Raw genomic sequence first — 115,343 nt, forward strand, 5'->3', positions numbered from 1 at the left:
TAATGTTGGCATTATCACAAGCAATTTTGTTATTATTAATGTAACTGTTTATGGAATTCAATGGCTAAGGCAAGCGATTCGTAAGTGTCTTACGTCAATTTACATAATCGTTAATTAGAAGGAGGTCTTTCATGGACAATTGGATTACACACACAATGGAGGAATTTGGTTACATCGGGATACTATTACTAATAACTTTGGAAAATATCTTTCCTCCAATTCCGTCCGAAATTATTCTGACATTCGGTGGTTTCATGACAACCTATACAGATATGACAGTATTAGGAGTTGTTGCAGTCTCCACAATCGGTTCCGTGCTTGGTGCTGTTATTCTTTATTGGGTTGGAACACTATTAAACATGGAAAAGATAGAGAGTATAGTAGATAAATGGGGACATATTATAAGACTGACAAAAGAAGACGTACATAAAGCAAACGGCTGGTTTGAAAAATACGGGTATTGGACTGTCTTTTTCTGCCGTTTTATCCCGCTGATTAGAAGCTTGATTTCTTTGCCGGCAGGAATGGCAAAAATGAACTTCGCCATCTTCCTTGTGTTGACTTCCCTCGGTACACTGATATGGAACTTTGTGCTGATTCGAATCGGAGCTGCTGTAGGTGATTCATGGGAAACAATTGTCGGCTATATGGACATTTACTCGAACATCATTTATGCCATTATTGCGATTGCAATCATTGCTTTCCTATTCTTGTATATTCGCAAACGCCTTGTAAAATCATAAGAAAGCAACAGCCCCCTGAGTAATAATAGGGGGCAAGATTCATCCATTTAATTACATACTTTAGAGGAGGAATAGCATGGAGGTTTTCGCCGAATATTTAGCAAATATTGATAACCCGCAGCATCGGGAGCGCACAGAAGAAGTATTAAATTGGGTAGGAGAAAAATATCCAAATTTAGTGCCCAAAGTAGCATGGAAGCAGCCGATGTTTACGGATCATGAAACATTTATAATCGGCTTCAGCATTGCAAAGCATCATATGGCGGTAGCTCCTGAAAAGGTTGTTATCGAGCGGTTTACAAACGACATTAAAGAGTCTGGCTATGATCACACAAACCAATTAATACGCATGAAGTGGGATAGTCCAGTTGATTACTCATTGCTTGAAAAACTAATTGAATTTAATATTGCTGATAAAGCGGACTGCACAACTTTTTGGCGGAAATAATGAAACAGCTTTGAGTAAAGCTGTTTTTATTTTGCTCTTATTCGGATTCATAAAACGATAGCTTGAAGGTCATAATAATAGAATGTTTTGGAGGTGGGTTAATGGATAAAAAAGACTTTCAACAAATTTATAAAGAATATAAACACCAAGGAGAAGAACAAGCCCAATTAGAAGTTGTTGAAGAGATTAATGCGGGAGTAGAACAAATAGTAGCTGTTCGGAAGAATGACGATGATGATATTATCGCTTTTAAAACAAGCAGCGGAAGAGAATTAGATTACCTTACTGCTCTGGATGAAGCAAAAGCAGGAAAGTTAGCTCATGTCGACGTGTTTCATAAGTATGGCAGGGATATTATACGCAGTGAACCTGATGGTATTAAAGAAAATAATTTAGATCAGTTACCTTCCTTTTAACAGCTGATGATTGTAAGTTGCTATTGTCTAAATAAAAAAACTGCCGACAAACTAAGTTTGTCGGCAAGCTTATTATTTTGCGCCAAAGAACATTTTAATGCGGGCAAATACACCTTTTGATTCTTCTTCTAAGTGCTGAAGCGGTACAGTTTCCCCTAAAATTCTTCTTGCGATACTGCGGTATGCAAGGGATGATTTGCTGTTCGGATTAAGTGCGATTGGCTCGCCGCTGTTTGAAGCTTTAATGACTTCATCATCATCTGCTACTATTCCAAGCAAATCAATGGAAAGATGTGAAGTTACTTCATCGATGTCAAGCATGTCACCGCTTTTCATCATATGATTTCTAATACGGTTAATAACAAGCATCGGTCTTTCAATATGATCTTCTTTTTCTAAAAGGCCAATAACCCTGTCAGCGTCACGGACAGACGATACTTCCGGTGTTGTAACAACGATCGCTTTATCCGCACCTGCAACGGCATTTTTATAGCCTTGTTCAATCCCTGCCGGACAATCGATGATTATATAATCATAATCCTGCTTTAATTTAAGGACAAGCTCCTTCATTTGCTTTGGCTGAACTGCTGTTTTATCACTTGTTTGCGCAGCAGGAAGCAAATAAAGCAAATCATCAAATCTTTTATCTTTAACCAGCGCTTGATGAATTTTGCATCTTTCCTCCACAACATCCACCAAGTCATAAATAATTCTATTTTCCAATCCCATTACAACATCAAGATTGCGAAGACCTATATCTGTATCTATTAAACACACTCTTTTTCCTTGCAATGCAAGAGCAGTTCCTATATTAGCTGATGTGGTGGTTTTTCCGACTCCACCCTTTCCAGACGTTACAACGATAGCTTCACCCATTATTTTGTCCCCCTTCCAATTTTGTCAAATTCGGCCTTAGGTGTGTCAACACTTGTAATCTATCAATCATTATTTCACTGTTATCGACATAAGCGCATTCCATATCCCGCTTTTCACCAGCAGGATACTCATCAGGAGCACGGGTAATTAAGTTATGAATTCGCAGCTGTGTGGGCCTCATGACAGATGCTGCGACAATCGCTTTCTCATTACCATTGACACCTGCATGTGCCACACCTTTCAAGCTTCCCATAATATAAATATTGCCTCCTGCTACTACTTTCCCGCCAGGATTGACATCACCTATCAGCAGTAAATCACCTGGAACCTCCAAAACTTGCCCCGACCGGACAATGCTGGCAACGGATACAATGTCCGACTCTTCAACCATTTTTTCCGCTTCCGATTTTGTGATAATATTGCTGTTTATATCTTGGACAGAGAGATTTTTCTTCGATTGAATCGCCTCAATCAGCTCTTCTTTCTGATCCTCTGTTATGTATCTATTGCCAAGCTCTACATTAACCGTAATGTTCTGCTTTTCCCCGTGCATGTTTGAGCTTTCACGAAGCTTGCCATCAAGCTCCCTCATCATGTCTTCATAGGAACAGTTATCATGGAGATGAAGGCTTAAGCCATTTTTTGTCCCCTTAATGGTTACTAACTGCTTTCTTTTCATTTCAAGATGTTCACCTCTGCTAGAAAAAGGAATGATCCTTATTAAGTCTATCTAAAAAAATTAGTCTTGTTCCTGCTATATATTCGACAAAACATTATAAAAATCCTCTTTTATGGTGAGGAAGAATTGAAAAATAGGCATTAAATGATGGCAATACTAGAAAAATCCCTTCCCATAAAGCAAAAAAACGCTTTATGAAAAAGGGTTATTTCCGTACCATTAACATGCAATATTAATCATTGCTTTCCCCAGCATACTTTTCAAAAATACGCTTATATGGGTATGCTGCAATCACAAGAAAAATCGCGTTTAATAATAACGTTGGGACAAGGCGTAATTTAAGAAAGTCAGCAAATTCCATGCTTGTCAAATGAATAAGAAAGTTCATTTCATATACAATCAGTTCTAATATGCTGATACCCAATAAAGATATCACGGAAACCACTAGCAAATTGGCATGCAGCACCTTCATTATTTTGCTGAGCAAATAGATGGTGAATGGAAATACAAAAAAATAGATTCCAAGTACTTCCGTATACACAACATCTACTAGCAACCCAAAAACAAATGCATAGATGATGGCCAAGTTGCGGTTTGCATAAATGGAGAAAAAGAAAATAGTAATAATTAAAAAGTGCGGCACTAAAATTTTATTTGATAAAATTTCCCCAGGCAGCAGCTCGACAAAGATGCTCTCGAGGATGAACATTAACGCAATTAGACATCCGATCCGAAACTTCCTCATTTGTCTTCCTCGCCGCTCTCCCGTTTTACGACAAGTACATGTTCAATATCATAAAAATCTGCTGACGGCTCAATATAAGCCTTTTTCGCTAACCCGTATTCGTCCGATTCAACCTTGACTACTTTCCCGATTGCTAAATCAGGTGGGAATACTCCGCCAAGACCTGATGTGGAGACGATTTGTCCCTTTTTCACTTTCAGACCGTCGGGAACTTCCTCCCATGTCATAATAAGGTTTTTCGATTCTTTATCATAATCTTCGATTAATCCAAATACAGATGTTTTTTTATTTTTATCTTTTGTGTTCTCATCCTTTTGTATATAGGCAGAGATTCTGTTTGAAGGGTCTTCCGAACTTAACAGCTGGACAGTGGCTGTATTAGCACTGACAGATTTCACCTTTCCGATTAAACCTGCAGATGTGATGACAGCCATATCGGCTTCCACGCCATCGTTTTTCCCTCTGTTAATCGTAATCAGTTCATTCCATTGGTAAGGGTCTCTGCTGACGATTGTTGCCTTTAGGTAACCACTGTCATTTAAAGAAGGATATTCGTCGACAATCTTCTGCAATTCTTCATTATCCTTTTGCAAACCCTGCACCTGTGCTTTTAAAACTCCATACTCTTCTATCTTTGCTTTTAATTCTTTGTTTTCTTGATATGTATCTTGCAAGTCTTTTACATTATCAATGACACCTGCCACATAGTGGACAGGCCTTGAAACTAGGGTTTGCACCCAGCCGGTCGTGTCTTTAATAAACTGTTCCGGCCAGGTAAGCTTTGAACGGCTCAAAGAAAACCCTATCAATGCCACGAGAATAATAATGCTAACAAGCAAAATAATCAATCGTTTATTCATAAAAAACTGTGGCATGACAAAACACCTCTAAAGGAATTATCGTGAATCTTTTGCTTTGTTTTTGAACAGATGGATGTGATCAAGGGCTTTTCCAGTTCCGGTTGCCACACAATCTAGTGGATCCTCTGCAATAACGACAGGCATTTTTGTCTCTTCACTGATAATCTTATCCAAGTTGCGAAGAAGCGCACCGCCTCCAGTAAGGACGATACCTCTGTCCATAATATCAGCTGCAAGTTCTGGAGGAGTTTTCTCCAATGTTACCTTCACTGCGTCCACAATTGCTGCAACTGTGTCTTTTAAGGCAATCGCAATTTCTTCTGCCGTGATTTTGATTGTTTTTGGAAGACCTGTCAGCAAGTCTCGGCCGCGGATATCCATGTTTTCCATTTCTCCCGGGCTGCCTGCACTGCCGATTTCCACTTTGATGCTTTCTGATGTTCTTTCACCGATCATCAAGTTATATGTTTTGCGGATATAATTTACAATAGCATCGTCCATTTCATCACCGGCGATACGGATTGATTGGCTTGTTACGATACCACCCAATGAAATGATTGCCACTTCGGTTGTACCTCCACCAATGTCAACAACCATGCTACCTGTCGGCTCCCATACAGGAAGGTTAGCTCCAATCGCTGCTGCAAACGGCTCTTCGATTGTATATGCATCTCGGGCTCCTGCTTGGCGTGTCGCGTCGATAACAGCCCTTTCTTCTACTGCTGTGATGCCTGAAGGCACACAAACCATCACATAAGGTTTTCCAGAGAAATACCCTTTGTTTTTTGTAGCTTGTTTAATATAGTACTTCATCATTGTAGCTGTTGTTTCGTAATCAGCAATAACTCCATCTTTCATTGGTCGAAGTGCAACCACATTTCCAGGTGTTCTTCCGATCATGTTCTTTGCATCATTTCCGACTGCAACGATGCTTTTCGTATCTGTTTGCAGTGCGACAACAGATGGCTCTCTTACAACAATCCCCTTCCCTTTTACATAAACTAATGTGTTCGCTGTTCCTAAATCAATTCCAAGGTCTCTTGTTCCAATTCCAAACATATTGTATCTCCCTTTCTGAAACTAAATGCTATTTTTTAAGCAGGTAGATTTTCTCCTTGTTATCATAATCATATATTTTTTGTCATATTCAGACATATTTAGGCAAAAAAATCATAAACAATATTATATCTTAAATATGGATAAAAGAACAGTCTCATATATATCCTTTTTCCTTTAGACTAACAAATTTATTTTCCCCAATAATGATATGATCGAGCAAATCTATCCCGATGATTTTTCCGCTTTCCGCCAGTCTCCTTGTTACCTCCACATCCTCCCTGCTTGGAGAAGGATCACCGGATGGGTGGTTATGCAGGCAAATGACCGAAGCTGCTGAACGCTTAATTGCCTCCTTATATACCTCTCTAGGATGAACGATGCTCGCATTCAAGCTGCCAATAAAAATTGTCTGCTTATGCATGACAATGTTTTTCGTATTGAGGTACAAGCAGATAAAATGCTCCTGTGACAGGAATCTCATTTCATCCATCATGTATTTGGCGGCATCCTCAGGAGAGCGTATTGTATATCTCCCATTAAAGGCAAGCTTTGAAACACGCCCGCCCAGCTCCAAAGCCGCCAAAAGCTGCAACCCTTTGGCCGTTCCGATGCCCTTAATCGCCTTTAGCTCGTCCAATGTCGCATCCTTCAAGGTTCTTAAACCATTGAAGTGATGGAGCAGTCTGTTGGCAACATCCAAAGCTGATTCTTCCTTTGAACCAGTCTGAATAAGGATGGCAATCAGTTCATTATTGGACAGGCTTTCAGCCCCTTTAAGCATAAAACGTTCCCTGGGCCGCTCCTCTTCCGGATAGTCTTTCATTAATATAGAGTCCATGCTTATATTATCCTCCTATCACCTATTCTATGAAGAGAACAGAGATGGGGGTGTTAACCTTTTTAATGAGGCATGTCAAATCCAAGGGCCCGCAGCTCGCGGATGGTCCTGGATATCGGCAGTCCAACTACCGTAAAATAATCTCCTTTGATTTCTTTCACTAAAAGTCTGCCTACTCCTTGAATGCCATAGGCACCAGCCTTATCAAACGGTTCCCCGGTGTCGAGATATGCGTTTATTTCTGCATCTGTCAATTCCCAAAACAGAACATTTGTTTTTTCAAAAAAAGCAGTATGCTTTCCATTCACCGCGATGGATACACCTGTATAAACGGCGTGCTCCGCCCCGGACAATGCCTTTAAGGTCTGATACGCATCTTGTCTGGAAGCAGGTTTTCCGAGAACATTCCCATTATGGTATACAATCGTATCCGCACCTAAACAATAGCTGTCTGGATTCGCCTTTGAGATAGCGTCCGCCTTTCTTCTGGCCAATTCCATCACTATTTCTCCAGGTGCAAGGGAGTTGTCAAAGCTTTCATCTGCGTCACTGCTGGAAACTTCAAAAGATATATGAAGATCTTCAAGGAGCGCTTTTCGTCGAGGAGAAGATGAGGCTAATATGAGGGTTTTCTTAATCATGATTCCACCAACCTAACATTTCATAATGGGAGATACAAACCTATCCTATCAAAGAATACATACAGATACAATTTTCAACGAGAATTTTTTAACAAATAGTAAATGAAATGTAACATGACGTAATATGTAGAAATATATCGAAAATTCCCTTTAGCTTCTCTTCCTAAATATGACGTAAACATCATGCAATTAGTTTCAGGAGAGTTGCAAATTTCGCCAAGAAAAATAAAGGAAGCATTTTGCTCCCTTTATTATTTCCCAGGTAATATAAAGTTTATGAACCAATTTCGACATAGTTTGCCAAAAAAGCTAAAAGTGACTTTTGAACAGCTTCTTGATTGGCTGCGCTGCTGTCCTGTCCGAGGGCAGCTGCACCTTTTACTCCTGATGCAAGACCTTCGGCTGCTTTCTTGATGGAAGCTTCCTTAAATTCACTTATTTTCATCTCATCAAGAATCTTTTGCTGATCACTTAGTTTTTTCGCTGTATCTTCCTGGATTGTGCCGCCAGCATATGCAGCTGTTAAAGCGTCGCTTGCAGCACCGTATATTTCTGGTGCAGCATCAAGGAACTGCTTTTCTGTTGAAGTCACCTTACCTGCTTCGCCTCCCGGAAACACCATTTCCTTGGCAAATGCAGATGCTCCGTCTGCTTCTTTTTCTGTTTTCATGCTTTTCGCATTGTCTATATCAGCAGCTATGCCTAGGTAAATCGCAAACTTCCCATCTATCGGCACCTTTTGGGCAACAATGCCTTTCTCTGTAAGTCGGTCCACCTCTTTATCTGCTCCATCCTCTGCTGTGTAAATGTTATTCTGTACAACAAAGGTGCTGATTTCTGCTTTTGTTGCCGCAACTGTGCCTGCTGCAGCTTCACCGGTATTATCCGTGCCTGCTGATTGTGCAGGTGCACTTGCATTATTGCCTGCGATTGCTGCCTTATCTGTATCGACCATTTTCAGCAGCACGAAACCAAACCCCGTCCCTAGCACAATCGCAAAGAACACAGCAAAAAAAATCGATGCAACCATTCCTTTTGATAGATTTCTTTTGCTGCCTTTTTGCTTCATCTTTGCAAGCATATTGCCCTTGCTTTTCTGGTCAGTCTGCAATTGAAATTCCTTTATGTCGTCGGATTCCTCTTCATCAGCAGCATTAGGAAGAATCCAGTCAAAGCTCTCATCTTCCAGTGCCTCGCTGCCTGCCGCCACTTCCTCTGCAGAATTTTTCGGCAGAATAGAATCCTTGTTATTTACAAAAGCATCCTGCTGTTCATCTGATTTCATTTGATTTTCTTTGTTTTGGAACGGACGGTCTTTTCCGTTGATTTTGATAGTGATCGTTTTGCGGTTCTCCGGCTTTTCTGTCACTCGTCCTACCTCCATTTACTAGTTTTGTTCATCCTATCATACTAGCAAAAAAAAATAACAAGACTTTTGTCGTCTTGTTATAGAATGATTTCGTCAAATTCAGTTTTTATTAGACATAATCAGACTCACTTTTAAGTCCTTATATTGAATCGGCTGTTCCTCGCCTTCACTTGTGCAAAGATTTCGTTTTTCCCCTTTAATGCACACCGCAATCGTTTCATTATTATTTATCGTCACATAGCTGTCGGCAGAGAGCGGGAGGGGATCATCCGTATCTGGATCATTAAATGCACTCATATAACCGTTCTCAACAAGCTCTTCGTACGTAATCCGATCATTTGCACCATGACCGCTTGTGGTAGCTTCCTTGATATAGAAGTCTGCTGCTTCCTTCATATTCCATGCATTAGCAACAAATGACTTGTCTCTCATATCATGGATTACCTTTATGATAGATGGGACTGCAATTGCCGCAAGGATACCTATAATGACAATTACTGCAAGAAGCTCTACAAGGGTCAATCCTCGTTCATTGAGTCTAGTATATAGCAATCTATTCGTTTTACTCATCTTCCTCTGTAGACACCCCAGCAAATGGGTTCTTCCTGTCTGCTGAAGCAGGGCTTTCCATTGACGGCAAGTCATTGATCAAGTCTTCCAGCTCTGGATAGTAGTAAATGGATACAGTCATTTCAAATTCGATTTTCTGGTCATTGTCTTCCACTTCCATTACTTCCTTCGTTCCAGTAATTTTTAAGGAATCAATATCCATAATCCGTTTTGAGGACTGCAGCTCTTCCAGCAATTTCTCCAGGTCGAAATAGGTGTTAGCCTCTCCTAATATATTAATGGCTGTTTTCTTAATGCCATTTGGCAACGTTGTTTCAGAGGCTGCAGCATCATTTTCTGATTCGTCACCTGCTTGTTTATTGGCATCATCAATAGCTTTATCAGCTGTTGTTAAATCTTCCTCTGTCACCGTTTCGTCTGAATCTGTACCATTCAGCTTTATTTCAATAAGATTCGTGTCGGAAATAATTTCTGCTTTTTCTATTTCCAGGAGTGCCTGTTCAAGCAGTCTTTTAACAGGAACCTGCTGCTGTAGCTGAACAGTGCTTGTTTTAGTGCTTTCTTTAGCTGCTTTAATTTTCGAATCAAGAATCGTGACCTGCTGCTCCACAAGCTGAAGCTCTGTCTCTTTTGTGTCCACCTGGTTAGATAGCGGCTGTAAGTATGCAAAATAAACATAAGCACCAGCACCTAAAATAAGCAAAGCAGAAAGCAGGAACAAAAACAGCGATCTGTTTTCACCTAATCTCATGGGGACTCCTCCCCTTCTTCATTCTTTGCTGCTGCCGTTAAACCAGCAGTTGTAAACAATATTTCATAGGAAGCATAATATCTTGGTTCAATATCGCCTTCCTTCAGTGTTTCAATAGCCTCGTCTATCTCTTCACTCACTTTGCCTTCTAATATATCCGTAGATTTGCTGTCTACCAATATCGCTTCATCGACCCAGCTGTATTGCAGGATCGAATTCAAATAATACGCAGCATCACTTTTTGTATCGAACTGTACTTTAAGCGTAACTTTTTGCTTTTCACTCACTTCCAGTTCTTGAATAAATCCTCTATTAGGCAGAATAGCTGTGAGCTGTTTCAAAAGGAAAACATTGTCCACTTTTTGTTCATTCGCCCAAGTGATGGCATTCTTCAAGTCCTTTGCAGAATCTGATTCTTGATAGTTTTTCAAGCTGGCCTCTGAAGACTTTACAATATTATTGGAAAGTACAAGGCTATCCTCAACCGAATTCAGCTTTTTCTTGTCATTGGTGTACTGCCAAAAGAACAAGCCTGCAAGCAGGGCAGCAAGAGCTGCTGCTGCAAGAACCCAAACAAGCATGGCTGTTTTCTTAGGCTCTTTTTTAGGAAGGAGGTTAATTTCTACAAGCATGACCTACACCTCTTTTAATCCTAAACCAATGTTGACATGTACGCTCGTTGGTATAGGCTCATCATTCAAACTCGGGCCAAAATCCTTCATCTGTTCTGCATTATCAAATCTTTCCTTAATTTGCTCAACAATTGCAGGCAGCCAAGGATGGTCTCCGGTAATCACTATTTTTTTTACTTGTCTATCTCCCTTGTTGAGAGTATAACGGTAAAAGCTCATTACTTTTTCTATTTCTTTATAGATATCGTCAAGGCCGTTCCAAACTTCCGCTTTATCTCCCGTAAATGTAAGTCCTTCTGATGCATTTTTCTGCACCCACTGCTCATTGTCTACTTCAATAATCAAATGGCGCATAAAAAGCGGATGATGATTTTCAAAAATGCTCACATTTACTGTCTTTAAATCCACTTCAATAATCATCACCCCGTCATTGGACGGCGAGTTGCTTGTATGGTGATAATAACGATAAAGGGCAAGTGCGGAAATATCAGCAGCTGCTGGTTTCAGCTTCACTTCATCAAGAATCTCGGACAGCTCTGCAATATTGTCTTCTGGTGCTGCAAACAGAATGATTTGTTGCTTATTTTTATCTTTTTCTGCTAACAGATGGTAATCAAAAACAGGGTTTTCAAACGGCAAATGGATAGACGTCCCCAATTCCATGTATAAGTATCCTTTAATTTCATCAGGGGTTACATCTTCCGGAATGGAAATTTTTCGGATAACCACAGATGAATCAGGAACAAGGAAGCGGACTTGTTTTTTGGCAATTTTCCATTCTTGAATACACTCTTCCAATATCATGGAGAAGGTTTGCAAATCCTGGATTGCACCATCTTGAATCAAGCCTGCCGGCAAGAAACGCTCACCCCAGCTTTGGACAGATGTATCATGGCCGTGCTTCATTTCCACATAGCGGATACAATGGTCTTTCACTGTTAAGTTGACATATTTGCTTTTTCCTAAATTAAATCGTATAGCCATACCTCTGCTCCTTAAAGAAATACATTTAAATACCAATTGATTAAGTCATTGCCATAAAAATAACTCACAAGCGCACCAATCACGATAAACGGACCGAACGGAATCGGCTTGTTTTTTTTCACTTTACCTGCAGCCATGCCAATAAGGCCGCCTGCAGTTCCAAATATGGTGGAAAGGAAGAAGGTCAAAAGGACGAGCTTCATACCAAGCACCAATCCAATAACGGCAAACAGCTTTATATCTCCGCCTCCCATGCCGCCTTTTGAGACCACTGCAATCACATACAAAAGCACAAAACCGACAACTGCCCCAAGCAAGCTGTCCCACCAGGGATCCAACTGAATAAAAATTCGTTCTCCTAACAGCAAGATGCCAAAAAACAGCAGCACCTTATCTGGAATAATCATATATTCTATATCAGAAACAGTGATGATCATCAATAATGAGATGAACGTCCACGCTACAAACAGCTCTGCTTCCCAGCCAAGAATAACAGGGCATAAAACAAAAAGAACACCTGTCAAAAGCTCAAATATAGGATATAAGGGGGAAATCGATGCTTTGCAGCACCTGCATTTCCCCCTTACGAACATATAGCTTAAAACAGGTATTAATTCTAGCGGTGTTAAAGTATGCCCGCAATTCGTACAATGTGATCTTGGCCTAACAATCGATTTCTGCAATGGAACCCTGAGCCCGACAACGTTATAAAAGGAGCCTAGTGTTATTCCGTATAGGAAGATTAGTAGGTAGATCATATTCTATATCCTTAACTAGCTGGAATAGCTGTGCTATTACCGCTAGTCGCTTTTTTAGCATCATTAATTTGTTTTAGAGTAGCATTCGTTATTGTAACAGTTACATTCCCTTTATTTCCTGTACCAGTGAACGTTAATGCACCATTTGCGCCAACAGTTACACTATATGCACCTGTTCCAGTTGTTTTAAATGTATCAACATTTTGAACATATGTTCCTAATTGCTCATTTGTTAAAGTTCCTGTTTGATAATCATTTGCAGAGATATAAGTCTGTGCACTATTCAAAATCTGTACAGCATCTGCTTTAACAGCATCAAAACGAGATTTCTCAATAATATTCGCAATGCTAGGAATAGCAATCGCAGCAATAATACCTAAAATAACGATAACAGCCAAAAGCTCAATTAGCGTAAGACCCTTTTCGTTTTTAATATGTTTTTTTAATAATTGACCCATTTTTAGTTGCTCCTCTTTTAAAAAAGTTATTTATTTTGGTTGTGTACAACCTATTACTATTATACTAGATAAATAGACTCATTCATACAGTTATTTTAAGGAAAATGTCCTATATTTTTTATTGAACGTGGTTGAATATTTCAAACATCGGCACCATGATGGATGTGACGATTGTGCCGACAATTCCGGCAAGGAGCACGATCATAATCGGTTCGATTAAGGACTTCAGTCTGTCTGTGGCACTTTCGACTTCTCTTTCGTAAAAGTCAGCAACTTTTGAAAGCATCGCATCGAGTGAGCCTGTCTCTTCACCGATGGCAATCATTTGGGTCACAAGGGGCGGGAACACCCAGTGTGCTTTCATCGGTGTTGTTAATGATTGACCTTGTTCTAGTGCGCTTCTTGATTTTATAAGCACCTTTGACATCACTTCATTTTCAATGACGCTTTCGACAATCGCGATCGCCTGCAGAATCGGCACGGAACTAGAAAACAGCGAGCTTAATGTTCTTGTCATTCTTGCTAATGCTGCTTTTTGCAAAATTTTACCGAAAACAGGCAGCCGAAGCAGAAAATAATCTAAATAGTATTTTGAAGCTTTATTATTTCGTATCACAAGAATGCTGACAACAAATGCAATCATCAACAGTACAATCAGCCACCAGTATACTTGCATGAATTCACTAGCATTCAGTACAAATTTGGTGATTGCAGGCAATTCACCGCCGAAATCCTTGAACATATCAACAAATGTCGGGACGATGCTTACGAGCAAAAAGATAACGACTATAATGGCAATAATAGCAATCGCGATTGGATAAGTAAGTGCCGAAATAATCTTTTGTTTCGTGAAATGCTGCTTCTCATAATGCACTGCAAGTCTTTCCAATGTCTCGTCCATGCTGCCGCTTGCTTCACCAGCACGTATCATGTTGACAAACATGCTGGAGAACACTTTGCGATGCTTGCTGGCTGCTTGCGAGAGCGGATTTCCGTCACGCAAATCTTGTTCGACAGACAGCAATGCTTTACGAAGGCCTTTGCTTTCTGTCTGCTGTGCAAGAATAGCTGTTGCTTCCACAACAGAAATACCTGCTTTCAGCAATGTGGCAAATTGACGTAAATAAATAACAAAATCCTGCAGCTTAACCGGACTGCCTAGTGTGATTTCCTTTGTAAGCAGTGTTTCGGGAATCTCATTGATTTCCATGACTCTGATTCCTTTTTCCTTCAGCTGCAGCATGGCATCTCTTTTTGACTGTGCTGTAACAATGCCTGTTTTTTTACCTCTGCGGTCTCTTCCTTCATATTTATAACGAGCCATTGCTTTGCTCCTTCTCTTGTAAATATGGAAGTGCAGCTTCTCTTAATACAGCTCCAGCCTGGACGAGCTCCTTCACATTGCTTTCTAATGTATGCATCCCAGCTGCTCTTGATGTCTGCATGATATTTTGAATTTGATGGATCTTTTCGTTGCGGATTAAATTCGCAACAGCTGCATTATTAATTAAGATTTCTGTTGCTGACACCCTGCCCGTCTTGTCTGGTGTTGGAAACAGCCTTTGGGACACGATGCTCACAAGCACAGATGCCAGCTGAATGCGGATTTGATCCTGCTGGGACGGCGGAAACACATCAATAATCCGGTTGATTGTCGCCGGCGCACTAGACGTATGAAGCGTTCCGAGCACAAGATGGCCTGTTTCTGCTGCTGTAATTGCGGTTTGAATTGTTTCTAAATCACGCATCTCGCCGACTAGAATAACATCCGGGTCCTGCCTTAACGAAGCCCGCAGCCCATTGGCGAAATTCTTCGTATCAAAGCCGACCTCTCGCTGATCAATAATGCATTTACCATGCTTATGCAAGTATTCAATCGGATCTTCCAATGTGATAATATGCTTTCTCATCGTCTCGTTCATATAGGAAATCATCGCAGCAAGTGTTGTTGATTTACCGCTTCCTGTCGGTCCTGTAACGAGTATTAATCCTTGCGGCTTTTCACTGATTTTTTTTAAGATTGGCGGCAGCTTCAAATCATCCAAATTGGGTATAGATGTTGGCACCACCCTGATTGCAAGAGCAACACACGCTCTTTGCTTATATGTGTTAACACGAAATCTGGAAACACCTTTTAGACTGTAGGAAAAGTCCAGCTCTCCTTTTTCCGTGAACACATCCCATAACTCCTTAGGAATCATCGCTTTTGCCATCGTTTCTGTATCTGCAGGGGTTAAGCTTTCCTTGCCGTATCGTCTCAGCTCTCCGTTTATACGCATGACAGGAGGCACTCCGACTGTCAAATGGATGTCAGAAGCTTTAAGCTCAAAGCCGACCCGCAGCAAATGGTCGATATTGTTGTACATATTAGCCCCTCCTAGTCAGGGATAGCTACACGAAGCACTTCTTCTGTTGTAGTAATTCCTTGTTTAACTTTCAAAAGACCGTCATCAATTAAGAAGATTGTTTTAGCTTTAATAGCAAGCTCCCGCAGCTTCGTGAAGGACTCGCCATTCATGATGACACTTTTCATCTCATCATTGATAACTAACACCTCATGGATAGCAACACGGCCTTTATAGCCTGTCATGTTGCAGGAAGCACAGCCCTTCCCTCTTGCCACCTTCTCGATGGACAACCCTCTTTTTGCGAAAATTTCTTTCTCTCGCGCCGAAGCAGGATGAACCTCTCCACAGTCTCTGCACACTTTTCTCACAAGCCGTTGTGCGACAATTCCGCTTAAGGAGGAAGCAACTAAAAATGGCTCCACTCCCATATCAAGCAATCGTGTAATAGAGCCCAAAGAATCATTCGTATGAAGAGTGCTAAGAACAAGATGTCCTGTCAACGACGCTCTGACAGCAACCTCGGCTGTTTCCTTATCTCGTATCTCCCCGACCATGATGACATTCGGGTCTTGTCTCAGGATAGCGCGCAATCCTGCTGCAAATGTCATGCCGACATTTCCGTTTACTTGAATTTGGTTAATGCCCTCTAATTGATATTCAACAGGGTCCTCGACCGTAATGATATTAACCTCTTCACTGTTTAAGCGATTAAGTGCAGCATATAAAGTGGAAGATTTACCTGAACCAGTCGGGCCTGTTATTAAAATAATCCCTGTCGGTTTTTCAATCATGTCAACGAAGCGGCCAAGATTAACTTTATTAAAGCCAAGCTTATTAAGGTCATTTAAGGTACTCCCTAAATCAAGAAGACGCATTACAACCTTTTCACCATATACTGTCGGCAATGTTGATACACGCAAATCAATCGGATGGAAATCCAGATTAATCTTAATTCTCCCATCCTGGGGAATGCGATGCTCTGTTATATCTAAATTGGCCATGATTTTCAGCCTGGCAATCAATACACTTTGCATATGCTTTGGCAGGACCCGTTCGACACGAAGTACGCCATCAATACGGTAGCGGATAACCACCTTCGTTTCCTGCGGGTCAATATGAATATCACTTGCTTTTAATGTTGCTGCATTCGTCAATATTTGGTTAACAAGTCTTACGATTGGAGAATCTTGCTCAATCATCCCATCGCTCTGGCTTTCACCAATCTCATTCGGATCTGACAGCAATTCTTCAAAGCCTTCGTCCATATCATAATATTTATTGATTGCCCGCAGGATATCATCTTTAGAAGCAATAGCTGTTTCTATTTGAAAGCCAGTAGCCAAGCGCAAATCATCAATTGTATAGAAGTCCATTGGATCAGCCATTGCGACATACAGTTTTTCTCCATCTTTCTTGAGCGGAATAATCAACTGTCTTTTCGCTGTTTCCTTGGAAACAATCGTAAATAATTTAGGGTCAAAAGGATAGCGGTACAAGCTTACATGGGGAATGCCTAACTGCAATTCCAATACTTCAATAAGCTGCTGCTCTGTAATAAATCCCTTTTGAAGCAAACTGTCGCCAAGCCTTTGATCCGGATGCTTATCTTGCAGCGCCTGCTGCAGCTGTTCTTCTGTCAGCAAACCAGCTTCCACCAACAAATCACCAAGTCGTTTTCGAATTTGTTTCATCCTTGCATCCCTCCCTTAAAATTATTTAGTGCTTTCCGCTGTTTCTTCCGTACTTGCAGCAGTCTTGTCCGCTTCTGTGCTGTCATTTGTTTTGCTATCCGTTTCCGTTGTTTCCGTATCTTTTGTATTGCTTGAGTCGTCTTCAGAAGCTTCTGTATCTGTCTTTGCTTCACTATTATCGCTGTCTGTGTCTTCTGCAGCACTGTTATCAGCGTCGATTGTAACATCCTCTTCAACAAGCAGGCTGTGTGCAATGACTTTATTCACTGGTGGATAAAAGTCTTCACTGATTAGTTCTTTTTTTACAACTTCCCCGTTCTCATCCTTCGACTCTCTGTATACCTTGATCAACTGTCCGGCGGAGCCTTCTTCTACAATTCTCGTTTCATTTAAGCTCAGACTTGGATCAAACTGAAGAACTGTTTTTGGTGAAAATGTTTCTTTATCAGACAAAATCACTTTATAGTCATATAGCAAACTAGCTCCATTTAAACTTACATACAGTTTGTTATTAACCATTTGGAAGGACATAGTAAAGGTTTGTTCATTAGGATTATTGAACCGGTAATCCATTTTTTGATTCTTATTTATTCTTGCTTCATAGCCGATATCAGCAAAGTCTGGCAACGTATTGCTTGTATACCTTTCTGAAACAGTGAAGTTCGTTGGCAGGATTGCTGAATGAACAGCAGTAGCCACAATGCTTAGCACCTTATCTGAGTAAGCTTCCCCATTATTTTCGTTCATCCATTCAAGCAAAGAAATGGTTGCTTGCGGTTTAATCGTTAAAGTCGGGAATTGCTTTACCCATTTTTTCACACTGTTTTTCTGGTCGTCCGTATCCACTGTCGCCTCTGCTAATTTAGCGTTCTCTTCTTTTTTGCTTATTTTGTATTCATTCAAGTCGATTAATTGATTGCCAGATTGTAAGCTTGCTGCCATTCCTACTAAACTATCATTCAACTTAGACAAATAAAAAGCATTATCTGTCGTCAGCTCGGCTGATACAGATGTCAGGAAGCTTTCCATTTCCTGCAAGTCAAGGGACACAAGAACATTATTGTTCTCCCCTTGTTTAATGGAAGCAACAGCGTCCTTCAATTGAAATGCAAACTGGCTTAGATCAAAACTCACTGTCTTTTCTTTGAATTTCAATTGAATATTTGTGTTCTTCTCCCATTCTGTATGCTTTTCGCTTACTGCGCTTAAGGCCTCCTGTTGATTCATCCCAGAAACATCGATGCCGGCAATTGTTGTATGCTCCTCATATCCGTCATTACTCTGAAAAAAATTACTGTATGCCTTCGCCCCAAATTGAGAAAAGCTAAAAATAAAGGAAGTCGCGAACAAAATTGCGGCAAATAGCTTTGCAGCTTGGATGTTTTTCATGCAGTGTTTGCTCCTTTGTTATTAAGCTTCCACATTCATTGAAAGGTCAATTACTACACTTGGTCCTGCTAGCTGGGCATTTTCAATATCCGCTAATGTCAGAACAGTTCCTTTTGTCAGCAGTAGTTGACCTTCATTTGTGTATATATCATTAACTACTTTTTTATTCAGCAATAATTCTACTTGCTTTTCTTTTAATGCTTGCAGGCGTTCTGCTTCCTCTGCGTGATTAATGGCAGGAGCAGACAGCTCTTCTAATAATTCTTCCGTCTCCTCAGCTGTATCTAGTGCTGAAGCTTCTTCTTTTGCACCAAGCTCTCTAAGGCTGGCAGCTGTTTCTTCTTTAACAACAATGATGTCTTTTCCGTAAGTCAACACAAATTCGGCATCAATCAGCACTTCTTTGTTTTTCACATTAGCTTGAAGTGCCGTGATTGCACCGCCATTTTCGTCATCAACGACAAATTCGGAAACTTTGCCGATAAGTTCCCCTTTTCTAGTAATAACATTTGCATCGATAAGACCGATTTTTTTATTTACTAATTCACTGGCAATCGGAATTTCGTTCAAATCCATGATGGCATGGGCATTTTCAATCGTTACTGCATACTCGCCGACACCGACCACTTTTTTAAACGGAATAGCAAAATTGTTGTCCTGCCATTCTTCTTGTTCGATTGTCAAGAAATCTACCGTACCCTTTTCTGGGTTAATAATAAGTGATTGAACCTTTCCTTCCTGCTGTCCGTTTGAAATGCTAATGATTGGCAATCCTTTAATTTGTGTACTGTTTTTCATAAAATATCCTCACCTTATTCACATATTTAATTATTTAAGTAATTCTTCTCCATGAAGCTTAGCTGTTCTAAGATGATTGGTTCATGTTGGTATTTAGTTTGCAATTGAACAAACAATGACCGCAGCTTGGAACTTTCGTTATGCTGAACATAATGCTCGATCAGTAAATTAGACAGAGCAAAGTATTCATGTAATGGCAATGTCTCTGTTAGGCATTTCAGCAGGATTACTTCATATTCCTCTCTGCTGAGGCTGTTCTTCATCAGGTCAAGCTGCATTAACGTATTATTGATAACCTGATGCGCCACTCTATTGTCTTTAACTGTCACTTCGTCTTCTATGACGTCGACTTCTTCCATACTTTCTTCTTTAATATTTTCTTCTTCGCTGATTTTTTCTGTGCTTAGTTCTAATAACGGTTCTTTATGGGCTAGAATGTCTGGCAGCAAATCTTCTGCTACAGTGTCGACTTCTTCTCGTTCCAACAAGTCAGGGTTTATAACAAAATCATCCACTTCTTGTTCTTTTAAGCTCTCATCATTAGCAGCCGGTGTTACGGCATCTTGGTCATCCTCTATACTTGCCGCTGCTTGATCTAAATCTTCTAGTAAAGACATATCAAAATCAGCAAACTCGGCTGCTGTTTTGCTCTGCTTATTTTCTTGCTGTGTTTCATTTTCATCAGAGTTCATCAGCATTTCCAGCTCCTCCATATAAGAAAAGCTTTCTGCTGAATGTTCTGCTACCGCATTTTCAGTTGGCGATGTGAGAACTTCCATTGCTGGAATTTCCTCTGCATCCTCTAATTCCCCTATGATTATTTCGTCCGCAACAGCTGAATTGTTAACATCTTCTTTCGCAGAAAAATCACTTTTCATAAATTCTTCCTCGACAGAAACTGCCGGAATAATAATATCTTCCTCATCATTTGCTTTTTCAGCTGTTAAAACTGGCTCGACTTCTTTTACTTCAGCTGCTGCAGGCAGCTTTTCGCTTTTGATATCCCATGTGCTATTTCGCTGTGTCACCTGCTGAGCTGTAGCCATTTCCCAGTCATAATCTTCTTCATCCATTTCTTCCTCTGCTTCAAACATCATTTCTGGGGATTTTTTAATGAAGATATAAGTAAATATAATTAAAAATAAAAGCATTAAAAGCACTGTTTGCCACCATGCAAACAATCGCTGTGTCAATAACCCGCATACAGATGTGAGCAGTGCAGCACCAATAATCCACCATTTGCCCTTTTTCGTAAACCCTAATGGGAGAAAATACACAATTGGCACAATCAAAATTAGGGAGAAAAGAGCTAGAACATACGATATCATGGTACACCTCCTTATAACGATATCTAATTTCCTAAAAAAACGACATTTTTTTCTATTTTTCCAATACTTTAGCACTCTTTTTCGACTTTTTTAGTCAATTTACGACTAATAAATATTGTATAATAAGATTAGTAATTTTGAAAGCAGGGGAATATATGAAATTTTTTAAAGTTCTATCTAGTAATAAAGGCTTAACTTTGATTGAGGTTCTCGTTTCCCTTACTATACTCAGTCTAATTTTATTAGGTATAATGAACTTTTTTAATCAAGCTTATTCTTTTACAAACTCGAACCAAAAAAAGACTGCTGCCATTAATGTTGCTAGAAACGCTTTAACGTATATGGAACAGTCTTCAGGCAATAACTCGTTTATTGCGCTAAGAGACAGGCTGGAAAAAAATCCGGCCACAGAAGGTACATTAAGAATTTGTGATAATTCCTATCAAGTATTTTGGAATGATGAGGTACAGGGCTGTGAGCTAATCACCATAAATAATGTAGCCTACAATGTTACTATTGTTCCTTCGCTGGATGAAAACAATACAGCTTATTTCATTCCCTTAACTGTTGAAGTGGCTTGGACGGTGAAGCAGCATGACTACACAACTTCAATGGAAGGGGCAATTAAAAGTGAAGATCTTAGATGAAAAAGGACTGACCTTGGTTGAGGTTCTTGCAGTGCTTGCGATAACAGCTATCGTGCTGCCTGTTATATATGGTGTCTTTCATACAGGTATTAATCTGTACAATAAGATACAAGTAGAAGGGCAGCTCCGTGATGATGCTGATTATGCGGTGTCTGTGATGATGAATTCCTTTAACAGCATTCCGTTTGATTATGTCACACAAGATGGCGACAAAATCGTCCTTGTTAATTCAGAGCAGACAGCTATTAACGAAAATGAAAAAGAGAATTCAACCTTTTACTCCTACAGTAAAGAAGAAATTGATGAAGAGAACACAGAAACACGATCGATTGAATTTGTAGAAAAAACAGTAGGTGGCAAAGAAATTCAGTCTGTTTCCATTGATGGAAATACACTGGAAGGAAACGGCGATTACAGTGCATCCACTATTAATTTAATGTGCAGTGATACCGATAGAAATGATAACAACAAATGTTTACACGGCATTATTGCAGTGGATTTCACCATTCAAAATGCCAGAATAGAACGGCCACTAACATTAGAAAGTCGATTTGGCTTTTAAGGAGTATTATATGAAGAAACTGAATGAACAAGGAAATGCCCTCCTTACAGTCCTTTTAGTGTCGATTGTATTCACGACGATTGGTCTTGCCATTGTGGCATCTTCCATCAGTGGAGCAAAACGAGTGGAAACAAGGGAATCGGACATCACCGTAACGTTTGAGAGCAAAAAGGTGCTCGAGGAAATTACATCTGAAATTGCGGCAAGGCTGAATACATTAAATTTAGATATGGTGAAAAGAACAGATGGCACTTACCGAGTAAATGCATCATTTGAAGGAAATCTGCAAAATAGAGTGCTCGTTCCCAGTCTTGACCATATCCTTGAAAATACCAATTACGATGACTCTATTAAATGTTTAAGCATACAAGACTTAAGCAATACCAACGACATTCTACCTATCCAGCCTACTTCGGCACAAAACCAATGTGAGGCTGCAACGTTGGAAAATACAAGCTCTTATTCCATTAACAGAGATGATGATTACACAAGAGTGCTGGAGATTGTGCTTGTAACGAACAACCCGAATGAAAATGAGGGAGATGTCACGCGTACGTTGAAGAAAAAGATCATTCTGTCCCCACTTCCAAGCTTCCTTAAGTATGCTGCAGGGTCAGCTTCAGAAGATGATAAAGGCGGACTTTTCTTGAATGGTTCTTCTAATATTAACGGAAATGCCTTTGCTAATTATCTGACGATATCAGATGATGCAAAATATCAAGACCGGCAAGGAGGCGCAAGAACAATACATTCTCTCCCGCCATCAGTTAATGGTGACTTCTACAGCACAGGAGCGCATATACTTCCGCTACTGAAGGAAAGCAATTTCTATCAGGAAGATGTACCTGATCTTAAGCATGATAGTCAATTTATCAATATTGAGTTTGATAAAACACTCAGAGACCGAATTAACACAATCCTTGGAAATAACAACTTAACAGCAACTGTTTCAACAACAGAGGATATAAAGTATCTTCCAAGTGTATTAAAGCAGGAAATAAGCTCTAAGGTGACTACAAATGTTACCGAAAGTGAGATTGCAAAGACAGAAACACAGCAAGTCCCTCAATCTGTGCTAGGAGACTCCCTTGAGGAGCTGGAGGGCGGTTTCACGATTGACAGTAAAACTGGTCCAATTCAATTTAATAATACAGTACAAGTTAATGGAGATGTTGTTATAAACAGCAGCAACTATCCAATTACATTTAACAAAGATCTTATCGTTAATGGTGATTTATATGTTGTCAGCAATAAGGATATATCCCTTCAAGCTGTCAAGACAGCGGGCAATCTTCATCTTATTAACTTTGACGGCAATGTCACAGTTGCGCAAGACATGGTGGCTGCCGGAAAAATCGTAATAGAGTCCAGCGCTGACAAAACGGTTAACACAGCAAACGGAGTGAAGCTGAATGGCGATATCTTCTCAGGAACAACACTCAGCATTCGCCCCCTTAATACAGAAATGGATTTAAACAGTAATATTATCAGTCTTGGTTCTTTTACAGTCAAGGGCGATGAAACAGGGGAATCTGAACAAGAAAATGACATTGTGCGCTTTAATTCTGTTGTTTATTCGAATGCAGACAGCTTTATCTCCAACGTTAATATTATTGGCCTGCCATACACAAATACTTTAGGTAACGCAACGGAAGGGCAGCTGATACTGCTTTCAAAAGACAGGCTTACGATTACAAGGATGAATGAATTTAACAATTATGCTGACATGAATGAGCCGAGCTATCCGTACTTGCCAATCGAGGAAATGAATATCAAGCCATTACAAGCATTTTTCTATACAGAAAGGGATGCAGAATTATATGGAGTAGGTTCGTTGTTTTATATTAAAGGAGGCATATTTGCCAGAGGTTCTCTTGAAATCAATGCGATCAGAGCGAACCGCTCATTTAAAGCAATCGAAAATGTTCCTGGGTCAACAGAAGGTTACATGTCCAGATTCATTGTTGATTATGACCAAGACGTATTATTGCAAGGAATAGATGCATTGCCGATAGTTGACCGCTTGCAGATTATTCCTGATGATTTTGTTATTCAATAACCATTCAAGGGTGCCCTATCTGGCACCCTTTTTAATTCTACAAAAAAAGGGATGCTTACATTTAGCATCCCTTCCTTATTACCATTTACCGTCCGTGCTGTTTCCAGAACCGCCGTTATCACCATCGTCTGTACTAGTATCCTCCACAACTTCAATCAAGGTGGATGCACTTGGACTTGTGCTATCTCTTTGTTCTTCTGCAGTTGCTGTCACATTTGAATAACCGACTTCTTTCCCTTTCAAGTAGTATTCGCCATCTTTATGAATGACTTCTACTTTATCTGGCTGATCTGCTACAACACTAATAATATCTTTGTCTGTTGCGTTGCTTGGGTTGAAGATTAAGTTATCTGTTACTGGCAGCTCTTCCCCAACCTCCACTTGGTAGGCTGGTTTCGTGAATTTAATTTCATCAAGGGCAATATACGGGTCCGTAACTGTCACCGGAATTCTTACCTCAAGATTAGAACCGTCTTTTGTCTTCACAATCAGCTCTGTTTCCCCTGCCTTATTTCCGTAAATGCTGTACTTTCCATCAAGGATATTAGCTATTGATATGTCAGCTAGTTTAATATCCAAGTCTTTGTTTGTGGCATTTTCCGGGTTAAAGGTAACAGTGAAGTCAGTCGTGCTTCCTACGATAATATTTATAGGGTTAGGAGCAACCGAAATAGATTGTACTTTATCTTGTATTGTAATTGTCTTTGTGATTTCCTGGCTGTTAGCAAAACCACCTTCAGCCTTAACGTGAATCGTATTCTTGCCTGTCTTGTCTATTATGATTGCTTCAGTTGGATTAAATTTAATCCAACCTGTTGTCTCCTTGCCATTGTCCACTTTATAGGAGTAGACAACATCATCTCCTGCAACTTTCTGGACAAGCCTTGCCTCTACCGTTTCTGATGCTGTTTCGCCACTTCCATATTTATCGCCTGTAGACTTTCCGGTCAAATCATAATCTGGCGTGAAATACAGATAGGCTTTACTGTCATCATTATACGTGATTTCTATTGCCTGATTATTCGTCCCTTCTTTAAAAACCATATCTTTCACAGGCTTATTTTCAAGTCCATAATCTTCCTTGAAATCAGCAGTGCTTGCTATTTTCGTATTTGTTGCCTGATCTCTCTTTTCAATCGTTCCTGCAGCATCACCTGTGTATACATTCGCTGTGTTTTCTTTTAACTGTACCTTCATATTAATCATTTGCGATGATGCTGGAATCGTTGTTTGACTGCTGTATGAAAAACGAGAATCTGTAAAATATAAATTGGCGATTGGCATCGTCATATTAGTGACCGCCCAATCTACTTTCAGCGGCAAGGAAGCCGTAATTTCTGAGGGCGTAAAGCTGCCTTTTGCGTAGTTTGCCACATCACTTAATGACATCACTGCATAGTTTTTACCATTCCTTGACTCTACCTTCACATTATCCTTAGGAATAACCGTAATCCCAGCTGGCAATGGCTGTTCAATAACTAAATTCTGTAATTTGCCGCTGACAGTGCTGTTCACTAAATTAATAGGCTTTAAAGAATAATTGACATTAAAATAATTTGTTCTGTCATTCGAATTGCTAGTTTTGACTAAATTATTTAAGTCATTCACTACTTTTGACAATGTCATAGAGGACTGGAAGCCGGCAGGTGCATCATCTTTAACAACAATCGTTGCAGAGGTTGATTTCTCCTGAAGCTTTCCATCTAGATCGGTATATTCAAGCTTAATATTATCAAAATTATATGTCCCTTTTTGACTGAATGTCAAAGGCAGTGACACATCAATCGGAGTCGTAACATTTTGATTGATTGGGAACAATATGTCCTTTTTAATGATTATATTTCCTGAAGAATCCAATGTAGCATTGGCATTGTCTGCAAGTTTAACAGTATCCCCAAACTTAGCAATATTAATTTTAACAGTAGCCGTGATAGTTGGTGTGGATACCTTCTGTGATATATCTTCAAATATTTTCGCAATAGTATCTGTTGAAGCCTGCTGTGCTGTCACACCAGTCTTCTCTGATAACTTACTTAAATAGCTCATATCTACTTCACTATTTGTCCCAAAGCCGACGGAATACAGCTTAATGTTATTGGCAGCAAGTTCGTCGACCTCTTCATCAACATATGATTTAATGGCTGTTTGCACTGTTTTTAAGCTGTTGGAAACAACTGTCCCATTAGAACGGACAGCAGTCGCTGTATTATTTGTATAAACAGTGTATGTTACTGTATCCTGCACTTTTTTGTCATAGCAGAAGTACTTAGATTGACAAACTCTATCAGTAAATGTCTCTACGTTTTTAGAAGATGTCGGCTCTCCATCTGTCATAAAGATGATATACTTCCTCGCTTGGCTTGTTCCAGTTGTTAACATGCTCCTTGCTTTTTGGAAGGATTGTGTATAGTTTGTTCCGCCAACGGCAGAAAGCTCCTTCACTCGGTTGTTAATAGTCTGCAGGTTTGTTCTCACATTATCTGTCGTTGGCGTGGACACAACCGGAAAACTTACAACCTTATCTGTTTCCACATCTGTAGAAAAAGGAATAAGAGAAAACCTGTCATTTTTATTAGGATCTTGGCTAAAGAAAGCCGCCGCTTCAGCCATGGCATTTTTTGCACTCAAAAACTTATACGGGCTTTTGCCTAGCTCATCCATGGAGCCTGATTTATCAAAAACAAATGCAACATCTATTGGAGAACGATTTGCATTTGTTGCCTTCCCCTCAGGAGTTAAACGAATATCTAAACTTCCCTGTGCCGAACTGTTTGCCGGTTTAACGATAACACTTTGAGATGGTGTCACTGTAAAATTAACTGTCGGCGCTGATGCAGCCGCATTTGCTTGGAAGGGTATCAACAGCAATGACAGTATTGACAATATAATAAACTTACTGAAACGTAACGCTCTCCTCATTTCCCCACTCCGTTCTTACTACTGTTAAACTAGTATAATATCTTCATTATATCAAGGACTTTTGAACTAGGATAGTCTTTTCTGCTGGGAATATATTACGCTCTAGCCTCTTGTGTTATCGTCCTTTCCCCCTATTTTTTCAGCCTGTTTCTCGTGTTACTAAATCTTTGCAAAAAAAAAAGAAACTGCTAAATCAATAGAAGTTCCTTTGCACTTTATGAGCTATTTCATATAACAAGCGACGCGATTCCTGCCTGCCCGCTTCGCCCCAACATACAGGGCTCTGTCAGCATGCCTTATCAGCGCCATTGCTTCATCAGCTTGTTCAGGAGCACATGCAAGTCCCAGTGATGCTGTGATGCTTACCTGCAATTCTTTTTGTTTTTCATCTATATTTTGTTTGATGAAAAACGGCCGGGTTTCAATCATTTTTCTTAAAAATTCTGCAAGCTCCTGTGCTTCCTCGATTTCCGTATTTTCAAGGAGAATCACAAACTCTTCTCCCCCGTATCTCGCTACCACTCCGTGTTTATCGATAAGCTTTGAGACTCTGTCTGCAAACTCTGTTAATATTTCATTTCCTGCTTGATGACCATACGTATCATTAATTGACTTAAAATGGTCAATATCAAGCATAATGACAGTTAAATTGTTAATAACATTATTGTTCATCTCTGTAAATTTTGCTGTTAAGTGCTTTTCGAAATAACGGTAATTGTATAGCTTTGTCAGCGCACAGCGCTCACTCTTTTCTTTCGTTTTTTCAAAGTATCGCGCATTATCAAGAGCAACTGCAAACTGGGTGCATAACAGATCCAATATCATCAGCTTTGTATGCGCGAATGCCTTTTTTTGCACGCTTCCTAGCAGCAAGATACCTATCACACCATTGTTTTTGATGATTGGCATGCACAGCACACTTTCAATATAATCGGGCATAAAGCCTTTGTTAAGCTCTTCCCAATCTTTGCGCCTATGATAGACAGCTGGTTTTTTTGCGGCAAGTACTCGGCCAATAATTCCCTCATTTTCCTTCAGTACATCGGAAAAAATCGGGAGCTTCTTCTGCTTCTCTACCCTGGCAATCGACTCTAGCTCATTTTTGCTGTTTACTTGATCCACATACACAACATCAACCTTCATCAATTCAAATATGCTGTCGATAAACAAATTGATTGTTTCCTTTACAAATAAGGCTTGTGACAGCTGATGTCCAATTTCGGCAATTTTTTTCAAATAGTCATTGATTGATTGGCTTGAATGATACAGTCTCAATACAACAGACAGACAGATGAAAGGAATTCCTATCAAAACGAGAGCCATTAACCCAATATCCAAGTACATAATATACAGCGCGAAGCCGACAGGATATGTAATAAGCGTAGTGAAAAACTCCCACAAAACATCCTTCGTGAGAAAATTTACTTTTCTTTTATATACTAGACGGTCAATGCAAAAAATGAAAAGCGCATTCAGAACAAAATAAATAAAAGGATAAAAAAGAATGAGCATAAAAGAGTCAAAGTGGAACAGAAGGTCCGCTCCATGGCTTCCGCCAAGACTGTAGTATATAATTCCGCTCAATACAGAAACGAGAAAGAACATTGCTGAATTCATCGGCAGCCGGAATAATGATTTTTTATCGAGACGCATCTGCAGCATTAAGGTGAACAATGCTATTTGCACAAGCACTGTCTCGATAAATAAACCAAATATCAAGAAAACAGAGATCGTTGCCCACTGCAGGAAGAAAACAGGAGTTCCATTAATCATCATTGGCATGCTTGCAACGATTGCCATAAATATTAAAAACGCAAGGACATCACCATATTCCCCCGTAATGTCTGGTGGATAGAAGTGATATGTCAGCAATAAGCCAATAGGGATAAGCACTATCCAAATTGCCCATATTATTTTTTTAGTAGATGATTTAACCAAATGCTCCACCTAATTTCTTTTCTAAAAAGATGCATTGCCTATTTGGCCTTTAACAGGCTATTATTTCATATTACGAAATTTCAAACTTTTTACCTATTAGTATTATACTATATTTTTTTATTGCAAAAATATATAAAAATTTGTAAAAAATTCTGTTACTTTCCTCCTAAATTTCGTTCTTTCCAAAAGGCAAGCACATTTGACAAGAAATACAAGGAGCCAGTGATGACCAGCAGCTCATCTTCATGAAGTCTTTCGAGTTTTTCTGTAATTAATTTTTTCCAATCATCAGTAAAGCGTTTATTTGAATGACTGCTTTCTCTAAACAGCGCTTCAGCTGCTGCTGCGCGGGGAAAGTCAAAGCTTGTGAAAGTGATGTCAGAAGCTGCTTGTCCTAACTTTTCAATCATTTTATCTGTTTTCTTATCAGATAATGCAGCAAACAAAACACTCTTCTTCTTATCTTTGTATCTTGTTTCTAAGACATCAACTAACGCCTCAACACCTTCCTGATTATGTGCACCGTCTACAAGCACATACGGGTGTTTAGAGAGAATCTCCAATCTGCCTGCCCACCGTGCTTGAAGCAATCCTGTTCTGATATCTGCTTCACTCAAGTGTAAGCTGTCTTTAAGAAGCAATGCAGCCATAACGGCAAGAGCAGCATTTTCTGCTTGATGCTCTCCTAGCATGCCAATCTGCAAATGTAGAAATTTTGTTGCTGCTGTTTTAAAGGTGAAAACCTCTCCATCTTCATTCGATTGATAATCTTCCACCACAAAATGTTTGCCTAATAAATAGTAAGAAGCGTTTTCCTCTTTAGCTCTGCGTACAATTACTTCCTCTGATTCCTGTTGCTTGACTGCAGCAATTACCGGTGTGTTCTCTTTAATAATCCCAGCTTTTTCAAACGCAATTTCGCTGTATGTTTCTCCTAAAATAGCAGTATGGTCAAGACCGATACTTGTGATGACAGATAAGAGAGGTGTAATGATATTAGTAGAATCAAAACGACCACCTAAGCCGACTTCATACAGAACAACATCTGGTTGATGGACAAATGCAAAATAATAAAGAGACATTGCTGTAATAATCTCAAATTCTGTCGGTCCGCCTAATTCGTCTTTATCCATTTCCATAACTATCGGATAAAGAATATTAGCAAGCTCCTTAATTTCCTCGTCGGCAATCGGCACGCCATTGATGCTGATTCTTTCATTAAATTGTTCAATATATGGGGAAGTAAAGGTTCCAACTGTTAACCCGGCACTTTCCATTATATTGCGCAAATAGGCAACCGTTGAGCCTTTGCCATTTGTGCCGCCCACATGAACAGCTTTAATCTTTTTCTCTGGAAAACCAAGCTTCTCCATCATGATGTTCATTCTAGTGAGCCCAGGCTTAATTCCGAGCCTAAGCCGTCCATGTATCCACTTTAATGCCTCTTCATATGTCTGGAACATAATTTCCACCTCTTCTTGGTTTATCTTTAAATAGGGAAGACGAACCCTATGTAGGATAGGGTTCGTCTTAGTTTAAAAGGGAGGTTTTAAGCATCGCCCTTAAGTTCTTTAATTCGAGCTTCTACTGTTGCTCTTTTTTGCAGATAGTCTTGCTCTTTTGCTTTTTCTTCATTGATGACTTTCTCTGGTGCTTTGCTTACAAACCCTTGATTGCTTAGCTTCTTCTGAACTCGGTCTACTTCTTTCGTCCATTTCTCAAGCTCTTTAGTAAGACGGGCAATTTCTTCCTCCATATTGATGAGGCCTTCAAGTGGCAGAATAATTTCCACACCTGTAATAACAGAAGTCATCGCTTTATCAGGAATAGCAATATCTGTTGCGATTTCCAGCTCTTCTGGATTACAGAAACGCTCAATATATGCTTTGTTGTCTTCCAATGTAGCTTTGATTGTATCATCTTGTGCTTTCAAGAGGATTTTAATCTTCTTGCTCATTGGTGTATTTACTTCCGCACGGCTGTTTCTTACTGAACGGATAATTTCTACAAGCAGCTTCATATCGTTAGCAGCTTTATTATCTGTAAATGCTGGATTTACCTCCGGCCATGCTGCAGTTGTAATAGACTCACCTGCATGCGGCAAGTTCTGCCAGATTTCTTCTGTAATAAATGGCATGAAAGGATGCAACAATCTCATTGTATTATCCAATACATATGCAAGAATAGAACGTGTTGTCAGCTTAGCAGCTTCGTCTTCGCCATAAAGCGGCAGCTTCGCCATCTCGATATACCAGTCACAGAAATCATCCCAGATGAAGTTGTAAAGGATGCGTCCTACTTCACCGAATTCATAGCGGTCAGACAGACGTGTCACTGTTTCGATTGTTTCGTTAAGACGTGTTAAAATCCATTTGTCTGCAAAAGATTTTTCTCCAGACAAGTCAATTTCTTCATATGATAAGCCGTTCATGTTCATTAAAGCAAAACGGGATGCATTCCAAATCTTGTTGGCGAAATTCCAAGTCGATTCTACCTTTTCCATGCTGAAGCGTAAGTCTTGGCCTGGCGAGCTGCCTGTTGACAAGAAGTAACGCAGGGAATCAGCACCATATTGTGCGATAACATCCATCGGATCAACACCGTTACCCAATGATTTACTCATTTTTCTGCCTTGCTCGTCACGAACAAGTCCATGGATTAATACATCATTAAACGGTCTTTCGCCAGTGAACTCAAGCCCTTGGAAAATCATGCGGGAAACCCAGAAGAAAATGATGTCATAGCCAGTAACAAGTGCAGCTGTCGGATAATAACGCTTAAAGTCAGGAGCATCTGTGTCAGGCCAATCCAATGTAGAGAACGGCCATAAGGCAGAGCTGAACCAAGTGTCTAAAACATCTGTATCTTGCTCCCAGTTTTCAATGTCACTTGGAGCCTCGTGGTTTACATACACTTCGCCTGTTTCTTTATGATACCAAGCTGGAATGCGATGACCCCACCACAGCTGACGAGAAATACACCAGTCGCGGATGTTTTCCATCCAGTGTAAATAAGTGTTTTCGAAGCGGTTCGGCACAAATTGTACTTTCTCTTCTTCGTGGTTTTGCAAAGCAACAGCTGCATCTGCTAATGGCTGCATCTTAACGAACCATTGTGTGGACAAGTATGGCTCAACAACTGCGCCGCTGCGCTCAGAATGTCCAACTGAATGCATATGCTCTTCAATTTTAAACAGAACACCTTGCTCCTCAAGATCTTTAACGATTTGCTTGCGGCATTCAAAACGATCCATGCCTTCATATTTACCGGCACGTTCATTCATCGTTCCATCCTCATTCATTACAAGGATGCGTTCTAGATTATGACGGTTACCTACTTCAAAGTCATTCGGGTCATGTGCTGGTGTCATTTTAACAGCGCCAGAACCGAAGTCCATTTCTACATAATCATCTGCCACAATCGGAATTTCTCTTCCAACGATCGGCAGAATTACTGTTTTTCCGATTAAATGCTGGTATCTTTCATCCTTTGGATGTACAGCAACACCAGAATCACCAAGCATCGTTTCCGGACGAGTAGTAGCAACTTCAATATAGCCGGAGCCGTCAGCAAGCGGATATCTCATATGATAGAATGCACCTTGTACATCCTTGTAGATTACCTCAATATCTGACAGAGCCGTTTTTGTTGCCGGGTCCCAGTTAATGATATATTCACCACGGTAGATTAAACCTTTGTTATAAAGAGAAACGAATACTTCACGCACCGCTTTTGACAGCCCTTCATCAAGAGTGAAGCGTTCCCTTGAATAGTCTAATCCAAGTCCAAGCTTTGACCACTGTTCACGAATATGACTTGCATATTCTTCTTTCCACTTCCATGTCTCTTCAACAAACTTTTCTCTTCCTAGATCATATCTGCTGACATTGTTTGCACGCAGTTTTTCTTCCACCTTTGCTTGTGTGGCAATCCCTGCATGGTCCATTCCAGGCAGCCATAGAACATCATAGCCTTGCATTCTTTTCATTCTTGTTAAGATGTCTTGTAAAGTTGTATCCCAAGCATGACCTAAATGCAGCTTCCCTGTTACGTTTGGAGGCGGAATCACGATTGTATATGGCTGTTTTCCCTCATCTGACTTTGCCTCAAAAAATTTACCTTTCAGCCACCAGTCATAGCGTCCCTTTTCGATGGATTGGGGATCGTATTTAGTCGGCATTGATAACTCGTTTGTTTCCATACCCATTATCCTCCTTGTGAGAATTTTTTCAATACTTACATTTTGGCAAATAAAAAACTCCCTTCGTCATAAAAGGACGAAGGGAGTTTTTCGCGGTACCACCTTTTTTCCAATATAAAAATATTGGCTCTTTCAAAGATGATATCGGATGCTGTCCGTCTTTCACTAATAAGCTTTCCCGTTCGCAAAAGAAGCTCGAGGGCTACCTTCCAATGTGTTGAATGGAAATCTTTCAGCATGTGATTTCCTCTCTAAAAAACAACTGGCATTGTACTACTCCCTGTCATTGCCTTTTTTATTTATTTATATAGATAATACCGAATAAAAGTTATTTTCGTCAATAAGGATAACCTTATTTTTTAAAATTTATACATACTGGCCTTAAAAGCACAGCATAGTTAATTTGCAGTACTTAACAGGTTAACCGCGCCATATATTGATAGTAAGGTTAAAAAAGGAGGTTTGTGTTCCTTGAAAAAGAAGTTTAATCCCTACACATATCCACCATGGCTTAAAGGCGTCCGCAATGCATGTGCCCGTTTTATTATACCTTTTTGCATCTTTCAGGCTGTCAGAACAATGCTTTTACCGACAACCTTTGATGTGCTGTTTTTATCTCTTTTAATCGTGCTGGCTTTGTCTATTTATCTGGAAATTATTTAAGACCCAAGATGTTAAGAATCTTGGGTCTCTTTTTGTGCTTCCTGCTGCGCTTTTTTTTCCCGCTCCATTTCGTCAATACGCATGACAATATATTCGGTATTTTTCAGCAGCCAGTATTGCTTCAATAAGCTTTGCGCATATTTGCGCTCATTCTTTTTCTTATCGCTTTTATGGTATTTTTCACATATGCGGATTACAGGTCCAGGATGTGCTAAATAGCTCAAAAAAAGCAGCATCTCATCCGACTTGAGCGGATAATAATTGAAATAAGTATAAATCCATTCTAAGCAATCATTATTCTGCTTCGGAGTGGTTTTCAGAGACCTAGCAATAAACGGAAGCAGGTCATGGCTTGGAGAGCCAAACTTGGCATTTTCAAAGTTAGTGAAATACCCATACCCTTTCTCGTCATATAAAAAATGTTCTGGCGAGATTTTCCCATGAATGATCGATACCCTTGCCTTCTCATCATCCTTTGTCTCTTCATACCATTCCTTCAGCTTCGCTTCCGAATATTTCAGCGCTTGCCTCACATCATGGTAATACATGCAGAACATCCATTGGAACGGTGACATATATTCTGTGTTTTCACACTCTTCAATATAGCCATCCAAAAATTCTTGTTCCTTTTCCAGCTCCAATAGCGTATTTTCATAATGCTCTTCCCGATCTTCCTTTTCAATTTTCACTTCCTTAGAGGATAGGACATGCAGTCTTGCGAGCTCCCTGAACATTTGCTGATGCTTCTTGAAATAATTCTCCCGCTCTTCGTTCGGAAGCCACGGCATTAAATAATAGAGCTTATGCTCATACAAGACTGCATACCTGCCATCGACTGTCGGATAAATCGGCACAATTCTGTTATATCCTTTTTGGTACAATGTCCGAACGTGCCGGATAAAATCAGAGCCTTTATGGGGATCAATCGTTTTTAGTGCAAATGTGCCTTTGCTGGAATAAATTTTCACGATTCTGCCGAACTCCTCCACAAAATGCGGCTCCACTCCGTATGGCTCTAAAATGGGTGTATATTTTTTAATCGTGTTTTTTTCACTCATATGCGCCCACACTTTCTTATTAGGAAAAAGAGATTGACTAACATCTCCTTACATGTTGATTCGGGGCCCGCTTTACCCTTTTAGGTGCACCTACAAAACTTACTTTTCAGCAATTTTACCTGGGATATATAAAACTTGCCCTTCTACAACATCCTGATTGACCTCAAGGTGGTTTTCCTTCAGCAGGTTATGAACATTAACATTATAACGTTCACTTAGCTTCTCAATCGTATCTCCCTGCTGAACAATAACTACCTTTACCTTTGTATGTGTTTCTTCTTCCTTACGGGCGAAGAACTCTGTAAAGGTCAATGATTTCTTTTTCGAGAAAATTCCTTTTTTCTTCTTCGGTCCATTATCATTCTCAGAAGAGGACTCTTCAGATTCATCCTTATCGTGTTCTGAGAATTCTGCTGTTGATTCATCAAGCTTTTGCTCAGAAGATTCTGGAACAGGCTTATCGAAAACATCCTCTGCAGGGAATGTCTCTTCTGATCTAAACAAGGAAACCTTTACTTCAGGTTTATGGTCTGCAACAGGTTCAACAACAGCTGCTGGAGGCTCTTCTAATACTTCAGCCTCAGCGAATAAAGGTACATCTGTCGTCGTGTCCTCTTCCCAATCATCGTCCTTTTGCGAAGGTGCTTTGCGGACTTCCAATTCAAACGGCTCATATTCCTCCAGACCAGACTCAGCGGAAATCCGTTCTTCCTCTTCCATCAATGGACTGATTCTTTGAAACGGCTGTACTTCAATTTTAACAGGTTCTAATTCCTCTTCACTGTCCCTAAACACAGGCTCATTCTCAATCTCTTCAGCCCCAAAGTTTACATCTTCTCTGCTAGAGCCTGCAGAAAGCTCGATTTCTTCAGGCTGCTGCCTTTGTTCGTAGCCCCTTGTTAATGCTTCTAGTTCATCCTCTTGATTGTTTTCCTGTTGAACAAATATCTGCTCTGCCTCTGTGCTCTCTTCTCTTGCCGGATAATGGGAAGTCCATTCATCCTCCTCAGTTTCCTCTTCTGAGGCTTGCTCTTCATTCGTTAAGCCTGCAATAGATAATTCTGCTGTAAGATTCAGACAGCTTCTTTCTGGGAAGACATAATCAAATGTTTCAATTTCAACTTCAATATCTTCGATGCTGCGAACGCGTGAGAATGGAATCGTAATGTCGACAGGGAAATGATGAAGAAACTCATTAACTCCTTCTTCCCTCTCCAAAACGGAATGAACTAACTTAGGAGCCTTAAATACCTCCTCTTCTTCTGGCTGATTTGTCTGTGTTCGATTGTATTCACCTGTCAATTCTAATGATCCTTGAATGGTAATATACTGATCGTTTTCTTGGATGGTTATATTCGGGTCTAGTGAAATAGACAGCAGATCCTCTACTTCCTGTCCTTTTTGAAACCAGACTGACTCTTCCAACGAAAACCGTAAGATAGACGAATTTTCTTGAGACAAAGCGACTCCTCCCTTCATTCCTTTCACGTATAATCACTATGTCAATTACAATTTATGAACAGAAATGCCCTTTTATGAATATTTCTTTGTATAGAAAGTCTATGAATTTAAAAACAAAAAAATCCAAAGCGCCTGCAATAGCACTTTGGATTTTTATGGATAAATTATTTCAACTTAGAAAAAGCAATTTCTGCTGCTTTTATTGTGTGGTCAATATCTTCCTCGCTTAAAGCAGTTGATAGGAACAAACCTTCAAACTGAGATGGCGGCAGGAATACACCTTGCTCGAGCATTTCATTATAAAATGCAGCAAAGTAATCTAGATTGGAAGTTTTCGCACTTTCATAATCAACTACCTCTTCGTTTGTGAAGAAGAAGCCAATCATAGAACCGGCACGATTAATTGTAAATGGAATCTCGTATTTTTCAGCCGCAGCCTTTAGGCCTGCTTCAAGCTTATCTGCTTTTAAAATGAAATCTTTATAGCTTTCAGGCGTCAATTGGGACAATGTCTCGTAGCCTGCTGTCATTGCCAGCGGATTACCTGATAATGTACCTGCTTGATAAATCGGTCCGCTTGGAGCAACTTGATTCATGATTTCTGCTTTTCCGCCGTACGCGCCAACTGGGAGTCCTCCGCCAATAACCTTGCCAAGGCAAGTAAGATCAGGCGTAATACCGAAATAGCCTTGGGCACAGCCATAGTCTACACGGAAGCCTGTCATAACCTCATCAAAAATCAGCAATGCGCCGTATTGTTCTGTTATTTCACGCAGCCCTTGCAGGAAGCCATCCTTAGGAGGCACTACGCCCATATTACCAGCTACTGGCTCTACGATGATGCCGGCGATGTCATCTCCAAAGGTTTCGAAGGCATACTTAATGCTTTCTAGGTCATTGTAGGCTACTGTAATAGTGTTTGCTGCAACTCCTTCTGGAACGCCTGGGCTGTCTGGCAAGCCTAGTGTTGCAACTCCTGAACCTGCTTTAATTAAAAGAGAGTCGCCATGGCCGTGGTAGCAGCCCTCAAACTTGATGATTTTATTTCGGCCAGTATAGCCTCTAGCCAGCCTGATTGCACTCATTGTCGCCTCAGTTCCTGAGGATACCATGCGGATGATTTCAATGCTTGGCACTCTTTCCTTAACTAGCTTAGCAAGCTCAGTCTCGATTAAAGTTGGTGCTCCAAAGCTTGTCCCCTGCTCTGCAACTTTTTTTATTCCTTCGACTACCTGATCATTGGCATGCCCTAAGATAAGGGGACCCCATGACAGAACATAGTCAATGTATTCATTGCCATCAATATCGTAAATTTTTGATCCTTTTCCCGAGTTCATAAACACAGGATTCCGCTTCACAGATTTAAAGGCACGAACAGGGCTGTTTACCCCGCCTGGCATTAATTCGACTGCTTCTTTGTATGCTTTCTCTGACTTTTCATATGAACGCATGCTATCCCTCTTTTCTTATTGTTCTTTCAACCAGCGAGCAACATCTTTCGCAAAATAAGTCATAATTAAATCTGCACCTGCACGCTTCATGCTTACCATCATTTCCATCACGATTCTTTCTTCATCTATCCAGCCATTTTGTGCTGCAGCTTTAACCATGCTGTATTCTCCACTTACATTATAAATCACGATTGGCATTTTCAACGTGTTTTTCATATCACGGACAATATCCAAATATGGCATACCAGGCTTAACAATCATGAAATCCGCGCCTTCTTCCACATCTGATTCAGCTTCTCTCAAAGCTTCCATACGGTTAGCAGGATCCATTTGATATGCTTTGCGGTCACCAAATTGCGGAGTGCTGTCAGCTGCTTCTCTGAATGGTCCGTAGAATGCAGATGAATATTTCACTCCGTATGACATGATTGGTGTATCTAAATAACCTGCTTCATCAAGACCTTTGCGAATCGCAGCGACAAAGCCGTCCATCATATTGGAAGGAGCGATAATGTCTGCACCTGCTTCAGCCTGGCTTACAGCTGTTTTCACAAGCAACTCTAATGATTCATCATTCAAGACACGGCCGCTCTCGACAATGCCGCAATGTCCATGACTTGTATATTCACAAAGACAAGTATCCGCGATGATAACAATCTCCGGATAGTTACTCTTAATAAACCGAATTCCTTCTTGCACGATACCGTGATCATGAAATGCCTGTGTTCCGCATTCATCCTTTTCTAACGGTATTCCAAACAAAAGCACTGATTTAATACCAAGGCTTTGCACCTCGTCCATTTCCTCTTTCAAGCGGTCAATCGACAGGTTATAGATACCTGGCATTGATGAGATTTCCCGCTTAATGTTTTCACCCTCAGCAATGAAAATTGGATAAATCAAATCATCTACATGAACATGCGTTTCCCTTACTAATGCTCTCATACTTGCAGATTGACGAAGTCTGCGGTGACGTTTAAATTGTAATGACATGTTTGTTCTCCCCTATTCTGTTAAATATTGAACTAATTGCTCCAGCATGCTGTCTACTGTAAAATTGTCGGGAAAAATGTGAACATTTATTCCATTATCAGCTAGTTTTTTCTTTGTTATCGGACCTATGCATCCGATGATGCAGTCCTTTATATAATCGTAAAGGTTGTATGTATGGACTACATCCATAAAATATTCCACTGTGGATGAACTTGTAAACAAAAGCACATCCAAACTTCTCTTCTTTAAAGCCTCTACTAATAGAGTCTCGCTCTCCTTTGGAAAGTAAGTTTCATAAATGATTGCTTCCTCTGCCGCAATCCCTGCCGCACAGAGGCTTTTGTAAAGAACGTTTCTTGCTAAGCTGCCCTTTATAATAAGAACCTGTTCATTTTTTGCTACTTCCTTTGCGAATTCCTGAGCAAATGTTTCAGCAACAAACGAGGACGGAATAAAAGCAGCCTTATGGCCATATTTGGCTAATGTTTCGGCTGTTTTATCCCCAATTACCGCAATCTTATATAAAGAGTCTTTAAGCTCCATTGTTGAAAAAAAAGCGTTCACTCCATTGCTGCTTGTAAATACTAGCCAATCATAAACGCCTTCTTTAAGCTTTGCTTGCATATTACTAGCTAATGGGAGGCTGCGAAAGGCAAGTAACGGTATCTCGACAGGCGCGCCTCCTAATTGCTTAATTGTTGCAGAAAGTTCAGTAGCTTGTTTTTTCGCGCGGGGAACCAGAATGCTTTTGCCGTGCAGCGGCTTAAGCATCAATAATATTCTCTTCTTTCAGACGATCAATTAATTTCTTTGCTCCGCGCTCTGTAAGAATTTCTGCAGCCTGTTCACCGAGTTCTACAGGGTTTGTACCTGTCAGTACCTCTTTAAACACCGTTTTGCCATCTGGAGAGGTAACAAGGGCTGTCAATGTCAGCTCCTCGTTATTAACCATTGTGGCAAATCCGGCAATCGGAACTTGGCAGCCGCCATCCATTTTGTTTAAGAAGGCTCTTTCAGCATAAACTGTTTTCGTCGTTTCCTCAGATGATAGCTTGCTTAATAATTCGAGCACTTCCTTATCATCTTCTCTGCATTCAATAGATAATGCACCTTGACCTACTGCCGGCAAGCATGTTTCTGGATCAAGAAACTCTGTAACAACATCGCTTGTCCAGCCCATTCTCGCTAACCCTGCAGCTGCAAGAATAATTGCATCATATTCCTCTGTTTCCAGCTTCTTTAATCTTGTATCAATATTTCCACGAATCCATTTGATTTCCAAATCCGGTCTTACAGCTAACAGCTGGGCACCGCGTCGTAAGCTGCTCGTCCCAATAATAGCGCCTTCCTTCAAGTCCTTTAATGGAATATGGCCTTTTGAGATAAGCGCGTCGCGATGGTCCTCTCTTTCTGGAATACAGCCGATTGTAAGTCCCGGTGGCAGTACTGCAGGCATATCTTTCATGCTGTGCACTGCGATGTCAATTTCCTTATCAAGCATCGCTTGCTCAATTTCTTTGACAAACAGTCCTTTTCCGCCAACCTTTGATAACGTAACATCAAGGACGACATCACCTTTTGTAACCATTTCCTTAATTTCAAATTCATATGACGGGTCTAATCTTTTCAGTTGATTAATAACCCATTTCGTTTGTGTTATCGCTAATTTGCTTCGTCTTGAACCGACAATAATTTTTCGCATAAGTATGCCTCCAGCTTCAACTTTTAGCCGCTTTTCGTCGGCTTATGTAGCTTTATCACTTATAGTGAAACGTTGAAAAATTCCCTATTAAAAAGAAGTTAATCAACAATACTAAAAAACATGCAATATTAAAGAAAGCAATTCCTTTTCCTACTAGTTTGTGCGTTACCCTTATATATAAACAGCATCCGTAAATAAATAGGACTAAAAAGGAACCAAGAATTTTCGGATCATACCAGATAAACCCTGGCGCTTGAACACTTGCCCATTGAATTCCCAGTATCAAGGAAATCAGCAATGTAGGCACACTGAACACATTAAACAAATAGGAGAGGTTTTCTAACCTCGATAAGTCGGGAATGCGCCGCAGCCTTTTTCCCCATGCTTTCTTTTTTAAAAGATTATATTGAACACAATACAGTAAAGAAAAAATAAAAGATAATGAAAAGCCCCCGTACGCAAGCAACGCTGCTGTAATATGAATAAAAAGCAGCTCTGAAACAACTTGCTTGGCCATTTCTGTTCCCTCGCTCATCGGCGCAAACGTATGGATGGCCATAATAATAAACCCAAGTACATTTGTAAAAAAGACAATAAAGTCTATTTTCAGCAGCTTGTTAATTAAAAGCGAAAAGGAAACTAAGACCCATGTGTAGAAATACAGTCCTTCCATAATAGTCAGCACCGGAAACCGTTTTGTCTGCATCATGTAAATAAACAGAAACGAAGTCTGCAGGAGCCAAACAACGGAAAGTAACCAGAAAGCTGCTCTATTGGCTTTCTGGTTATTATGCATAAAATCAAAAAAGTATAAGAGCACAGATATTGCATAAAGAATAATCGTTAATTCATGAAGTCTTGTCAAATAAGCATCTGTCATATATGTGTTTCCCCTTTAACAATTAAGGCCTTGTGTAAAGATTGCTTCCATATACTATAATGCCAAAACTCTTATAAACAATCTAGCTTTCAGGTTGATTTTTTAACCTTGAAAGTTTGGCTGTAAAGAAGAAACTGTTTTCTTGTCTTCCTTCACAACTGTTGCTTGAGAATGGACATCCTGCTCTAAATTAAAAATTTTAACGAACAGCTCCATCGCCTTTTCCCGATCATCGGAAGAGGCAAGTTCTTTCGCATGAAGGATTGGATCCTTCAGCATTTGATTAATGATGCTTTTCGTATGTTTATTTAAGACTTTCTTATCACGGTCACTTAAATGAGGCAGCTTTCTTTCAATGCTCTTCATCGTTTCTCCCTGGATTGCCAAAGCTTTATCGCGAAGGGCAGAAATCACTGGAACGATTCCTAATAAATGAAGCCATTCATTAAACTCTACAATTTCTGTTTCAATCATAAGCATGATTTTTGCTGCTTCTTTTTGACGCTCTTGAAGGTTTGCTTCCACAATCCCTTCCAAGTCATCTATATCATATAAAAACACACTATCCAACTCTGCTAGTGCAGGGTCTAAATCACGAGGAACAGCAATATCAACCATAAATAACGGTTTACCTTTGCGAATCTTTTCCACTGTATTCATCATACTTTTCGTAATGACAAACGAGCTTGCACCAGTAGAGCTGATAAGAATGTCAGCATCAATCAATGCACATTGAAGCTCACTCAATGACTTCGCCTGACCTTCAAACCGGTCTGCAAGGCTTTGTGCCTTTTCAAAAGTGCGGTTAATGACCGTCACGTTTTTAGCTCCATTGCTGTACAGGTTCTGAATTGCCAGCTCGCCCATCTTCCCCGCACCTAATATGAGTACATTTTTGTTCTCTAAAGTTCCGAAAATCTTTTTCGCCAATTCTACAGCCGCATAGCTGACAGAAACTGCATTAGCACCGATATCTGTTTCTGTATGAGCCTTTTTCGCAAGCGTAATAGCCTGCTTGAACAACTGGTTAAAGACTGTGCCAGAAGACTGAATGGATTGGGCTTCTAGAAAACTTGCACGCACTTGCCCAAGAATTTGAGTTTCCCCTACCACCATAGAATTTAATCCGCACGCAACTTGAAAAAGATGGTTCATAGCTCCATCCTGTTCGTATACAAATATATATGGACTGAATTCTGACTGGTCAATCTCAAACCATTCAGACAAAAATTCTTTTATATAATAACGACCAGTATGCAATTGGTCGACAACAGCATAAATTTCTGTACGATTGCAAGTAGAAATGATGATATTCTCTAATATGCTTTTTTTCTTTTGCAACTGACTCATTGCTTCCCCTATTTTCGAAGAGTCAAATGTTAACCGTTCTCTAATTTCTACTGGGGCCGTTTTATAATTTAGTCCAACCACAACTATATGCATAAGTAAATGACACCCCCAAAGGATTTCAACCAAAAATCGATTCTTTATTTATAATAATTCTAAACATGTACTTATTATAACAAAAAAACACTAATTATGGGCAAGAAATATGCTTTTAATTGTGAACAAATTGTGAATTGATATGTTAACATATAGTATTATTGGCAAAGTCAGTTTTATACTATGTGTATTTACTAGTAATAGTGTATGCCAAAATCATCTATTAAAACAGCTTTTTTTGTTTTTTGCTGTTCAAAAAACAGCCTATCTAATACTATCTACTCAATGTACAGTAACAAAGATATCGGTTGTATTCAAGCTTGTATTACTGGAAACGGAGGAAATATGAAATCTTATAAATTATTTACTGGTGTTGTGCTAGTTGGATTCGGATTATACTTTTTACTAAATGAATTAAATATGTCTCCATTCCCTGACTTTTATTCTTGGCCTACATTGCTAATCATCGTTGGCCTTGCCTTTTTATGTCAAGGCTTTATAGGCAAGGATCATGGCTCTATCTTGCCTGGGGTGATTTTAACAGGGTTTGGCCTTCACTTTCACCTTGTTAATAAACTGGCGATTTGGCCGGATGATACGGGAACATTTTTATTGATTATCGCGTTAGGGTTTATTCTCTTCAATCAAAGAGCAGGTTCGGGCCTGGTAAATGGTGTGCTGTTTCTACTGTTGGCAGGCTTGCTGCTTTTTTACGAAGAAATAGTGGCTTCCATTACGTTCATCCATATCGGTGAAAGTACACTGAAATTCTTTACACCGCTTTTATTCCTGCTTATTGGCGGATATTTTCTGCTTTCGAAACGGAAATAAAGCAAAACAGATAGCTAAAGCTATCTGTTTTTTTATACTTCAATAATGATCGGCAGGATCATCGGTTTTCTTTTCGTTTGATGGAAGATATACTGGCCTGCAGCTTTGCGCACTTCCTGCTTAATGGCACCCCATTGATTTTTACCTCTTGCGTCAATGCTCATGACTGCTTCTTTAATAAGGCGGTTTACCTCCCGAAGGAGATCTTCGGCATCTCGTACGTATACAAAGCCTCTTGAAATAGTATCTGGCTCTGCAATCAGCTTTTTCTCATGCTTGCTCATTGTCAGCACGATTACAAGCATTCCATCCTCAGCAAGCTGCTTGCGGTCCCGAAGTACTACCTCGCCGACATCCCCTACACCAACACCATCAACATAGGTGTTGCCAGCATGGACATTTCTTGTAAATCTTGCTTTTTTATCTTGAATGTCGACAACGTCACCATTGCCGATAATAAAAGTGTTGCCTTCCTCTACACCGACTGATTCAGCAAGGCTACGGTGCTGGTTAAGCATTCTGTATTCACCGTGTATTGGGATGAAATAGTGCGGCCTCATCAATGTCAGCATAAGCTTTAAATCTTCTTGGTACCCATGTCCCGAAACATGCATGCCAGACATGCTGCCAGAACCGTAAATTACATTTGCTCCGATTGCAAAGAAGTTGTCCACAATTCGCGAAACATATCTTTCATTTCCTGGAATTGGACCGGCAGCAAAAATAACGGTATCACCGCGAAGCACTTCAACTCCCCGAAAATTTCCAGTCGATAATCTGGCAAGTGCAGCTAATGGTTCTCCCTGACTGCCTGTACAAAGTATCGCGACCTTTTCTGGAGGGAATAGTTCAATCTGGTCCTGGTCGATTAACAGACCTTCTGGAACTTGTAAGTAGCCACGAGTCATCGCAACCTCCACGACATTAAGCATGCTTCTGCCAAGAAGAGCAAGCTTGCGATTTGTATCGATTGCTGCATCCACAACTTGCTGTACCCTGTTAATATTGGAAGCAAATGTTGACAAAATCACTTTTCTTTCTGCTTTTCGGAATGCTTCAAGAATATGGCTGCCTACTAATTGTTCAGATGGAGACAGGCCAGGCCGTTCAGCGTTTGTGCTTTCAGATATAAGCAGCAAGACTCCCTCTGAACCGATTTGAGCCATTTTATGTATATCTGAGTGTTCCTTATTCGCAGGGGTTAGATCGAACTTAAAGTCTCCCGTGTGCACAATATTTCCAAGTGGGGTACGAAATACGATGCCTACACAATCAGGAATACTGTGATTCACCTTGAAAAATTCGGCTTTAATTTCGTCAAATGTTAATTGTGAGCTATTAGTAATCTCAATCAATTCTGTTTCCCCTGCAAGACCATGTTCCTTAAGCTTTAGTTCAATAAGGCCAAGAGTAAATTTTGTTCCATAAACAGGTACATTTAATTGTTTCAAAAAATAAGGGATGCCGCCAATATGATCCTCATGTCCATGTGTGACAATAAGTGCTTTCACTTTCTCCTTATTTTCTACTAAATAACTGATATCAGGGATTATTAAATCGATTCCAAGCAGACTTTCATCAGGAAATTTGTTTCCGCAGTCAATTGCTAAGATTGTGTCCCCATATTCCAATACGTACATGTTTTTTCCAATTTCATTTAAACCGCCTAAAGCAAATATGGATATTGGTTTCTCACTTGTCACAAGTTACTCCTCCTACTAAGCCATGATTTGCTAATAGCTTTTCCTGTTTCCGCCCTTTTTATTATCCTTCTGGTGATTTTCCCATAAATAAAAAAGCCAAATCGTTGTCCGATTTGGCTTTTTTGCATTTTAGTTTTTGGAAAGGTACTGCAGCAATGACCAGACTTTATCTTTCCCTTCTCCTGTTTCACTTGAGAAGAGGATAAGATGATCGTCTTTGCTAAGATCTAAAGTTTCCCGTGTGACTTTTAAATGCTTTTGCCATTGGGATTTAGAAATTTTGTCTGCTTTTGTTGCAATGATTACTGCCGGTATACCATAATGTTTGAGAAACTCATACATCGTGACATCATCTGCAGTTGGGGCATGTCTAATGTCTGTAATCAAGACAACTGCTTTAAGCTGCTCTCTTGTCGTAAAATATGTTTCGAGCATCTTGCCCCATGCTTCCCGCTCCTTCTTGGATACTTTTGCGTATCCGTAGCCAGGAACGTCTACAAAGTGAAGCATTTCGTTAATTAAGTAAAAATTTAATGTCTGCGTTTTCCCTGGCTTGGAGGAAATACGAGCAAGCGCCTTTCTGCCAAGCATTTTATTAATAAAGGAAGACTTTCCTACATTTGATCTGCCAGCTAACGCGAATTCAGGTAAATCTGTTTCCGGGTATTGATGTGGCTTTACTGCACTAATTACTATTTCTGCACTATTTACTTTCAAGAATTTACACTTCCGTTCAGAGCATGTTTTAACACTTCGTCCACATGAGAAACAAGAATAAAATTCAGTTCCTCTCGGACACTTTCTGGTATATCATCTAAGTCTTTCTCATTATCCTTCGGAGCAATGATGGTCGTCAAGCCTGCACGATGGGCGCTGAGTGACTTTTCCTTCAAACCGCCAATTGGCAGAACTCTGCCGCGCAACGTTACTTCCCCTGTCATGCCTACTTCTCTTTTAATCGGTCTACCAGACAGTGCGGAAACAAGAGCTGTCACCATCGTAATACCTGCGGACGGTCCATCTTTTGGCACCGCTCCTTCTGGGACGTGGATATGAATGTCATACTTCTCATGGAATTTCGAGTCAATGCCCAGCTCTTCCGCTTTAGAGCGAATATAGCTGAATGCTGCCTGTGCTGATTCCTTCATAACATCACCCAGTTTCCCTGTAAGGACAAGCTTACCTTTACCAGGAGCTAATGATACTTCTATTTGCAGCGTATCTCCGCCGACTGTCGTGTATGCAAGTCCTGTCGCAACACCAACTTGATCCTCAAGTTCTGCCTGACCATATCTAAAGATAGGCTTACCTAGAAATTCTACCACATTTTTGCTTGTTAAAATTACTTTTTTCTTTTCTTCTGATACAATCATTCTCGCTGTTTTGCGGCAAATCGTCGCGATTTGACGCTCCAAGCTTCTTACGCCTGCTTCTCGGGTATAATGGCGGACAATATTTTGAATGGCATCTTCCCTGATTTGCAGCTGTCCTTTTGTAAGTCCATGGTCTTTAATCTGTTTAAGCAGCAAATGATCTTTGGCAATATGGATTTTTTCCAGCTCTGTGTATCCGGAAATATTTATTATTTCCATACGGTCACGAAGCGGTCCTGGGATAGTTGCCAAATTATTAGCTGTTGCAATGAACATTACATTGGAAAGATCATAAGTTTCTTCAATATAATGATCGCTGAAGTTATGGTTTTGTTCTGGGTCTAGCACTTCCAGCATCGCAGAAGAAGGGTCTCCTCTAAAGTCGTTCGACATTTTATCGATTTCATCCAATAGGAATACTGGATTAATGGTTCCTGCCTTTTTCATCCCTTGAATGATGCGGCCAGGCATCGCCCCGACATATGTCCTTCTATGACCTCTAATCTCAGACTCGTCTCTGACTCCTCCGAGGGAGATGCGTACAAAGTTTCGGTTAAGAGATTTAGCAATGGAGCGTGCTAAGCTCGTTTTTCCGACTCCCGGAGGTCCTGCCAAGCAAAGGATTGGTCCTTTAAGGGAATTGGTTAAGCTTTGAACGGCCAAATATTCCAAAACCCGTTCCTTCACCTTTTCAAGACCGTAGTGATCTTGATCAAGGATTTTTTCAGCTTTTATGATATTTAAATCATCTTCTGTCGCATTGCTCCACGGTAATGCTAAGAGCCAGTCAATATAATTTCGGATAACAGAGCTTTCTGCTGATGTAGACGGAATCTTTTCATAACGGTCTAATTCTTTCAGCGCTGCAGCCTTAACATGCTCAGGCATTCCGGCCTGCTCTATCTTTTCGCTTAGTGTACTGACTTCTCCGCTTTTTCCATCTTTATCGCCAAGCTCTTTTTGGATCGCTTTCATTTGCTCACGCAAATAGTATTCCTTTTGCGTTCTTTCCATGGATTTCTTCACACGCTGTCCTATTTTCTTTTCTAAGTTAAGGACTTCTTTTTCATTATGAATGATATCAATCACATGATTCATGCGCTCTTTATTATCTAATGTTTCCAGAATCTGCTGTTTTTCCTTCAATTTAATCGGCAAGTGGGAGGCGATAATATCAGCCATTCTTCCCGGTTCCTCCATGTCAGAAACAGTTGCATACGTTTCACTGGAAATCTTTTTGGAGATTTTTATGTATTGCTCAAAGTACTGAAGCATTGTCCGCATTAATGCCTCGTCCTCTACATCCTTAGAAGTGTTCTCTTCCATCACTTTAAGAGATGCGGCATAATAGCCGTCCTCTTCCGACAACTCCACTAATTCGGCACGCTTCAGACCTTCCACTAAGACACGAATTGTACCGTTAGGAAGCTTCAGCATTTGCTTGACCTTAGTCAGTGTTCCAACCTTGTATAAATCCTCCTCAGCAGGATCATCAATATCAATATCCTTTTGCATTGTTAGAAAAATCAGGTGGTCTTCCACCATTGCTTTTTCAAGTGCCTGCACCGACTTTTCTCTACCAACATCCAAGTGTAATACCATTGTTGGATAAACAAGTAATCCTCGAAGCGGCAGGAGGGGTACTAATGTATTCTTTTTTTCCTCCATGACGTTGCACCTCCAGCATCGCATTTCATACTTTGTACAATTCTATCCTATTTAGGAAAAAGTGTCTATTAACTAGGGTTATTATAGGAAAAAAGGAAATAGAACTCACTTGCCCTCATTATTTTTACTTAAGAATTGTAAGCATGCTTGCCGATGTTCTTGTATTCGTATTGAAATATTGCATGATTGTATAAGTTGTAAGTTACCACTCTTACTTATGTCATAATGTTATTATTTTAACAAATGGGCTGTATTATGTCTCTTTTCTGTAAAAGAATTAGCAAACCTTCTGTCGCTTACATTATAAAGCATCTTTGCCTGCTGTTAAATTAATTGGCATTTACTCATATAAAAAAAGCTCTGCACTTTTATTTGTTAGAATCAACAATTTTTAGTGCAGGGCTATTTATCAGTTATACACTTTCCTTTTTAGATATATTAATCGAAGCAGGTATTGCTTCCTCGTTATCTGGAGCTTCTTTCAGCAAAGCAAGCTCCAGCACTTGATTAAACGATGCAACTGGGATAATCGTTATACCCGAAATCTCCTTGAGAACAGATTGCATATTCTCTTCAGGGATAATGACAGTGCTGACACCGGCTTTCTGTGCTGCTTTCACTTTTGCAAACACACCGCCGACAGGCTTCACATTTCCATGGATGCTTATTTCGCCCGTCATTGCTACCTTTCTGTCAATCGGTTGTTTATAGATGGCTGAATAAATGCCTGCAGCCATTGAAATCCCTGCCGATGGACCATCTATTGGGACACCACCAGGAAAGTTGACGTGGATGTCATATTGGTCTGCTGGAACACCCATTGACCTTAGTACGGTTATGACATTTTCAATCGATCCTTTAGCCATGCTTTTCCGTCTTATTGATTTGCCTTGGCCGCCAATGCTTTCTTCTTCTACAATTCCCGTAATATTGATAGAGCCTTTATCCTTTTCTGCAGGTATAGCAGTCACTTCTATTTCAAGGAGTGCCCCCATATTTGGACCATGTACTGCCAGGCCGTTGACTATACCGACGTGGGATACATCGTTTATCTTACGCTCCATTCTTGGAGAAAGCTGGCTTGAATGGATAACCCATTCTAATTCATCGTCTTTAATGTATGTACGATCACCGCTTATCGCAAGGCCTGCTGATATTTGAATAATATTGACTGCTTCGCGCCCATTGCGTGCATATTCAGCCAATGTTTCTAAGCTTTTCTCGCTAATATCCAATCGCACTTTATCAGCGGCTTTTTTGCCGATTTTTACGACCTCGTCTGCTGTTAATTCACGGAAAAATACTTCCATACATCTGGAACGAATAGCAGGAGGAATTTCATTCGGTGTTCTTGTTGTCGCTCCAATCAGTCTAAAGTCTGCTGGAAGACCATTTTGGAAAATATCATGTATATGTGTTGGGATTTGGGTGTTTTCTTCATTGTAATACGCACTTTCAAGAAACACCTTTCTATCCTCCAGGACTTTGAGGAGCTTGTTCATTTGCGTTGGATGAAGTTCACCTATCTCATCAATAAATAGTACTCCTCCATGGGCATTCGTTACTGCACCTTGCTTAGGTTGAGGAATCCCAGCTTGTCCCATCGCTCCAGCCCCTTGGTATATTGGGTCATGAACTGATCCAATCAGCGGATCGGCAATACCTCTTTCATCAAATCTGGCAGTAGTTGCATCAAGCTCTACAAAAACAGAACTCTTTTTAAAAGGAGATTTTGAATTTCTTTTCGATTCTTCGAGCACAAGCCTCGCTGCAGCTGTCTTCCCGACTCCAGGCGGTCCATATATGATGACATGCTGCGGATTAGGACCACAAAGAGCAGCCTTTAATGCCTTGATGCCATCCTCTTGACCAACAATGTCTTCAAAGCTTGTCGGTCTAACCTTTTCCGATAACGGAGCTGTCAATGAGATAGAACGCATTTTTCTCAGTTGATCCATTTCCTTTTTTGATTCCCGATCAATTGATACTTTTTGTGTTCTTTGACTTTTTAAAAGGTTCCAAAAATACAGACCGATTATGATGCCAAAGAATAGTTGTACAAATAAAGCAATCTCTGTCCAACTCATATTATTACCTCCTGAATTATATCTTGCTGATAGGAAGTAGTATCTCCTTCCCAGAGTTGGAATAAACAAATTTTAATGGAAAAAATCACAGAATTGGTTAGATTATCTTAAAACAAACAAATAAAGGGCTGGCATCCACGGAGGATTCCAGCCCTTAAGTTACAGCTAACTGTTGTTATGCAGATGTTTTCGTTTCTTTATCAACAACTGTTCCGTCTTCTAATACAAGTTTCGGAGCAGCGTTATCCGCGACTGTTTCTTTTGTGATAATGCATTTGACGATATCTTCACGTGAAGGAAGGTCAAACATCACATCAAGCATAATGCCTTCAATGATGGAACGAAGTCCGCGGGCACCTGTTTTTCTTTCAATTGCTTTTTTCGCAATTTCCCTTAGGGCATCCTCTTCGAAGTCCAATTCAACATTATCTAGTTCAAGCATCTTTTTGTACTGTTTCACTAAAGCGTTTTTCGGCTTTGTCAGTATTTCTACAAGCGCCTCTTCATCAAGCTGTCCTAAGCTTGAGATAACAGGAAGACGCCCGATGAATTCCGGAATAAGACCAAAACGAAGCAAGTCTTCTGGAAGTACTTTTGAAAGCAAGTCTTTGTCTTCCACTTCTTCCACTTTCGTTTCTCCGCCAAACCCAATTACCTTTTGACCAAGACGTCTTTTAATGATAGGCTCGATGCCATCAAATGCACCGCCGCAGATGAAAAGGATGTTTGTTGTATCAATTTGGATAAACTCCTGATGCGGATGTTTTCTCCCACCTTGAGGCGGAACACTTGCAACAGTTCCTTCAAGGATTTTCAACAATGCCTGCTGCACACCTTCACCAGAAACATCTCTTGTAATAGACGGGTTTTCTGATTTGCGGGCCACTTTATCAATCTCATCAATATAGATGATTCCTTTTTCTGCTTTTTCCACATCATAATCAGCAGACTGGATTAGTTTTAAAAGAATGTTCTCGACATCTTCCCCAACATAACCAGCTTCTGTTAATGATGTTGCGTCAGCAATTGCGAATGGAACATTCAGAATTCTTGCCAGTGTTTGTGCCAAAAGCGTTTTACCGCTTCCTGTCGGCCCGATCATAGCAATATTACTCTTAGACAGTTCAACATCATCAATTTTGCTGTTGGAATTGATACGTTTATAGTGGTTATATACGGCTACAGATAAGGATTTCTTTGCTTGCTCCTGTCCAATAACATACTCATCAAGTATATCGCGGATTTCTGCAGGCTTCGGAACATCCTTGAACTCCACTTCTTCTTCTGTTCCAAGCTCCTCTTCCACTATCTCTGTACATAATTCAATACATTCATCACATATGTACACACCTGGTCCTGCAACAAGCTTGCGGACTTGGTCCTGTGTCTTTCCACAGAAGGAGCATTTTAATTGACCTTTTTCATCATTAAATTTAAACATGTGTTCACCCCTTAAAACTCTTATATATATGTTTTACCGCACGGATTATAAAGTTAATCATCTATTTATCTTTTTTACAACAGTTATGTATTGCATTGTACCACATTAGCGATTGTACAGGAAATGATACAGCTTGGATAAATCTATCCATGTAATCCATTGCGGTAAAACGTATGTACTTCTTTTAAGCATAACCAGAATTGCCTGCTTTAAGTCTGGAAATATGCCACTCTTTTTATATGTATAAATTCCTGTACAAGAAAAGTGAGGGAATTAAAGTCTTGTGACTTTATTATATGTTGGTTATTACTAATATAAAACTAAGGCACGATACTTCGCGCCTTAGTTATTTTTATCTACTTCTATTATGCAACAGTTTTGCTGTTTTCTACAAGGAAATCGATTGCTTTTCTGATTTTTAGATCCATTTGCAGATTCTCAACGCCGCCTAGTGCTTGTTTAATAGCATCTGTGCTCATGTTGTACATTTCTGCCATTTTATCTAGTTCAGCTGTAACTTCTTCTTCAGAAACGGAAATGTTTTCTGCATTTACGATAGCTTCTAGAGTCAAGTTAACGCGAACACGTTGTCCTGCATCTTCTTTCATTTGTTCTTTAAGTGCAGCTTCGTCTTGACCTGAGAATTGGAAGTAAAGGTCAAGGTTCATTCCTTGCATTTGCAAGCGTTGTTCGAATTCGTTCATCATGCGGTCGATTTCTGTATCAACCATTGCAGATGGGATATCGATTGTAGCATTTGCAGCAGCTTTTTCCACTACAGTGTCACGAACTGCATGTTCAGCTTGATGCTTTCTGTCAGCTTCAAGGCGAGTTTTGATTTTTTCTTTAAGCTCTGCTAATGTTTCTGCTTCAGCATCTACATCTTTAGCGAACTCATCATCTAATTCTGGAAGCTCTTTTCCTTTAATTTCATGAAGAGTTACTTTGAAAGTAGCAGGTTTTCCAGCTAGCTCAGCAGCATGATACTCTTCTGGGAATGATACTTCTACTTCTTTCTTTTCTCCAGCTGCAAGACCAACTAATTGCTCTTCGAAGCCTGGGATGAATTGGCCTGAACCAAGTTCTAATGAGAAGTTTTCAGCAGTGCCGCCTTCGAAAGCAACTCCGTCTTGGAAACCTTCAAAATCGATAACAACTGTATCGCCTAATTCAGCTTTCCCATCTTCTTTAACAACTAATTCAGCTTGTTTTTCTTGCAATGCTTTGATTTCAGCATCTACATCTTCATCTGTAACATTCGTGTCAACAGCTTCTACTTCTAGGCCTTTGTAATCACCTAAAGTAACTTCTGGTTTAACAGTTACAGTTGCTTTGAAGATAAGTGTTTTTCCTTTTTCGATTTGCTCTACATCGATTTCTGGACGATCAACTGGCTCAATGCCTGTTTCATCGATTGCGTTAGCATAAGCTTCAGGCAATAGAATATCGATTGCATCTTGGTATAATGATTCAATACCGAAACGTTGTTCGAACATTCCACGAGGAATTTTCCCTTTACGGAATCCAGGAATATTAACTGTTTTTACTACTTTTTTGAATGCAAGATCTAAACCTTCGTTTAGCTTTTCAGCATCCAATTCAATTGTTAGAACACCACGGTTCCCTTCTAATGCTTCCCATTTTGCTGACATAACTATATTTCCCTCCAACAATCTATTCTACTTTTCAATACTTCTAACAGTTGTTTAGATAGTACTTTTATTTTAATAGAGAATTTTGATACGAACATCTCCGAATAACTCGGCAGATGTCAGCTCTATATAACTAAAAGCAGGTATCTACTAATGTTATACACGCTCGCATTTTAAGAATGCAACCATTACATTATATCATACGTTCATGTTGTTTCAACATCCAAGCTACATATTAGGATAAGAAATTTCCTCTAATCTATTAATTAGCGCTTTTGCATCTTCCACTTCATCAAAAGAAACATGATAAAGAGTAGGTAAATCCTCTCCCATTTCAGCACCCATTCCATAGTACTCTTGAACGATAGAATGGTAGGCAGCTGCCCATACAGCACTCGTTTTCCCTTCAAGTGTGAACGGAAAAAGCAGGAAGAAGTGACGTTCAAGCAATGCGTTAATATTCTCGAGCATTACTGGATTCTCATGCTCAAGTTGGTCTTTTAGAACACTCTTGATGTCAACAGCTTGCTTATGGAAACGGATATCGTCCAAACTTTCAGGGACAACAGTCATCTCTCTGCCCAATTTCCTTATACATATCGGTTTGTCATACTCCTGCTCTTTCAGGATATTTAAAAGCATAGACTGGAAAAATGGGTTTGCTTCAAGATTTTCCAAGTATTCATTTATTTCTTCTATGTATGGCCGTATATTTGCCTTCTCTAATTTGGCTGCAAGCAGCAGCATCTCATTCTGATCATGAATGGCAGACAGTTCAAGCTTGTCTGTGCCTATGTCCTCAAATACATACTCCTCTTCAGCTGTGTCGCTTAATGCTGCCATCCTTCTGCTGAAATCGAGAAGTTTGGAGAAATGCTCCATTTTTCCGGCTGGGATATGTCCGTCCTCAAGCAGTATTTCAATAGTCGACACAATCTCATCATATTCATGGAGCTGAACAAGAATCATCATATATAGATCCAATACTTGCAGGTAATCGCCCTGCCCTTCCTCTAGCATGCTTTTCGCCATTAGTTTGGATTCCCGCAGCATGCCCAGCTCATAATAGCTTAAAACAAGCCCTGTTTTTATCTCACTGTTATCAGGATTGATTTCCATTGCCTTCTCTAAGAAGGAAACAGCCTCCTGGAAATCTCTGTCTTGAACAGCTTCCAAACCTTTTTCTAAATAACGTTGGTCCAAATCAGGGAAAAGGATGATATTGCCTTTTTTGGTCAAATCCCGTTTCTTCATGTCATAACACCCTAATTATTCTATTTTTTGCTAGTTTAGCATGGTTGCGGTTTTTATTGCAACATTGCCTAAAGATTCCAAAAAAGAAAAAGGAGCTTCCTGCGGTGTAAATACCTTGATTCTGCATGCAGCTCCATCTCTGCAATATCAAGCATCCACCGTTCGAAAACTCTTTTTCTGTTATTTCGCTAATTCAAATGTATTAATGTTGTTTTCATATGCTGTAATACTATCCTCATACTGCAAAGTAATTTGGATTTCATCCCAGCCATTAATCAGCATTTTCTTCCAGTATGGATGAATGGAAAATTTAGCGGTAAAGCCGCTCTCATCCTCTACCTGTTCTGCTTCTAAATTTATATGAAGGGTATATGGCTGATGCGCTGCCGCCTTTAACAAGTATTCTACTTCACCTGCTTCGAGCACTATAGGCAGCATGCCGTTCTTCAAGCAATTCTGATAAAAAATATCGGCAAATGACGGTGCAATTACAGCTTGGAAGCCGTAGTCATTCAACGCCCATGGAGCATGCTCCCTAGAAGATCCGCAGCCGAAGTTCTTGTTTGCAACCAAAATAGTCGCCCCTTGATTTTCAGGGAAATTCAACTCAAATTCAGGATTCGGTTCACCATTTTCCTTATAACGCCAGTCAAAGAAAGCAAAGCGTCCAAATCCAGTTTTTTCAATTCTTTTTAAGAATTGTTTAGGGATGATTTGATCTGTGTCCACATTTACACGATCCATCGCCACGGCCTTTCCGGCCAATTTCTTAAAACCGCCCATGGGACGTCCCTCCTTTTTCCTTATACAAGTTCTGCTACATTGCCTTTTCTTATATCGACAAAACGTCCATTCAACGCTGCTGCCGCTGCCATTGCCGGACTGACCAGATGTGTTCTTGCTCCTGCTCCTTGTCGTCCTTCAAAATTACGGTTAGAGGTAGATGCGCAATGCTCTCCACTTGGGACAACATCATTATTCATACTTAAGCACATACTGCAGCCTGCATCTCGCCATTCGAAGCCTGCTTCTGTAAAGATTTTATCCAGACCCTCTTCTTCTGCTTTCTTCTTTACTTGCTGTGAACCTGGTACGACTAATGCACGGACACCTGGATGCACCTTTTGACCGCTAATTACACTTGCTGCCTGACGTAGGTCTTCAATTCTAGAATTTGTGCAGGAACCGATGAAAACATGCTGGATTGCAATATCTTTAATGTTTTGTCCTTCTTTAAGTCCCATATAGTGAAGGGCACTCTTTAAAGCACGGCGGTCTGTTTCATCTGCAAAATCATTCTCTGTCGGGATTCTGTCATCAACTTTCGCTGTCATAGACGGGTTTGTTCCCCAGCTTACCATTGGTGCGATATCACTGCCGTCTATTTCAATGACATGATCATAAACAGCATCTTCATCTGACACTATTTCCTCCCACGCTTTTACTGCCTCTTCAAAGTTTTCAGGAGCATATTTTCTGCCTCGCAAATAGCTGAATGTTGTTTCGTCCGGACATACCAACCCAGCTCTTGCTCCGCCTTCAATGGACATATTGCAAATAGTCATTCTTTCTTCCATGCTTAAATTTCTGATAACCTCACCAGTATATTCAATAACATGACCTGTTCCAAAGTTCACTCCATGCTTGGAAAGAACATACAAAATGACATCCTTAGCGTTAACACCTTCAGCCAATTTACCGTTCACTTCTACTTTTAGAGTTTTCGGCTTTGTTTGCCATAAAGTTTGTGTCGCCAATACATGCTCTACCTCACTTGTACCAATTCCGAATGCTAATGCACCGAATGCACCATGTGTTGATGTATGGCTGTCACCGCAAACAATCGTTTTTCCTGGCTGTGTAAGTCCTAACTCTGGACCAATGACATGGACAATACCTTGTTCGGGACTCTCCAAGTTTGCCAAGGGAACATTAAATTCAAGGCAGTTCTTTTCCAATGTTGTCATTTGATTCAATGCTACTTCATCATCCACTTTAAAGCGATTGATTGTTGGAACATTATGGTCCATTGTAGCAAAGGTGCGATCTGGTCTGCGGACTTTGCGGTTTTTCATCCTAAGCCCTGAAAATGCCTGTGGTGATGTCACTTCATGCACTAAATGAAGATCGATGTACAGCAGATCCGGTTTTCCCTCTTCCCGATGAACAATATGCTTTTCCCAGATTTTCTCAATAATGGACTTGCCCATTATGGTCCTCCCCTTTCTTTCGACTTTTTTCTTCTATATAATATTATCCTTTGTATCTCTCCAATTTTCTTACCATTCTCTCTATTTATCTTACTTCAACTGTTTGTAGGGTTTTGATAATTTCCGCTTTTACTTGCTCCACCATTTGTGAAGTAGTAAGCAATGTAGTATCTGCAGATAGAATATCCTTCGTCCGGTAGCCTTGTGTCAGCACTTGGCCTACTGCATCTTCGATAGCCTGCGCTTCCTGCTCCATATGAAAAGACAGACGGAGCATCATTGCTGCAGACAAGATGGTTGCCAAGGGATTAGCAATATTCTGTCCAGCGATATCCGGAGCCGAACCGTGAATTGGTTCATAAAGGGATGGACCAGCTTGTGAAATACTCGCAGATGCAAGCATTCCCAATGATCCTGTCAACACACTTGCCTCATCACTTAATATATCTCCAAACATATTTTCCGTGACTACTACATCGAACTGTCTTGGATTGCTGATAAGCTGCATCGCTGCATTATCTACGAGCATATGCTCAAGCTTAATTTCAGGATATTTCGCTGCCATCTCATTCGCACACTCTCTCCAAAGTCTGCTTGACTCTAGCACGTTTGCCTTATCAACAGAGGTAACCTTTTTAGATCTAGTTTTCGCTATTTCAAATGCCTTTTCTAAAACGCGGTCGATTTCTTCTTTTGTATAAAGGAGTGTATCAACAGCTCCTGGTTCTCCGTTAATTGATCTTCTTTCACTAGGAGTACCAAAATAAATACCGCCAGTCAGTTCTCTAACCATGATTAAGTCAACATTTTCAATGACATCCTGGCGCAGCGGAGAAGCAGCTGCTAAACTCTCAAAATATTTAGTTGGTCTTAAATTAGCAAAAAGGTTCAGCTCTTTCCTGATGCGAAGCAGACCTTGTTCTGGTCTTTGGGAAACAGGCAGATTATCCCACTTCGGACCACCAACTGCTCCAAGCATAATGGCATCACTAGATTTGCAGAGGGAAATCGTTGCGTCTGACAACGGAGTTCCTTCTTGTTCAAAGGCACAGCCGCCAATATTAGCATATTCATACTCAAATGAGTGACCAAATTTTTCTTCTATTACTTGCAAGACGTCAATTGCACCTTGGATGATCTCTGGTCCGATACCATCTCCCGGCAATACGGCAATTTTCTTCTTCATTTATCGCGACCTCCTAGCCCATGGATGAACAGCCAGTGTTTGTTTTTTTGTAGAGAACGGTCCAGGGAATGAACCCTGCACCGTCTTTGTTTATGCTCAACTTAGAGCAAAACCAGTATAAATTTAGGTTTTACTTTTGGCCGCTGCCAACCACTTCTTTTTTACGTGAGCTTTTTACAAACGGCATCATTGAACGAAGTTCTTTGCCGACTTTCTCAATCAAATGCTCGCTTTCTCTAGCATTAATTGCATTAAACTCTGGTCTGTTCGCTTGGTTTTCTAAGATCCAGCCTTTTGCAAACTTCCCTTCTTGGATGTCTGTCAATACAGCTTTCATTTCTTTCTTCACATCTTCTGTCACGATTCTTGGTCCTGTAACAAAATCGCCCCATTGTGCAGTATCTGAGATAGAGTATCTCATTCCAGCCATTCCATCTTCATACATCAAGTCAACAATCAATTTCAGCTCGTGTAAACACTCAAAGTATGCTAATTCAGGCTGGTAACCAGCTTCTACCAATGTTTCGAAACCAGCTTTTACTAGTGCAGTCAAACCACCGCATAATACTGCTTGCTCACCAAACAAATCTGTTTCTGTTTCTTCTTTAAATGTTGTTTCCAAAGCTCCAGCGCGCAATGATCCGATTGCTTTTGCGTAAGCTAATGCAAGCTCTCTAGCTTCACCAGTTACATCTTGGTAGATGGCAAATAATGCAGGTACTCCAGCTTCTTGTTCAAACGTTCTTCTTACTAAGTGACCTGGGCCTTTTGGCGCTACCAACAATACATCGCTGGAAGATGGCGGTACGATTTGGCTGAAATGAATATTGAAGCCGTGTGCAAACATCAATGCTTGATTTGTTAAGTTCGGTTTAATTTCTTCATTATAAACCTTTGTTTGCTGCTCATCTGGAAGCAAAATCATAACAACATCCGCTTTTGCTGTCGCTTCGCCTACTGAATATACATCAAAGCCGTCCTCTGCTGCTTTATCCCATGATTTTCCTTGTCGTAAGCCGATGATAACATTTACTCCGCTGTCCTTCATATTTAAAGCATGTGCATGGCCTTGGGATCCATATCCAATTACAGCAACTGTTTTTCCTTCAAAATATCCTAAGCTTGCATCTCCGTTATAGTACATTTTCGCCATTTTAAATTTCTCCCTTATTAGTAGATTTGTTTTTATATAAATTTAATTAAACAATAGAGTAATGGTTTCTTTGACTAGTGTTTTTCTGAGAACCACGAGGGAATGCCGTTGTTCCTGTTCTGGCAATTTCTTTAATTCCATATGGTCTTATCAACTCAATGAATGCTTCAACCTTTGATGATTCGCCGGTTATCTGGATGACAAGGCTCTCTTTGCTCACATCAATTACAGATGCCCGGAAAGGTTCAATCAAGGAGTAAAGCTCATTTCGTGTTGAAGGCGTCGCAAGCACCTTAATTAGCGCAAGCTCCCTTTCAACGATAGCCTGGTCTGTAATATCAACGACCTTTAAAATATCGACTTGTTTGTTGAGCTGTTTCGTCACCTGTTCAATGACTCCTTCACTATCAACATGCACAACACATGTGATTCTTGAGACGCCTTCCTGCTCTGTATGACCCACAGAAATACTTTCAATATTATAGTTTCTCTTCGAAAATAGATTAGTAATCCGGTTTAAAACACCTGATTTATTCAGCACTGTTAAACTGATTATTCTTTTCATGGCTTCATCCCTACCATTTCGTGTAAACCTTTGCCTGGAGCAATCATTGGATAAACATTTTCATTTGGATCAATGCGGAAGTCTAAAACAACCGGCTCCCTGTCATGAAGCACTTCATCCAATATCTTGTCAGCATCCTCCACATTCGAAATTTGATACCCTTTAATTCCATATGCTTCAGCAAGCTTAACAAAGGATGGCTGAACTGATTCTTTACTGTGAGAGAATCGTGATTCATAAAAGAACTCCTGCCATTGTCTTACCATTCCTAATGCCTGGTTATTGAAAATGATAATTTTGATTGGCAAATTCAACTCCCTAATAAGAGCCAATTCCTGACTGCACATTTGAAAGCCGCCGTCACCGCTGATTGAAAGGACTGTTGCATCCTTATCGGCAATTTGCGCGCCGATACTTGACGGCAATCCGAAGCCCATTGTTCCTAGTCCGCCTGAAGTTACCCATTTGTTAGGGTCTTTAAAGCGGTAGTACTGAGCTGCCCACATTTGATGCTGGCCAACATCTGTTGTTACAATTGCCTCGCCGTTTGTTTTCTCATGAAGAAGTTCAAGCACCTGCTGTGGTTTCAACTTGTCGGAATTTTCGTAATAATAAGGATAGTCTTTTTTCCAATTTTCAATCTTTTCTAACCAGTCTTTATGCTCGGATTGCTTACCATTTTGGCTGATCAGCTCTGTTAAAGCCTCTTTTGCATCTGCAACAACAGGTATTTTTGTCGGGATGATTTTGCCAATTTCAGCTGGATCAATATCAATATGGGCCTTGATTGCATTTGGTGCAAAATGCTGCAAGTTACCCGTTAAACGGTCATCAAATCTCGCACCGACATTTATGAGCAAGTCACACTCATATAAAGCCATGTTTGCTGCATAACAGCCATGCATTCCACCCATTCCAACAAACAAGGAATTATCAGCAGGCAGCCCTCCTAAGCCAAGCAATGTGTGAACAACCGGTATTTGCTGCTGCTCAGCATAGCTTTTTAGCTCTTCTGACGCCTTAGAAAAGATAACACCTGCGCCAGCTAGGATAACTGGTTTTTTTGCTGAACTGACAGCCTCAGTCAGCTTTCGGATTTGCAGATAATTCGGCTTTGTTGTAGGCTGATAACCCGGCAAGTCCACTTCCTGCTCCCTCGGTTCCTCGGCCACAGTTGCAGCAATGTCTTTCGGCACATCGATAAGCACTGGACCTGGTCTTCCGCTTGTTGCGATATAAAAAGCTTCCTTTACAATCTTCGGAATGTCTTCCAAGTTTCTGATTTGGCAATTATATTTTGTAATCGGTGTTGTTATCCCAAGAATATCTGCTTCTTGGAAAGCATCTGTCCCGATTACTCCTGTAGCTACCTGTCCTGTAAAAACAACGAGTGGCAACGAATCCATCATTGCATCAGCAAGGCCTGTTACTATATTTGTAGCACCAGGTCCTGATGTAGCAATCACAACACCTGGTTTTCCAGAGATACGTGCATAGCCTTCGGCTGCGTGTATTCCGCCTTGTTCATGTCTAGGAAGAACATGAAATATTTTCGAGTCATATATTTTGTCATAAATAGGAAGTACTGCTCCTCCTGGATAGCCAAAAATACATTCCACATTTTCTTTTTCCAAAGCTTGCAGCAAAAGATCTGCCCCAGTTAATGGCTTCGTTTTAGCCTTCGTCTCTTCAAAGGCGGTTTTCTGTATCATCAATATAACCTCCTTATTAAAGTGGTTCCTTTTCTCCAATGATCAAACAGCGCGATTACGATGTTACAACAGCTAAAATAGACCTATATCATAAAAAAAGCCTTCACACCCCCAATGTATACTTTATAAGTAGACAAAGGGGTGAAAAGGCCATTTCAGCTTTCCACGGTACCACCCTCATTCATACATGAAACACATGTATGCACTCAATGAACAGTTCGTTCGTTTTTGGTAACGAGTGGCGTGTCACTCGGTCAGCTCTACTTCACTTTGTGTTTCAAGCTAACACTCAGAGGTGAGTTCATTTCTAATCGGCTTCACCGGTTCTCAGCAACCACCGGCTCTCTGTGGAATCCCAAAATTAGAAACTACTTATCCTCATCATCGTATTTTTCATTATCTTTTATTTAGGCTATTAGGATTTTTCTTAAACAGCATTTCAAATGGTTTCAACAAAGTTCAAAGCTGTATTTATCAGCTCCGTTTTGCTTTTGTTGAGGTTATCTTACGCCGATTTGAAACAAGAGTCAACACCCTTTTTAAGAATTGTTCGATAATTCAAACAAAAAATAATACTCAGTAAACGCTTACAATATTGATAAATAAATGATGCCTGTACTTTGAAAAATTACAAAAAATTTTTTTATTCCGAATACTTTGTTCTATTCTTACTTATTCTTACTCTTCTTAGCCTGCCATTTTTGATTATGGAGAATTCATTATAATACGATAATGAGAGTGCTGTATATTATCTTGTCAGAATTCCTAACAGGTTTTTTACAAAAGAACCGCCCCCCCAGTAGGAAAGCGGTTGCAAAAATATGTGTATTCAACCTGCTGTCGGTGTAATGTCATGTATCCATGATAGCTTTATCTGCAGGATATTTTCCTTTTCATCTTTTAAGCCAATTGTCTGCTCATGCAGATTCAGCATTTCTACATTGCCTTTGCATGTCTGCAAAAGACCATTTTTATAGTAGTTAATGACTAGTTGACGATTTCTTGCCAGCTCCTTTAAGATCATTGCTTCTCCTCCTTTGCCTTATACTCCTATCTGTTTCATCTATTTTCACAAATAATTATCATAGTTAGAATTTACTATATGTATAGTATACACTAAAATTAGTAAGCGTTTGCAACTTTTTTATGAACAATTTGTGAACTTTTTTACAAAAACGATAGGGTTATATCTTCAATATATCCAATTCACCATTTCTTAACCGTTTACACTAGTTTATTTTTCCATTTTAACAATTATAGACGAAGCTCCCTTTTTAGGAAAACTAACAAATGATGTAACAAAAGCACTGCGTCATACAATATCTATCACCTCCACAGAAATTAGCAGTTTAAAGAGGAAAAGAATGCAAAGTTATATTGGAATAAGGATTTTAGAATTTCTTAAAGGATAGCTAATCAAGGAGTACTTTGCCTTGCTAATTAGTGCTTTCACTATAAAATGATAACAGTAAAAACGATAAAATAATTAAATGAGGCCATAACTCCTATTACAGCTTTCACAAGTTTTCTGGTACGTTGGCCTTATACGATCAGCAAATTAAACATGCGAATATTTTGTTGATTGCTTGAAGTGGAAAAAATAGTGTAGGAGTAGCACATGCGGTGACAGATTTCAGCTATTGCTGCAATCTTACTGATTTAAAAAGGTTGGAATCGGCGAAACTTCTATTAAAACTTCTGCAATGTTATTTTGGAGAGGAAGTCGCTGTTATTCTCCTTGCATCACCTAGCGTAAATATCCTTTTATCTTCACGTCGGCGTTGAGAAGATTAACCGGCATCCTGGATAGCAAGAAAACGTTAAATCCCTATTACAGGGTTTTTTATGCATTTTTCCTTCCTCTCATTCCTGGATAAGAAGCTGCGAGAATTGAATCCAGTTTAAAAATTCTTGGCTGTTTTCTGTGCAGACAAAAGGCTTTAATATAGTTACCCTTCACTTCCCGAACAAGAATGGTCCTTTTAGAGAAGATTTCATTGCCGCTCATATAAATAATTTCAATTTCTTTGTTTTCCTTTAACGCTCTTTCCAATTGACGATTCATCTAATAATTCACTCCCTTCTTGCATATATTATATACGAACAAACGTTCCAAATCAACCTTGATAAAGAACATTTGTTCTGGTATATTTTACTTAGAGCAAAAGGAGATGGATAACTTGATTAAAGACAAAGGAAGAATGAAATGGACTGCAATGATTACTCGGCAACTGCCGGAAAAGGAGGATACTGAGAATAGCGCAGAAACAGACGGAGGTTTCCCAGCAGACATCGACATGCTCATACATGAAGCAATGGAGTATAACTGGACGCTTGAATACAAGCTAACATTCGCTGACTCCATTCATTCGCTATATGGAACGACTGTTTTTATTGATTATCTAAAAAAAGAGCTGCGGATTAAGGATAAAGAGCATCATATTCATTTTGTGCCATTTGCTAGTCTCCTCTCAAGCAAGAGAGCGGAATAGGAGATTAGGGACATGACAGCAATACTTGATTCAGATCGAAGATTAATCAGCCAATCCGTACATCTTGCCCTTGTATTATCTGTATTGGAATATGATCGCAAAAAAATAGAGGGTACTTCTTTTAAAATCAAAAATGTTTATTTGAATCTGATTGAACATACGATGCTGAAGGTGCAAGCCGACTTGAAAGTAATCAAGGAGGATATGAAAAGGAATCAATTGAGAGTACAACGGGGCAAAAATGACGGATTTGCTACAGAATATGATTTTTACTGCAGGGGATATCATGAACCACACCGCTTTTATAATACAAACCTTAAGAATAATACACAGAAGCTGCTTATTTATTATTTGATGCGCAACAAAGAGTAAAACTTGGCTGCGCATAGTTTAGGGGTTAATATGCCGATTATACGTTTGCTTATGCAACCCCTTTGAACATACAGGTTAATCTGATTCATTTCCATTCTTCGCTTAATATCGCATAATAGTATTCATCCCACCAGTTTTCCCCTGCCGGAATGCATTTTTTAAAATATCCTTCTCTGCGCATGCCAATCTTCTCCATCACTTTAAAGGAAGCAATATTTTCTGGCTGACATGTGGCGATAATCCGATGAAGCTGCATATGTTCAAATCCGTATCCAATCATAGCCTTGGCCGCTTCTGAAGCATAGCCCTTGTTACAGTAATCAGGATGGAACACCCAGCCGATTTCATAGGTATGATCACCGAAGTACTTAAAAAAACCGAGATGACCAATCAGCTTATTTTCCACAGCTAATATGACAGGAAAATATTCAGCAGACTGACCTTGATTTTTCCGCACAAATTGTTTTGTTTTCTCTTCCGTCATCACACCTTCAGGGATATAATGCATTACATTACTGTTGGAAGTATAACGAATTACATCCTGCCAGTCATTATCGTTAAACTCGCGGATTAGCAGCCTAGATGTCTTTATTTTCATGATTCCCCCCACCATTCTCTATAACTTTTAAAAAAGCTCTTGTCTATATATTCCATCTATATCTCTTATCCCCTGTTATAAATTCACAAAAAATAATCAACAATAGATTAAAAAAATGAGTTCTAAGATAAATTTCCGCCCAATAAATAGGTTGAATCAAAAGTCACTCATGATGAAGTGATTTTTTATTTTGAATAAGCCAAGCAGTACAGCACATAATCTAAATGGGAAGGAGTGACGCAATTGGCTAAAAAAAAGGAACAGGTATTTCTTGTTGTTGTAATAGAAGGGTCTGTGATTAAAAGAATTATGATTCTCGATATAATAGTCGGTTCTGGCATTTATTATGCCTTGCAATGGATGTGTTCGAGTATAATCATCAGCATGATTGGCAGTATGGTTGGTACAGAAGGAATTAAAAAGGTGCAGAAGCAGCGAAAGAATCCTGATGTAAAGCTAGTACGAGTTTTAAAAACAGCGAAATAGACTTCGATCGCCCCCCTGAACAATATTCCTCGTTATTTATGAGGTTCCCCTTTTAAGAATCGGACATGTTTCCTTAATCCCCAGACGGCATATAGTAACCTATAACGACTGCAAGGAGATGATTAATTGTGCATTTATACTATGACTATGCATCATTTCAACAGCGTAGCAAAGAGCTCGCCGCAAAAATTGCAAAGGCAATAGATGAGGAGTATGCCGCTATTCACTGTTACAAACAATTAGAATCATTAGCACCAACTAAACGAGAAAGAAAGATAATTAACGAGATACGCAGAGACGAAATCAACCATTATAATATGTTCTCCTATATTTACACCGAGCTCACTGGTCAAAAGCACTCAGCTGCCATTTCAGAAGCCTGCCCGCAAAATTATCATGCAGGAGTTAATTCTGCCTTTGTAGACGAACAAGAAGCTGTCGATTTTTATTTAGAAATCTCTGACAGCACAAATAATAATTTTATTAAAGAATCATTTAAAAGGGCAGCGATGGATGAACAAAACCATGCTGTTTGGTTTTTGTATTTCTTGACAGCCTTATCCAAAAGATAAAAAAAGCACCCGATGGATGCTTTTTTTTATGAAACTATTTTTTCACAGTTATTGGGGAAAAACTGCCGGAAACCTTCATCTTTTTATGCTTCTTATCATTTTCTAAAGTGTAAATTGACATAATTGTAATAACCAGTACAACAACACTTAAAATATAATATGTATTTTGGTAGCCGATAGTGGAGTACATACCTCCTGCCACACTGGAAAAAACCATAATGGAAATTTGCTTCGCAAAATTAAATGCTAGTAAATAGCTGATAGTCTAATATCAAAGACAACTAAAATCACCATAAAAAAGAAATTAGAGTTTATAACAAAAAACCACTTACGAAAGAATTCATAAGTGGTTTTTGTTAGGACGTCCCAGGAGAGATTCGAACTCCCGACCGTACGCTTAGAAGGCGTATGCTCTATCCGGCTGAGCTACTGGGACATGGCTTTGAATATTTATTTAACGTCCTCATCAGGACAATATTTATTATATGTTCTAGGCGAAATAAAGTCAACATGTTTTTGAAAGTTTTTTTCCTGAAGAGGAAAATTATCTTTTTTCCTCTTCAGAAAGTTTTTACAGTGGGAACTCTGCTGTTAATTCAGAGAGCAGCCCTGAATTAAAATCGTATACTTCTGTTTTTAATGATTTATCTTCGACTGTGAGAATGACATATGTCTTTTCCATTCTTCCTCTTGGAAGACGAAGACTGCCTGGATTGATGAAGAGGACATCTTCAATCATTTCCATGCCAAGGTAGTGGCTGTGGCCGAAGCAGGCAATTTGCGCGCCAACCTCTTTTGCTCTGTACAGCAATCTGCTGACAGATGATTTCACGCCATAGAGGTGGCCGTGAACCATTAAAAGTTTTTTTCCGTTCACTTCTTGTATTGTTTCTTCTGGATATTTTGCGTAATAATCGCAGTTTCCTTGAACTACGACATAGCCAGCGATGGCTTGGTCATCAGCTGGGAGCTCTGAGTCTCCGCAATGGAGAAACAGATCTGCTTCATCCTTATGCCTTTCCTTTAGTTGCTGAAGCTCGTCCACAAGTCCATGGCTGTCACTGACGATTAGAACCTTCATTGTCCATTCCTCTCCTTAAAGAACATCTGACAGCTGTTCTTTTAGTTTTTTCAGTGCATTCGCTCTGTGGCTGATGCTGTTTTTCTTTTCTGGCGGCAATTCAGCCATTGCTTTCCCTTCTTCTTTTACAAAGAAAATTGGATCATAGCCAAAGCCGTATTCTCCTCTTTTTTCCTCTAAAATAACGCCTTCGCAAGTTCCTGTGAAGGTTTGTGTTCTGTTTTCCGGATTAGCAATAGCTAAGGTACAGCAAAAGCGTGCTGTTCGCTTTTCATGCGGAACTCCTTCTAACTCTCTTAGAACTTTATCCATATTTGCCTGGTCATTTTTCTGCTCCCCTGCATAGCGAGCAGAATAGACACCTGGTCTGCCTTCTAATGCATCAACCATCAATCCGGAATCATCGGAAATAACGACCTTTCCTAACAGCTTAGACACTGTCTCTGCCTTTAATACCGCATTTTCCTCGAATGTAGTGCCTGTTTCTTCTACATCGTCTATTTCTGGGTAATCAAGCAATGTTTTGACAGAGTAGCCTAGTGGTTCAAACATTTCCACAAATTCTTTCGCTTTGCCTCGGTTTTTTGTTGCGATAATAACTTCTTTCATTTTGCTCCCACTTCCTGCTGCGTTTTTTAATTATGTAACTCTTGATTTTTCTTCTTACATTTTACTATCAAAAAATAGGACAGTCCAATCATATATGAAAAGTTCCTACAAACTAAAAAAGGCTGCATAAGCGCAGCCTTCTTATTAGAAACTTCCAGTATTAACTTTTTCAGGACGAGACACTGGTTCTGTGAGGCTTTTTCCTTCCTCATTAACAAGGTCTTGTTCACCGTTCACCGTAATAGCGACACTTTCAATTCCTTCCTGTTCTGTCAGTGACAGCACTAAGGAATTTAACAGATCATCAGAAACAGTTTTTTCTTCTCCATCTGCGCTGTTATAAATAGACTCATTGAAGTTTAATGTAACTTTTCCATCTGTGACAACAGGGTCATCCAACAGCGCTACATCTTGCTCCATAAATGTTGCCAAAGCAGATCCTGTTCCAGGGCCTTCCGCAAGCTCCCCTACTGCAGCAGCAATATTATTTTCTTCTGAATTGCTAACACGCTTTGTTACTGGAACATAGTAGTATTCGCCAGTCTCTCCGCCAACATAGTAAACCGTAAGCGGTTTTGTGTTTGTGATGTCGGCAACATCTTTCGTATCAATATTGATTCCGTCTGCTCTTGTCAAGGTACTTTGAAGCGGGGTTTTAGCTACAGGCATTTCTTTCAATTCTTTGCCATTAACTTGCAGTTTAACGGAATCAATTGTATCAAACTGAGTTAATGTCCATGTAACGGACTGCATAATTTTTGACTCATCACTTGCTTCGTAGTCATTAAACTCTTTTGAGAAATCAACTGTAGCAACTTTATCCTTAATATTAACACTAACACTTGTGCCAGCAGGAAGCACGCCTTGGAAGCCGTTTGGCAGCATTTCTGTGACAGGACCATCCTTCACTAAATACTCAAGGCTTTCCTTCGCAACACTGTTAGTTTTAGGGATATTTAAGGTTTGCGGAACAACAAATCCATCTTTATCGACTAAATAAAGCTCGATTGGCATGGAATCAGCTGCAGTTGCTTCTTCTCCAGCCTTGGCTGCCGTTTCCTCTGCCGCATTATCCGTATATGTAGTTTCTTGCGGCGGATCGACACTCTCTTTTCCACTATCTCCACCAAAAAGGCCACAGCCAGATAGCATAACTGTTGATACGAATGCAGCAGACAAAATCGTTAGCTTTTTATTCTTAGACATCATTAATCACTCCTAAGACAGTTTGTACTAATATGTATACGAGCTATTTCTAAATTTAGACCGAGCTCTCCAAATTTTTTTTAATCCATATAAAAAAGACTAAGCATAAGCTGCCTAGTCTTTAGGAGAGTTTAATCGTCTCTACTGCTTCAATTTTCTGGTCGAGCCAATCTGATGCAATTCTTGCAAAGATATCGCTGGAACCTGTTGTATAAAACTCATGCTCGTTCTTTTCCTGGGGTGATGCCAGCTGTTCACTGTGAGCAAGAATTGTACTTACTTCCCGCGCTGTCTCAGCACCGGAGCTGATCACCTTAACCTTGTCCCCCATTTCCTCTCTTATCACTTTTTCTAAAAGGGGATAGTGTGTACAACCAAGAATCAGTGTATCAATGTCACTGCCTTTAAAAGGAGCAAGCGTTTGTCTGACGATGCGTTTCGCTACCGGTCCATCGTACTCTCCGCTTTCCACAAGGGGAACGAATTTAGGGCATGCAAGACTTTCCGTGCGGACTTTTTTGTTTATTTGCTTAAGAGCCTTTTCATATGCTTTACTTTTCACCGTACCGATAGTTCCAATCATGCCTATATAATTGTTCCTCGTCACTTTAATCGCAGTTCTAGCTCCGGGAACAATCACACCGATGACAGGAATGGACAGCTGCTCCTTTATTTCGTCAAGGGCAACAGCTGTTGCTGTATTACAGGCAATGACAAGCATCTTAATGTTTTTCTGCAACAGAAATCTTGTCAATTCCCATGTGAATGCTTTTACTTCTTCTCCAGATCTTGGTCCATATGGACATCTTGCTGTATCACCTAAATAAATAATCTTTTCATTTGGCAGCTGCCGCATGATTTCTTTTGCAACAGTCAAACCGCCAACTCCAGAATCTATAACACCTATTGGTCTATCCAAACTTACCGCCTCATTTTTCCCGCATTTCTTGATGTAGTCTAATAAAGTTGTCTTTCAAATGTCCAACTTCTTCTAGTGAGTAATTACCCAACACTTCTTGTAAATACATTTGTCTTTTTTTGATTACTTCGTCAATCAGCCTTTTTCCTTCATCTAATAAATGGATGCGCACGACACGGCGGTCATTCGGGTCTTTGACACGCTGCACCAATTCGTTCTTTTCCATCCGATCTACTAAATCAGTCGTTGTGCTGAAGGCAAGATACATTTTATTAGATAATTCGCCGATTGTCATGTCCCCATCTTCAAAAAGCCATTGCAATGCAACAAATTGAGGCGGAGTAATCGTATAATTACTTAGGATTTCCCGACCCTTCTGCTTAATGATTCCAGAAATGTATCTCATATCTTTTTCAATGATTGCTATCATATCTAAATACTCTTTTGAGTTTTTTTCTTCTACATTCATTGCTACATCTCCTATTATCTGTCCAATTTATCTATCATCCTCATTACTTAATAATAATTATAGTCTAGATTGGGCAAATCGTAAACGTATAGACTAAAATGCCTTTATATTGCTGTGACAACTAAAAAGAGGCTTGAACAATACAAAATATATCTTTGAAAATGAATAATAAATAATTTTCTCTTATAGCCGAGATATCGAGTACCCTCCGCTCCACTCCGTTAAGGCCTTCAATCATTTTATCCAACAGAAAAAAACCAAACTATTATGAGCAAGTTTCATTAGAATATCGCATAATAATTCGGATTTGTTATTTTAAGTACTTTTGACACAGCTTCTTTTTGCAACTCATTATGTATTTTTTCAGGTAAAACTTTGAAAGGTGACATAAAAAGCCGTAAGTAATCCTTCCCATTGGTAGGATTCTTTTAGTCAGCTTTTTATAAAGTCACCTTTCGTTAGCTTATAGCTCTAGTTCTCCCATTCTTAGGAGTTCTACAACAGCCTGTGAACGCCCCTTAACGCCCAGCTTCTGCATCGCATTAGAAATATGGTTGCGAACTGTTTTTTCGCTGATGAACAAATCACTCGCGATTTCCTTGGTCGTTTTGTCTTGGACCAACAGTTCAAATACTTCTCTTTCCCTTTTTGTTAATAATGGCTTGTGAGTAAATTCATTCTCCTTCAAGTAGTGTAACCCTCCTTGCCTTTGCCAGCTATGAACTATGGGATGGGTATATTTTATAGTCTGAATATATTATGTGGGGAAAAGCATTGGAGTGACTGTATATCCTTAAAATGGACGGCATTTTTTATCGTTTATACGCTTGATATACGCTTTCCCTTTAGTTCTGATTTTCCCTACAATTCGCAGGACAAGGCATTACTTTTCCAATCTATCGTGTCCTTTAATAACGGCCATTAGAATAATATGGCTGCTGCGTGCTGTAGGGATAATATCCGTGATTATAATAAGAAGTTTCATTATTTCGACTGTGCTGTGTTTGGACACATTCGTCTGTTGGTCCAATTACTATCGTTTCATTCTTTAATGGTGCAAGTATCTTTTTTAATTGGACTGGGTCGAGACAATACGTGTGAGCGAGCACTTCGACTGGTGTTTTTGTAAGGATATCAGAACCAAATATATATTCAGGGTACGGAGCGTCAAAGATGGCAAGCAGATGAGTTCTATCTTCCGAGGCTATTTCCCAATGCCACCAGCCTTGGGGTATGTTGGCTACTTGACCTGGTTTAATGGGAATATTGGATACTTTATTGGTAAATGGATTGATAAGTGAGACAACTGCAGATCCAGATATACAGTAGACAAGTTCTGCAGCGTTCTGATGGTAATGAGGTTCGACCACTTTTTTGCTGCTCAAGTAAATATCTAATAAAGAAACCTCACCGAGAGTGTTTAACACATCCCTGCCTAGTCGGTTAATATAATTATCAGCATTTCGAGTGTTTAGACGATTCCTATTAACGTCAGAAAAATAGCTGATATTAGGCTTTGTATAGTCCATATAGGAGGTTGGCATCGCATACAGTCCCCATTTCTTGTTAAAGTGCTACAACGTATTGTATGAAAAATGGCAAAAAGCGTGACACTCACCCTAATTTATAAAAAAAGAAGGATACCGTAAAAGGCACCCTCCTTCTCTATGATATGTTATCTAATGTCAGCAGGAATCGTTCAAAATATGGCTTTACGATGAAATCCTTCGCACCATGCTTTAAAGCAGCTGTAACATTTCTGCTTTGTCCCATCGCGGAACAAATAATGATTCTTGCAGCACAATCAAATTCCATAATCCTTTGCAATGCTGTCATCCCATCCATACAATCCATCGTTAAATCGAGGATAAGGATGTCCGGCTTCAGCTCTTTGTATACCGATACAGCCTCACAGCCGTCAGATGCTTCCCCGATGACTTTGTATTTGCTGTTATTTAATAGATTTTTTATGTAAGTTCTCATAAATAAAGAGTCGTCTGCAATAACAACCCTGACTTCCAATGTTACCACTCCTAATTCTAACTTTGGCAAACTTAAGAAAGGAGTAATTTGTATGTATGCAGGACTTAAGATTCCTGGCAGCCCGGCTGCCATTGCTGTTGCTTTAGGCCCGTGGCTTTGCGTCTTTTACTTTCGTAAAATTTGCCAATGATTTTATCATAGCACAGTATTTTTCAACTATATAGTTGTTTTTATAAGGAAATGAAAGAACATAAACAGCTTGTTAAATGAGCAACAAAAATCCTTTCACCTAAAAAAAAACTTGGAATACAATTAGACTATATCCCAGATTTTAATATGTATACTTGATTGCCTACTACCAATACGTACAAAGTAAGGTCTATTTTTTATGAGATCCTTTCTTTTCATTACAGAATCCAACAATTCTATCTCCCAACCTTCCATTTTCTTTATTTCAAATATACCCCACAAATTAATCATTTTCTTTTTTGGTTAATTGTATGATTTATTATAATTTTTGTTCGGAATTTTACTGATATCTATAAAAATATACGTTTTCCCTATATCCCGGCATTGCAATTATAAATATAATGCCTAATTAATACATGCACAAAAAAGAGTCATTTACATAAATAGGCAGGTAACATAGTACATTGTCTTGCCCTGACACATATCATACATGGAAAACATAACTAGGAGGTTATTTGGAGATGAATAAAGAAGTATTACAGACATTAGTAGGTAAAACAATTAAAGTGGATAGGGGAGGCCCTGAGTCTCGTATCGGGAAATTATTAGGAGTTAGCGAAGACCATTTCACTCTTCTTACTGAAGCAGATGGTGTCGTTTATTATTTAACACATCACATCAAAAGCCTGACAGAGAACACAAAAAAGGGTCTTCCATTTGAACTTGAAATACCAGAATTATTCACATTTGTAACTGCTCCAACTCTTTTTGAAGTAATGGAAAGCTTAAAATACAATTGGGTAAAAATCAATCGCGGTGGCAAAGAGTCAGTTGAAGGCGTATTGGATGACATTAACCTAGAGTATATCACAATCGTTCATAATGAAGAGATTATCAGAATTGCTACATTCCACATCCACAATATCAGCTATGGACTCAAAATTGAAAAACCAAAGAAAGATGAGTCTGAGAAACAAGAAGAAAATAAGAATGATAAGAAGGAAGAAAAAACAGAAGAAAAGGGCAGTGAAAAATAATCATTATGATTAGTCGCTTCTTTTATAGAAGCGACTCTCATTTAGGAGGTGGTTCTTATGGGAGAATTCACTTTTTCCAATGCACTTGATAGACTGAAAAGATTCAAGATACGACTTTTCCTAAATAAAGATCAATATGTGGAAGGCACATTACTCGATGTAAAAGAGGATCATTTAATTCTAGAAACGAATGGAAACATCTACTATTTCGCATTAGACCAGATTCATGCTATTACAAAAAATGCAAAAGACAATAATCCATTACCTTTAGAATTTCCACTTGAGACTAAAAAAGACTTAAATGAATTATTAGAGGAATTACGTTACAGTTGGGTGACCATTACTTGCAACTCCAATCAGGTTTTTAAAGGGATGCTTAGTAAAGTGACCGACGACTTCTTAATTTTAATTAATAAGGAAGAACAAATGTATATTCTTAAAACCTCTATCATTAATATCTTTAATGGCCTGCAAGAGGATAATAGTCCTTCTTCTAATCAGGAGCAGTCGTCTAATAAAGAAGATGATTCTTCACAAATCCGTATGGAAGAAGTAGCAGAAAACAGCGAATCATCTAAGGAAACTGCTGCTGATTATGATACAGGAACAAGAAATGATGCTGACTCCGAACACAGCACAGAACCAGTTAAAAGTGAGGTCTACGATTTCAGCACAAACTCAGTTGAAGATACAGTTTCTGATTTCAACACAGATCCAGCTGAAGAGGCGGTCTCTATTTTCAACACAGATCCAGCTGAAGATGCGGTCTCTGCTTTCAACACGGAACCAGTTGCAGATGCGGTCTCTGCTTTCAACACGGAACCAGTTGCAGATACGGTCTCTGCTTTCAACACGGAACCAGTTGCAGATGCGGTCTCTGCTTTCAACACGGAACCAGTTGCAGATGCGGTCTCTGCTTTCAACACGGAACCAGTTGCAGATGCGGTCTCTGCTTTCAACACGGAATCAGTTGCAGATGCGGTCTCTGCTTTCAACACGGAATCAGTTGCAGATGCGGTCTCAGTCGAATCAGACCCTATCATAAGTGGTGTTCGTGAAACAAACAACGGCTATGCTGATTTGCCACCAAGAAAGAACAAGAAACAAGATAATACACTGCATGACTTTTTGACAAATGTTCTATCACAAAAATACAAAGGAAGTGCTGACACTTTGGAAAAATCTCCTAAAGCTGAAAGTGATCAAGTTTCTCCAAAGAAAGAAGTGAAACCGACGGAGAACAATACAGCAGCAGATAGTATCTTTAAGCATCCTCTTAATCCCTTAGGCTCTTCTTTAAGAAGCAAAAAAAGCCACACTGAACAAGAAAAGAAAAAGGAAGCGGAAGTTCAGGAAGTTCCTTTAAATACTACAAATAATACAAAAACAGATGTAAAAACACAGATAATCAATGCAAAAGATCAAAAACTCGCACTGGAGAAGCAGTATTTTGCCTTAATGAAACATGCCGAATATATGTACAAGAAAATCAGAGAAGAACGACTAAAAAAATCAAAGAAATGATGGGAGTATTTTAATTACTTGCTTTTTTTAAGGAAGTGAATAGATGGATAGCATAAAAAAATTGCAAAATGAGTATGTAAAGGTTGAAATATCAGGAAAAACTGTGTTTTCCGGAGTTCTCTTGGACAACGGCCTAGATATTATCGTGATAAATGATGGCGAAAAGTACCTTTATATTCCGCTTAACCATGTCCATAATATAAAAAAATCGCTTAAAGGAGAATCGGAATTCACCATTGATACAACTGGCGGAGATTTGCCATTTCAAGATGCTAGTGAAAACATTTCATATCGAAAAATCCTAAATAATGCGAAGGGGCAGTTTATAGAATTATTTGTCACAGGAAATAAGTCTATTCATGGCTATATTACTAATATTTTGAATGACTATATTGTATTTTACTCACCAGTTTTTAAGACTATTTTCATTTCCATGCATCACATAAAATGGCTTATTCCCTATACTTCTAATTTAACACCCTATACTTTGAATAACGCAGATCTCCCCATTGTCCCCTCCACTATACCTTTAGCCCGCACTTTTGAAGAACAATTAAAAAAACATGCTGACCAATTACTTGTATTTGATTTAGGAGATGCTCCTGACAAGATTGGTTTAGTAAAAAATATTTCCAACAATATTATAGAGATAATTACAGCCGAGGGTATACCTGTTTATTGGAAGCTAGCCCATTTAAAATCGGTTCACTTACCATAATAAAGACAACTAAAAAACATCTCAGGGAAGATGTTTTTCTTTTGCCTTTCCTTTTATATTTTCTGTCTTTGATGAAAATAAAAAGGAGATGGCTTTTTTTTAACAGCCATCTCTTTTTTATTAAACACTATCACTGCCAAAAAAGCTCTTGAATGCTTCAAAGGTGGTATCTCTGTTCAATGCTGCAATGGAAGTGGTCAATGGAATTCCTTTTGGACAAGATTGAACACAGTTTTGGGAATTGCCGCAATTTGCAAGCCCTCCATCTCCCATAATTTGTTCAAGGCGCTCTGACTTATTCATCGCTCCTGTCGGATGGGCATTAAAGAGACGCACTTGGGATAATGGAGCTGGTCCAATAAAATCCGATTTGCTGTTCACATTCGGGCAAGCTTCTAAGCAAACACCGCATGTCATGCATTTAGACAGTTCATATGCCCATTGTCTTTTCTTTTCAGGCATTCTCGGTCCTGGCCCAAGATCATAAGTACCATCGATTGGAATCCATGCCTTCACCTTTTTCAAGCTGTCAAACATGCGGGTTCTGTCGACCTGCAAGTCTCTGACAACTGGGAATGTGCGCATCGGTTCCAAGCGGATCGGCTGTTCAAGCTGGTCGACTAATGCTGTGCATGACTGTCTTGGTCTTCCGTTGATGACCATCGAACAAGCTCCGCATACTTCCTCCAGGCAGTTCATATCCCAGGAAATTGGTGTTGTTTTTTCCCCTTTGCTGTTGACTGGATTTCTTCGTATTTCCATTAGGGCAGAGATAACATTCATGTTCGGTCTGTATGGCAATTTAAATTCTTCTGAATAGGGTGCTGAATCAGGATCATCTTGTCTTGTTATCAGAAATGTAACCGTACTTGCTTCCCCCATCTTATTTCACTCCTTCTTTTTGTTTCGAATAATCCCGTTTTCTAGGCGTAATTAGTGATGTATCAACATCCTCATAATGGAATTGAGGTGCTTCACTTTCTGATACGAACTTTGCCATTGTTGTCTTCAAGAAGTCTTCATCATTTCTGTCTGGATAATCAGGTTTATAGTGAGCGCCGCGGCTTTCATTACGGTTATATGCTCCAATTGTGATTACCCTTGCCAGCTGAAGCATATTTTGAAGCTGGCGTGTAAACACTGCTCCTTGATTGCTCCATTTCGCTGTATCATTAATATTGATGTTTTTATAGCGCTCCAGCAATTCCTGGATTTTGTTATCTGTATCTTGAAGTTTGTCATTATAACGAACTACTGTTACGTTATCTGTCATCCATTCCCCTAATTCCTTATGAAGCACATAGGCATTTTCCGTTCCGTCCAGCTTCATAATACTATCCCATTTTCCTTGTTCTTCTTTGACTGCTTGATCGTATAGGGTAGAGGATAGGTCTTCTGCACTTTTGCTCAAACCGTTAATGTATTTGACTGCATTCGGACCAACAACCATACCGCCGTAAATGGCAGACAGCAAGCTGTTTGCTCCTAACCGGTTTGCACCATGCTGAGAATAATCGCATTCCCCTGCAGCAAATAAGCCAGGGATATTTGTCATTTGATCATAATCGACCCATAATCCGCCCATTGAGTAATGAACTGCCGGGAATATTTTCATTGGCACTTTTCGAGGATCATCGCCCATGAATTTTTCATATATTTCAATGATACCGCCGAGTTTTATGTCAAGCTCCTTCGGATTCTTATGGGACAAGTCCAAATACACCATATTTTCTCCGTTGATGCCAAGCTTTTGGTCTACACAAACATGGAAGATTTCCCTTGTCGCAATATCCCTTGGCACAAGATTGCCGTATGCAGGATATTTTTCTTCAAGGAAGTACCATGGTTTTCCATCTTTATAGGTCCAGACCCTTCCGCCTTCACCCCTTGCTGATTCACTCATCAGGCGGAGTTTATCATCGCCAGGAATAGCAGTTGGATGAATTTGGATGAACTCCCCGTTTGCATAGTAAGCGCCCTGTTGATAAGTGATGGCAGCGGCAGATCCTGTATTGATAACAGAGTTTGTCGATTTACCAAAGATGATACCAGGTCCGCCTGTTGCCATAATAACAGCATCACCAGGGAAAGCTTTAATCTCCATTGTTTTTAAGTCTTGCGCTCTTATACCGCGGCAGACACCTTCGTCATCAAGGACTGCTCCAAGGAATTCCCAGCCCTCATATTTAACAACTAGTCCATCTACCTCGTATCGGCGTACTTGCTCATCCAATGCATACAAAAGCTGCTGTCCAGTCGTTGCTCCAGCGAATGCTGTCCGGTGATACTGTGTTCCTCCAAAACGGCGGAAATCAAGAAGTCCTTCTGGTGTCCTGTTGAACATTACGCCCATGCGGTCCAACAAATGAATAATCCCTGGTGCAGCTTCTGCCATCGCTTTAACTGGCGGCTGGTTTGCTAAGAAATCCCCGCCGTATACAGTATCATCAAAATGCTCCCAAGGAGAATCCCCTTCCCCTTTCGTGTTTACCGCACCGTTTATGCCGCCTTGTGCACAAACAGAATGGGAACGCTTGACTGGCACAAGGGAAAACAATTCGACAGGTGTCCCAGTTTCCGCTACTTTGATTGTGGCCATTAATCCTGCTAAACCACCGCCTACAATAATGACTTTCCCTTTACTCATTTTATTCCACTCCCTTAATCTAGTGCTCTATCATTCTAGTTTCTATACAAAAGCTAACAGCGCTCGTACGCCGATTGTTGATAAGATAATGAAAATTCCAATCGTAACATATGTACTAATTCTTTGTGATTTAGGAGTAACTGTAATTCCCCAGCTGACACAGAATGACCATAACCCGTTAGAGAAATGGAATATAGTGGAGATTACACCAACTAAATAAAAGGCAAACATCCAAGGATTTCCTAAGATTTCCTCCATCATATTATAATTGACTTCTTTCCCCATTTGAGCAGCTACCCGTGTTTCCCAAACATGCCATACAATGAATATCAATGTTACAATTCCAGTAACCCTCTGGATATAAAACATCCAATTTCGGAAATATCCATATTTCTTCGTATTGTTCTTGGCTGTAAAAGCAATATAAATACCGTATACAGCGTGATAAATAATTGGTAAAAAAATCACGAAAATTTCTAAAAAGTATCGGAACGGCAAATGCTCCATAAAGGCAGCTGCCTTATTAAATGATTCCGGTCCCTTTGTAGCAAAATGATTGACAACCAAATGCTGGATCAAAAATACACCGACTGGGATAACCCCCAGTAAAGAATGTAATCTTCTGAATAGAAACTCTCGATTTTTTGCCATACTTTTCCCCCCCTAATGATGAAATAGTTCTTTTTCCTCATAAAAGCGATTACAAGATAGAAAACTTACAATTCTGTGACAATTTCATTGTACTCCCAATAAAAATCTCGGTCAAGAAAACGGATACAATTATTCCAGATTTCTTTATCCTTTTTTATTATATGATTTTGCTCTTGGAAAAATTTCTACTTTATTTTACCGCATAGAAACTTTGGACCTAAGGGAAAAATAATAGAAGCTGATAGAGCAGATGGCAGTAAGATTAAGCCTGCTTTTTCTCCTAGCTTTTTCTTGCTTGGCTTAAAGCTTTATATGATGTGTTATTTTGCCATACAGAACTAATAAAATAGACCTGATTTTCCTGTTATTATTCCCTTATCGCTATGTTTTTTTCTAGATTTTAAAGTATACTATTAAAGCGATATATTTTTTGTCGAAATTTACGATGCATTTAATGAATTTAATAACATATATTTAATAGAATTGTAGAAAGAGGAGAGAGGCAATTGAGCGAGATTACAACAGAAGAAAGAATAACGAAAGTAGAGGAAGACTCTCTTACAGTACCTGCCTATGGATACGAATTGCTGCGTGAAATTTTAATACCTGACTTGCTTGGAAGAGATACTCCGGATATCCTTTATTGGGCTGGCAAAAGAATTGCCCGAACTTTCCCCCTTGACCACTTGGAAGGGGCAGCTGCTTTTTTTGAAAAAGCAGGCTGGGGTCAGCTTGAAATCGTGAAAGCAAATAAAAATGAGATGGAATATAGCATTACAAGTCCATTAATTGAACAAAGGCTGAAGGAAAAGGGCAAATGCACATTCCAGTTGGAAGCAGGCTACCTTGCACAGCAGCACGAACAATTAAAAGAAGTAGTTGCAGAAGCGTTTGAAGATCCAAAACGACGCGGCAAAAAAATTACTATCACTGTCCGCTGGGACAGCAAAGATCCTGTATAAAAAAAGGTCCTCTTTCTTGAGGACCTTTTTATTGTTGTTATGCATTAATAACCGGTAAATTGCTCAAATCGAACGCATCATGAAGTGTTTCGACTGCTTTCACCATATTGCTTTTCTCAATAACAGTAGACACCTTAATTTCTGATGTGCTTACCATTTTTATCACAATATCTTGTTCTGCCAGCACTTTGAACATGTCTGCAGCAACACCTGGATTGGAAATCATGCCAGAGCCGACAATAGAGACTTTCGCAAGTCCTTGCTCTGACGCAACTCTATCATAGCCAAGCACTGCTTTGTTTTCTTCAAGGACCTTAACTGTTTCTCCTAAATCACTGTCCTTAATGGAGAAGGAAAGGTTCGTTCCTTTGCTTTCAGTCAAGCTTTGTATGATAATATCCACATTGATGTGATGTGAAGCCAATGTAGAAAAGATAGTGGAAAGGCTAGTTAGCGGATCTTTCAGCCCAAACACCGTTACACTCGTAATATTATCTTCAAAAGCGACTCCGCGTACTACTAAATTTTGTTCCATTGATACTTCCTCCTCGATGATAGTTCCTTCTTCTTGCTCCATGCTTGAACGGACCACAAGCGGCATTTGATAGTTTTTCGCATATTCAACTGCTCGTGGATGCAATACCCCTGCGCCAAGGTTTGCCAATTCTAGCATTTCATCATATGAAATGGACAGCAGTTTTCTTGCTTCTTTTACAAAGCGCGGATCTGTCGTATATACACCTGTAACATCCGTATAAATATCGCATTTATCTGCCTTTAACGCAGCTGCTAGAGCTACCGCAGTCGTATCAGAACCGCCGCGGCCAAGTGTTGTAATGTCTCCGCCTTCTGTGATTCCTTGGAAGCCTGCGACAATGACAACCTTGCCATCCATCAGATGTTCTTCGATTCTCTCTGTTTTTATATTTAATATGCGGGCATTGCCATGGACTGCTTCTGTCTCCATGCCTGCCTGCCAGCCTGTAAACGAAATGGCATCTATATTCTTTTCATTCAGAGCCATAGCAAGTAAACTGATTGTGATTTGTTCTCCTGTTGACAGGAGTACATCCATTTCTCGTTTGCTCGGCTTTTCTGTAATTTCACCAGCTAGTTTTACTAATGAATCCGTTGTTTTTCCCATTGCTGAAACGACGACAACGACGTCATTCCCACGATTTTTTTCTTCCATTACTCTTTCGGCAACATGTTTAATTCTCTCTGCACTTCCGACAGATGTTCCGCCAAATTTTTGAACTACTAATCCCACAGCTATTCCCTACCTTCTTTTCTCTTCTTAGAAGCTCTGTTCTATCACCTTTTTTTGCAAACAAAAAAGGCAATGAGAACATCTCATTGCCGTGCAGGTAAATACATATAAATGTGCACAAACAGCGAGATAGCTCTCCAAAACAGTTCCTTGTTTTGACAGTCTTACATTTATTCAATGCAAAACCAGCAAAGGAACGATGAGTTATCCCTTCACTTCGGCGATCTTCCCTTTCATAATTCTTCAATGAAGCTCATCCTTCTCCGAATTATTACTATTGAAGCTCGCACCTCTACCTTCACTTATTAAGTTATAAGTTGCCATCATTATAGCATATGGTTTTCAGCTTAACAACGCTATTTTTTATTTTTTTGCATAAAAATACAATCAATCTTTTAATTTTTCAAGAAGCTCCTCTGCAACAGCAGCTGGAATTCCGATATTTGTGAAGTCAGTAATCGATGCCTCTTTCATCTTTTTAACAGATCCAAATGTTTTTAACAGGAGCTTACGACGTTTTTCTCCAATCCCTGCAATGTCATCAAGCATAGACTGGAAGGCATTTTTCGAGCGCACTTGACGATGAAAGGTAATCGCAAACCGATGGACTTCGTCTTGAATACGCTGCAGGAGATAGAACTCCTGGCTGTTTCGTGCCAGCGGTATAATTTCAAGCGGATTTCCGTAAAGCAGCTGGGAAGTTCTGTGCTTATCGTCTTTCGCCAAGCCTGCAACCGGAATATCGAGTGCCAGTTCATCGAGGAGAATTTCTTTGACAGCCTCAATATGACCTTTCCCTCCATCAACAAGAATCAAATCTGGCATTGGCAGTCCATCTTTTAATACGCGCTGATATCTTCTGCGCACAACCTCCCGCATCGATTCATAATCATCCGGTCCTTGAACTGACTTTATCTTATACTTCCTGTATTCCTTTTTCGCCGGTTTTCCGTCAACAAAGACAATCATGGCCGAAACTGGGTTTGTTCCTTGAATATTACTGTTATCAAAGGCTTCAATTCTGTGCGGCGTGTAAATCCCCATCTGGCTTCCTAAATTCTCTACTGCTTTGATTGTGCGCTCTTCGTCTCTGTCAATTAAAGCAAATTTTTCATGAAGAGCATTTTTGGCATTTTTATTTGCCAACAATACTAGGTCCTTTTTCTGACCTCTTTGCGGTTTAATCACTTTCACACCAAGAAGCTCTTCGACCATTTCCCCTTGAATAGAATCTGGTATTAAGATTTCTTTCGGTTTGAAATGATTAGCCTTTGAATAAAATTGTCCGAAATAGGTGAGCATCTCTTCTTCCGGCTCTTGATAAATTGGGAACATGCTAACATCTCGCTCAATCAGCTTTCCTTGTCTGATGAAAAACACTTGGACACACATCCAGCCTTTGTCAACTGAATATCCAAAAACATCTCTGTCGACAAGGTCTGTCATCATCATTTTTTGCTTTTCCATCGTAGCTTCAATATTAGCAATCTGGTCTCTGTATTCTTTTGCCCGCTCAAAATCAAGCTCCTCAGCAGCTGCTGACATTTTTGCTGTGAGCTCCTTTTTTATCTCCTTATAGCCGCCATTCAGAAACTTTGTAATCTCATCAACCATCTTGCGGTATTCTTCCTGAGGCACCTCATTTACACATGGAGCAAGGCATTGTCCAAGATGATAATAAAGACATACTCTGTCTGGCAATGTAGTGCATTTACGAAGAGGATAAAGCCTGTCAAGGAGCTTTTTCGTTTCATTAGCGGCCTGTACGTTAGGGTATGGACCGAAGTATTTGCCTTTATCCTTTTTCACATTACGTGTCGTAATTAACCGGGGATGTCTTTCTGCTGTCAGCTTAATAAATGGATAACTTTTGTCGTCCTTAAGCATAATATTGTATTTCGGATCATGCTTTTTAATTAGATTAATCTCTAAGATAAGTGCTTCTATATTAGATGAAGTGATAATATATTCAAAGTCCTCTATTTCATTCACAAGCCGCAAGGTTTTCCCGTCATGCGAACCAGTGAAATAAGAGCGGACTCGGTTTTTAAGTACCTTTGCTTTCCCTACATAGATGATCGTTCCTTGTCTGTCTTTCATCAGGTAGCATCCTGGCTGGTCAGGCAAAAGCATCAGTTTGTTTTTTATTGTATCGTTCATTGCAGTCCCTCCCTGAACGCACTTGTTTATACAGAACATAAGTACTATTATATATGATAGGGCAGAAGCTCGTTTTCAGCAACTATGAGTGTGTGTAAGTTGGAGGAAGGGAATGAGGATTTTTCCAAAAGTCCAACTAAAAGCTGATTAAAGGCCAAAAAAAGAACCCTAGGAAGTCCCAGGGTTTTGTTTTTGAGTCTTAAACGTGTTTAGCCAATAGCTCAGAAAGAGCTTCTTTTGGTTGGAAACCAACAACTTTATCGACTACTTCGCCGTCTTTGAATACCAACAATGTTGGGATGCTCATTACGCCGAATTTAGAAGCTGATTCTTGGTTTTCGTCAACATCGATTTTCACGATTTTAACTTTATCACCAATTTCTGAATCCAATTCTTCCAATACTGGTGCAATCATTTTACATGGTCCGCACCAAGGTGCCCAAAAATCTGCAAGGACTACGCCTAAACCTGTTTCTTCTGAAAAGTTTTGATCTGTTGCATGTGAAATTGCCATTTATATATGCCTCCTCTTAGTGTTAAACCTGATAATATCCCAAAGTATACCACCGTTTTACTATTGATGCTAATAATTTGTTTCGTCCATCATTTTTCCCATCTGTTCCTGCATCTATTCAGTCGTTTTGCCCACTTGACTTTCGTTATTGGCTGTCTTGAGATCTCAAGCCTTTCTCTAGTAATGGCAACACATCAAAAACATTCCCGACAATTCCATAATCTGATGCTTGAAAAATCGGTGCTTCTTCATCCTTGTTAATCGCAATAATTATATCTGCTGACGTAATGCCGACTAGATGCTGGATAGCTCCTGAAATTCCACATGCGATATATATTTTTGGAGCGACTGTTTCTCCTGTCTGGCCAATTTGATTGGATGCATCACACACGCCAAGTTCAACAGCCCCTCGTGACACGCCAACTTTACCTCCTAATGTCTCGGCAAGCTGTTTGACAAGAAGATAGCCACTTTCATTTCCAACACCTCTGCCTGCTGCAGCAATTATGTTGGCATTTGCCAGTTCTTCCTTGCCGCTGCTCTTTTTCTCAAGCCGGACAAGGGAAAAGTCAGGATTGTTTACAATTGGAGATTGTATCTCTTTAATACCCTTTTTCTCCTCAAGCCTGTTATCAGCTTTCCAAGCTTTTTGCTTTATGCTTAAAATACAATGATTGTTTATCTGCACCTTGTTGATAATATTTCCAGATAAAATTTGTCTTGTTACAAACAAGCTATCTGGCCCCGTTTTTATTTCTACAATATTAGAAACTAGAGGGAGTTTAAGGGATTCGGAAAGACATGCTGCTAGTGTTTTGCCAAAGTCCGTCTGTCCTAATAACACGGCATAAGGCTGCTCTGCTTCTATGAATTGCTTTATGAGAGGAAGCAATGTATGAACATTAGGTCTGGAGAGCTTACTGTTTTTCATGAACACAACTCTGTCACAGTGATAATACATAAGAGCATCAGCAATTGATTCATCATCGTCGTCGCCGACAAGCAAGACAACTATTTCTCCATCGCTGGATATTTTAGTAGCTGCCTCCATGCACTCTAATGTGACTGAATGTAATTTATCCTGTCTTTTTTCCGCAATAATCACTATTCGCTTTTTCAATTTCTCTCACTCCCGTCACTCTTGTATATGGCTTTGTATTATTTGCGCCAATTGTTTCACTTTGTCTTCCAGTTCCCCTTCCAACAGAATCTTTTTCCGATCATTTACGAAATAGCTGAAATCAACTGTTTGAATATCCTTTTGATTTTGATAGGCTGCTGTCTTTTTTTCGAGAGGCTTTTGTTTAGCCTTCATGATGCTTGAGAGCTTCGGCAAACGAGGTGTATGCAGGCCTTGCGGGATTGTGAGGAGAACTGGAAATTTCCCTTTATATGTCTCTAAATCTCCATTGCTCTCCTTCGTTATGAAAACAGCCTCTTTTTCTACTTCCAGCTTTGCCGCCTTTGAAAGGAAGGGAAGTCCTAATATTGTTGCCACTCTAGGTCCAACTTGTCCTGAGCCCCCATTTGTCGAAAAGTCTCCAGCTAAGATAAGATCATACGGCAGGCTGCTTAATTGCTCAGCAATAAGCTTAGCAATGACAGACGGCTCTAAGTCTTCGTCTGTTTTTACGAATAGGGCATTGTCTGCTCCCATCGCAAGTGCTCTTCTAAGATGTTTTTCAGCTTCCCGATGGTGAACAGTCAAGACTGTAACGCTGCCTCCGTAAGCTTCCTTTAAAAGCAGAGCTTCCTCTAATGCTGCTTCATCTGGCGGATTAACACTTTCTTTTAAATTGGTATGCTGTATCTTCCCGTTCTCAATCATAAGCTGCTGGTTTGCTTCCAGGACGATTGAAAGCAAGACGATGATATTCATCCCCATTATCTCCCTTCTTCCGTTTCCTTCTCCTTTAACTCTCTTCTCAATACTTTGCCGATCGCTGACTTTGGCAGCTCATCACGGAATTCATAAATTCTTGGCACCTTAAAGGTTGCCATCCTTGTTCGCATAAATGTATTCAGCTCATCGTCTGAAACCTGCTCTCCTTCTTTCAACACAATAAATGCCTTCACTGTTTCACCTCGGTAAGAGTCTTTCACACCGACAACTGCTGCTTCCTGAACGGCAGGATGCTCATACAGAACCTCTTCGACTTCTCGTGGATATATATTAAAGCCGCCGGCGATTATCGTATCCTTTTTCCTGTCAACAATATAGAAAAAGCCCTTTTCATCCATATAACAGAGGTCGCCTGTATACAGCCATCCGTCCTTTAGAACAAGCTCTGTCTCCTCTTGATTATTCCAATATCCCTTCATTACTTGAGGTCCTTTAACTGCCAGCTCACCAATTTCTCCAGGAGGGAGCATTTCACCCGTTTCCGGCGAGAAAACAGCAGCATCTGTACCAGGCCATGGTACACCTATGCTTCCTTTAACAATATCGTGATCCCATAAGAAGTTAACATGCGTCACTGGAGAGGCTTCTGTCAGTCCATAGCCCTCAACCAGCTTTCCGCCAGTCTTCTCTTCAAAGCGGTCGATAATCTCTTTAGGAAGCGGAGCAGAACCGCTTATAGCGGCAATGATTGAGGATAGGTCATATTTTTTAATATCTGGATGGTTCAACAAGCCGATATAAATGGTCGGCGCCCCAGGGAATACGGTAGGCTTTTGTTTATGAATCGTTTTAAGTGCAGTAATCGCATCAAATTTTGGGAGCAAGATCATTTTGTATATCTCCATGACAGACAGGACAAGCACAGTCATCATCCCATACACATGGAAAAGGGGCATAATTGCAAGGAGCCTTTCTTTGCCTTTCTCCAGCTTATACAGCCACTGGCGGCACATAGCAGTGTTGGCAACAAGGTTTTGATGTGTTAGCATAACGCCTTTCGGGAATCCTGTTGTTCCTCCTGTGTACTGGATAATCGCCAAGTCTTCCTCAAAGTTAAGGCTGTGTTCTGTAAACTCTTCTACAGGCTTTTTCCAAATTTTTTTTAACAGATGGGTAGATCCCTCATGTTTGACGGAAGGAATAATGCCATGCTCTTTTTTCTGGATATATGGATAAATGAGATTTTTGGGGAATGGGAGGAATTCACTGATAGAGGTTACAAGTATTTGCTCTATACTTGTCATTTCTTGTACATTTTTTACGCGGTTGTAAAGGATATCGAGTGTAATAATGACTTTTGCGCCAGCGTCATTGAGGATAAATTCAATTTCTCTTTCTTTATAAAGAGGGTTTACTGGAACTACAATCGCTCCGGCAAGCATAATGGCATAAAAACTGATTACAGTTTGCGGGATATTTGGCAGCATTACTGCAACCCTGTCTCCCTTATTCACTCCGATGCTTTGCAAATAAGCTGCTAGTTTAGATGATTTTTGATACGTTTGCTTAAACGTTAATTCCTTTCCCATAAAGTGAACTGCCTTATGTTTCGGATATTCTTTTGCTGCATTGCGCAGCAGCTGGGGAAGGGTTTCTGCCTTATAATAAACATTTTTCGCTGTTTCCTTTGGATAAAGTTCAAGCCAAGGTTTCTCTGTTTCCAAACCTGCTCCTCCTAACATAGTTGAGATTGTACTAGCTTATTATATGGCGGGAAGGAGCTTTAGGACATTTAAAATAAGCCTAAATTATAAAAAGGGCATTTTTAAATAACAAAAGAGACCAGTTTCCTTGAAACTGGTCTCTGAATGTAGCCAAACTTCTATAAGGTTGTAGATCTGCAGCCAGTATACTTAAAAAACTGGTCTACCCCATTAGGAGATGCCTGCACCTATTATATAGGAAAGGCCGATTGAAATAATCATAGAGATAAGACCGACCGCTCTGTTATCATTTTTTATCTCTTCATCAATCTTAAATTTCGGTGTTAAAAACTCAAAAATAAAGTATCCTATCAGCAATAGGAAGAAACCGAATATTCCCCAGGCAATCATCGTCAGCAATGAGTCATTCTGCATGATGGAATGCCTGAATACATTCGCAATCCCGAATATTTTACCGCCTGTTGCCATCGCAACAGCAACATTCCCTTTTTTTATCTCTTCCCAGTTATTATATTTTGTAACTAATTCAAATATAGATAAAAAAACAACGATGCTCAGGATAACAACACTGTAATCGCCAGCGGTGTTCACATATTCATTGCTCCAAAATGCATTCATCTGGCATCTCCTCTCTCTTGTCTTGTTTCTATTATTTCAGTTCTACAACGGTAACGCCGCTGCCGCCTTCCCCAGCCTCACCGAAGCGAATACTTTTGACGGAACGATGGTTTTTTAAGTATTCTTGCACACCTGTTCGTAGTGCTCCAGTTCCTTTGCCATGAATGATGGATACTCTTGGATAGCCTGCTAACAGACTGTCATCAATATATTTCTCAACACGCGCCAAGGCATTTTCATACCTTTCCCCTCGAAGATCTAGTTCAAGACTTACATGGAAATCTTTGCCCCTGATTGTTGCAAGTGGTTTTGTTTCCACCACTTTAGGCGCTTTAATGAACTCCATATCACGCTCTTTCACTTTCATCTTCATAATGCCGATTTGAACTTGCCACTCTTTATTAGAGACCCTTTCAATCAGCTGGCCCTTCTGGTCAAATGTCAGTACTTTTACTTCATCCCCCGGCTGGAACTCATGATTTGTTTTCACTGCTTCTTTTCGCTTAATCGCTGATTTTGGAGCAGCATCCTCAAGGCGTTTTCTTGCATCAATTAATTCATGCTCTTTAATTTCCGCCCGTTTCTCCAGCTGCATTTTCCGTAAATCTGAAATGACTGTTTCCGCTTCTTGTTTCGCATTTTCAACGATATCTGCGGCTTTCTTTTTAGCCTTTTCTTCAAGCGCCTCTTTTTTCTCGTAATATTCCATTACTTGCTTTTGCAGGTCACGATGCAGCATTTCCGCCTGCTTCAGCAAATCAGCAGCTTCCTTATGCTCGGATTCTGCAGCTCTGCGGCTTTCTTCCAGGGAAGCAATCATATTTTCAATTTTGTTCGTTTCTGCACTCACATGAGATCTCGCTGTTTCAATAACATCCTCATTTAATCCGAGTCGTTTGGAAATCTCGAACGCATTGCTCCGTCCAGGAACACCAATCAGCAGTTTATAGGTAGGACTTAATGTCTCAACATCAAACTCTACACTGGCATTAACAACACCTTCTCGATTATACCCGTATGCTTTCAACTCAGGATAATGGGTTGTGGCAATTACTCTTGCTCCTCTTTTGTTTACTTCATCCAAAATAGAAATGGCAAGTGCTGCCCCTTCTTGAGGATCTGTTCCGGCACCAAGCTCATCAAACAGGACAAGGCTGCTGCTGTTAACTTCCTTCAATATGCTTACAATATTGACCATATGAGAAGAGAATGTACTTAATGATTGTTCAATAGACTGCTCATCGCCAATATCTGCATATACAGCCTCAAACACACCCATTTCTGATTCATCAAGAGCAGGAATTTGCAAACCGGATTGAGCCATTAATGTGCATAAGCCTACTGTTTTTAATGTTACTGTTTTACCGCCTGTATTCGGTCCTGTTATAACAATAGAAGAATAAGCATCTCCTAATGCGACATCATTAGCTACAACCTCGTCAATTGGAATCAAGGGATGTCTTGCCTTGAACAAGTTTATTTTTCTTTCATTATTTATGATTGGTTTTGTTCCTTTAATGCGATGACCATATTTCGCCTTAGCAAACATAAAGTCAATTTCCTTTAATATCTCCACAATTTCCAGCAGCTCTTCTCTATGCTCTGCCACAAGAACAGTCAGCTGTGCTAGAATTCGGTCTATTTCCTGCTGCTCTTTTACGCGTATGCCTTGCAGCTCATTATTTAATGTTACAACCGATTGAGGCTCAATAAATAATGTTTGACCTGAAGCACTTTGGTCATGGATGATTCCACCATAATGTCCTCTGTATTCTTGTTTAACAGGGATAACATAACGGTCATTCCGGATTGTGATGATTGTATCTGACAGCATCTTTGCTGCATTAGCGGAACGAATCATGCTTTCTAGTTTTTCCCGCACCTTCGATTCATTTCTTCTTAATTGGTTGCGAAGAGCGCGCAATGCTTCACTCGCACTATCCATAACTGTCCCTTGTTCATCAATGGCCATTTTAATTTCTTCTTCCACTTCAGCGAGCACAACAATGCCGTCAACCAGTTCCTGTAAAATAGGGATTGGATCTTCTTGATGGAATTCCTCTGTGAATCTTTTTATTTGTCTGCTCACATGGACTGTACTTGCTACTTGGTTCAATTCAACGGGACTTAACATCCCGCCGATGGATGAACGCTTCACATGCGGGCGGATATCATGTATTCCGCTTAATGGAATGTTTCCCCTCATTCGGAAAACTTTTGCCGCTTCATCTGTTTCCTCCTGCCATTGAACCACTTCTTCATAGCTTGTGGAAGGCATCAGCTCAGAAGCCTTTATCATTCCTAATGGAGAAGAAACATGCTCTAGCAGCTGGCTTTTAATCTTGTCGAATTCTAATGTCTTCAATACTCTTTCTTGCATGGAGTTATCTCCTTTATCTTTTTAATGCAAACGTAAATTTTTCTTTCCTAGTATTATAGAAAAAATTTTTTAGCTTTTATTACTTATGACGATTCTTTAGAAAATCCAACAGTTTTTCCGTATCCCACGTATTAATTACTGTATTTTTATTTATCCAGCCTTTTTTCGCTGTAGACACACCGATGCCCATATAAGCAAGCTCCTTCGTGTGATGAGCATCTGTATTGATGACAAGATGAACACCAGCATCCTGCGCTTTCTTAATATTTTCTGCATTCAAATCTAGACGGTTTGGATTGCTGTTCAGCTCAAGTACTGTATTTGTTTCTTTGGCAAGCCTGATTAAATCGTCCATATCCACTTCATAGCCGTCTCTGATTCCGATTTTTCTTCCTGTCGGATGGGCAATGATATCGACATGCTTATTGCGCAGTGCATTCTCGAGTCTTTCCATAATTTTATGCTTAGGCTGAGAGAAGGAAGAGTGGATGGATGCGATAACGATGTCCATTTGCTCAAGAAGCTCGTCATCATAATCAAGTGTTCCGTCCGGTAAAATATCCATTTCAACACCAGCTAAAATGGTAATATCATCGTATTTTTCATTAAGCGCTTTAATGATCTGAAGCTGTTCTTGCAAACGTTCCGGTGTTAAGCCGTTCGCCACCTTTAAATAGCGGGAGTGATCTGTAATTGCCATATATTTGTAGCCGCGCTGTCTGTTTGCTTCGATCATTTCTTCGATGGAAAACGCACCATCACTCCAGGTTGTATGCATATGCAAATCACCTTTAATATCTTCAAGAGAGATGATATCCAATTCCTCTTTGTAATCCTCGACTTCCTTGCCATCTTCTCTCATTTCAGGAGGAATGAACGGCAAGCCGAAATAATGGTAGAATTCCTCTTCAGTCGAAAATGTTTCTACTTCCCCTGTTTCAGTGTCTTCCACACCATATTCGCTTATTTTTTTGCCTCGTTCCTTTGCAAGCTGCCTCATTCTGACATTGTGATCCTTGCTACCTGTGAAATGATGTAAGGTTGTTGCAAATTCCTCCGGCTTAACGAGGCGGAAATCAATGGAAACATCAAATTCCAATTCAAGCACAACACTTACCTTCGTATTGCCAGCACCAATGACTTCCTTTATGCCTGGTAGGGTCAGCAATTTGTCTTTTACGTCTGCTGGTGAATTGGTAGCAATAATGAAGTCCAAATCTTTAATCGTCTCCCGCATTCTTCTAATGCTACCTGCACGGGAAAACCTTTCAATCGCTTCTATTTTTTCTAACTCACCTTCAATGGAAAAAGCCACTCGAAGCATATAAGCAAGCGGAAGTCTATCTGGCCTTGAACCAAAGCTGTCAAGCGCCTCCAGTATTTTATCTTCTGTTTTTTTGCCAAAGCCGCTCAAGGATTGGACTTTCTTTTCCTGACACGCAAGCTTCAAGTCCTCTGCATTTTCAATGCCGAGTTCTTTGTAGAGTTTAGCAATCTTTTTGCCTCCAAGACCTGGCAGCTGAAGCAATGGTATTAACCCTTTAGGCACTTCTTCCTTTAGTTCCTTCAATACAGAGGATTCTCCTGTATGGATAAAGTCCTCTATGACAGCAGCAGTGCCCTTGCCGATGCCAGGAAACGCTGTGAAATCTTCTATTTCGTCTAATGTTTGTTCTGTTGTTTCCAACGCTTGTGCTGCTTTGCGAAATGCGGATATTTTAAAGGAGTTTTCCCCTTTTAATTCCATATATATTGCAATTTGTTCTAATTGGCGTACTACTTCTTTTTTTGTTGTCATTGTTATCACCTACATAATCCTGTCATTGATTAGTATGTTTCCCTTAATTCTGTCAAACAATAATATCATAACATGTTCTGCTATTTTTCTATAACAAGTTGCTACTATTTAAGCAAAAAGAAACCCCTCCAGCCTCATAGCCGGAAGAGTTCCTATTGCCTTTAGGAGGCTACGTATTCAAACCAAATTTCCTTGATCTTTTCCGAAAAGTATGGAGTGTTTTCGATAATACCTGCTGCTACAACCGAATTATTCAGATGTGTCTGAATGAACTCAGCAGGAAGCAATGCTGCAATATAAAGCAGGATAAACAGCACCAAATAGGTTTCAACAAAGCCTAAAATTGCTCCGGCCCAAGTGTTAAGCTGCTTCAAGACAGGAAGGCTTGCGACAAAATCGACCATGCTGCCGATGATTTGCCAGATTATTTTCACAGCAAAGAAAATCACTGCAAAAGCGACTGCACGGTAAAATACCTCTTCCAAGTTTGTGCTGCCAAAAAGTCCTTGAACGAAACTGTTCTCACTTGTATTTGTATAAGGTATCCATAAGTTTAATTTAGTTGAGAGCGGTATATAATATTTATTTGCAACAATAAATGCCACGATAAATCCTGTCAAATGAATGATCTGCAGGATAAAGCCCCGTTTCAGCCCTCTCAAGAGACCAAAAACGAGCAGAATGATGACGATTAAATCCAACATGAACTTTTTTTCAGTCCTTTTCTCTATTTAATTCATTTTCCAATTCTTCCACGCGATCTATTAGCTTAATATAGTCATTTACAATATTAACAGCTGTCAGCACTGCTAATTTATTTGTATCAAGGGATGGATTCTTCCCGTAAATCTCGCGCATTTTCTTGTCCACGATAGAGGCAACCAATCGAACATGACTGGAAGATTCTTGGCCGAGTATTACATATTCCGTTCCATATATTTTCACATTCGTACGGTTTTTTTGTGCATCTGACACTATCTTGCCTCCAATCCTTTAAGAATCCTAATCTATATCATACCATGAAGTGACTTTAAGTGGGAAGTCATTGCATGGTAAATACAGCAAGTTTTACAGCTTCTCCCGCTCTCCTCGCAAAAAAAGCTGGCCATACCGGCCAGCTTCCATCTATATTATCCTCTTAACACAGCTCCTGCTTTCTCTTTAACAGCTTCTAAAACTTTGTCATGCGACTTTGTAATCATGTCATCTGTCAATGTTTGTTCTGGATCGAAATATTTTAGAGAGTAAGCAATGGATTTTTTGCCTTCTTCCATTTTGTCTCCTTCATACAGGTCAAACACCTGTACTTCTTTCAGTAAGGAACCGCCTGCTTCAACGATAATTTTTTGGATTTCGCCAGCTGAAATTGTGGTATCAACAACAAGAGCAATATCTCTTGTTACGCTAGGGAATCTTGGAATTGTCGTGTATTGCAAGTCTGTAACTTCAGCAGCAAGCAGCTTGCTTAAATCTAATTCAAAGACATATGTTTCTTTCAAATCAAGCTCATTTTGAACTTGTGGATGCACCTGGCCAGCAAACCCGATTGATTCACCTTTGAACAAAATATCTGCTGTTCTTCCAGGATGCATGCCATCCATTGTTCCGCGCGTAAACTCGATTTCTTCAGAAACGCCAAGCTTCTGGAACAGCCCTTCAAGCACTCCCTTTAATACGAAGAAATCAACCGGTTTTTTCTCACCTTGCCAGATATGAGAAACCCATGATCCTGTAATAGCACCTGCAACATGCTCTTTTTCTTCCGGAAGCTCATTTTGTGCTGTCTCCAAGAATACAACGCCTGTTTCATAAACAGACAGGCTGTCATTTTGGCGGGCAGCATTATATTTTACTACCTCTAACAGCTGTGGAACGATGCTTTGTCTCAGCAATGCTCTTTCTTCACTCATTGGCATTGCCAGGCGGACTGGATTTCTTTTCTCTAGTGCAAATTGCTGAACTTTCTTTTCACTTGTTAATGCATAAGTGATGGCTTGATATAATCCTGCACCTTCTAAATATTTGCGGACAGCGCGACGCTTTTTCTGATATTCTGACAACGCGCCTGGGATAGCTGCACCGATAGGCAAGGTTGTTGGAATATGATCATAACCGAAAAGTCTTGCTACTTCTTCTGTTAAATCTTCTGGAATAGAAATATCATTTCTTCTAGTCGGCACTGTTACTGTGAAGCTGCCGTTTTCAACAGAAGTTTCAAATTGAAGCCTTTTGAAAATATCTGTCACTTCGCCTTCTGTTAAAGAAGTCCCTAATACATTGTTCAATTTCTCTAAAGTAATCGAAACAATTTTCGGCTCAGCTTTTAGGTTTTCTGCTGCCACTTCACCTTCCAAAACGTCTCCGCCTGCATAAATTTGAAGCAATTGCGCCGCTCTTTCAGCAGCTTGACGAACACGATTAGGATCGATTCCTTTTTCATATCTTGCGCTCGCTTCACTTCTTAAGCCTAGTGTTTTAGAGGATTTACGGATAACTCCAGCTTCGAAATAAGCAGATTCCAAAAGGACTGTTGTTGTATCGCTTTGAACCTCTGAATTTGCACCGCCCATTACACCAGCTACAGCAACTCCAGCTTCACCGTTTGTAATTAGCAAATTGTCTTCTGTCAGCGTTCTTTTTGCATCATCCAAAGTTACGATTGTTTCTCCAGCTTTTGCTCTTCTTACAAGAATTTCTTTTGAACCAAAACGATCATAGTCAAATGCATGCAGAGGCTGACCGTGTTCTAACAGAATATAGTTTGTGATATCGACAACATTGTTATGTGGACGGATACCAGCAGCCATTAGTCTTCCTTGCATCCATAATGGTGATGGAGCGACTTTAACGTTTTTAATAATTTTTGCTGTGTATAGTGGTACATCCTCACTGTTTTCCACTTTTACGCTTACATAATCCGCAGCGTTTTCTGCTGTTTTTGGATAGTCAACAGCAGGAAGCTTTACGTCCTTGCCTAAAACAGCTGCAACTTCATAAGCAACTCCTAACATGCTTAAGCAATCTGATCTGTTTGGAGTCAGGCCAAGCTCAAGGACTGCATCATCTCTTTGTAAATACTCAAGTGCATCTCTGCCTACTTCCACATCACCTGGGAACACGAAAATGCCTTCTGAATAATCTTTTGCAACAACTTTTGCTTCAATGCCAAGCTCCTGCAGGGAACAAATCATTCCATTTGATTCCTCACCGCGCAGCTTCGCTTTTTTAATTTTGAAGTTCCCTGGAAGAACTGCTCCAACCTTAGCGACAGCTACTTTTTGGCCAGCATCAACATTTGGTGCTCCACAAATGATTTGAACTGGTTCGCCGTCGCCTACATCTACTAGACATTTGTTCAGTTTATCTGCATTTGGGTGCTGTTCACGCTCTAACACATGACCGATAACGACATTTTTCATGCCTTCATTTAGCACTTCCACACCTTCTACCTCAATACCGCTTCTCGTGATGCGATCAGCTAACTCCTCAGGTGTTATATCATTTAAATCTACATATTCTTGCAACCATTTATAAGAAACTAACATTTGCTATTCTCCTCCAACTCAATATTCTGGCACTGTAAACTGTTTTAAGAAACGGATATCATTTGTATAGAAATGGCGGATATCGTCAATTCCGTACTTCAGCATCGCAATACGTTCTGCACCAATTCCAAAGGCAAAACCAGAATATTTCTTCGAATCAAATCCTGCCATTTCCAGCACATTTGGATGAACCATACCTGCTCCAAGCACTTCAATCCAGCCTGTGCCTTTACATACACTGCAGCCTTTTCCTTTACAGATACTGCAAGAAATATCAACTTCTACAGAAGGCTCTGTGAATGGGAAGAAACTTGGACGAAGACGGATTTCTCTGTCATTGCCAAACATTTTCTTCGCGAACACTTCAAGTGTACCTTTAAGATCGCTCATGCGGATATTTTCATCAATGACAAGCCCTTCAATTTGCATGAATTGGTGGGAATGCGTAGCATCATCATTGTCACGGCGATACACTTTACCAGGACAGATAATTTTAACAGGACCTACGCCCTTATGCTTCTCCATCGTACGAGCTTGCACTGGTGAAGTATGTGTTCTAAGAAGCAGTTCCTCTGTAATGTAGAAAGAATCCTGCATGTCTCTTGCTGGGTGGTTTTTCGGCAAGTTCAAAGCCTCGAAATTATAATAGTCGACTTCCACTTCTGGACCTTCCTCGACTGTATAGCCCATTCCGATAAACAGATCCTCCACTTCCTCAATCACTCTCGTCAAGGAATGATGATTTCCAACCGCAACTGGGCGGCCTGGCAAAGTAACGTCAATTGTTTCTGCTGCAATTTTCTTTTGCACTTCTGCTTCTTCCAGCGTCTTTTGTTTTTCTTCAATATGGCTTGTAATTTCATCGCGGATGACATTAACTAAAGCTCCCATTTTCGGGCGTTCCTCTGCCGATAATTTGCCCATTCCCTTCAACACTTCTGTAATTGGGCCTTTTTTGCCTAAGTATGCAACTCTTATGTCATTTAACTCTTTTACGTTTTCACTGGCTGCTATTGCTGTTAAAGCTTCTGCTTGCAGTTCCTTCAATTTCGCTTCCAATCTCGTTTCCTCCTTTTAATTTTGCATGAATCGTACAAGCTTTCGTAAAACTACTGCTGCTTGAAACATAAAAAAACCCCATCCCAACAAAGGGACGAGGTTTATATATTCGCGGTACCACCCTAATTAACCTGAATTAAGCATTCAAGTTCACTTCATTTGGATAACGGCATAAATGCCGGAACATCTTTACAATTTCATTAATGAAACTGGTCCCGATGCCAACTCAGGAGGTGAACTTCATTTAAGCTGCCAGATAAAAATGCTTTCAGTCAAGGCATTTTCTCCCTAAATCAGCAGAGCTGTAAATTACTTTTCTCCATCAACGTTTATTCATCATGCAATTTGCCATTATTATAGTATATTTTCATGTTCATTTCAAATCCATTTTGCTGTAAGCTTGCAGATTAGGCGAAATGATAGATTAAAATGCCTGCAGCAACTGCTACATTTAAGGATTCACTTTTCCCATGTATCGGAATATACAGATTTTTATCCGTTGCAGCAAGCACTTCTTTGCTTACTCCGTTTCCTTCATTGCCGACAATTAAACAATAGGAGGATTCAGGTGTTACTTCTCGATAATTGACGCCGTTTTCCAAGCTTGTACCATAAACAGGTATTTCTTTTTCCTTTAATTCTGCAATAAATTGCGGCAAGTTCTGCTTAATAATAGGCAGATGAAAATGACTGCCTTGCGCTGAGCGAACAACTTTCGGATTATATATGTCAACAGTGCCGTCGCCGACTATTACGGCATCAATTCCGGCAGCATCGGCTGTGCGGATGATTGTTCCAAGGTTACCTGGATCCTGAATCTCATCAAGAGCAATAAAGGATTTTCCTGTGGAAAGCACTTGTTCATCAGCATACTGGGTGCATAAAGCCACAATTCCTTGCGGGGTCTCAGTATCTGTTAATTGCAGAATAATTTCCTTCGTTACAATGGTTACAGGAACATCACCGTAATCCCATTTTGGCATTTCTATTTCCTCAGAAATAATCAAGTGCTTAATTGCATTTGCTTTTAGCGCTTCCTCTACTAAATGAAAGCCTTCTACAAGAAAGGTGCCTGTTTTGTCCCTTTCTTTTTTTGTCAGGCATTTTTTCCACTCTTTTATTTGAGGGTTTTTGGCAGATAATATATGTTTCAAATTGTACGTCTCCTCACTTAAGCTAACCATTCTTTCATTTTTTATTATTATAGCGTAAAGAATATACATAATAAACGTTAAATGAGTAATGATATAGTATGGGTTTGTCATATTAGGAAAAAGGAGTGTTATCCATGAATTTAAATTTACGTAATGCGATTATCCATAATGTCTCTGGCAATACACAAGACGAGCTGAAGGCGACGATTGTAGATGCTATCCAAAATGGCGAAGAGAAAATGCTTCCTGGTCTCGGGGTCTTATTCGAAGTAATCTGGAAAAATTCTTCTGAGGATGAAAAGACAGAGATGCTGCAATCTTTAGAATCAGGATTGAAATAAAGAAAAATGGGGGGATGCTAATTCCTCCTTTTTTTTGCCCAAAAATTTTTATTAATAGTGAAACTTCTTTTATCGTCAATCGTATATCCATAAAGCATAACTGCAATGTTATAAACTTTGTATAGCAGGGTATAATTCAGATAGATTTATATGCTATACTACGTGTACTATACGTTTCTATTGGTTTTTTGTGCACATATACATAAAGTAATGTAACTAATAAAGAAAAAAGGTGAAGTTATCTTGACGAAGAAGAAGTTTCATTATTGGCTTTTGCAAGTATTATTAATTGTCGCAATCATTTATGTTTGCACAAAAATATCTTTTTTATTTCAGCCTGTAGCTGTACTGTTTTCTACTTTGTTTTTTCCTATTATTATCACAGGATTTTTGTACTTCCTGTTGAATCCGATTGTCAACTTCTTGCAAAAATATAAGGTACCGAAAACATTAGCTATTATTATTATTTATGTAGTAGTAATAGGTTTAATTATTTTAGCAATCGGCAGCGTTATTCCGATGATCAGCAAGCAGATTACAGAACTATTTAGCAATATACCGAACTATGCAGATCAAGCCATTAGGTTCTTCAATGACTTGAATGATACGAAACAGTATAAATGGCTGCTTAACCAGGAATATGTGACAATGAGCGACATCACAGCCAAGCTCAATGATTTTGCTCAGACAATTCCAAGCAGCATTACAAACAGCATAAGCACCATCATCAGCACAATGACAAATATTACAGTAACGATTGTCACCGTCCCATTTTTGCTGTTTTACAGCTTCAAGGACGGGAACAAATTCCCAGCAGCATTATCAAGGTTTTTCCCTGCTTCTTACCGCAAGGAAGCTACAAAAATACTAAAGGATACTGGTGAAACTTTAGCTGCTTATATTCAAGGACAAGTTATGGTTGCCCTTTTCGTTGGTACACTTGCCTTAATCGGTTACTGGATTATCGGTCTGGATTATGCTTTAGTCATGGCCTTGATTGTTGCTGTAACTAACATTATTCCATATGTCGGACCACTTATCGGCGGAGCGCCTGCTGTTATTATCGCATTGTTCACTTCACCGACTCAGGCTCTGCTCGTTATTATTGTCATCACCATTGCTCAGCAAATTGAAGGAAATATCTTGTCACCGCTTATTTTAGGCAAAAGGCTCGATACGCATCCTGCCACTATTATTGTCCTGCTTCTCGTCGCAGGAAACTTAGCAGGTATACTTGGAATGATTCTAGCGGTCCCAACATATGCTGTTGCAAAAACAATTGTTTTAAATATCAACCGATTCTTGAAAGCGCGAAAAGCGGCAATCTTAAACAATACCCCGCCGCCTCCGCCTATTGATTTACAATAGCAAAAAAAGTTTGCCCAAAATAGGGCAAACTTTTTTTATGTTTATCATTTGCATAATGTCTCGATATGGAGACGAACAGTTTGTTTCACTTCTTCACTCGTAATCACACCGAGTAAGCAATGGAAAGCAAGACCATCAATTAAGGCAAATAGACGCCTTCCTTCCGCTTCTGCAGAAAGCTCCTGCTTCGTGCTGCCGCTTACGATAAGACCTTCTACACATCTTCTTATTCCATGCTGCATTTCTTTTAACACTTCATTACGCTGCTCCACAAGCAATGGATCAGAAATCGACTTTTTCGTAAACTCAAAATAAACCTCCATTTCTTCTTGTTTCTCTTGATTTAACGGAAGCAGCTCGTACAAAATGGTGCAAACATCCTCGACTGGTTCCCCTGTCAGCGAAACGGCTGAGATTCTCTCCTTCACCCTTTCAGATGCTAAATTCATCGAGAATTGAAGCAATTCTGTTTGCGTTTTAAAGTAATAGCGGAGTGCGCCGACTGATAGGCCTGCTTCTTCTGCAATATTTCTGACAGAAGCTTTGTCCATGCCAACCTTTCTGATAACACTCCATGTTGCTTTTGCGATTTTTTCTTTTTGTAAAGTATGATTAACAATTTTAGGCATACCAATAGTATAACTCTATTGCTTTTTTAATACAACTGTGCTAATTTGTATTTAATACAGTTGTATTAAAAAAGGAGTGTTTCCATGATTGGCATCCTGATTATCATTTGCGAAATTTCTTTTTGGTTATTTGTATTGCTAGGATTGTTTAGCCGTTATGTTCTTGGAAAAAACAAGGTAGGTGCAGCATTGCTGCTTGCAACACCAATTATTGATTTACTGTTAGTTATCTTTACTATTGCAGATATAAACAAAGGCAGCGAAATAACGGTTTTCCATGGGCTGGCAGCCGTTTATCTTGGCGTCACCATCGCCTTCGGACACAGTATGATCAAGTGGATGGATGCCCATTTCAGCTACCGGTTTGCTGCAGGAGAAAAGCCTGTAAAAAAATATGGACGGGCGCATGCTAAACAAGAAATTACTGGCTGGCTCCGCCACCTTGTGGCTTTTGCAATTGGTGCTGCATTGCTTTATATGATGACAATATTTATTCCAAAAGAAGATGCAAATACCTTGCTTCGTCTTATCCAAATCTGGTCTGTCGTCCTTGGGATTGATTTCCTCATTAGTTTCAGCTATTGCCTTTGGCCAAAGAAGCAGCGTACGGATGTGTCGAAATAAAAAGAGACCATTTCTGGTCTCTTAAAAACGGTTATTTAAATGTCAATTCCTTCACAGTATCACTGTCCAGCTTTTTAATTACCTCGATTATCAGCTTAACGGCATTTTCATAATCATCACGATGAAGCATTGCTGCATGTGAATGAATATAGCGTGTCGCAATTGTAATAGACAATGCCGGTACTCCATTATGTGTAAGATGGATAGCACCAGAATCTGTTCCGCCGCCAGGCACACTGTCGAATTGATATGGAATATTATTAGCATCTGCTGTATCTGTTACTAAATCTCTTAAGCCTTTATGAGAAACCATGCTTGCATCATAAAGAATAATTTGCGGACCTTTGCCCATTTTGCTCAGCGCTTCTTTTTCTGTTACTCCCGGTGTATCTCCCGCAATACCCACATCTACACCAAAGGCAATATCAGGCTGGATTTTTTGCGCTGCTGTTCTCGCACCGCGCAGACCAACTTCCTCCTGCACTGTTCCAACACCATATACAGTATTAGGATGTTCCGTATTTTTTAAGCCTTTTAAGACATCGATGGCAATCGCACAGCCAATGCGGTTATCCCAAGCTTTAGCAAGCAGCATCTTTTCATTGTTCATTACCGTGAATTCAAAATACGGTACGACCATATCGCCAGGTTTTACTCCCCATTCAAGCACTTCTTCTTTAGAAGCAGCACCGATATCAATAAACATATCTTTGATTTCAACAGGCTTTTTCCGTGCTTCTGGAGAGAGGATATGTGGCGGCTTTGAACCGATTACGCCAGTGATATCACCTTTGCTTGTCACGATTGTTACTCGCTGTGCAAGCATTACTTGTGACCACCAGCCTCCTACTGTCTGAAAGTATAAAAAGCCTTTATCATCAATTCTTGTAATCATGAAGCCAACTTCATCCAAGTGGCCAGCTACCATGATTTTCGGTCCGCCTTCTTTGCCTGTTTTTTTAGCAATAAGACTTCCTAAATTATCAGTAGTCACTTCATCTGCATATTCTGTTATGTATTTTTTCATTACTTCCCGTGGTTCTCTTTCATTTCCCGGTATACCTTTAGCGTCTGTCAGCTCTTTAAGCATCGTCAATGTTTCATCTAGCTTCACGTTACTTCGACTCCCTTATATTAATCATTCAAATCATTCTTATTATACTAATAAATTAAAATTCTTCCTAGCAATTTGTTGGCCTTCCTATAGGGTTCTCTAATAGTATGTTGGAAATCCACTATTTTAAAAGCATAATCTGCACTTTTTTATATTTTTTTTCATAAAATTGAAACCTTATATGTTTTCACACGTATAGAATTAGCTAAAGTTTTATCAAAAGATTTGGAGGCTTTTTATATGATGTGGCTATTGCGCTTGCTGTTATTGGCACTTATCATCTTTATCGTTTATCGCATCCTTTCATATGCTGCAAGTCCTGTACGCAGGCTTGAATTTGCCAAGAGAAGAAACAAGTTTTATATGATTGATGACAAAAAAAATATTAGAATGAACTTGGTTTTCGCCTACAACGGCTTTTTATTCGAAGGGGAAAAATATGTAAATCCAAATGATCAGAAAACGGTGAGCAGTATTCTATTATGGCCTGCTGAACCATATGACACTAAACTGCTTGACGGAGATGTACACTTTCTCGAAGAAACACTGAAAGCTGTTTACCCAAATGCAAAGATAAGTTGGAAAAAGTCCTAAAATAAAAAACAAAAAGCTAAAACGAGTGTTTAGCTTTTTTTTCTTGTTTCTTATCTTTAAAAAATTCATGCCATTTTATAATAGTCATTTTCTCTCTCAATACATACACTAATACAGCTAAAGCAAACAGAATGACAATAATCATCGTCGGTGAAAACTGACTGATGAACTGGCCGAAAATCGTATAGAAAAATGCCAGCGGTATATTAGTCATTAACGAAAATTTCATATAATCCTTGAAATTCTTCGTACGTTCAAGCAAACAAAAATTCAATAAATGATAATGGATAAAAGGAATCAGCCTTAATACGGCCACCTGCCCAGTCGTTAGATTGCGATATTCTCCAAACCACTTTTTCTTCAAACCGCTAAGTCGTTGACGTGTTTTAGGCATTCTGTTGATAACATGAAAGAAAAACAGGCAATTCACTGTCAGTCCTATGACCGAATAAATCGTACCGAATGTTACGCCAAAAAGCACTCCTCCAGCAATACATACAAGCATTGGCGGAATAAATAACACTTGCCTTAACGTATGGAAGAGAATAAACGCAATAGGTGCAAGCACCCCGCCTAATTCTACCATGACAAATAGCATTGATAATTGGTCTTCCATTCTATCACCTTCAATTGTAAGAGAATCATGCTGTTAGTAAAGTGTATAGCCAAACCTTCAAATTTATGCTAATTCCTTTAATATAAAAATAAAAGCTATTGTTTCGACAACAGCTAGCAGCGGCAATCCTACTTTAAAAGCAGCATGCTTTGTTTTATGGCGAAATTGCTTCATTCCCGCAGTCATTCCTAATGCACCGAAAAAAACGGCTATTGTCCACAAGTTTTGTTCACTTATACGATAAGCATGTCTTCTTGCTCTGTCTTTATCTATTTTCATCACAAGATACCCAGAAAGATTAATAAGAAGCCAATACAGACAAACGATTTTAATAGTCATTGCCCCTCTCCCTTTCCTTAAATCTATATAAATAAAAAGAAGGCATGAACCATGCCTTCTTTGTTAAGCTTAAAAAGCTTATTTAATGTTTTGTTTAGCAACAGTTGCTAATTCAGCAAATGCTTTTTCATCGCTTACAGCAAGCTCAGCAAGCATTTTGCGGTTTACTTCGATACCAGCAACTTTCAATCCGTGCATTAAACGGCTGTAAGAAAGACCGTTGATGCGTGCTGCTGCGTTGATACGAGTAATCCAAAGTTTGCGGAAGTCGCGTTTTTTCTGACGACGATCGCGGTATGCATACATTAGGGATTTCATAACCTGTTGGTTAGCAACTTTGTATAATGTATGTTTTGAACCGAAATAACCTTTAGCTAATTTAAGAACTTTTTTACGACGTTTGCGTGTAACTGTACCGCCTTTAACACGTGGCATATTATTTCCCTCCTATTTAGAAAAAATTACTTAATGTTGTCTAATAAATGACGAATGCGTTTGTAATCTCCTGAAGATACTAAAGAACCTTTACGAAGCTTACGTTTTTGTTTTGTAGATTTGTTAGCGAATAAATGGCTTGTGTAAGCATGTGAACGTTTTAATTTACCAGAGCCGGTTTTTTTGAAACGTTTTGCTGCTCCACGGTGAGTTTTCATTTTTGGCATTTCGTATTCCTCCTCGTTTACTTGTCGTTTTTAGGCGCTAAAGTCATGAACATGCTTCGGCCGTCCATTTTAGGATGTGATTCCACAGTGGCAACTTCTGTACAAGCTTCCGCAAAGCGAACTAGTACACGTTGACCGATTTCCTTATGTGTAATGGCACGTCCTTTAAAACGGATGGATGCCTTTACTTTATCGCCCTTTTCCAGGAACTTTATTGCATTGCGAAGCTTTGTATTAAAGTCATGCTCATCAATAGTCGGACTAAGGCGAACCTCTTTGATATTAATGATTTTTTGATTTTTACGTGCTTCTTTTTCCTTCTTTTGCTGTTCAAACTTATATTTCCCGTAGTCCATGATACGAGCTACTGGTGGTTTGGCATTTGGAGCAACAAGAACTACATCAAGATTCACACGTGTTGCAATTTCAAGAGCTTCAAATTTCGTTTTAATGCCAAGCTGTTCACCGTTTTGGTCAATAAGACGAACTTCTCGAGCACGAATACCTTCATTTAAAATCATATCTTTGCTAATAGTTAAACACCTCCAAGGTTAATTGACGAATACAACGTTCGGGTCAAGACCTTATCAAGAAAAGCTTCGCGTCCTTTTCTGTGCTAAGTACCAATTGACACTTGACTCCCCAGTTGAAATCGCAAATTTGGATTTGCATCCAAAATAAAAAGTGTGGGCGACTCAAATCACCCACACTTACGATAACCATAGTAAGACCTAAATTGTTTACGTAATACCTGTTAACTACTTGGAATCCGTGTCAATCAGGTGAGAAGCGGGTGCTTCTTCTTTTCCTCAGAACTTTATATTCAATTTACCTTAGTAACTATATCACAGTCGAAATGGATAAGTCAACGAAAGAATTATCACAACGAAAAAAATTTTACCAAAGTTCTTGCGTTATTGCAATACTTTTTGCATAATTTCCTGTTTTTTCGGTACATCACCGTTTTTTGGAAAGTACTTTTTATTTTTTTACTTCGTCCAAAAGACCTTGCAGGAAGGAATCGAAAGGAATAGTTTCAGACTTCTGCTCTCCGTATTTACGAACATTGACTGCATTTTCTTCCACTTCCTTGTCACCTACAACAAGCATATAAGGGATTTTTTGCATTTGTGCTTCCCTGATTTTGTAACCAATTTTTTCATCACGCTCATCAAGCTCCACACGGAACCCTTGATTTTGAAGCTGCTCTTGCACTTGCTTCGCATAATCAAAATGAACAGAAGGAGATACTGGAATCACTTGAACTTGTACAGGAGCAAGCCATGTTGGGAATGCACCTTTGTATTCTTCAATCAAGAATGCGATGAATCTTTCCATTGTCGATACAACACCTCTGTGGATAACAACAGGACGATGTTGTTTGCCGTCTTCGCCGACATATGTTAAATCAAAACGCTCTGGCAATAAGAAGTCAAGCTGAACAGTAGACAAAGTCTCGTCTTTGCCAAGAGCAGTCTTAACCTGAACGTCAAGCTTGGGTCCATAGAATGCTGCTTCTCCTTCAGCTTCGTAGTAATCCAAGCCAAGATCATCCATCGCTTCTTTCAACATGCTTTGTGCTTTGTTCCACATTTCATCATCGTCGAAATATTTCTCTGTATCCTGCGGATCACGATAAGACAAACGGAAAGAATAATCTGTCAGATTGAAGTCTTTGTACACATCCAGCACAAGGTTTACAACGCGTTTGAATTCATCCTTAATTTGATCAGGACGGACAAAGATATGAGCATCATTCAAAGTCATCCCGCGGACACGCTGAAGTCCAGATAGGGCTCCAGACATTTCGTAGCGGTGCATTGTTCCAAGCTCGGCAATACGAATAGGAAGCTCTCTGTAGCTGTGAATATCATTTTTGTACACAACCATATGATGCGGGCAGTTCATCGGACGAAGAACTAGCTGCTCATTATCCATATCCATTACAGGGAACATATCCTCTTGGTAATGATCCCAGTGGCCGGAAGTCTTATAAAGATCAACACTACCCATGATTGGTGTATAGACATGCTGATAGCCTAATCTTTCTTCTTTATCGACAATGTATCTTTCCAAAATTCGTCTGATTGTTGCACCTTTAGGAAGCCATAATGGCAGGCCTTGTCCAACTTTTTGAGAAGTCATGAACAGATCAAGCTCTTTTCCGATTTTACGGTGATCTCTTTCCTTCGCTTCTTCCAATAGACGAAGATGCTCATTAAGATCTGCTTTCTTGAAGAAGGCAGTTCCATAAATACGCTGAAGCATTTTATTGTCACTATTGCCTCTCCAGTAAGCTCCTGCAATGTTCAATAGTTTGAATTCTTTCAGTTTACCTGTAGAAGGCACATGCACACCGCGGCAAAGGTCAATAAATTCACCTTGCTCATACAATGTAACTGTCTCATTTGCCGGAATTGCTTCAATCAGCTCCAGCTTGTACTCATCATCCATTTCTGTAAAGAGCTTAACTGCATCATCGCGGCTTACTTCTTTACGAACGATCTCCAAGTTCTCATTAATGATTTTAGACATTTCCTTTTCAATTAAAGGCAAATCTTCTGGTGTAAGTGATTTGTCCAAGTCGATATCATAATAAAAACCACCTTCAATAACAGGACCTACTCCAAGCTTTACATTACCATGCAGCCTTTTAATAGCTTGTGCCATCAAGTGGGCAGTACTGTGGCGAAGAATCTCCAATGCCTCTTCTCTCTCAGGTGTAATGATTTCAAAAGAAGCATCCTCAAGGATTGGTCTTCTTAAGTCATATAATCCACCGTTAACTTTACCGGCAAGAGCTTTTTTCTTTAGTCCAGGGCTGATGGATGCTGCGATATCTTCAGTAGTTGTGCCTTCAGCAAACTCCTTTACTGCTCCATCTGGAAATGTAATTTTTATCATTTCTGACATGATATTTCCTCCTTCGTTATACTTGTTTATCTTTTCATGTTAAAGGACCAGAACGCAAAAAAACCCGTCCCTATAGAAAGGGACGAGTTATGTTTATATAATTCGTGGTTCCACCCTAATTCCCGCTCATCCCACTATGGGCATAAACAGCTTTAGTTAAGCAGATAACGGCTGCGGTCCGCCAAACCAATAATAAGGGGGTTTCCCTGTTCCTGGCTGAAGTTTAAAGGTGGTAAGCAATTCTCATCGTGTTAGGAAGCTCCCAGCTAATGCTTCCCTCTCTTAAAACCGTACAAGAAAACTATTGTCCTTATCATAACATGTATTCGATATAGTTATTTTATGTACGTTATTATATGCTTTATGTTTTATAATTGCAAGTAGCCGCGATTCATTTTTTTCTCAATAGTTATTAGAATGTGTGCGGTGTTCCTTGAAAAAATTCCTCCTTGTCCAGAACGCTGACTCTCTCTTCAAAGATGTTCATGATAGTGCGAACGATTGGCTGCTCGCGGTCTTCTGTGTACAGGTGAATCGTTTTTGGCGCAAGGGATAGAAGCGGACCGATTGAAAATGGATCAATATAGACAGATTGATAGGCAAACATCTTGCTGTCGAGTATTTTCATTAAATCCTGCTGAGAGAGTTCCCGATATTCTGAATCATAAAATTGAATTTCTAAGTCGACAAGCACATGAATCGTCTGGACCTTAGGTTTACGTTCTGCAAGAAAGTCCCTTAACGTCTGAATGAACACTTGATACTCCTGTTCCATCTTATATTCATCAATGGCGATTTCCACATAGCCATGCAGCTTTTGGGTATAGTCCTGCAGCCGGAATGTCACAAAGCTATCGAAAGAAAAAGAAAGATTTTCTTTCAGAAGGTCACCAATGGCATGATCGAGACACTCGTGTAAATGAAGCTTGCCAAGCAGGCTTGCTAAATCCTTTCTTTCTTTTTCAAGCAGACTGTGGAGAATCTCAAGAATATGGCGCTGCTCCGCTTCATCTGTATAATAGTATTGCTCTGTCAATACTTGCCTTGCCCACTCCTCTGATTTGTAGTGAAGAATAAACTCCCCTAAAACCATTTTAAGTGTTTGGATAAACAAATTATTTTGCTCAGCACTCCAGCTGAACTTCAAGCGAAATTCCTGTTCTTCTTGAATGGAACTGATGCCCCAATTCGGATATTTATGTTTAAGATTGATCAGCCTAAGCAATTTTTCTCCATCGCCTTTTTTTTGAAAAATGACTTCAATCAATCGTAACCCCCCTTTGTGAAAAAAATCCTTGTTAGAATGTATATGGGGAAACACAAAAAAATAGAAGTGGTGACGATAATCTTCACAAGAAAAAGGCAGGCTCAAATGTTTTAAGCCTGCCTTCATAAAGGTTATTTACGCTTATTTTCGCCTCTCAGATGAACTGGTTCTGCCAAGTATCTGATTCTTTCCATTACCCGCATCGCCTTCATTTTCTCCTCTTCACCGCGCTGTGAATAAGTGAGATGGTATTCTAAACCTGCAAAATCAAAGTTCGAGCTGAATAATGTCGGCAGATTTTCTAGCATTCTAAACTGCAAAATTGGTCCTAAAACTTCATCCCGTATCCAGCTTGACATCGTCTCTGCCCCAATATCATCAAGCATCAGGACTGGTTCTCTTTTAATGCTCTCAATTTTGTCATTTAATGAGTTATCAGCAATAGAACTCTTCATTTCCCTGAATAGTTCCGGCACATACACAATCATGGAAGAAACCTGCATTTGCGAAAGCTCATTAGCAATTGCGCCAAGCATATAGGATTTTCCTACACCAAACTCACCAAAGAAATACAGACCTTTCTGCCGAATTCCAGGTTCGTATTGTTTTACGAAATTAATTGCTGCCCTAACCGCCTGGGCACGCTCTTGGCCTATGTCCAGATTGTTGAATGATGCCTTGAGAATATCCTTAGGCACATGCAAGCTCCGAATAAGCTTTTCCTTTTTCTTTTGGCTGTCTTCCATTATCTTGCGCGGGCAGACATCATATTGAATGTCAATAGCTCCTCTGTTAATTACCAGCTTCGGATGATATCCCTGCATCATGTTAATGCACTCACCTAAACTAGGACAGCTTCGGCACTCTTTGCTTTGGTTTGCATACTCATACAGCTTCATCATGCCTGTTTCCAGCATACGCGGGGTGATAGAATCCTCCTGCTCTTCTAGGAATGATTTAACATCAGGGTGATTCAGCACCTGCTCCTTCATAGCCTTATACCTCTCTTGAAAGCCGCCGTTTGCTCCAAGCTTACGAAGAGTATCATTAATGCTTTCCATATTCGTTCACCACCTATTTCCTTAAGTTTTTTATTTCCTCTTCTAATTCTTTTAGAACGTCGTTATCTACATTCTCCGTATTTGCTTTTTCCGGGGCATCCACTTTTGCATCAGCGGTTTTGTCCACTCCAAACCATTCCGGAATTTTCTCTTTCCGAATGACTTTCCTCGCTGCTTTATTATTGCTGGTTGTATTTTTTCCATTTGCCCAATCTGAATACTGCTGATGCTCTCGTTTAGCGAGCTCCATCGCAGCCTTAACAGTTTGGATTTTCTTTCTCACCCATTGGCCAGCGATTTTTTCTACGTAGCCCTTCGTCAGCTTCATATCTGTTTTCAGCATGACATAATGTATCAAAACGTTAATGACACCAGGAGGGAGCTTTTGGGAAAACATAATTTCTTCAATAATTTGAAGGTCTGCTTTTGAGGGTTCCGCTCCGCCTCCAATATCTTTCAAGAACTGCCTTGGTGAAGTATTATCGAGATAATACAGGAATTCTTCTTCTTTTGATTTTGGGGCTTCTGTCTGTGTCTGCCACTGAACTGGCTGCGTTCTGTCCACTAACAGCGGATATTTTCCGCCATGCTGAAATTGATACCAGTCTCTTGCGGCTATTCTCAGCTCTTCTATATCAATTTCATCGTTTGGATTAATGGCACTCATCACGATATTCTTCATTTCAATCGGATTAATTCCATACAAAAAGGATAATGTTTGAATGGCTTCCTTTACCTTAGTTGTTATCGCCTTTTTGGAAAGGAAGGATTCATTCAATCCTGCAAGAAGAAGATCAAAATCAAAATCGTTGTTCTCGATTTTAATGCTTTTCTGCTCTCTTTTGCCGATAAGGATGGTTTCCTCATCTAACATCTCGCCGCCTTCCCATTCATATGTCGATCGAACGACACTGGAATGATCAGACATGAATACATCCTGAAACGCCTTCGTGACCGGCTTGTACTCTTTCTCATCAAGCTTGCGTTCTTCTGCAAAGAAGTTCTTCAGCCTGTTATATTGGGCTTTCCCTATTTTTCGAAAAAGATAAACATTTAGTATGCCATCAAGAAAAAACTGTTCAGGTGTTAATGGCGGCTGTAACTCATAAATGAAGGAGCGATTTTCTCCTTCCTTTTTCATATATGTCTTAAGAAGTCCGATTCCTTCCAGCTTTGATCTTGCAGCATATATTTCTTTCAAGCCGCAATCCATAAAATTCATGAGGCTGTGATGGGAATGATCAGTTGACCATAGACGGTTTTCCTCTACCTCTCCCCATAAGGTCATATACAGGCCAAGACAGGATGTCCCGATAAGCGGCTGATACAAAAAGGTGATTACCTTCCGGTCATACTCACTTAATAGTCCGTTTGTCGATACTTGATATCTGTCGATTGGAAGCAAGTCCTGCCAATGCTGTGACATAACCGTCACTCCTTTGCTATTATTGCTTAAAAAGGCTGTAAAGACTTAGCAGGTTAGAGCCTAAAACAAAGTCAAAAAAGAGCCAAAGAATCCTTCAGCTCCTTTTTCATTTTCAAGTGACCGCTCGAAGTGTCACCTGTGCAGCACCGGTTTGCCTTAATTCTTTTTTATCAGCTCTTTCAGTTCCTCTATAAAAACATTTATATCTTTAAATTGACGGTAAACAGATGCAAAGCGGACATATGCCACTTCATCGACTTCCGCCAAACGATCCATGACCATTTCACCGATGTCTTCACTATTAATCTCCGAAACGGCGTTGCTTCTAAGTTCCTTTTCAATTTCTGCCGTAATGTCTTCTAGCTGCTTTAAAGCAACAGGCCTTTTTTCGCATGCCCTAATGAGACCACGCAGAATCTTGTCACGGCTGAACTCTTCTCGAGTTCCTTCTTTTTTCACAACGATCAACGGTATTTCTTCTACTTTTTCGAAAGTAGTAAAGCGGTAACCGCACTCTTCGCATTCTCTTCTTCTGCGGATTGAGCGGCTGTCATCAACAGGTCGTGAATCAAGAACACGGTTATTATTATGTTGACATGAAGGACATCTCATCTATATCAGCTCCGAATTCATTGTTCGCAATGTATTGATTCCCATTAATATTATCTTATAAAAAAGTGCCAGTTTGTACAAGTGATAGAATGAATTAATTATTTCCTGCTTAAAACTTTATGTCCATTTTTTATGGAAACAATGGAAAATGCAGCATATTTCTTCATGAAAAACTGCCCCATTAAAGCTATGGGGCATCGTAACACATTTTTTAAAGGACCTTCCAGTCATGCAAAATCTGAAGAGCTTGAGCTTGGGAATCTTCAACAGTTCCATTATTGTCGATTATTCTATCTGCCAGCACTCGCTTCTCTTCTAAAGGCATTTGCGCTGCAACTCTTAATTGTGCCTGTTCAAGGCTCAGAGCGTTTCTGTCCATCAGCCGCTGTATTTGAGTATCTTTTTCCACATAGACAAGGACTGTTTTCTCAACTGTGGCATCCAGCTTATTTTCAAACAGTAAAGGTATATCAAGAATTACTGCCGGGCTGCCTGCTTTAACGGCCTCCTCTTGCTTGGCGTTCATTCGGTTTCTTACCTCTGGATGTACAATTCCATTAAGCACAGCCCGCTGTTTTTCATCGCTGAAGACGATTTCGCCGAGCCTAGCCCGATTTAGACTGCCGTCTTCGAGCAAAATTCCAGAGCCAAAATGGGCAACGATTTCACGGTATGCCGGCTCCCCCTTTTCTACAGCTAAACGGGCTTCAACATCAGCATCAATAACGACTAAGCCCAGAGAGCTGAAATAGTTGGATATGGTGCTTTTACCGCTGGCGATGCCGCCTGTCAAGCCTATAATTAAAGTCATTTGTTCTCCTGCCTTTTATTCAATGGTTTCTTTTTTACAGCTTAAAAATACCAATAATAATTAAAATAATTCCTGGGATAAAGGAGAATTTCTCCATATAGCTTTTTTTAGACAGCATTCGTCCGCCAAACATTCCTAACGAAACAAAGGATGTACTCATAATGATGACAGCAAGTGTCAAAAAGAATGGAGAGAATCCTAGCATGGATGCTCCTATTCCTGCCCCAAATGCATCTAATGACAGCGCAAACCCAAGGACTATTGCCTCAACTCCTGTTATAGTTCCAGAGTTGTCAAAATCAGCTGACATCGGTTTTCTTAAAATGTTAATCACAATTCCCAATGACTTAATTTCAAAATTCACCAAGTTTTTTTCTGTGGTAATAATTTCTCTTTCTTTATCCGGCCGAAAAAACTGATATAAGATCCAGATTCCTAAAATAATAAGAATTCCGCCGCCGATTTGTTCGGCAAAATCAGAAGAGAACACTTGTGCAATAACATGGCCTAACAGCATCGAAAGCAGCAGTGTGAATCCAGAACAACAGGCAATGATGAAAATGGATTTAAAAGGAATCTTCATCTTTCGTAAACCATAAGTGAACCCGACACTGAAATTATCAATACTGACAGCAAGCGCTAATAGGATAAGAGAAAGTACTTGTGACATTTTAAAAAAGCTCCTTCCTAACGGATAGTAATATACTATATGGAAGGAGCCCATCCAATGTTAATGCTAATACTGGCTGCTATTTTTGACAATGCGGACAAAAAACAGTCCCTCTGCCTCCAACAATGATTCTTTCTAATTCGGAGCCGCATTTTTTGCAAGCTTCCCCTTTTCTGCCGTAAACAAAAAGTTCAAGCTGGAACATTCCGATTTGCCCTTGTGTATTAACATAAGAGCGTATCGTGCTTCCGCCTTTTTCCACCGCTTCTGACAATGTCGCTATAATTTCTCTGTACAGAGTCTCTGCTTCTAGATCATTGATCGTGCTCGCAATTCGTTCTGGATGAATGCCGCTGCGGAACAATGCCTCATCTACATAAATATTTCCGAGTCCAACGACAATCTTTTGATCAAGCAAGGCTGTTTTGATGCTTCTTGTCGTGCGTCCAAGCCTTTCCTTGAAGTTCCCGATTGTAAATTCAGAGTCAAAAGGCTCCGGACCAAGCTGGGAAAGGGGAAGGGTATGGTGCTCCTCCCCTTTTTTAAATAGATGCATCGTTCCGAATTTGCGGACATCCTTATATCGCAACTGTGAGTCGTCTTCAAAATAAAAAATTACATGTGTATGCTTGTCAACAGGATCGTCCTTTTGGAACAACCCGTACCGTCCTTCCATCCGCAAATGAGAGACAATTGTAAAATCAGTTGTTTCAATGAGAAGGAACTTGCCTCTCCGTTTAATATCTTCAATCCTTTGTCCAACAAGAGCATCGGAAAACTCCTCGACATTTTCCGGTCTTTTTATCATCTTCGCCCACGATACAGCAACCTCTTTGATTACCTTATGCTGTGTGAGCTCCTTTAACGTCCGTCTGACTGTTTCTACTTCTGGTAATTCAGGCAACTTCATTTACCTCTTTTCTATTACTTAGCATCAAACCATGTGTCACCATACGAATAGTCCACCTTCAGCGGAACACTAAGTTCCACTGCGTTTTCCATCACGTCTGGCACAATTTCTTTCAGCTTTTCGATTTCATTCTTTGGTGCTTCAAAGATCAATTCATCATGCACCTGCAGCAGCAGTTTTGCTTGCAAGCCTTCTGATTCCAAACGCTTCGCCATTTCAATCATCGCTTTTTTGATAATATCTGCCGCACTGCCCTGTATTGGCGTATTCATCGCAGTTCTTTCTGCAAAGCTGCGCAAATTGAAGTTTCGGCTTGTAATATCAGGCAAGTATCTTCTTCTATGAAGCAATGTGGACACATAGCCTTGCTGCTTTGCGTCTGCCACAATCTCCTCCATATAGTTCTTAACGCCAGGATAGCTCTCCAAATATCTTTCAATAAACTTCCCAGCTTCCTTTCTCGTGATACTCAAGCTCTGTGATAAGCCGTAATCACTGATACCATAAACAATGCCAAAGTTAACTGCTTTAGCGTGTCTTCTCATATTAGAGGTTACTTCATCTGCTTCCACATGGAAAACAGACATTGCTGTTTCTGTATGGATATCATGATCCTCCCTAAAGGCCTCAATCAGCTTCTCATCATTGGCAATATGAGCAAGCACCCGAAGCTCAATTTGGCTATAGTCAGCAGCAAATATAATCCAATCCTTCTCAGAAGGAACGAATGCTTGCCTAATTTTTCTGCCTTCCTCAAGTCTGATTGGAATGTTTTGCAGATTTGGATCAATGGAGCTCAATCGGCCTGTTTGTGTCAACACCTGATTAAAGCGAGTGTGAATTTTGCCGTTGTGAACCACTTTTTGCAATCCTTCAATATATGTGGACTGAAGCTTTCCAAGCTGTCTGTATTCAAGAATTTCCTTAATCACATCATGGGAGCTCGCCAGCTGTTCTAAGACATCTGCTGAAGTGGAATAACCTGTCTTTGTCTTTTTAACGACAGGCAGACCAAGCTTTTCAAACAGGATAACCCCCAGCTGCTTAGGAGAATTGATGTTGAACGTTTCGCCAGCCAATTCATAAATACGCTCTTCAATACTTTTAAGCCTGTCATTGATTTCTGCACCCATCTTTTGAAGTCTTTCTACATCAACCTCTACTCCTGTTGATTCCATATCTGCTAGTACAAGACTAAGTGGCATTTCCAGCTCATAGAATAGTTCCTCTTGACCATTCTTCTTAAGCTCTTCTTCCATTTTGTCCTGAATGGCAGAAAGGGCAAATGTTTTGCGGACAAGATGGTCTGAAAGCATGTCTTCCTCTGGCACCTTTCGTTTAGCTCCTTTACCATAAAACGCTTCATCCGATTGAATATTCGTGAAGCCGTACTTTTTAGAAACAGACGCAACATCCTCGATGGATGCAGATGGATCTGCAAGATACGCCGCAATTAAACAGTCGAATGTGATGCCTTTCAAATGAATGCCCTTATGTCGGAGAGCTACCTCTGATCTTTTCGCGTCATACACTGTCTTCTGCTTTGACTCATCCTCTGCCCATTCCTTAAAGGCTGCTGATTCTAGGGCTGATTCAATCGGCAAATAAAATGC

110 protein-coding genes, 1 tRNA gene, 2 riboswitches and 4 other annotated features (1 of these 117 running past the window's edge) are annotated in these 115,343 nt (G+C 39.8%); of the genes, 20 read left to right on the forward strand and 91 right to left on the reverse strand.

Annotated features, from left to right (window positions below; genetic code table 11):
- Positions 1-131 precede the first annotated feature (131 nt).
- From ACLIJJ_RS04430 to ACLIJJ_RS04440, 3 genes are all read left to right on the forward strand, one after another.
- On the forward strand, positions 132-743 hold the full coding sequence (locus tag ACLIJJ_RS04430) for a DedA family protein (RefSeq protein WP_233313010.1): 612 nt from the start codon (positions 132-134) through the stop codon (positions 741-743).
- Positions 744-819: 76 nt separating this feature from the next.
- On the forward strand, positions 820-1,191 hold the full coding sequence (locus tag ACLIJJ_RS04435; RefSeq protein WP_233313009.1) for an iron chaperone: 372 nt from the start codon (positions 820-822) through the stop codon (positions 1,189-1,191).
- A gap of 101 nt (positions 1,192-1,292) precedes the next feature.
- On the forward strand, positions 1,293-1,607 hold the full coding sequence (locus ACLIJJ_RS04440; protein WP_411410583.1) for a DUF3892 domain-containing protein: 315 nt from the start codon (positions 1,293-1,295) through the stop codon (positions 1,605-1,607).
- Positions 1,608-1,679: 72 nt separating this feature from the next.
- Here the strand turns inward: ACLIJJ_RS04440 and minD are convergent, their stop codons facing one another.
- The 20 genes from minD to ACLIJJ_RS04540 form a co-directional block, all read right to left on the reverse strand.
- The gene (minD, locus tag ACLIJJ_RS04445; protein ID WP_233313007.1) at positions 1,680-2,483 is read right to left on the reverse strand and encodes a septum site-determining protein MinD; all 804 of its coding nucleotides are present in this window, start codon (positions 2,481-2,483) and stop codon (positions 1,680-1,682) included.
- Positions 2,476-3,162, reverse strand: a complete 687-nt coding sequence (minC, locus tag ACLIJJ_RS04450; RefSeq protein WP_233313006.1) for a septum site-determining protein MinC — start codon at positions 3,160-3,162, stop codon at positions 2,476-2,478. The genes minD and minC overlap by 8 nt, the downstream gene beginning before the upstream one ends.
- Positions 3,163-3,394: 232 nt before the next feature.
- Positions 3,395-3,907 carry a rod shape-determining protein MreD gene (gene mreD / locus ACLIJJ_RS04455; protein ID WP_233313005.1) on the reverse strand — a complete coding sequence of 171 codons (513 nt, stop codon included), beginning with the start codon at positions 3,905-3,907 and terminating at the stop codon, positions 3,395-3,397.
- On the reverse strand, positions 3,904-4,782 hold the full coding sequence (gene mreC, locus ACLIJJ_RS04460; protein WP_233313004.1) for a rod shape-determining protein MreC: 879 nt from the start codon (positions 4,780-4,782) through the stop codon (positions 3,904-3,906). Before mreC ends, mreD begins: the two co-directional genes overlap by 4 nt.
- A gap of 21 nt (positions 4,783-4,803) precedes the next feature.
- Complete coding sequence (locus ACLIJJ_RS04465; protein ID WP_233313003.1) at positions 4,804-5,826, reverse strand: rod shape-determining protein; 1,023 nt, start codon at positions 5,824-5,826, stop codon at positions 4,804-4,806.
- A gap of 154 nt (positions 5,827-5,980) precedes the next feature.
- Positions 5,981-6,664 (reverse strand): RadC family protein, encoded by a 684-nt coding sequence (radC, locus tag ACLIJJ_RS04470; protein ID WP_237941755.1) that lies wholly within the window; start codon positions 6,662-6,664, stop codon positions 5,981-5,983.
- A gap of 62 nt (positions 6,665-6,726) precedes the next feature.
- Complete coding sequence (locus ACLIJJ_RS04475; RefSeq protein ID WP_233318412.1) at positions 6,727-7,305, reverse strand: Maf family protein; 579 nt, start codon at positions 7,303-7,305, stop codon at positions 6,727-6,729.
- Positions 7,306-7,579: 274 nt separating this feature from the next.
- Complete coding sequence (locus ACLIJJ_RS04480; protein WP_233318410.1) at positions 7,580-8,674, reverse strand: hypothetical protein; 1,095 nt, start codon at positions 8,672-8,674, stop codon at positions 7,580-7,582.
- Between the two features lie 99 nt (positions 8,675-8,773).
- Entirely contained in the window at positions 8,774-9,244 is a 471-nt protein-coding gene (locus tag ACLIJJ_RS04485) for a type II secretion system protein (protein WP_411410584.1), read from the reverse strand.
- Positions 9,237-9,995 (reverse strand): pilus assembly protein PilO, encoded by a 759-nt coding sequence (locus ACLIJJ_RS04490; RefSeq protein ID WP_233318407.1) that lies wholly within the window; start codon positions 9,993-9,995, stop codon positions 9,237-9,239. The genes ACLIJJ_RS04485 and ACLIJJ_RS04490 overlap by 8 nt, the downstream gene beginning before the upstream one ends.
- On the reverse strand, positions 9,992-10,627 hold the full coding sequence (locus ACLIJJ_RS04495; RefSeq protein ID WP_233318404.1) for a fimbrial assembly protein: 636 nt from the start codon (positions 10,625-10,627) through the stop codon (positions 9,992-9,994). Before ACLIJJ_RS04495 ends, ACLIJJ_RS04490 begins: the two co-directional genes overlap by 4 nt.
- A gap of 3 nt (positions 10,628-10,630) precedes the next feature.
- Positions 10,631-11,611, reverse strand: a complete 981-nt coding sequence (gene pilM, locus ACLIJJ_RS04500; protein ID WP_411410585.1) for a type IV pilus biogenesis protein PilM — start codon at positions 11,609-11,611, stop codon at positions 10,631-10,633.
- 11 nt (positions 11,612-11,622) lie between these two features.
- Entirely contained in the window at positions 11,623-12,369 is a 747-nt protein-coding gene (locus tag ACLIJJ_RS04505; RefSeq protein ID WP_233318400.1) for a prepilin peptidase, read from the reverse strand.
- A gap of 11 nt (positions 12,370-12,380) precedes the next feature.
- Positions 12,381-12,827 (reverse strand): prepilin-type N-terminal cleavage/methylation domain-containing protein, encoded by a 447-nt coding sequence (locus ACLIJJ_RS04510; protein WP_237941758.1) that lies wholly within the window; start codon positions 12,825-12,827, stop codon positions 12,381-12,383.
- Positions 12,828-12,945: 118 nt separating this feature from the next.
- Positions 12,946-14,151, reverse strand: coding sequence for a type II secretion system F family protein (locus ACLIJJ_RS04515; RefSeq protein WP_341077985.1), 1,206 nt, complete (start codon positions 14,149-14,151; stop codon positions 12,946-12,948).
- Positions 14,138-15,193 carry a type IV pilus twitching motility protein PilT gene (locus ACLIJJ_RS04520; RefSeq protein ID WP_233318394.1) on the reverse strand — a complete coding sequence of 352 codons (1,056 nt, stop codon included), beginning with the start codon at positions 15,191-15,193 and terminating at the stop codon, positions 14,138-14,140. Before ACLIJJ_RS04520 ends, ACLIJJ_RS04515 begins: the two co-directional genes overlap by 14 nt.
- A gap of 11 nt (positions 15,194-15,204) precedes the next feature.
- Positions 15,205-16,866, reverse strand: coding sequence for a GspE/PulE family protein (locus ACLIJJ_RS04525; RefSeq protein ID WP_251644885.1), 1,662 nt, complete (start codon positions 16,864-16,866; stop codon positions 15,205-15,207).
- A 21-nt stretch (positions 16,867-16,887) separates the two neighbouring features.
- Positions 16,888-18,255: a G5 domain-containing protein gene (locus tag ACLIJJ_RS04530; RefSeq protein WP_411410586.1), complete on the reverse strand. Its 1,368-nt coding sequence runs from the start codon at positions 18,253-18,255 to the stop codon at positions 16,888-16,890.
- Between the two features lie 21 nt (positions 18,256-18,276).
- On the reverse strand, positions 18,277-19,053 hold the full coding sequence (locus ACLIJJ_RS04535; RefSeq protein WP_237941762.1) for a PRC-barrel domain-containing protein: 777 nt from the start codon (positions 19,051-19,053) through the stop codon (positions 18,277-18,279).
- 26 nt (positions 19,054-19,079) lie between these two features.
- A complete protein-coding gene (locus tag ACLIJJ_RS04540) occupies positions 19,080-20,381 on the reverse strand; it encodes a hypothetical protein (RefSeq protein ID WP_411410588.1) in 1,302 nt (433 codons plus the stop codon).
- 155 nt (positions 20,382-20,536) lie between these two features.
- Between ACLIJJ_RS04540 and ACLIJJ_RS04545 the strand changes: the two genes are divergently transcribed.
- From ACLIJJ_RS04545 to ACLIJJ_RS04555, 3 genes are read left to right on the forward strand one after another with little or no spacing between them, the layout of a single operon-like run.
- On the forward strand, positions 20,537-21,028 hold the full coding sequence (locus tag ACLIJJ_RS04545; RefSeq protein ID WP_411410589.1) for a type IV pilus modification PilV family protein: 492 nt from the start codon (positions 20,537-20,539) through the stop codon (positions 21,026-21,028).
- Positions 21,012-21,590 (forward strand): prepilin-type N-terminal cleavage/methylation domain-containing protein, encoded by a 579-nt coding sequence (locus ACLIJJ_RS04550; protein ID WP_233318376.1) that lies wholly within the window; start codon positions 21,012-21,014, stop codon positions 21,588-21,590. The genes ACLIJJ_RS04545 and ACLIJJ_RS04550 overlap by 17 nt, the downstream gene beginning before the upstream one ends.
- A 10-nt stretch (positions 21,591-21,600) precedes the next feature.
- A complete protein-coding gene (locus ACLIJJ_RS04555; RefSeq protein WP_411410590.1) occupies positions 21,601-23,649 on the forward strand; it encodes a hypothetical protein in 2,049 nt (682 codons plus the stop codon).
- 78 nt (positions 23,650-23,727) lie between these two features.
- Here ACLIJJ_RS04555 and ACLIJJ_RS04560 read toward each other — a convergent pair whose 3' ends face one another.
- The 4 genes from ACLIJJ_RS04560 to ACLIJJ_RS04575 form a co-directional block, all read right to left on the reverse strand.
- Positions 23,728-26,532, reverse strand: coding sequence for a vWA domain-containing protein (locus tag ACLIJJ_RS04560; RefSeq protein WP_411410591.1), 2,805 nt, complete (start codon positions 26,530-26,532; stop codon positions 23,728-23,730).
- A gap of 258 nt (positions 26,533-26,790) precedes the next feature.
- Positions 26,791-28,506 (reverse strand): sensor domain-containing diguanylate cyclase, encoded by a 1,716-nt coding sequence (locus ACLIJJ_RS04565; protein ID WP_237941767.1) that lies wholly within the window; start codon positions 28,504-28,506, stop codon positions 26,791-26,793.
- Positions 28,507-28,661: 155 nt separating this feature from the next.
- On the reverse strand, positions 28,662-29,969 hold the full coding sequence (locus tag ACLIJJ_RS04570; protein ID WP_237941768.1) for a bifunctional folylpolyglutamate synthase/dihydrofolate synthase: 1,308 nt from the start codon (positions 29,967-29,969) through the stop codon (positions 28,662-28,664).
- A gap of 86 nt (positions 29,970-30,055) precedes the next feature.
- Entirely contained in the window at positions 30,056-32,707 is a 2,652-nt protein-coding gene (locus ACLIJJ_RS04575; protein ID WP_411410592.1) for a valine--tRNA ligase, read from the reverse strand.
- Positions 32,708-32,776: 69 nt separating this feature from the next.
- Positions 32,777-33,003 (reverse strand) — a binding site (T-box leader).
- Between the two features lie 175 nt (positions 33,004-33,178).
- Between ACLIJJ_RS04575 and ACLIJJ_RS04580 the strand changes: the two genes are divergently transcribed.
- Positions 33,179-33,370 carry a hypothetical protein gene (locus ACLIJJ_RS04580; RefSeq protein ID WP_233318357.1) on the forward strand — a complete coding sequence of 64 codons (192 nt, stop codon included), beginning with the start codon at positions 33,179-33,181 and terminating at the stop codon, positions 33,368-33,370.
- A gap of 11 nt (positions 33,371-33,381) precedes the next feature.
- Here ACLIJJ_RS04580 and ysxE read toward each other — a convergent pair whose 3' ends face one another.
- The 8 genes from ysxE to hemA all read right to left on the reverse strand — a co-directional run bounded on the left by ysxE (position 33,382) and on the right by hemA (position 42,358).
- Positions 33,382-34,428, reverse strand: a complete 1,047-nt coding sequence (ysxE, locus tag ACLIJJ_RS04585) for a spore coat protein YsxE (RefSeq protein WP_411410593.1) — start codon at positions 34,426-34,428, stop codon at positions 33,382-33,384.
- A gap of 99 nt (positions 34,429-34,527) precedes the next feature.
- Entirely contained in the window at positions 34,528-35,889 is a 1,362-nt protein-coding gene (gene spoVID, locus ACLIJJ_RS04590; RefSeq protein WP_233318346.1) for a stage VI sporulation protein D, read from the reverse strand.
- Positions 35,890-36,053: 164 nt separating this feature from the next.
- Entirely contained in the window at positions 36,054-37,340 is a 1,287-nt protein-coding gene (gene hemL / locus ACLIJJ_RS04595) for a glutamate-1-semialdehyde 2,1-aminomutase (protein WP_233318344.1), read from the reverse strand.
- A gap of 15 nt (positions 37,341-37,355) precedes the next feature.
- Positions 37,356-38,333, reverse strand: coding sequence for a porphobilinogen synthase (hemB, locus tag ACLIJJ_RS04600; protein ID WP_233318341.1), 978 nt, complete (start codon positions 38,331-38,333; stop codon positions 37,356-37,358).
- 12 nt (positions 38,334-38,345) lie between these two features.
- Entirely contained in the window at positions 38,346-39,104 is a 759-nt protein-coding gene (locus ACLIJJ_RS04605) for a uroporphyrinogen-III synthase (protein WP_251645023.1), read from the reverse strand.
- A complete protein-coding gene (hemC, locus tag ACLIJJ_RS04610) occupies positions 39,097-40,035 on the reverse strand; it encodes a hydroxymethylbilane synthase (RefSeq protein WP_233318339.1) in 939 nt (312 codons plus the stop codon). Before hemC ends, ACLIJJ_RS04605 begins: the two co-directional genes overlap by 8 nt.
- Positions 40,036-40,090: 55 nt before the next feature.
- On the reverse strand, positions 40,091-40,915 hold the full coding sequence (locus tag ACLIJJ_RS04615) for a cytochrome C assembly family protein (RefSeq protein ID WP_233318338.1): 825 nt from the start codon (positions 40,913-40,915) through the stop codon (positions 40,091-40,093).
- Between the two features lie 102 nt (positions 40,916-41,017).
- Complete coding sequence (gene hemA, locus ACLIJJ_RS04620) at positions 41,018-42,358, reverse strand: glutamyl-tRNA reductase (RefSeq protein ID WP_233318336.1); 1,341 nt, start codon at positions 42,356-42,358, stop codon at positions 41,018-41,020.
- Between the two features lie 285 nt (positions 42,359-42,643).
- Between hemA and ACLIJJ_RS04625 the strand changes: the two genes are divergently transcribed.
- The gene (locus ACLIJJ_RS04625) at positions 42,644-43,189 is read left to right on the forward strand and encodes a LiaI-LiaF-like domain-containing protein (RefSeq protein WP_411410594.1); all 546 of its coding nucleotides are present in this window, start codon (positions 42,644-42,646) and stop codon (positions 43,187-43,189) included.
- 32 nt (positions 43,190-43,221) lie between these two features.
- Here ACLIJJ_RS04625 and ACLIJJ_RS04630 read toward each other — a convergent pair whose 3' ends face one another.
- From ACLIJJ_RS04630 to ACLIJJ_RS04700, 15 genes are all read right to left on the reverse strand, one after another.
- On the reverse strand, positions 43,222-44,829 hold the full coding sequence (locus ACLIJJ_RS04630; protein WP_411410632.1) for a ribonuclease J: 1,608 nt from the start codon (positions 44,827-44,829) through the stop codon (positions 43,222-43,224).
- A 192-nt stretch (positions 44,830-45,021) separates the two neighbouring features.
- Entirely contained in the window at positions 45,022-45,609 is a 588-nt protein-coding gene (yihA, locus tag ACLIJJ_RS04635; protein ID WP_233318331.1) for a ribosome biogenesis GTP-binding protein YihA/YsxC, read from the reverse strand.
- On the reverse strand, positions 45,606-47,933 hold the full coding sequence (gene lon / locus ACLIJJ_RS04640) for an endopeptidase La (protein WP_233318329.1): 2,328 nt from the start codon (positions 47,931-47,933) through the stop codon (positions 45,606-45,608). Before lon ends, yihA begins: the two co-directional genes overlap by 4 nt.
- Positions 47,934-48,346: 413 nt before the next feature.
- On the reverse strand, positions 48,347-50,020 hold the full coding sequence (gene lonB / locus ACLIJJ_RS04645; RefSeq protein WP_233318327.1) for an ATP-dependent protease LonB: 1,674 nt from the start codon (positions 50,018-50,020) through the stop codon (positions 48,347-48,349).
- A 175-nt stretch (positions 50,021-50,195) separates the two neighbouring features.
- Complete coding sequence (clpX, locus tag ACLIJJ_RS04650; protein ID WP_233318325.1) at positions 50,196-51,461, reverse strand: ATP-dependent protease ATP-binding subunit ClpX; 1,266 nt, start codon at positions 51,459-51,461, stop codon at positions 50,196-50,198.
- Between the two features lie 365 nt (positions 51,462-51,826).
- Positions 51,827-53,113: a trigger factor gene (tig, locus tag ACLIJJ_RS04655; RefSeq protein ID WP_233318323.1), complete on the reverse strand. Its 1,287-nt coding sequence runs from the start codon at positions 53,111-53,113 to the stop codon at positions 51,827-51,829.
- A 228-nt stretch (positions 53,114-53,341) separates the two neighbouring features.
- Complete coding sequence (locus ACLIJJ_RS04660) at positions 53,342-54,367, reverse strand: tetratricopeptide repeat protein (protein ID WP_411410595.1); 1,026 nt, start codon at positions 54,365-54,367, stop codon at positions 53,342-53,344.
- A 180-nt stretch (positions 54,368-54,547) separates the two neighbouring features.
- A complete protein-coding gene (gene leuD / locus ACLIJJ_RS04665) occupies positions 54,548-55,150 on the reverse strand; it encodes a 3-isopropylmalate dehydratase small subunit (RefSeq protein ID WP_233318319.1) in 603 nt (200 codons plus the stop codon).
- 20 nt (positions 55,151-55,170) lie between these two features.
- On the reverse strand, positions 55,171-56,577 hold the full coding sequence (gene leuC, locus ACLIJJ_RS04670) for a 3-isopropylmalate dehydratase large subunit (RefSeq protein WP_233318317.1): 1,407 nt from the start codon (positions 56,575-56,577) through the stop codon (positions 55,171-55,173).
- 85 nt (positions 56,578-56,662) lie between these two features.
- The gene (gene leuB, locus ACLIJJ_RS04675) at positions 56,663-57,763 is read right to left on the reverse strand and encodes a 3-isopropylmalate dehydrogenase (protein ID WP_411410596.1); all 1,101 of its coding nucleotides are present in this window, start codon (positions 57,761-57,763) and stop codon (positions 56,663-56,665) included.
- 130 nt (positions 57,764-57,893) lie between these two features.
- Complete coding sequence (ilvC, locus tag ACLIJJ_RS04680) at positions 57,894-58,916, reverse strand: ketol-acid reductoisomerase (RefSeq protein ID WP_233318313.1); 1,023 nt, start codon at positions 58,914-58,916, stop codon at positions 57,894-57,896.
- Positions 58,917-58,962: 46 nt separating this feature from the next.
- A complete protein-coding gene (gene ilvN / locus ACLIJJ_RS04685; RefSeq protein ID WP_233318311.1) occupies positions 58,963-59,481 on the reverse strand; it encodes an acetolactate synthase small subunit in 519 nt (172 codons plus the stop codon).
- Positions 59,478-61,193 (reverse strand): acetolactate synthase large subunit, encoded by a 1,716-nt coding sequence (gene ilvB, locus ACLIJJ_RS04690; RefSeq protein ID WP_233318302.1) that lies wholly within the window; start codon positions 61,191-61,193, stop codon positions 59,478-59,480. Before ilvB ends, ilvN begins: the two co-directional genes overlap by 4 nt.
- 134 nt (positions 61,194-61,327) lie before the next feature.
- Positions 61,328-61,587: a binding site (T-box leader), on the reverse strand.
- A gap of 435 nt (positions 61,588-62,022) precedes the next feature.
- Positions 62,023-62,217 carry a YolD-like family protein gene (locus ACLIJJ_RS04695; RefSeq protein WP_233318300.1) on the reverse strand — a complete coding sequence of 65 codons (195 nt, stop codon included), beginning with the start codon at positions 62,215-62,217 and terminating at the stop codon, positions 62,023-62,025.
- Positions 62,218-63,036: 819 nt separating this feature from the next.
- A complete protein-coding gene (locus ACLIJJ_RS04700; protein ID WP_233318299.1) occupies positions 63,037-63,258 on the reverse strand; it encodes a WYL domain-containing protein in 222 nt (73 codons plus the stop codon).
- A gap of 115 nt (positions 63,259-63,373) precedes the next feature.
- Here ACLIJJ_RS04700 and ACLIJJ_RS04705 point away from each other — a divergent pair, with 115 nt between their 5' ends.
- Positions 63,374-63,685 carry a YolD-like family protein gene (locus ACLIJJ_RS04705; RefSeq protein WP_233318297.1) on the forward strand — a complete coding sequence of 104 codons (312 nt, stop codon included), beginning with the start codon at positions 63,374-63,376 and terminating at the stop codon, positions 63,683-63,685.
- A gap of 12 nt (positions 63,686-63,697) precedes the next feature.
- Complete coding sequence (locus ACLIJJ_RS04710; protein WP_233318295.1) at positions 63,698-64,057, forward strand: YhjD family protein; 360 nt, start codon at positions 63,698-63,700, stop codon at positions 64,055-64,057.
- 85 nt (positions 64,058-64,142) lie between these two features.
- Here the strand turns inward: ACLIJJ_RS04710 and ACLIJJ_RS04715 are convergent, their stop codons facing one another.
- Positions 64,143-64,655, reverse strand: a complete 513-nt coding sequence (locus ACLIJJ_RS04715) for a GNAT family N-acetyltransferase (protein ID WP_411410597.1) — start codon at positions 64,653-64,655, stop codon at positions 64,143-64,145.
- A 243-nt stretch (positions 64,656-64,898) separates the two neighbouring features.
- Here ACLIJJ_RS04715 and ACLIJJ_RS04720 point away from each other — a divergent pair, with 243 nt between their 5' ends.
- Positions 64,899-65,141 (forward strand): hypothetical protein, encoded by a 243-nt coding sequence (locus tag ACLIJJ_RS04720; RefSeq protein WP_233318290.1) that lies wholly within the window; start codon positions 64,899-64,901, stop codon positions 65,139-65,141.
- A 128-nt stretch (positions 65,142-65,269) separates the two neighbouring features.
- Positions 65,270-65,713, forward strand: a complete 444-nt coding sequence (locus ACLIJJ_RS04725) for a ferritin-like domain-containing protein (protein ID WP_233318288.1) — start codon at positions 65,270-65,272, stop codon at positions 65,711-65,713.
- 34 nt (positions 65,714-65,747) lie between these two features.
- Here the strand turns inward: ACLIJJ_RS04725 and ACLIJJ_RS04730 are convergent, their stop codons facing one another.
- From ACLIJJ_RS04730 to ACLIJJ_RS04775, 10 genes are all read right to left on the reverse strand, one after another.
- Positions 65,748-65,975: an MFS transporter gene (locus ACLIJJ_RS04730; protein ID WP_411410633.1), complete on the reverse strand. Its 228-nt coding sequence runs from the start codon at positions 65,973-65,975 to the stop codon at positions 65,748-65,750.
- A 100-nt stretch (positions 65,976-66,075) separates the two neighbouring features.
- Positions 66,076-66,149 (reverse strand) — tRNA-Arg (locus tag ACLIJJ_RS04735).
- 135 nt (positions 66,150-66,284) lie between these two features.
- Positions 66,285-66,794, reverse strand: a complete 510-nt coding sequence (locus tag ACLIJJ_RS04740; protein WP_237941780.1) for a metallophosphoesterase family protein — start codon at positions 66,792-66,794, stop codon at positions 66,285-66,287.
- A 15-nt stretch (positions 66,795-66,809) separates the two neighbouring features.
- The gene (locus tag ACLIJJ_RS04745) at positions 66,810-67,403 is read right to left on the reverse strand and encodes an XTP/dITP diphosphatase (protein WP_233318281.1); all 594 of its coding nucleotides are present in this window, start codon (positions 67,401-67,403) and stop codon (positions 66,810-66,812) included.
- Positions 67,404-67,547: 144 nt separating this feature from the next.
- Positions 67,548-68,609, reverse strand: coding sequence for a GerMN domain-containing protein (locus ACLIJJ_RS04750; RefSeq protein WP_237942331.1), 1,062 nt, complete (start codon positions 68,607-68,609; stop codon positions 67,548-67,550).
- A gap of 121 nt (positions 68,610-68,730) precedes the next feature.
- Positions 68,731-69,528, reverse strand: a complete 798-nt coding sequence (racE, locus tag ACLIJJ_RS04755; protein WP_233318279.1) for a glutamate racemase — start codon at positions 69,526-69,528, stop codon at positions 68,731-68,733.
- 10 nt (positions 69,529-69,538) lie between these two features.
- A complete protein-coding gene (locus ACLIJJ_RS04760) occupies positions 69,539-69,997 on the reverse strand; it encodes a MarR family winged helix-turn-helix transcriptional regulator (protein ID WP_233318277.1) in 459 nt (152 codons plus the stop codon).
- A 463-nt stretch (positions 69,998-70,460) separates the two neighbouring features.
- Positions 70,461-70,685 carry a spore germination transcription factor GerE gene (gene gerE, locus ACLIJJ_RS04765; RefSeq protein ID WP_016201768.1) on the reverse strand — a complete coding sequence of 75 codons (225 nt, stop codon included), beginning with the start codon at positions 70,683-70,685 and terminating at the stop codon, positions 70,461-70,463.
- A 220-nt stretch (positions 70,686-70,905) separates the two neighbouring features.
- A complete protein-coding gene (locus ACLIJJ_RS04770) occupies positions 70,906-71,541 on the reverse strand; it encodes a cupin domain-containing protein (protein WP_233318275.1) in 636 nt (211 codons plus the stop codon).
- A 121-nt stretch (positions 71,542-71,662) separates the two neighbouring features.
- Positions 71,663-72,019 carry a response regulator gene (locus tag ACLIJJ_RS04775; RefSeq protein ID WP_251644869.1) on the reverse strand — a complete coding sequence of 119 codons (357 nt, stop codon included), beginning with the start codon at positions 72,017-72,019 and terminating at the stop codon, positions 71,663-71,665.
- A 73-nt stretch (positions 72,020-72,092) separates the two neighbouring features.
- Positions 72,093-72,175, reverse strand: a riboswitch (cyclic di-GMP riboswitch).
- Positions 72,176-72,690: 515 nt separating this feature from the next.
- Here ACLIJJ_RS04775 and ACLIJJ_RS04780 point away from each other — a divergent pair.
- Genes ACLIJJ_RS04780 through ACLIJJ_RS04790 form a run of 3 tightly spaced genes read left to right on the forward strand, consistent with a single transcriptional unit; the run spans position 72,691 to position 75,448 of the window.
- Positions 72,691-73,206, forward strand: coding sequence for a hypothetical protein (locus tag ACLIJJ_RS04780; protein WP_233318271.1), 516 nt, complete (start codon positions 72,691-72,693; stop codon positions 73,204-73,206).
- 57 nt (positions 73,207-73,263) lie between these two features.
- Positions 73,264-74,730, forward strand: a complete 1,467-nt coding sequence (locus ACLIJJ_RS04785) for a hypothetical protein (protein WP_411410598.1) — start codon at positions 73,264-73,266, stop codon at positions 74,728-74,730.
- Between the two features lie 43 nt (positions 74,731-74,773).
- Positions 74,774-75,448 (forward strand): DUF2642 domain-containing protein, encoded by a 675-nt coding sequence (locus ACLIJJ_RS04790; protein WP_233317553.1) that lies wholly within the window; start codon positions 74,774-74,776, stop codon positions 75,446-75,448.
- A gap of 120 nt (positions 75,449-75,568) precedes the next feature.
- On the opposite strand, the gene sdhB is transcribed toward ACLIJJ_RS04790, so the two are convergent.
- From sdhB to ACLIJJ_RS04805, 3 genes are read right to left on the reverse strand one after another with little or no spacing between them, the layout of a single operon-like run.
- Entirely contained in the window at positions 75,569-76,330 is a 762-nt protein-coding gene (gene sdhB, locus ACLIJJ_RS04795; protein ID WP_233317551.1) for a succinate dehydrogenase iron-sulfur subunit, read from the reverse strand.
- Position 76,331: 1 nt separating this feature from the next.
- Entirely contained in the window at positions 76,332-78,095 is a 1,764-nt protein-coding gene (sdhA, locus tag ACLIJJ_RS04800) for a succinate dehydrogenase flavoprotein subunit (RefSeq protein WP_233317549.1), read from the reverse strand.
- A 42-nt stretch (positions 78,096-78,137) separates the two neighbouring features.
- Positions 78,138-78,746, reverse strand: coding sequence for a succinate dehydrogenase cytochrome b558 subunit (locus tag ACLIJJ_RS04805; protein ID WP_233317547.1), 609 nt, complete (start codon positions 78,744-78,746; stop codon positions 78,138-78,140).
- A gap of 506 nt (positions 78,747-79,252) precedes the next feature.
- Here ACLIJJ_RS04805 and ACLIJJ_RS04810 point away from each other — a divergent pair.
- Positions 79,253-79,708, forward strand: coding sequence for a YslB family protein (locus ACLIJJ_RS04810; RefSeq protein ID WP_233317545.1), 456 nt, complete (start codon positions 79,253-79,255; stop codon positions 79,706-79,708).
- Between the two features lie 37 nt (positions 79,709-79,745).
- Here ACLIJJ_RS04810 and ACLIJJ_RS04815 read toward each other — a convergent pair whose 3' ends face one another.
- The 14 genes from ACLIJJ_RS04815 to ACLIJJ_RS04880 all read right to left on the reverse strand — a co-directional run bounded on the left by ACLIJJ_RS04815 (position 79,746) and on the right by ACLIJJ_RS04880 (position 97,773).
- Complete coding sequence (locus ACLIJJ_RS04815; RefSeq protein WP_233317543.1) at positions 79,746-80,978, reverse strand: aspartate kinase; 1,233 nt, start codon at positions 80,976-80,978, stop codon at positions 79,746-79,748.
- A 122-nt stretch (positions 80,979-81,100) separates the two neighbouring features.
- Positions 81,101-81,281: riboswitch (Lysine riboswitch) on the reverse strand.
- A gap of 84 nt (positions 81,282-81,365) precedes the next feature.
- The gene (gene uvrC, locus ACLIJJ_RS04820) at positions 81,366-83,138 is read right to left on the reverse strand and encodes an excinuclease ABC subunit UvrC (RefSeq protein ID WP_233317542.1); all 1,773 of its coding nucleotides are present in this window, start codon (positions 83,136-83,138) and stop codon (positions 81,366-81,368) included.
- A 199-nt stretch (positions 83,139-83,337) separates the two neighbouring features.
- Positions 83,338-83,652 (reverse strand): thioredoxin, encoded by a 315-nt coding sequence (trxA, locus tag ACLIJJ_RS04825; protein ID WP_411410599.1) that lies wholly within the window; start codon positions 83,650-83,652, stop codon positions 83,338-83,340.
- A gap of 145 nt (positions 83,653-83,797) precedes the next feature.
- Positions 83,798-84,772, reverse strand: coding sequence for an electron transfer flavoprotein subunit alpha/FixB family protein (locus ACLIJJ_RS04830; RefSeq protein WP_411229227.1), 975 nt, complete (start codon positions 84,770-84,772; stop codon positions 83,798-83,800).
- A 15-nt stretch (positions 84,773-84,787) separates the two neighbouring features.
- Positions 84,788-85,531 carry an electron transfer flavoprotein subunit beta/FixA family protein gene (locus ACLIJJ_RS04835; protein ID WP_411410600.1) on the reverse strand — a complete coding sequence of 248 codons (744 nt, stop codon included), beginning with the start codon at positions 85,529-85,531 and terminating at the stop codon, positions 84,788-84,790.
- 5 nt (positions 85,532-85,536) lie between these two features.
- A complete protein-coding gene (locus ACLIJJ_RS04840; protein ID WP_411410601.1) occupies positions 85,537-87,219 on the reverse strand; it encodes a long-chain-fatty-acid--CoA ligase in 1,683 nt (560 codons plus the stop codon).
- Positions 87,220-87,429: 210 nt separating this feature from the next.
- The gene (locus tag ACLIJJ_RS04845; protein ID WP_233317532.1) at positions 87,430-87,837 is read right to left on the reverse strand and encodes a DUF350 domain-containing protein; all 408 of its coding nucleotides are present in this window, start codon (positions 87,835-87,837) and stop codon (positions 87,430-87,432) included.
- A gap of 31 nt (positions 87,838-87,868) precedes the next feature.
- The gene (locus ACLIJJ_RS04850; protein WP_233317530.1) at positions 87,869-90,217 is read right to left on the reverse strand and encodes an endonuclease MutS2; all 2,349 of its coding nucleotides are present in this window, start codon (positions 90,215-90,217) and stop codon (positions 87,869-87,871) included.
- A 79-nt stretch (positions 90,218-90,296) separates the two neighbouring features.
- Positions 90,297-92,015: a DNA polymerase/3'-5' exonuclease PolX gene (polX, locus tag ACLIJJ_RS04855; protein ID WP_411410602.1), complete on the reverse strand. Its 1,719-nt coding sequence runs from the start codon at positions 92,013-92,015 to the stop codon at positions 90,297-90,299.
- Positions 92,016-92,176: 161 nt separating this feature from the next.
- Positions 92,177-92,719, reverse strand: coding sequence for a CvpA family protein (locus ACLIJJ_RS04860; protein ID WP_233317518.1), 543 nt, complete (start codon positions 92,717-92,719; stop codon positions 92,177-92,179).
- A gap of 10 nt (positions 92,720-92,729) precedes the next feature.
- Positions 92,730-92,990, reverse strand: coding sequence for a cell division protein ZapA (gene zapA, locus ACLIJJ_RS04865; protein WP_233317516.1), 261 nt, complete (start codon positions 92,988-92,990; stop codon positions 92,730-92,732).
- 155 nt (positions 92,991-93,145) lie between these two features.
- On the reverse strand, positions 93,146-95,560 hold the full coding sequence (gene pheT, locus ACLIJJ_RS04870) for a phenylalanine--tRNA ligase subunit beta (protein ID WP_411410603.1): 2,415 nt from the start codon (positions 95,558-95,560) through the stop codon (positions 93,146-93,148).
- A gap of 18 nt (positions 95,561-95,578) precedes the next feature.
- Entirely contained in the window at positions 95,579-96,619 is a 1,041-nt protein-coding gene (pheS, locus tag ACLIJJ_RS04875) for a phenylalanine--tRNA ligase subunit alpha (protein WP_233317512.1), read from the reverse strand.
- An 87-nt stretch (positions 96,620-96,706) separates the two neighbouring features.
- Positions 96,707-96,954: a binding site (T-box leader), on the reverse strand.
- Positions 96,955-97,026: 72 nt separating this feature from the next.
- A complete protein-coding gene (locus tag ACLIJJ_RS04880) occupies positions 97,027-97,773 on the reverse strand; it encodes a TrmH family RNA methyltransferase (RefSeq protein ID WP_233317510.1) in 747 nt (248 codons plus the stop codon).
- 134 nt (positions 97,774-97,907) lie between these two features.
- Between ACLIJJ_RS04880 and sspI the strand changes: the two genes are divergently transcribed.
- Together sspI and ACLIJJ_RS04890 are read left to right on the forward strand one after the other, a co-directional pair.
- Positions 97,908-98,114, forward strand: coding sequence for a small acid-soluble spore protein SspI (sspI, locus tag ACLIJJ_RS04885; protein WP_233317507.1), 207 nt, complete (start codon positions 97,908-97,910; stop codon positions 98,112-98,114).
- A 243-nt stretch (positions 98,115-98,357) separates the two neighbouring features.
- On the forward strand, positions 98,358-99,482 hold the full coding sequence (locus tag ACLIJJ_RS04890) for an AI-2E family transporter (protein ID WP_237941788.1): 1,125 nt from the start codon (positions 98,358-98,360) through the stop codon (positions 99,480-99,482).
- 44 nt (positions 99,483-99,526) lie between these two features.
- Here ACLIJJ_RS04890 and ACLIJJ_RS04895 read toward each other — a convergent pair whose 3' ends face one another.
- Positions 99,527-100,111: a TetR/AcrR family transcriptional regulator gene (locus ACLIJJ_RS04895; protein ID WP_237941789.1), complete on the reverse strand. Its 585-nt coding sequence runs from the start codon at positions 100,109-100,111 to the stop codon at positions 99,527-99,529.
- An 84-nt stretch (positions 100,112-100,195) separates the two neighbouring features.
- On the opposite strand from ACLIJJ_RS04895, the gene ACLIJJ_RS04900 reads away from it, so the two are divergent.
- Positions 100,196-100,735 (forward strand): hypothetical protein, encoded by a 540-nt coding sequence (locus ACLIJJ_RS04900; protein WP_237941790.1) that lies wholly within the window; start codon positions 100,196-100,198, stop codon positions 100,733-100,735.
- Between the two features lie 31 nt (positions 100,736-100,766).
- Here ACLIJJ_RS04900 and ACLIJJ_RS04905 read toward each other — a convergent pair whose 3' ends face one another.
- On the reverse strand, positions 100,767-101,849 hold the full coding sequence (locus ACLIJJ_RS04905; protein ID WP_489685856.1) for a M42 family metallopeptidase: 1,083 nt from the start codon (positions 101,847-101,849) through the stop codon (positions 100,767-100,769).
- Positions 101,850-102,089: 240 nt separating this feature from the next.
- Here ACLIJJ_RS04905 and ACLIJJ_RS04910 point away from each other — a divergent pair, with 240 nt between their 5' ends.
- A complete protein-coding gene (locus tag ACLIJJ_RS04910; protein WP_411410604.1) occupies positions 102,090-102,443 on the forward strand; it encodes a sigma-w pathway protein ysdB in 354 nt (117 codons plus the stop codon).
- Positions 102,444-102,459: 16 nt separating this feature from the next.
- Here ACLIJJ_RS04910 and ACLIJJ_RS04915 read toward each other — a convergent pair whose 3' ends face one another.
- The 14 genes from ACLIJJ_RS04915 to polA form a co-directional block, all read right to left on the reverse strand.
- Positions 102,460-103,059, reverse strand: coding sequence for a TVP38/TMEM64 family protein (locus tag ACLIJJ_RS04915; RefSeq protein WP_411410605.1), 600 nt, complete (start codon positions 103,057-103,059; stop codon positions 102,460-102,462).
- A 63-nt stretch (positions 103,060-103,122) separates the two neighbouring features.
- A complete protein-coding gene (locus tag ACLIJJ_RS04920; RefSeq protein WP_233317488.1) occupies positions 103,123-103,398 on the reverse strand; it encodes a DUF1294 domain-containing protein in 276 nt (91 codons plus the stop codon).
- A gap of 78 nt (positions 103,399-103,476) precedes the next feature.
- Positions 103,477-103,833, reverse strand: coding sequence for a 50S ribosomal protein L20 (gene rplT, locus ACLIJJ_RS04925; RefSeq protein WP_127737091.1), 357 nt, complete (start codon positions 103,831-103,833; stop codon positions 103,477-103,479).
- A gap of 26 nt (positions 103,834-103,859) precedes the next feature.
- The gene (rpmI, locus tag ACLIJJ_RS04930) at positions 103,860-104,060 is read right to left on the reverse strand and encodes a 50S ribosomal protein L35 (RefSeq protein WP_101175729.1); all 201 of its coding nucleotides are present in this window, start codon (positions 104,058-104,060) and stop codon (positions 103,860-103,862) included.
- 17 nt (positions 104,061-104,077) lie between these two features.
- Entirely contained in the window at positions 104,078-104,581 is a 504-nt protein-coding gene (gene infC / locus ACLIJJ_RS04935; protein WP_233317485.1) for a translation initiation factor IF-3, read from the reverse strand.
- A 151-nt stretch (positions 104,582-104,732) separates the two neighbouring features.
- Positions 104,733-104,871 (reverse strand) — a sequence feature (ribosomal protein L20 leader region).
- Positions 104,872-105,041: 170 nt separating this feature from the next.
- Positions 105,042-106,973, reverse strand: coding sequence for a threonine--tRNA ligase (gene thrS, locus ACLIJJ_RS04940; protein WP_411410606.1), 1,932 nt, complete (start codon positions 106,971-106,973; stop codon positions 105,042-105,044).
- Between the two features lie 412 nt (positions 106,974-107,385).
- The gene (gene ytxC / locus ACLIJJ_RS04945) at positions 107,386-108,240 is read right to left on the reverse strand and encodes a putative sporulation protein YtxC (RefSeq protein ID WP_233317481.1); all 855 of its coding nucleotides are present in this window, start codon (positions 108,238-108,240) and stop codon (positions 107,386-107,388) included.
- 131 nt (positions 108,241-108,371) lie between these two features.
- Positions 108,372-109,301: a primosomal protein DnaI gene (dnaI, locus tag ACLIJJ_RS04950; RefSeq protein ID WP_233317480.1), complete on the reverse strand. Its 930-nt coding sequence runs from the start codon at positions 109,299-109,301 to the stop codon at positions 108,372-108,374.
- 13 nt (positions 109,302-109,314) lie between these two features.
- A complete protein-coding gene (locus tag ACLIJJ_RS04955) occupies positions 109,315-110,727 on the reverse strand; it encodes a replication initiation and membrane attachment family protein (protein WP_233317477.1) in 1,413 nt (470 codons plus the stop codon).
- Between the two features lie 156 nt (positions 110,728-110,883).
- A complete protein-coding gene (nrdR, locus tag ACLIJJ_RS04960; RefSeq protein ID WP_233317475.1) occupies positions 110,884-111,339 on the reverse strand; it encodes a transcriptional regulator NrdR in 456 nt (151 codons plus the stop codon).
- 211 nt (positions 111,340-111,550) lie between these two features.
- Positions 111,551-112,150, reverse strand: a complete 600-nt coding sequence (gene coaE, locus ACLIJJ_RS04965; RefSeq protein WP_233317465.1) for a dephospho-CoA kinase — start codon at positions 112,148-112,150, stop codon at positions 111,551-111,553.
- A 34-nt stretch (positions 112,151-112,184) separates the two neighbouring features.
- Positions 112,185-112,820 (reverse strand): sporulation membrane protein YtaF, encoded by a 636-nt coding sequence (gene ytaF, locus ACLIJJ_RS04970; RefSeq protein WP_233317463.1) that lies wholly within the window; start codon positions 112,818-112,820, stop codon positions 112,185-112,187.
- Positions 112,821-112,899: 79 nt separating this feature from the next.
- The gene (gene mutM, locus ACLIJJ_RS04975) at positions 112,900-113,724 is read right to left on the reverse strand and encodes a DNA-formamidopyrimidine glycosylase (RefSeq protein WP_233317461.1); all 825 of its coding nucleotides are present in this window, start codon (positions 113,722-113,724) and stop codon (positions 112,900-112,902) included.
- Between the two features lie 20 nt (positions 113,725-113,744).
- A protein-coding gene (gene polA, locus ACLIJJ_RS04980; RefSeq protein WP_233317458.1) for a DNA polymerase I crosses the window boundary here: on the reverse strand, positions 113,745-115,343 show its 3' portion. Its footprint extends 1,026 nt past the window's final position; 1,599 of the gene's 2,625 nt are visible here — the last part of the coding sequence; its start codon lies beyond the right edge, outside the window; the stop codon is at positions 113,745-113,747.

The organism is Niallia laureatilytica (assembly GCF_046613985.1).
In the GTDB taxonomy this organism is placed as follows: Bacteria; Bacillota; Bacilli; order Bacillales; family Cytobacillaceae; genus Niallia.

Excerpts from the sequence above, each read along its gene's own strand:
- ACLIJJ_RS04555 (WP_411410590.1), top strand. The coding sequence starts at position 21,601 with ATGAAGAAACTGAATGAACAAGGAAATGCCCTCCTTACAGTCCTTTTA.
- sspI (WP_233317507.1), top strand. The coding sequence starts at position 97,908 with ATGAATTTAAATTTACGTAATGCGATTATCCATAATGTCTCTGGCAAT.
- ACLIJJ_RS04440 (WP_411410583.1), top strand. The coding sequence starts at position 1,293 with ATGGATAAAAAAGACTTTCAACAAATTTATAAAGAATATAAACACCAA.
- rpmI (WP_101175729.1), bottom strand. The coding sequence starts at position 104,060 with ATGCCAAAAATGAAAACTCACCGTGGAGCAGCAAAACGTTTCAAAAAA.
- clpX (WP_233318325.1), bottom strand. The coding sequence starts at position 51,461 with ATGTTTAAATTTAATGATGAAAAAGGTCAATTAAAATGCTCCTTCTGT.
- ytaF (WP_233317463.1), bottom strand. The coding sequence starts at position 112,820 with ATGTCACAAGTACTTTCTCTTATCCTATTAGCGCTTGCTGTCAGTATT.
- ACLIJJ_RS04715 (WP_411410597.1), bottom strand. The coding sequence starts at position 64,655 with ATGAAAATAAAGACATCTAGGCTGCTAATCCGCGAGTTTAACGATAAT.
- mreD (WP_233313005.1), bottom strand. The coding sequence starts at position 3,907 with ATGAGGAAGTTTCGGATCGGATGTCTAATTGCGTTAATGTTCATCCTC.
- ACLIJJ_RS04860 (WP_233317518.1), bottom strand. The coding sequence starts at position 92,719 with ATGTTGGATTTAATCGTCATCATTCTGCTCGTTTTTGGTCTCTTGAGA.
- hemB (WP_233318341.1), bottom strand. The coding sequence starts at position 38,333 with ATGTCATTACAATTTAAACGTCACCGCAGACTTCGTCAATCTGCAAGT.
- ACLIJJ_RS04790 (WP_233317553.1), top strand. The coding sequence starts at position 74,774 with ATGGATAGCATAAAAAAATTGCAAAATGAGTATGTAAAGGTTGAAATA.
- ACLIJJ_RS04510 (WP_237941758.1), bottom strand. The coding sequence starts at position 12,827 with ATGGGTCAATTATTAAAAAAACATATTAAAAACGAAAAGGGTCTTACG.
- ACLIJJ_RS04540 (WP_411410588.1), bottom strand. The coding sequence starts at position 20,381 with ATGATATCGTATGTTCTAGCTCTTTTCTCCCTAATTTTGATTGTGCCA.
- ilvB (WP_233318302.1), bottom strand. The coding sequence starts at position 61,193 with ATGATACAGAAAACCGCCTTTGAAGAGACGAAGGCTAAAACGAAGCCA.
- ACLIJJ_RS04805 (WP_233317547.1), bottom strand. The coding sequence starts at position 78,746 with ATGGCAAAAAATCGAGAGTTTCTATTCAGAAGATTACATTCTTTACTG.
- ACLIJJ_RS04430 (WP_233313010.1), top strand. The coding sequence starts at position 132 with ATGGACAATTGGATTACACACACAATGGAGGAATTTGGTTACATCGGG.
- ACLIJJ_RS04745 (WP_233318281.1), bottom strand. The coding sequence starts at position 67,403 with ATGAAAGAAGTTATTATCGCAACAAAAAACCGAGGCAAAGCGAAAGAA.
- ACLIJJ_RS04630 (WP_411410632.1), bottom strand. The coding sequence starts at position 44,829 with ATGTACGTATTGGAATATGGGGACACAATCTTAGCAATTGACTGCGGA.
- coaE (WP_233317465.1), bottom strand. The coding sequence starts at position 112,150 with ATGACTTTAATTATAGGCTTGACAGGCGGCATCGCCAGCGGTAAAAGC.
- ACLIJJ_RS04780 (WP_233318271.1), top strand. The coding sequence starts at position 72,691 with ATGAATAAAGAAGTATTACAGACATTAGTAGGTAAAACAATTAAAGTG.
- ACLIJJ_RS04955 (WP_233317477.1), bottom strand. The coding sequence starts at position 110,727 with ATGTCACAGCATTGGCAGGACTTGCTTCCAATCGACAGATATCAAGTA.
- leuB (WP_411410596.1), bottom strand. The coding sequence starts at position 57,763 with ATGAAGAAGAAAATTGCCGTATTGCCGGGAGATGGTATCGGACCAGAG.
- ACLIJJ_RS04530 (WP_411410586.1), bottom strand. The coding sequence starts at position 18,255 with ATGAAAAACATCCAAGCTGCAAAGCTATTTGCCGCAATTTTGTTCGCG.
- ACLIJJ_RS04835 (WP_411410600.1), bottom strand. The coding sequence starts at position 85,531 with ATGAATATCATCGTCTTGCTTTCAATCGTCCTGGAAGCAAACCAGCAG.
- ACLIJJ_RS04495 (WP_233318404.1), bottom strand. The coding sequence starts at position 10,627 with ATGCTTGTAGAAATTAACCTCCTTCCTAAAAAAGAGCCTAAGAAAACA.
- ACLIJJ_RS04845 (WP_233317532.1), bottom strand. The coding sequence starts at position 87,837 with ATGAATGCATTTTGGAGCAATGAATATGTGAACACCGCTGGCGATTAC.
- ysxE (WP_411410593.1), bottom strand. The coding sequence starts at position 34,428 with ATGAGTGAAAAAAACACGATTAAAAAATATACACCCATTTTAGAGCCA.
- ilvC (WP_233318313.1), bottom strand. The coding sequence starts at position 58,916 with ATGGCGAAAATGTACTATAACGGAGATGCAAGCTTAGGATATTTTGAA.
- radC (WP_237941755.1), bottom strand. The coding sequence starts at position 6,664 with ATGGACTCTATATTAATGAAAGACTATCCGGAAGAGGAGCGGCCCAGG.
- ACLIJJ_RS04485 (WP_411410584.1), bottom strand. The coding sequence starts at position 9,244 with ATGAGTAAAACGAATAGATTGCTATATACTAGACTCAATGAACGAGGA.
- ACLIJJ_RS04535 (WP_237941762.1), bottom strand. The coding sequence starts at position 19,053 with ATGAAAAACAGTACACAAATTAAAGGATTGCCAATCATTAGCATTTCA.
- ACLIJJ_RS04785 (WP_411410598.1), top strand. The coding sequence starts at position 73,264 with ATGGGAGAATTCACTTTTTCCAATGCACTTGATAGACTGAAAAGATTC.
- sdhB (WP_233317551.1), bottom strand. The coding sequence starts at position 76,330 with ATGGGGGAAGCAAGTACGGTTACATTTCTGATAACAAGACAAGATGAT.
- pilM (WP_411410585.1), bottom strand. The coding sequence starts at position 11,611 with ATGGCTATACGATTTAATTTAGGAAAAAGCAAATATGTCAACTTAACA.
- trxA (WP_411410599.1), bottom strand. The coding sequence starts at position 83,652 with ATGGCAATTTCACATGCAACAGATCAAAACTTTTCAGAAGAAACAGGT.
- tig (WP_233318323.1), bottom strand. The coding sequence starts at position 53,113 with ATGTCAGCAAAATGGGAAGCATTAGAAGGGAACCGTGGTGTTCTAACA.
- ACLIJJ_RS04525 (WP_251644885.1), bottom strand. The coding sequence starts at position 16,866 with ATGAAACAAATTCGAAAACGACTTGGTGATTTGTTGGTGGAAGCTGGT.
- infC (WP_233317485.1), bottom strand. The coding sequence starts at position 104,581 with ATGATTTTAAATGAAGGTATTCGTGCTCGAGAAGTTCGTCTTATTGAC.
- mreC (WP_233313004.1), bottom strand. The coding sequence starts at position 4,782 with ATGCCACAGTTTTTTATGAATAAACGATTGATTATTTTGCTTGTTAGC.
- thrS (WP_411410606.1), bottom strand. The coding sequence starts at position 106,973 with ATGTCAGAAATGATAAAAATTACATTTCCAGATGGAGCAGTAAAGGAG.
- hemA (WP_233318336.1), bottom strand. The coding sequence starts at position 42,358 with ATGCATATAGTTGTGGTTGGACTAAATTATAAAACGGCCCCAGTAGAA.
- sdhA (WP_233317549.1), bottom strand. The coding sequence starts at position 78,095 with ATGAGTAAAGGGAAAGTCATTATTGTAGGCGGTGGTTTAGCAGGATTA.
- nrdR (WP_233317475.1), bottom strand. The coding sequence starts at position 111,339 with ATGAGATGTCCTTCATGTCAACATAATAATAACCGTGTTCTTGATTCA.
- hemC (WP_233318339.1), bottom strand. The coding sequence starts at position 40,035 with ATGCGAAAAATTATTGTCGGTTCAAGACGAAGCAAATTAGCGATAACA.
- ACLIJJ_RS04575 (WP_411410592.1), bottom strand. The coding sequence starts at position 32,707 with ATGGAAACAAACGAGTTATCAATGCCGACTAAATACGATCCCCAATCC.
- ACLIJJ_RS04900 (WP_237941790.1), top strand. The coding sequence starts at position 100,196 with ATGATTGGCATCCTGATTATCATTTGCGAAATTTCTTTTTGGTTATTT.
- ACLIJJ_RS04570 (WP_237941768.1), bottom strand. The coding sequence starts at position 29,969 with ATGTTCCAGACATATGAAGAGGCATTAAAGTGGATACATGGACGGCTT.
- dnaI (WP_233317480.1), bottom strand. The coding sequence starts at position 109,301 with ATGGAAAGCATTAATGATACTCTTCGTAAGCTTGGAGCAAACGGCGGC.
- hemL (WP_233318344.1), bottom strand. The coding sequence starts at position 37,340 with ATGCGTTCATATGAAAAGTCAGAGAAAGCATACAAAGAAGCAGTCGAA.
- ACLIJJ_RS04850 (WP_233317530.1), bottom strand. The coding sequence starts at position 90,217 with ATGCAAGAAAGAGTATTGAAGACATTAGAATTCGACAAGATTAAAAGC.
- ACLIJJ_RS04750 (WP_237942331.1), bottom strand. The coding sequence starts at position 68,609 with ATGTCTAAGAATAAAAAGCTAACGATTTTGTCTGCTGCATTCGTATCA.
- leuD (WP_233318319.1), bottom strand. The coding sequence starts at position 55,150 with ATGGGCGGTTTTAAGAAATTGGCCGGAAAGGCCGTGGCGATGGATCGT.
- ACLIJJ_RS04615 (WP_233318338.1), bottom strand. The coding sequence starts at position 40,915 with ATGACAGATGCTTATTTGACAAGACTTCATGAATTAACGATTATTCTT.
- minD (WP_233313007.1), bottom strand. The coding sequence starts at position 2,483 with ATGGGTGAAGCTATCGTTGTAACGTCTGGAAAGGGTGGAGTCGGAAAA.
- ACLIJJ_RS04545 (WP_411410589.1), top strand. The coding sequence starts at position 20,537 with ATGAAATTTTTTAAAGTTCTATCTAGTAATAAAGGCTTAACTTTGATT.
- ACLIJJ_RS04520 (WP_233318394.1), bottom strand. The coding sequence starts at position 15,193 with ATGTACAACAATATCGACCATTTGCTGCGGGTCGGCTTTGAGCTTAAA.
- ilvN (WP_233318311.1), bottom strand. The coding sequence starts at position 59,481 with ATGAAAAGAATAATCAGTTTAACAGTGCTGAATAAATCAGGTGTTTTA.
- ACLIJJ_RS04605 (WP_251645023.1), bottom strand. The coding sequence starts at position 39,104 with ATGCTTAAGCCGCTGCACGGCAAAAGCATTCTGGTTCCCCGCGCGAAA.
- ACLIJJ_RS04515 (WP_341077985.1), bottom strand. The coding sequence starts at position 14,151 with ATGGCTCGTTATAAATATGAAGGAAGAGACCGCAGAGGTAAAAAAACA.
- ACLIJJ_RS04760 (WP_233318277.1), bottom strand. The coding sequence starts at position 69,997 with ATGAATGTAGAAGAAAAAAACTCAAAAGAGTATTTAGATATGATAGCA.
- lon (WP_233318329.1), bottom strand. The coding sequence starts at position 47,933 with ATGGAGGAAAAAAAGAATACATTAGTACCCCTCCTGCCGCTTCGAGGA.
- leuC (WP_233318317.1), bottom strand. The coding sequence starts at position 56,577 with ATGGGCAAGTCCATTATTGAGAAAATCTGGGAAAAGCATATTGTTCAT.
- ACLIJJ_RS04895 (WP_237941789.1), bottom strand. The coding sequence starts at position 100,111 with ATGCCTAAAATTGTTAATCATACTTTACAAAAAGAAAAAATCGCAAAA.
- ACLIJJ_RS04695 (WP_233318300.1), bottom strand. The coding sequence starts at position 62,217 with ATGATCTTAAAGGAGCTGGCAAGAAATCGTCAACTAGTCATTAACTAC.
- rplT (WP_127737091.1), bottom strand. The coding sequence starts at position 103,833 with ATGCCACGTGTTAAAGGCGGTACAGTTACACGCAAACGTCGTAAAAAA.
- lonB (WP_233318327.1), bottom strand. The coding sequence starts at position 50,020 with ATGAGTTGGACAGAGATTGCTTTATTTGTACAACTATTCTTTGGCATC.
- ACLIJJ_RS04435 (WP_233313009.1), top strand. The coding sequence starts at position 820 with ATGGAGGTTTTCGCCGAATATTTAGCAAATATTGATAACCCGCAGCAT.
- uvrC (WP_233317542.1), bottom strand. The coding sequence starts at position 83,138 with ATGAACGATACAATAAAAAACAAACTGATGCTTTTGCCTGACCAGCCA.
- polX (WP_411410602.1), bottom strand. The coding sequence starts at position 92,015 with ATGACAACAAAAAAAGAAGTAGTACGCCAATTAGAACAAATTGCAATA.
- ACLIJJ_RS04475 (WP_233318412.1), bottom strand. The coding sequence starts at position 7,305 with ATGATTAAGAAAACCCTCATATTAGCCTCATCTTCTCCTCGACGAAAA.
- ACLIJJ_RS04465 (WP_233313003.1), bottom strand. The coding sequence starts at position 5,826 with ATGTTTGGAATTGGAACAAGAGACCTTGGAATTGATTTAGGAACAGCG.
- ACLIJJ_RS04910 (WP_411410604.1), top strand. The coding sequence starts at position 102,090 with ATGATGTGGCTATTGCGCTTGCTGTTATTGGCACTTATCATCTTTATC.
- ACLIJJ_RS04505 (WP_233318400.1), bottom strand. The coding sequence starts at position 12,369 with ATGATCTACCTACTAATCTTCCTATACGGAATAACACTAGGCTCCTTT.
- ACLIJJ_RS04700 (WP_233318299.1), bottom strand. The coding sequence starts at position 63,258 with ATGAATCGTCAATTGGAAAGAGCGTTAAAGGAAAACAAAGAAATTGAA.
- ACLIJJ_RS04660 (WP_411410595.1), bottom strand. The coding sequence starts at position 54,367 with ATGAAGAAACGGGATTTGACCAAAAAAGGCAATATCATCCTTTTCCCT.
- ACLIJJ_RS04740 (WP_237941780.1), bottom strand. The coding sequence starts at position 66,794 with ATGAAGGTTCTAATCGTCAGTGACAGCCATGGACTTGTGGACGAGCTT.
- minC (WP_233313006.1), bottom strand. The coding sequence starts at position 3,162 with ATGAAAAGAAAGCAGTTAGTAACCATTAAGGGGACAAAAAATGGCTTA.
- pheT (WP_411410603.1), bottom strand. The coding sequence starts at position 95,560 with ATGTTAGTTTCTTATAAATGGTTGCAAGAATATGTAGATTTAAATGAT.
- ACLIJJ_RS04490 (WP_233318407.1), bottom strand. The coding sequence starts at position 9,995 with ATGAGATTAGGTGAAAACAGATCGCTGTTTTTGTTCCTGCTTTCTGCT.
- ACLIJJ_RS04920 (WP_233317488.1), bottom strand. The coding sequence starts at position 103,398 with ATGACTATTAAAATCGTTTGTCTGTATTGGCTTCTTATTAATCTTTCT.
- ACLIJJ_RS04915 (WP_411410605.1), bottom strand. The coding sequence starts at position 103,059 with ATGGAAGACCAATTATCAATGCTATTTGTCATGGTAGAATTAGGCGGG.
- ACLIJJ_RS04770 (WP_233318275.1), bottom strand. The coding sequence starts at position 71,541 with ATGCCAACCTCCTATATGGACTATACAAAGCCTAATATCAGCTATTTT.
- ACLIJJ_RS04625 (WP_411410594.1), top strand. The coding sequence starts at position 42,644 with ATGTACAGTAACAAAGATATCGGTTGTATTCAAGCTTGTATTACTGGA.
- ACLIJJ_RS04710 (WP_233318295.1), top strand. The coding sequence starts at position 63,698 with ATGACAGCAATACTTGATTCAGATCGAAGATTAATCAGCCAATCCGTA.